Source organism: Streptomyces sp. NPDC007856 (assembly GCF_042868225.1).
Classification (GTDB): domain Bacteria; phylum Actinomycetota; class Actinomycetes; order Streptomycetales; family Streptomycetaceae; genus Streptomyces.
Window position 1 is genome coordinate 76,758 of sequence record NZ_JBIAEC010000006.1, and the last position, 83,895, is coordinate 160,652.

Consider the following 83,895-nt stretch of genomic DNA (forward strand, 5'->3'; position numbering starts at 1 on the left):
ACCGTCCGGGCCGGCGGCGTCCTGGCCGTGCTGGGCGGTCTGCTGATCGTGTTCGCCGGGTGTCCGGCGGTGGCGATGGGCGGGTTCGCGCTGATGGGACTGGGTATCGCGGTGGTCGTGCCGCTGTGCTTCGCGGCGGCCGGGCACGCCGGGCCCCATCCCAGCCAGGCCATCGCGGGCGTGGCGACGATCACCTACACCTCGGGGCTGATCGCGCCGAGCCTGATCGGCGGGGTGGCCCAGGCGACCAGCCTGGTGGTGTCGTTCTGCGTGGTGACGGCGCTGGCGTGCGGGCTCGCGGCGTTCGCGGGCGTCCTGCGCAGCGCCGAGCGCGGCGGCCGGACCGAGGTCAGCCGGCCGGCCGCAGCAGTTCCCGACCCACGGCCCTGAAGGCGTCGGTCCAGGGCGCCGGGCGCAGGGTCGTGGCGTCGAGCCGGACCAGCACCCGGGTGCCCTGGGCGTAGGTCCGCATCCCGTCGGCCGAGCAGAAGCGGAAGCCGTAGGTCAGACCGGTGGTGCCGAGCCGGTCCAGCCAGAGGTGGACGGCGTAGGCGCCGGGGCTGGTCACGGGTGCCTCGTAGCTGATGCGCAGTTCGCGGACCGCGTTGCAGGCGTCGCCGGCCGCGTGCCAGTCGCCGTCGAAGCGCACGCCGTGCGCGTTCCACAGCTCGGTCCAGGCGCGCTCGACCAGCAGCGGGTAGCGGGCGTTGTGCAGGAGGCCGAGCGCGTCGAGGTCGTCGAAGTGCACGGTGACGGGGATCAGCCGGCCGTAGGAGACGAGGGGCGCGATCGAGGCTTCGGCGGTCACGGGAGGGGCTCCTGAACATAGCTGGCGAGACGGTTACATACTAAGCGACCGCTCAGGAGCCCTGACCGAGTGCCCGTCAGCCCGCGATGGAGTCCAGCTGCTCGGCGGCGGGCCGCAGCGCCCACAGGTCCCCGCCGGGCGGCGCCTCCAGCCGGGCCACGGCCGCCTCGGCCGCCGGATCGCCCGCGTCGGCCGCCGCGTGCACGACATCCGTGGCCGCGTACCGGTGGAACTCCAGCTCCGGGTGCGGCCACGCGGCGGCGCCGGTCGCGGCCGGCAGCAGACAGCCGACCGCCTTGAACAGGCTCTGCCCGTCCGGGCCCTGGTACGCCCACAGGTTCACGCCCACGTGCCGGCCGATGGCCGCGAGCCGGGCGTAGGCGACGAGGTCGAAGGCGGAGTAGTGCCAGCTGCGGGTGCGGGCGAGTTCCTGGGGCTGGCTGCCGTCGGCCGCGATCTGCGGGTCGATCCGCTTGGCGCGCGCGTCGAGGACGGTCCGCCGGGCCAGCGCGATGTCGCCGGTGGAGTAGGCGAGGGCGGCGAGCTGCATGTCGTAGAAGGTGCCGTGGTTGTTGGCGGCCGCGCCCTCCTGCTTTCCGAAGTCGCTGTTCTTCAGCCAGTTCAGGAAGTCGGCGTTCCACTTGCCCATCGCGGTGCGGTCCTCGGCGCTCCAGCCGGGGGCGCCGGCGGCCAGGATGGCCTGGGCGTCGAGGACGCTGGTGTACGACTGGGAGAAGTCGATGACGCCGATGGCCCGGCCGTCGTACTTGCACGGGATGAACTGGGCGTGGTCCAGGTCGGGGTTCATCCGGGTGGCCGGGTCCAGGAACCAGGTGCGCAGGATCTGCCCGGCCTTCTCGGCGTAGGCCCGCTTGCCCGTGTAGTACCAGGCGAGCGCGAGGTCGTACGTCGAGTCGAAGACCTTCTCGGCGTCCTGCCGGTCCGTTCCGCTGTCGACCTCCGGATTGCGCTGCCCGTCGCGCTGGACGTACGGGCAGCCCCAGGGGTTGTCGGCGGTGGGGGTGGTCGTGGGCCACCAGTAGGGGGCCTGGCTCAGGTACTCGTGGACGTCACCGCCGGGTGCGGGCCTCGGCTTGTCGACGACCGTCCAGGGGCCCTGGTCCAGCCAGGTGTCGGCACGGGTGGTCAGGTCCCGCAGCGCGCGCTGGAGTCGGGGGTCATGGCCGAGGCGGGTGCGGGTCTGCCGGAGCCGGCCGCCGTCGAGGACGGCGGTCCTCGGGGCCTTCGGCGCGGCGTGCGCGGAGGGGGCGTACGCGGCGTGCGCGGACGGGACGAGCGCGGCCCCGAACGTCATCATCGCGGCCAGCAGCACGGCCGCACGGGATCTTCCACTCATCGGGCACTCCGATCTGTCAGCGATCAGCGTGGATCAGATATATGAACTGAGTTCATGAGTAGGACCGTGCGAGCGTAGAACCGCTCGTTACCCGTGACAATGGTGCGGACCGTCTTCACGTACGTAAGAAAGCGAAACTGCACCATGGACCTCGGCGTGCGCTGGAAGCTGCACGGTGACGGGCGCACCCCCGCGCCCGGAGCGGTGGTACGCCCCGACGAGCGGCTCTCCTGGCCGCGCACGGTGGGCCTGGGCGCCCAGCACGTGGTCGCGATGTTCGGCGCGTCCTTCGTGGCGCCCGTTCTGATGGGCCTCGACCCGAACCTGGCCATCATGATGTCGGGCGTGGCGACCACGATCTTCCTGCTCGCCACCCGCGGCCGGGTGCCGAGCTATCTGGGCTGCTCCCTGTCGTTCGTGGGCGTGGCCGGCGTCATCCGCGCCCAGGGCGGCACGAGCGCCACGGTCACCGGCGCGGTGTTCGTCGTCGGTGTGGCGCTGTTCCTGGTGGGACTCGCGGTGCAGCGCTTCGGGGCGCGGATCATCCACGCGGCCATGCCCCCGATCGTCACCGGCGCGGTCGTCATGCTGATCGGCTTCAACCTCGCCCCGGTGACCGCCTCCACCTACTGGCCGCAGGACCAGTGGACGGCCCTGCTGGTCATGCTGTTCACCGGGCTGGCCGTGGTCTGCCTGCGGGGCTTCTGGTCCCGTATCGCGATCTTCCTCGGTCTCGTCTTCGGCTACGGCATCTCCTGGGCCTTCGACCGGATCCTCGGCAAGATCCACTCCATGAGCGCCGGAGGCAAGGTCACCGACCACTGGCGGCTCGACCTCTCCGGTGTCTCCAAGGCCGACTGGATCGGCCTGCCGCACTTCCATGGACCGTCCTTCCAGTGGTCGGCGATCCTGGTCGCGCTGCCGGTCGTCATCGCCCTCGTCGCGGAGAACGCGGGGCACGTCAAGGCGGTCGGCGAGATGACCGGCGACCCGCTCGACGACAAGCTCGGTACGGCGATCTCCGCGGACGGCGTCGGGTCCATGCTGTCCACCGCGGTGGGCGGCCCGCCGAACACCACCTACTCGGAGAACATCGGCGTGATGGCGGCGACCCGTGTCTACTCCACCGCCGCCTACTGGGCCGCGGCCGGCTTCGCCCTGCTCTTCGGCATCTGCCCGAAGTTCGGCGCCGTGGTGGCCGCGGTTCCGGGCGGGGTCCTCGGTGGCATCACCGTGATCCTCTACGGCATGATCGGCCTGCTCGGCGCCCAGATCTGGCTGCACGCCAAGGTCGATCTGCGCAACCCGCTGAACCTGGTGCCGGCCGCCGCGGGCATCATCATCGGCGTCGGCAACGTCAGCCTGAAGTTCACCAGCAACTTCTCGCTCAGCGGCATCGCCCTCGGCACTCTGGTCGTCATCACCGGCTACCACGCGCTGCGCGCCCTCGCGCCGGCCCATCTGAAGCAGCAGGAGCCGCTGCTGGACGAGGGCACCTCCGCCTACGACACGGAGGCCGAGGGGGAGGGGGCTCCGCGCGCCAAGTCGTAGGTGACCCACAGCTAGGCGTCGATCCGGGCCTTACCGGTGTCCAGGGTCGGCGCCCGGCCGATCTTTGTGGCCGGCTGCTTTCTCCTGGTCGGGGTGGGTGTCGTGCTCTCCGGGGCGGGCGACGGCGCCCGGTCGACCGTCGTACTCGACGAAGGCGAGGGAGACGGAACAGGAGAAGGTGTCCGCGGCACGGGAGCCGCGGTCGGCGCCCGGGTCGCCTCGGTCGGGCCGGGTCGGAGCCGTGGACGCCGGAGCCGCGCGCCTCGATCACACCGGTGAGGGAGCCGGCCAGGGTCACCACAGAGGCCACCGCGACCATCACCCCGTGCCGTACGGCACGCCTGCGCGCGGCACGGCGCTCGGCCGGGCGCCGGGCACGTGAGCCTGACACCGGTGCCACTCCCCCTCGCGTCGCGCACTGCGGCGGTCCGTTCCCCCGTTCCGGCGATGTCTCCGGCCGGTCGGCCCGCCCCTCGGCCCAGGGCTGGGACCCTTCCCCCATGGCGCAGCTGGAACGCTTCACCACTCCCGTCGACGCGGTCGTCTCCCGGATGCGCGCTCTTGGCGCGATCCTGCCCGAACGGGACGGTGTCGCCGTGTTCAACCGCGTCTACCTCACCGTCACCGAGGAGATCGACCGGCGCCTGGACACCGGGGAGTTCCGGGACCCACGGGCGGCGATCGCGCTGGACGTGCGGTTCGCCGAGCGCTACCTGGCGGCGGTCGACGCGGCGGCCGCCGGCCGCCGACCGCCCGCCTGCTGGCGTCCGTTGTTCCAGCTCCGCCGCCATCCCGGAGTACGGCCACTGCAGTTCGCGCTGGCGGGCGTCAACGCGCACATCGGGCACGACCTGGCGCTTGCCGTGGTGGACGCCTGTCGCACCCTCGGCTGCGAACCGCCGGACCTGGAGGACGAGTTCGACCGCGTGGGCCAGCTCCTCGTGTCGCTGGAGGAGCGCATCCGCGAGGATCTGATGCCGGGCCCCGATCTGCTGCAGATCGCCGACCCGCTCACCCATCTGCTGGGCTCCTGGAGCCTGGAGCGGGCCCGGGACGCGGCCTGGGTGGCGGCACGGACCCTGTGGACGCTGCGCCACTGCGCCGACATGGCCGAGGAGTTCGCCGAACGGCTGGATGCGGCGGTGGGGTTCGCGGGGCGGATGCTGCTGACGCCGCTCGCCGACTGAACCTGGCCGGATTCCGCCCCTGCGCGAGCGGCCCTCGGAACACGCTGGTGATCGCCGTACGTTGCCGACGAGTATCCGATCCGGTCACAGAGGAGCAGCGGTATGGCGACCCGCCTCGGCCTGAGTCTTCCCCAGATGCGGCAGTACGCGATCGGCACGGACGTGCCCGCGGTGGCACGCGCCGCCGAGCGGATCGGCTACGACAGCCTGTGGGTCTTCGAGCGGGCGCTGCTCCCCGAGCCCGCCACCCAGGGTCTGTACGGCGTCGAGGGCATGCCCTGGCCCGACCAGTACCGCAACGTGGCGGACCCGCTGGTCACCCTGACCCTGGCCGCGGCGGCCACCGAGCGGGCGGAGCTGGGCTCCAGCGTGCTGGTGGCGCCGCTGCACGTGCCGTTCCAGCTCGCCAAGGCCCTGGCCTCGCTGGACGCGGCGAGCGGGGGCCGGGTCATCGCGGGTCTCGGCACCGGCTGGTCCCTGGACGAGTACGCGGCCTCGGCCGTCCGGCCGTTCGCGGAGCGGGGCGCGGCCCTGGACGAGATCATCGCGGTGTGCCGGGCGGTGTGGGGTCCGGATCCGGTCGTGTACGAAGGCCGGTTGACCAGGATCGCCTCGGCCGTGGTCGGGCCCAAGCCCGCCCGGCCGATCCCGGTGATGCTGGCGGCGAGCAACGATCGGGCCTTCCGCAGGCTCGTCGACCATGCCGACGGCTGGCTGCCCGCGGGGTTCAGCGCGGAGGGAGTCAGGGCACAGTGGCGGCGGTTGCGGGAGCTGGCCGAGGAGCGCGGCCGTACGAAGCCCATCCGGACCGTGCTGCGGGTGAACACCAGCCGCCAGGCGAAGCCGTACGACGGGGCGGACCGCCAGCCCTTCCAGGGCGATGTCGACCAGATCGTGGCGGACCTCGTGGAGTACGCCGGCATCGGCCTGGACGAGATCCTGATCGACCTCCAGGGCACCGCGCGGGACGCGCGGGAGCTGGCGGACGTCGCCGCGGAGGTGTTTGAAAAGGCGCGGGCGGCCGGAGTCTGAGGCCGGCCGCCCGCGCCTTGGTCCTTGCTCGTTTCCTGGTCAGTCCTCGGGCAGCTCCACAGGGGCGATCTCGTCGTACACGTCACCCGGGCCGGGGTTGGCCGGGTCGCTCTCGCCGCCGAAGTGGTGCATGACGCCCCAGACCGCGTTCAGCGCGGTCTGGATCGCGCCCTCGGCCCAGCCGGCCGTCCAGGAGATGTCGTCGCCGGCGAGGAAGATGCCCCGCTTGTCCTCGGGCAGCCGGTCCTGCATGAAGTGGGTGAACAGGCGCCGCTGGTAGCGGTAGTGGCCGGGCAGGTTGGCCTTGAACGCGCCCATGAAGTAGGGCTCGTTCTCCCAGGAGACCGTCACCGGGTTGCCGATGATGTGCTTGCGGATGTCGACCTTCGGGTAGATCTCGCCGAGCGACTTCAGCATCACCTCCATCCGCTCGTTCGCGGACAGCGGCAGCCACTTCAGGCTGTCGTCGCACCAGGTGTAGGAGAGGCAGATGACGGCGGGCTGGTCCGGGCCGTTGTCGAGGAGGTAGGTGCCGCGGGTCATGCGGTCGGTGAGCGTCATCGACATGACGTCCCGGCCGGTCTCCTCGTCCTTGTCCAGCCAGAACGGCCGGTCGACGGGGACGAAGAGCTTGGAGCTCTCCATGTAGTGGGTGCGCTCGATCGCCGTCCAGTGGTCGATCGGGAACAGCGAGTCGTCGCAGGCGATCTTGGACAGCAGCATCCAGGACTGGGCGGTGAAGATCGCCGCCTTGTAGGTGCGGATGTCGCCGTTCGCGTCGGTCACGGTGATCTGGCTGCCCGCGGTGCGGTGCAGCCGGGTCACGGCCGGGCGCGGCTCGCCGTCCACGTGCAGGGACTTCAGCGAGGTGCCGTAGGGCCAGTGGACGATCTTCTCCGGCTCGCGCTCCCACAGGCGCAGCGGCAGCTGCTGGGAGCCGCCGACGATGCCGCGGTGGTGGTCGTCGGCCTCGGTGTAGACGACGCGCAGGATCTCCAGGATGGAGTTCGGGAAGTCGGTGTCCCAGCCGCCGGTGCCGAAGCCGACCTGGCCGAAGATCTCGCGGTGCCGGAAGGACTTGAAGGCCTCGGACTCGCAGAGGAAGCCGTAGAAGGTCTGGTTGTCGAGCTTCTCGACGAGCTTCGCCCAGATCTCGCGGATGCGCGGGACGTCCCGCTCGCGCATGGCGCGGTTCATGTCGGAGAAGTCGGCGCCCTCGTCGAGGCACTTGTTCCAGGCGCCGGCGACGTCCCGGTAGACCTGGGGCAGGTCGTCGATGGTCTCGGCGTAGTGCGACTCGCCCTTGAGGTCCACGACGGTCGAGGGGGTGGCCTCGGCCAGCGGGTTCGGGAAGGGCTTGGTCTCCAGGCCCACCATGTCGATGTAGTGCTGGAGGGCGGTGGAGGACGGCGGGAAGCGCATGGCGCCCATCTCGGCGGTCAGCGACTCGTCGCAGCCCTCGAAGCCGACCGTGCGCAGCCGGCCGCCGATCTGGTCGGCCTCGTAGACGACGGGCTTGAGGCCCATCTTCATCAGCTCGTACGCCGCCACGATGCCGGACAGACCGCCGCCGATGATCGCGACCTCGGTGCCGTGCTCGGTCGCGGGTATCTGACCGAGGCCCGCCGGGTGGGCGAGGAAGTCGTCGTAGGCGTAGGGGAAGTCCGGGCCGAACATGGTGATCGGCGGCTGCTGCTCGTCGGTGTGCTCGACGGCGTTGGGCACCGTGGACGTCATGGGGTACGGACTCCTTGCACGAGGTGAAACAGGGGGGAGGCTTGTGCGGCGGCTCAGCCGAGGGACCCGTACAGACCGGGGCGGCGGTCCTTCAGGTACGGGTTGGCCTCGCGGGAGGCGGCCAGGAAGGCGGGGTCGGCGTCGGCGAACACCAGCTGCTCGGTGCGGCCGGCCCGGGTGCGGGCGACACCGTCGGGACCGGCGAGGACGGAGAGACCGACGAACTCGAACTCCCCTTCCTGCCCGACCCGGTTGACGTACGCGACGTACATCTGGCTCTCCCAGGCGCGCACCGGCACCAGGGACTCGGCGACGAACTGGAAGGGGTGCATCTGCGCGGTCGGGACGACGAGAAGGTCGGTGCCGGCCAGGGCGTGGGCGCGGACGTTCTCCGGGAACTCGACGTCGTAGCAGATCATCAGGCCGACGGTGAGGCCGTTCAGCTCGGCCTGGACGACCGGCTGCTCGCCCGGCGTGAAGTGATCGCGTTCGAAGCAGCCGAAGAGGTGGGTCTTGCGGTAGTTCGCGAGCCGGGTACCGTCCGCCGAGATCAGCTGGGCGGAGTTGTGGACGGTCTCGCCGTCGCGCTCCGGGTAGCCGTAGACGATCGCCAGGCCGTGCCGGTGGGCCAGCTCGGCGATCGCGTCCGCGCTGTCGCCGTCGGCGGGCTCGGCGAGGCGGGCGATGTCGTCACCGATCGCGTACCCGGTCAGGAACATCTCCGGTGCGGCGAGCAGCGCGGCGCCCGCGGCGGCGGCACGGCCCGCGGCCTCGTCGAGGACCTTGAGGTTCTCGGCGATCGAGCCGGGGCGGCCGGAGCTCTGGAGCAGGGCGGTGCGCATGCGTGAACCTCACCGGACGGGGATTTTTGGGGGGCCACGAAGAAGGTACGGTCGGCGTGCTCGGCCGGACAAGAAGGAGCCGTTGCGCGCCCGTGCGCGGTTCATTGCGTGGAGAGCCGGTCGGACGGCGATTCGTTGCGCGCCCCCGGGTGCGGTTCCCGTCCTGGGTGCGGCTACTTGCCCGTGCCGACGGGGTCGACGGTGATGGCGGAGCCGCTGCCGTCCGAGACCGGCACGTTGATGCCGACGGGCAGCGTGCGGGGGTGCGTCTCGTTCGGCGGGGTCACGACGAGGCTGGTGAAGGTCTCGCCGCTGCCGCCGGAGGTGTTCGGCGGGTAGTGCAGGGTGAAGCGGGTCTCCTCGCCCGGCTTGACGCTGACCAGCGGGGCGGCGAGCGCGCCGGGCGCTGACCGTGCCGTCCTTGCTCTTGAGGTCGGCGCCGGGGAAGCCCTTGAGGGTGCAGGCGGTGGTACCGGTGTTCTTCAGGTTGACGATGAGGGTGCCCTCGGCCATGCCGCCGGAGGTGCTGAACGCGAGCTGGGACGTGGTGCAGGCGGACGTCATGGCGCTGCCCGTCCGGGACGCGGTGGGGGTGCCCGTGCCGCTGGACGCGCCGGTGCCGTCGGAGGCCTGGGAGCCGGAGCCCTGGGAACCGGAACCCTGCGAGGCGGAGCTCGGCGAGGCGGAGTCGCTCGCGTCGGACGAGCCCTTGTCATCGCCCTGGCAGGCGGTGAGCGACAGGCCTGCCACGGCGGCGACGGCGAGCAGCGAGAGCTTCTGGACGCGCATGGTTCCCCTTCAGCGGTACGGGTTCGGCGGTGCGGATGACGTGCTGCCCCGTGAGACACCTGCCGCGGTTGACGCGTTCCGGTCGACACCGCTCCCGTACGCGGCTGTGACAAACGGCTAGATCTCCCGCAGCCGTCGCACGATGTCCCGGAGCAGCCCCGGGTCGGTGGCCGGGTCGCCGGCCGGGTGGCGGCGGGGCTCGTCGATGCGGATCAGGCCCGCCTCGGCCAGGTCACCGAGCAGCACCCGGAGGACGGTCAGGGGCAGGTCGGCGTCCGCGGCCAGCTCCACCACGGGTCGCGGGCCGCGCCGGATCAGGTCGAGCAGGGCGGCACGGGCGTGGTCGACGGCCGGTCCCGGCGCGTCGGCGTCCAGCGCGGTGACCCGGGACATCAGGTCGATGGCCTGCGCGCCCGCGGGCCGGGTGCGGCCGCGCGTCACCGTGTAGGGGCGCACCATCGACCCGGTCTCGTCCTCGTACCAGTGCTCGTCGCTCACCGCGGGATCATCTGGGGGTGCGGGCGGCCGCGTCCAGGTGGCGGCCGAGGCGGCGGACGAGCAGGGCCATCTCGTGGGCGAGCTGACCGACGTCGGTGCCGGCCTCGCTGAGGACGGCGAGCCGGCTGCCGTGGCCGGCCGGGGTGATGAAGAGGTAGGCGTCGTCGAGCATCACCATGGTCTGCCGCACCTCGCCCGCGGCGAACCGCTCCCCCGCCGAGCGGGCCAGGCCGTGGAAGCCGGAGCAGACGGCGGCCAGGTGCTCGATGTCGCGCCGGCGCATCCCGTCCGAGCTGCTGAGCGGGAGGCCGTCGGCGGTCAGCAGCACGGCCTGGCGGACGTGCTCGGTGCGCGCCACGAGATCGTCCAGCAGCCAGCCCAGGTCCGTGCCGGGCGCTCCGGCGTGCGGCTCCGGGGTCTGGTCGTCACCGTTCATGATCGGCGTCGGTCCCTTCGTCGGCGTGGCTGGTCAGGGGGTGGGTGTCGGCGTCGATGGGGGCGTTGTGGGCGTGGGCGGCTGCGGGTGCCCGGTCAGGTGCGGCGGTGTGTTCGGGTGCGGGTGCGTGGGGGCTGGTCGCGCCGTTCCCCGCGCCCCTTGGGAACCGCGCTTCCGTCGGGTTCGTGGTAGCGGAGCCTCGGGCAGTCGCGTCGGTCGCCGGGAGGCCCTTGCGGCCGCGGTCGAGGCCGCGCTGGAAGGCGCCGAAGATCGCGCGCATCTCCTCGGCGTCGATCTCACGTCCGGGTCCGGCGTCGCGCGGCGGCGGTTCGTCCCGCAGCTCCCGGACGAGGGAGGCCTGCCGGGTCCGGCTGGGCAGGGCGGGCGGGGTGACCGGCGCCTCGGACACGGCCTCGGGGCCGGTGCCGGCCGAGGCCGTCGGCCGCTCCCCCGACGACGGCGTGGAACCGGCGGCAGCCACAGGTGTCGCGGCGTCCGACGGCAGCTCGCGCACCGGCCCCGGATCAGGGACGGCCCGGGACGACGGCCCCTCCGCCGCCGCGGACCCGGACACGGCCCCCGTACCCGGCGCAGGCACGGACGCGAGCCGGTTCCGTCCGGGCGGGTCACCGGCGGGCGCGCGTCGCGGCTCACCCGGCCCGGACTCAGCCGGCCGCTTCCTGGACGGCAGCTCACGTACAGCCGTCCCCTGTTCGCGTGGCTCCGGCTCCGCCAGCACCCCCTGTGGCAGCAGGACCACCGCCGTCGTACCGCCGTACGGCGAGTCCGTGAGACTCACCTCGATGCCGTGGCGGGTGGCGAGGCGTCCGACGACGTAGAGGCCGAGGCGGTCGTGGCGGGTGGGGTCGAAGCTGTCGGGGTCGGTGAGGGTGGCGCGGGCGTGGGTGCGCGCCTCGGCGTCGAGGCCGAGGCCGCGGTCGTCGATCTCCAGCACGAACCCGCTGCCGACGCGCCCGGTGCGCAGGGTGACCTGGGTGTGCGGGGGTGAGAAGGCAGTGGCGTTCTCCAGGAGTTCGGCGACGAGATGGACCACGTCGGCCACCGCGTCCGCCGCCACGCCCACCTCCGGCATCGGCGGGACCACCACGCGCGCGTAGTCCTCGATCTCACCGACGGCCGAGGCGACGACGTCCGCGACCGGCACGGGCCGGCGCCAGCGGCGGCCGGGCGTGGCGCCGGAGAGGATGATCAAACTCTCCGCGTGCCGGCGCATGCGGGTGGTCAGATGGTCGATGCGGAACAGCTCGCGCAGGACGTCGGGGTCGTCGGTGCGCCGTTCCAGGGTGTCGACGAGCTTCAGCTGGCGGTGCACCAGCGCCTGGTTGCGGCGGGCGATGTTGAGCAGCACCGCGAACAGGCCGCGGCGCAGGGTCGCCTGCTTGACGGCCGCTTCGACGGCGGCGAGCCGCGCGGTGTTGAAGGACCGGCCGACCTGCCCGATCTCGTCGTCGCGCACCTCGTCGGCGGCCAGCGGCGGCGCCTCGGCCACCGCATCGACCTCCTCGCCGGCGCTCAACCTCCGCATGACAGCGGGCAGCTGACGCTGAGTCAGGACATCGGCCGCGTCCCGCAGGATCTCCAGGCGCCGCGAGATGCGCCGCGCACCGCGCACCGCGAACCACAGCGACAGCCCCACGGCCGCCAGGCCCACCACGCCGACGACGGCCGACTTGGTCAGCTCCCGGTAGGCGAAGGCCCGGCCGCGTGCCGCGGAGTTCTCGGCGGACCGCGTGCACAGTTGCATGTACCGCCGCACGGCTCGGTCGGTGGTGGACCGCCAGGTGTCCGCCGCGACGGCCCGCCCGGCGCCCGCGGCCCCGGCCCGCAGCAGCGCGTCCTCGCCGCGCACCAGCGAGCCGTACAGGTTCCCGCGCTGGAAGTCCTCGAACAGCGCACGCGAGTCGGCGGGCAGGTCCGGGACATAGGTCCGCTGGAACACCCGCCGGTCCTCGATGGTCGCGGTCAGCGTGTCGTACTGCCGGTCGGTCAGCGTGCCGGCCGCCCGCGCCCCGGCGACCAGCGCGTCCTCCCGGGAGACGAACTCCCGCACCCGCACGAGTTCGCTCACGACCTGCGCCTCTCGGGCGAGCTGTCCGGCCTGGAGGGCGGTGAGCGTGGACTGCACGTCGAAGCCGGGCTCGACCAGCGCGCTGTACTGGTCCACGGCCCGGTCCCAGGTGATGTGCCGGGACAGCACCTGCGAGCGCAGCCCGTCCAGTGTGCCGGTGGCCGTGACCATGGCGTCCAGCGCCTGCCGCTGCCGGGCCGTCAGCCGGCCGCGGTCGCCGCCCCGGATCGCCTGCCGCATGGCGTCCACGGCCCGGTCGGTACGGCGCTGCTGTCCGAGCAGCTGACCGGCCGTCGCCGTGTCGAGGCGGGAGCCCAGGTAGGCGGCGGACATCCGGCGCTCGATCTGGATCTGCCCGACGGCGGTGTCCACGGGGGTGCCGAAGTCCTCGTACACCCCCTGGAGCCGGATCAGCGCGCGCAGTTCGGCGGTGACGGACACCATCGCGAAGCTCCACAGCGCCATCAGCGCGACGGCCGGGGCGAGCGCGAGCGCCACGATCCGCGTGCGGACGGTGGTGGGACGGCCGAGGGGCCAGCGCATGGAATACCTGCCGGGGTTACCAGTCAGTAGAAAGTGCGGCACAAGCTACGGGACGCTCACCCCGGACCGCAATGTGACCTGCGGTAACCCCCGGTCACATCCTGGTCAGGGCGAAGGTCGTGACGACCGCCGCGTGGTCGGAGGGCCAGTCGTTGTCCGCGACGTCCGGCCAGGGGCGCGGGCTGCCGGTGACGAGGGTCCGCGCGTCCCGTACGGTCAGACCGCGGTGCAGGACGTAGTCGATCCGGTCCTGCGGCTCGGGCCGTCCGCTGCCGTCCTCGTGCACCGGATGGATCGGCGACCAGGTGTGGCCGGGCTCGGCGACGGGGTCCGGGTGGGCCTCGCGGTAGGAGTCGGCGAAGCCAGCGTCCTCGGCGGCCCTCGTCACCGGCCAGGCCACGTCCGGCCAGTCCAGGTGCGAGGGACAGTTGAAGTCGCCGACGAGCACGACCGGGACGCCGTCGCGCGAGGAGTCGGCGATACGCGCCAGTGCGTCCCGCATCTGGGTCAGCCGCAGTTCCTCGTGGGCGATCAGCTCCGCCGCCGGCAGCCCGTCGAAGACGGACTCGTAGGGGCCGTACGGCGTGTAGTGCAGATGCGCCGTCCACACGTCGACCTCGCGGCCCGGTGCCACGGCGATCCGGACGCCCGCGGCGCCGTAGAAGCCGACCTCCGGGTCGCCGAAGCGGGCGGTGATGGGGTGGCGGCTGATGATGCCGAGGTTCTCGCCGGCCCGGTGGTGGTGCCAGCCGAGCGCCTCGGCCAGCTCCTGGGCCGCCGTTCCGCCCGTCTCCTGGAGTCCGACGACGTCGGCGCCGCTGTCCAGGACGACCTTGAGCTGCTTGGCCCGGTGATCGTCGACCTCGCTGCCGCCGAGCCACAGGTTCCAGCTCATGACCCGGAGTTCGGGCGCGACCATGCGCCGCAGCTCGTGGACCGTGACCCCGGCGAGGCTCTCCCGGACGGTGCGGCCGGCCGCGGTGCCGATCGGTGCCAGGGACGGTACGGCGAGGACGGCGCACCCGGCGGCCTCGGCGGAGGCGACGCCGGTCTCGGTGTCCTCCACGGCCACACAGGCGGCGGGATCGACGCCGAGGGCCCGGCAGGCGGCCCGGTAGGGGTCGGGGGCCGGCTTGGTGCGGGTGGTGTCGTCGGCGGTGACGGAGGCCGCGAACCGGTCGGCGCCGAGCGCGTCGAGGACGAGGTCGGCGACCGCGCGCGGGGACGCGGTCACCAGGGCGGCGGGGACGCCGGCGGCGGCCAGCGCGTCCAGCAGGTCCAGCGCGCCGGGCCGGGGCACGATCCCGGTGCGGACGCGGTCGGCGAACTCGCGGTGCAGTTCGGCCGCGAGGTCCGCCGCCGGCCGGCCTGTCGCCGTACCGAGCCAGGCGGCGGTGTGCTCGACCGGACGGCCGAGCACGTCGGGCTGGTCGGCCTCGGTCAGCGGGCGCCCGGCGACCTGCTCGACCGCCTCCCACCACAGCCGCTCGGTGTCGACGAGCGTGCCGTCCATGTCGAACAGAACGGCCTGCAGCGGGTGTTGATGGATGTGGGGGGTCACGTTCGGGGAATTCCTCACTTCTGGATGCGTTCGGCCACGAGCACCGGCCGCTCGGGCAGCGACACGCCGACGGCGGTTCCGGCGCCGAGCCCGCCGGCCTCGTGGGCGGGCAGGTCGGCCTTGACCTCGGTGCCGTCGGCGAGCCGCACGGTGACCCGGACGACCGCGCCGAGGAAGGCGGTGGCGACGATCCGGGCGGTGCCCTGCTCGTCCGGGCGCACCTGTACGGCCTCGGGCCGCACCAGCACGTCCACCGCACCGCCGGGCACCTCGCCGTCGGCCGGCAGCCGCTGACCGAGCACCTCGACCGTGCCGTCCTTCAGCTCGCCCGGGATCCGGCTCATGGTGCCGACGAACTCGGCGACGAAGGCGGTGGCGGGGCGGCCGTACAACTCGGCGGGTTCGGCGCACTGTTCGAGGCGGCCGGCGCGCATGACGGCGACCCGGTCGGCGACCGAGAGCGCCTCTTCCTGGTCGTGCGTCACGAACAGGGTGGTGATGCCGAGCTCCTGCTGGAGGCGGCGGATCTCCTCGCGCAGGGTGAGCCGCACCTTGGCGTCCAGCGCGGACAGCGGCTCGTCGAGGAGCAGCACGCGCGGGCGCAGGGCCAGGGCGCGGGCCAGCGCGATGCGCTGCTGCTGGCCGCCGGAGAGCTGGTGCGGATAGCGCTCGCCCTTGTCGGCGAGGCCGATCAGCTCCAGCAACTCGGCGGCGCGGGCGCGGCGTTCGGCCGTACGGACGCCGCGCATGCGCAGCCCGAAGGCGACGTTGTCGACGGCGTTCAGATGCGGGAAGAGGCTGTACGACTGGAAGACCATGCCGGCGTCGCGGCGGTGGGCCGGGACGTGCGTGACGTCCTCGCCGTCCACCAGGACGGCGCCGGAGTCGGGGTGTTCGAACCCGGCGAGCATGCGCAGCGCGGTGGTCTTGCCGCAGCCGGAGGGGCCGAGCAGGGCCAGGAACTCCCCCGGTCGGACGGTCAGGTCGAGCCCGTCGAGGGCGACGGTGGCCCCGAACTCCCGCCGCAGCGAGCGGAATTCGACGGTGGCGGCCTTTTCTGCGACGGCCTTCTCAAGCGTGGTGGCGGTCATGGTGTGTGTTCATCCCCGGGAGTTGGCGGTTCGGTTGCGTCCGCCGCCGGCACCGGCGAGCGCGAGGAGCAGGGCCCAGGTGACGAGCAGGCTGAGCACGGACACGGCGACGGACATCTGGGCCTGCTCGCCGCCGACGTTGTAGATCCACACGGCGAACGGGGTGTAGCCGAGCAGATGGGAGACCGTGAACTCGCCGAGGACCAGGGCCAGGGTGAGGAAGGAGGCGTTCAGCAGGGCCCCGCGCAGATTGGGCAGGACGGCCCGGACGAGGGCCTTGGGCCAGGAGGCACCGCAGCTGCGGGCCGCCTCGACGAGGGTCCGTACGTCGATGGCGCGCAGGCCGGCGTCCAGGGCCCGGTAGACGAACGGCAGGGCCATCACGACGTAGGCGAGGACCAGCACGACGGGGAAGTTGTCGTTCTGGATCACCACGAACGTCTCGAACAGCGGGGTGCGGGACAAATGCTCCGGGCCCCACTTGAGCACGGTGGCGATCCCGGCGACGAACGCGATGGGCGGCACCACCAGCGGCAGCGAGCACACCACCTCCACCACCGGCCGCAGCCGGGGCGAGCCGAGCCGGAGGGCGACCACGGCGGGCACCATCAGCAGCAGCACGACCGCGATGGTGGCCACGGCCAGCTCCAGCGAGAGCAGCAGACTGGAGAGGAAGCCGTCGGCGGAGAGGATCTTGGTGTAGGCGTCGAAGGTGAGACCCTGGCCGGGCACGTCCACCGTGAAGATCGCGGAGGCGGCGAGCGGCACCAGGAAGTACAGGGCGGCGAGGCCGAGGACGACCCACCGCCAGAGGGTCAGGCGTCGAGCCATCGGGCACTCCGTCGCTGAAGGGGCAGGTACACGGCCATCACCAGGCCCGCCACCAGCACCATGTCGAGGCTGAGGGCGAGGGCGACGTTCTCCTGGCCGACCAGCACGTTGCCGGACAGGGCGTCGGCGATCTGCAGGGTGACCAGCGGGACCGCGCTGCCGACCATGGCGGCGGCGGTGGCGTAGGCGGCGAAGGCGCTGCCGAACAGCAGCACCAGGCCGCCGAGCAGCGAGGGCGCGAGCACGGGCAGGGCCACGTGCCGCCAGTACTGGGCCCCGGTGGCGCCGTTGTTCAGCGCGGCCTCACGCCACTGGGAGCGCAGGCCGTCCAGCGCCGGGGTGATGGTGAGGACCATGAGCGGGATGAGGAAGTACAGGTAGACCAGGATCAGGCCCCAGAAGCTGTAGAGGTCCCAGCCGGTGCCGTTCAGGCCCAGGTGCACCGTGAGCACGCCCGCGTTGCCGAGGGTGGCGACGAAGGCGAAGGCCAGCGGGACGCCGCCGAAGTTGGCGAGCACGCCGGAGGCGGTGAGCACGGCCTCGCGCAGCCAGCGGGAGCGGGAGCTGACCACGGCTTGGGCGAGCGGCAGCCCGAGCAGGGCGCCGAGCGCGGCGGAGATCGCGGACAGCTTGACGCTGCCGAGCAGGGCGGTGAGGTACGGGCCCTGCAGCGAGGCCGTCATGTTGGCGCCGGTGTAGGTGGTGGCGCCCGTGGTGGCGTCGTCGACCGAGAAGGCGCCGTTGACGATGGCCAGCGCGGGCAGGCCGAAGGCGACGGCCGTGAACGCCAGCAGCGGCACCACGGCGAGCCAGCCGGGGGCGCGGCGCCGCCGCTTCGCCGAAGCGACGGGCGCCACGTCCGCGCGCGGGAGAGCGGCGGTCATCCGGAGACGGCCTTCCCCCAGCCCTGGGCGATGACCGTCTTGGCCTTGCTCTGCTGGGTCTCGGTCGGGAAGGACGGCGTGCCGGTGACCTTCGGGAGCTTGGCGGCGGCCGTCTTGTCGAGGGTGCCGGCCTTGTCCATGGCGGCCATCAGGGCCGGGCGGGCGTAGCCCTTGAGCCACAGGTTCTGGCCCTCGGTGCTGTACAGGTACTCCTGCCACAGGCGGGCGGCCGCCGGGTGCGGGGCGTCCTTGGTGATGGCCTGGGAGTAGTACTGGGCGTACTGGCCGTCGCTCGGGATGACGACCTTCCAGTCGAGGCCCTTGGACTTGAACTCGTCGGCGTAGCCGGCGTTCAGGTAGTCCCAGTCGATCGAGATCGGCGTCTCGCCCTTCTCGACGGTGGCCGGGGTGGACTCGACCGGCGTGTAGTTGCCGTTCTTCTTCAGCTTGGCGAAGAAGTCCAGGCCGGGCTGGATGTTGTCGAAGGAGCCGCCGTTCGCCAGGGCCGCCGCGTAGACGCCGCCGAAGGCCGAGCCGGACTTGGTGGGGTTGCCGTTGAGGGCGACCTGGCCCTTGTACTCGGGCTTGAGGAGGTCCTTGAAGCTGGTCGGGCAGGTCTTCACGCGCTTGGCGTCGCAGCCGATGGAGACATAGCCGCCGTAGTCGTTGAACCAGCGGGCCTGCGGGTCCTTCTGGGCCTCGGGGAGGTCGGCGTAGGAGGCGACCTTGTAGGGCGCGAGCAGGCCCTGCTGGGCGGCGCTCAGCGCGAAGGAGGAGCCGAGGTCGAGGACGTCGGGGGCGCGGTCCTGGCCCTTGCGGGTGGTGACGGCGTTGATCTCGTCCTGGCTGGTGCCGTCGGGGCTCTCGTCCTGGATCTTGATGCCGTACTTCTTCTGGAAACCGTCGATGATCGCGCCGTAGTTGGCCCAGTCGCGAGGCACCGCGATGATGTGCAGCGTGCCTTCCTTCTTGGCCGCCTTGACCAGGGCGTCCATGCCGCCGAAGTCGGCCGCGGAGGTGGCGGTGGCGGCGTTCTTGCCGTCCTTGGTCGTGGTGGACGCGTTGTCGGGGGCGGCGCCGCAGGCGCTGAGCGCGAGCGCGGCGACGACGGCGAGGGAGCCGCCGAGGACGGCGTTTCTCGGCAGGGACACGATCACGGTCTCTCCAGGGGACGCATGAGGGTTGCGGAGAACTTGTCTGAACAAGTTGCGTCACAGTACGCCCGCTCGCGGTGTCCTGTCTGTAAACGGGAGCGAAACTTTGGGCCCTGGTTGGCTGCACAATCCAGACCGTTTCAGATCACGCTCAGGTCTCGATTAGGCTGGTCACGCTGTGCACAGTGACCTGAGCAGAGGGGAAGCATGACCGCGCGACACGAGGAGATCGCCGACGAGCTGCGGCGGGCCATCGACCGCGAGGAGTACACGGTCGGCAGCCGCCTGCCCTCGGAGTCGGAACTCGCCACGCAGTACGGCGTCTCACGCGGCACGGTCCGCCAGGCCGTCGCGACCCTCACCTCCGAAGGCCTGATCGGCTCCCGTCAGGGTGCCCGGCGCGTCGTCCTGGCCAGCCGCCGCAGCCAGAGCTTCGAGGAACTGCGCAGCTTCGCCCAGTGGGCCCGGGCGATGGGCCGCGAGGCCACCGGCCAGGTGGTGTCCCAGGAGTACCGCCCGGCGACCCACGAGGACGCCGTACGCCTCCAACTGCCCGTCGGCACACAGGTGTTGCACGTGCTCCGGGTGCGCGGCCTGGACGGCGAGCCGGTGCTGCTGGAGCGCACGGTGTACGCCGACTGGATCTCCCCCGCCGTCGAGTCGATCGAGCCGGAATGCCCGTCGGTCACCCAACGCCTCTACGACGACTCGGGGTTGGTCTTCGCCTACGGCGAGCACATCATCGACGCGGTGGCGGCGGGCGCCCAGGACGCCGAACTGCTCGGTGTCCGCCGTACGAGTCCGCTGTTGCGCGTCCGCCGGGTGACGACGACCCGCGAGGGGCGCCCGGTGGAGTGGTCGGACGACCGGTACCGCTCGGACGCGGTGAGCTTCAGCGTGCACAATTCCATCGGGAACAACGCCCTGGCCCGCAAGACCGCGGAGTGAGGGCTGCCGAAGGGGGATCACATGGCGTACGTCCGGACCGTGCCGCTGCCGTACGTGGACACGCACACGACCGTCGTCCCCGCCGGCGCGGACGTCGTCTGGCGGACGATCGGCGAGGTCATGCGCCGGTCCTTCGCCGGACGGGCGGGAGCCGGCTACGCCCGCCTGGTCGGCGTCGCCGACCGCACGACGTCCGGTCCGCACACGCCGGCCGTGGGCTCCACGGTCCGCGGCTTCCGCGTCACGACGGCGGATCCGCTGCGCGAGCTGGTCCTCACCGGCCGCCACCGATTCTCGGCGTACACGCTGACCCTCCGCCTGGCACCGGAAGGCCCGGGCCGCACGCGCGTGAGCGCGGAGACCCGGGCCGTGTTCCCCGGCCCGGCCGGGAAGCTGTACCGCTTGCTGGTGATCGGCAGCGGCGCCCATGCGGCGGTGATGCGCCGCATGCTGACCTCGATCAGCGCCCCGAAGGGGGCGCGGTGAACCGCGCGCCGAACCACGGATCACCCGCACCCGGCACACGGCAGAGCGCCCCGAGCCGTAGTCCGGATCAGCCCGGCGCCCCGGAAGAAAAGCGCCGCAGCAACGGCGACAGCACCAGCACCGACTTGGTCCGCTCCACGAACGGCTCGCCGGCGATCCGCTCCAGTACTCGCTCGAAGTGCCGCATGTCGGAGGCGAAGACCTGGGCGATCGCGTCCGCGTCCCCGGTGACGGTGGACGCGGCCACGACCTCCTGATACCGCTCCAGCCCCCGCTGAATGGTGTCCGGCGAGGTGTTCCGCCGGCAGTAGATCTCGATGTAGCCCTCGGTCTCCCAGCCGAGCGCCGCCGGGTCCACCCGCACGGTGAATCCGGTGATCGCTCCGGTGGCGCGCAGCCGGTCCACGCGCCGCTTCACCGCGGGCGCGGACAGGCCGACCATCTGCCCGATGTCCGCGTAGGAGCGGCGGGCGTCCTCGGCGAGGGCGTGCACGATGCGTTCGTCGAGATCGTTCAGCACAGGGGGTGGTTCACTTCTTCGGTCCGGTCACTTCTCTGCCGTCACCGCGAGGTCGTCACCGGTCGCGAGACGGGAACGGCGATAGCCGTACACGAAGTAGAACACGAGCCCGACGGCCATCCAGACACCGAACACGATCCAGGTGACGGTCGACAGGCTGCCCATCATCCACACGCAGAAGGCGAAGCCCAGCGCGGGCAGCAGCGGCGACAGCGGGACCCGGAAGGAGCGGTGCATGGCCGGGCGGGTCCGGCGCAGCACCACGACGGCGACGTTGACCAGCGCGAAGGCGAACAGCGTGCCGATGCTGGTGGCGTCCGCCAGCTGGCCCAGCGGAATGGCGGCGGCGAGGACACCGCAGAACAGCGACACGATGACCGTGTTGGCGCGCGGGGCGCCGGTCTTCGGGTGGACCTTGGCGAAGACCTTGGGCACCAGTCCGTCGCGGGACATGGCGAACAGGATGCGGGTCTGGCCGTAGAGCACGGTCAGCACGACGCTCGCGATGGCGATGACGGCGCAGAAGGCCAGCAGGGTGCCCCAGAAGCTCTGCCCGGTGACGTCCTTCATGATCTGGGCGAGCGTGGCCTCGGAGTCGTTGAAGCTCCGCCACGGCTTGGCACCGACGGCGACGGCGGCGACCAGCACGTACAGGGCGGTCACGATGACCAGCGACAGCATGATCGCGCGGGGCAGGTCGCGCTGGGCGTCCTTGGCCTCCTCACCGGCGGTGGAGGCGGCGTCGAAGCCGATGTAAGAGAAGAACAGCGTGGCCCCGGCGCCGCTGACGCCCGCCATGCCGAGCGGCATGAAGTGGGAGTAGTTGCCGGACTTGAAGCCCATGAAGCCGATCGCGCAGAACAGGATCAGGGCGGCGATCTTCACGGACACCATGACGGTGTTGGCCCGCGCGGACTCCTTGGCGCCGCCCATCAGGAACACCATCGCGAGGATCACGACGATCAGGGCGGGCAGGTTGAAGACACCGCCGTCGACGCCGGGCGGGTTGGCGAGGGCGTTCGGGATGGTGACGCCGATGGTGCCGGACAGCAGCTCGTTCAGGTACTCGCCCCAGCCGACGGCCACGGCGGCGACCGAGACGCCGTACTCCAGGAGCAGACACCAGCCGCAGACCCAGGCGATCAGTTCGCCCATCGTTGCGTATGCGTACGAGTACGAGGAGCCGGAGACGGGGATGGTGCCCGCCAGCTCGGCGTAGGACAGGGCCGAGAACAGCGCGGTGAGACCGGCGATCACGAACGAGAGGACGACGGCCGGGCCCGCCTTGGGGACGGCCTCGCCGAGGACGACGAAGATACCGGTGCCGAGCGTGGCACCGATGCTGATCATGGTCAGCTGCCACAGGCCGAGGGAGCGCCGAAGCGAGCCTCCCTCGCCCTGGCCGCCCTCCGCGACCAGGCGTTCCACGGGCTTGCGCCGCATGAGGCGCGCGGCGAGGCCCTGGGGTGCGGGGGCGGTCGCTGTGCGGTCGTGCGGGGGTGCGCCTTGGTCGAGCACGCGTTGGCTCCTTCATCCTGCCGGTCATTGCGGACGGGGACCTGGGGCAGCCCTGCGCGGGCAGGGGCCCACCGAGCGGGGTCCCCGCCACGCCACGTACAGCGCAGCACCTTACGGGGGTGGCCTTCACGGGCGTAATGCAGCAACCTTGCGCGTCCCCGCATGATCATTGCGTTCCTCGGCCCGGAATGACAAATCGTTGTGCGTCGGCTGTCGACCGTTGCACGGCAACGGCCCCCGTTCTCCCGGCGAGCGGGAACAACGGGGGCCGTGAGGAAGGGAGTCGGATCAGTTCCAGCTCGCGTGCAGCGGCTTGCCCTCCGCGTAGCCGGCCGCGCTCTGGATGCCCACGATCGCCTTCTCGGCGAACTCCTCCAGGGAGGCGGCACCGGCGTAGGTGCAGGAGGAGCGGACGCCCGCGATGATCGAGTCGATCAGGTCCTCGACGCCCGGGCGGGCCGGGTCGAGGAACATGCGCGAGGTGGAGATGCCCTCCTCGAACAGCGCCTTGCGGGCGCGGTCGTACGCCGACTCCTCCGACGTGCGGTTGCGCACCGCGCGGGCGGAGGCCATGCCGAACGACTCCTTGTAGGCACGGCCGTTGGCGTCGTGCTGGAGGTCGCCCGGCGACTCGTACGTGCCCGCGAACCACGAACCGACCATCACGTTGGACGCGCCGGCCGCGAGCGCCATGGCCACGTCGCGCGGGTGCCGGACACCGCCGTCGGCCCACACGTGCTTGCCGTACTTCTTCGCCTCGGCGGCGCACTCCAGCACCGCGGAGAACTGCGGCCGCCCCACGCCGGTCATCATCCGGGTGGTGCACATGGCGCCGGGGCCCACACCGACCTTGATGATGTCCGCGCCGGCGTCGATCAGGTCCTTGACGCCCTCGGCGGAGACGATGTTGCCGGCGGCGATCGGCACCTGCGGGTCGAGGGCGCGCACCAGCTTGATGGCGCTGATCATCGACTCCTGGTGGCCGTGCGCGGTGTCGATGACCAGCGTGTCGACGCCCGCGTCGAGCAGCTGCTTGGCCTTGCCCGCGACGTCGCCGTTGATGCCGACGGCGGCGGCGATGCGCAGCCTGCCGTTCGCGTCGACGGCCGGGGTGTACAGCGTGGCGCGGAGGGCGCCCTTGCGGGTCAGGATGCCGGCCAGCTTGCCGTCCTTGTCGACGGCCGGGGCGTAGCGGCGGTTGTGGTGGTCGAGGGTGTTGAAGGCCTCGCGCGGGTCGATGTCGGCGTCCAGCAGGAGCAGGTCCTTGGACATGACCACTTCGAGCTGGGTGAAGCGGTCGACGCCGGTGAGGTCCGCGTCGGTGACGACACCGACGGGCCGCTGCTCCTCGTCCACGACCACACCGGCGTTGTGGGCGCGCTTGGGCAGCAGGGCCAGCGCGTCGGCGACGGTCTGGTGCGGGGCCAGCACGATCGGCGTGTCGAGCACGAGGTGGCGGCTCTTCACCCAGGAGACGACGTCGGTGACGACGTCGATCGGGATGTCCTGCGGGATGACCACCAGACCGCCGCGGCGGGCCACCGTCTCGGCCATGCGCCGGCCGGCGATCGCGGTCATGTTGGCGACGACGAGCGGGATGGTGGTGCCCGTGCCGTCCGGCGAGGCGAGGTCCACGCCCTGACGCGAGCCCACCGCGGAGCGGCTCGGCACCATGAACACGTCGTCGTACGTCAGGTCGTACGCAGGCTGGATGTCATTGAGGAAACGCACGTGCTGCACATCCCAGTCGATCAGAGGTGACCCCCCGACGGGTGCGCCAGGGGGAAAAGAGCACGTACTTCATTGTCCCATGCCGGCGTCGCGGTCCTGCCCCACGGAACATCCAGGGTGGGCGCCGATCACCTAGGAGGATCCTCCAAGGGCCAGGGCCACCGAGAGGGCGGGGGTGTGGTCCGCGGCCTCGGCGAACACCTCCCGCGCGATCTGCCACTCGTCCGGCCGCGCCTCGGCGTACGGCTGCCAGTTCCGTACGACGACCAGCAGGCCCCGCTCGACGGCGCCCTCGGGCCACACGGAGTGGTCGCCGAGCGAGTCGGCCAGAGCGTCCCAGTTGCGGCCGAACCAGTCGGGCAGCGCGAGGGCACGGGCGGCGCGGTCCATCAGGCCGGCCTTGTCCGTGACCCCGTCGAGGTCCAGCGTGATCACGAGGTCCGTCATCTCAGCACCGCCCGGAACGAGTTGTAGTGATCGCCGGTGTAGTAGATCTCGCCGCCCTGTCCCGTGACAATGCGCCGGGCCCCGCGATCGTGGGAGCCCGGCGTCCTGACGGTGTACTCGTGGTAGTAGCCGCGCTGGTGCCTCGGCAGCCGCCCCTCGAAGTTCCCGAACACGACGCCGTCCCTGGCGTACGGGAAGGGGCCGCCCCGGTCGATGAGCGCGAGCGTCCTGCGCGCCTCGGCCGGCAGCTGGGACTCCTGGACCGTGCCCATACCGTGGGCCCACGCCGGACTGCTCCCGGCCGCGCGCACGCCCGCACTCGCCCCGGCACCGGAGCCCGGCCCCGAACCGGACGAACATCCGGCGACCAGAACGGCGAGGACGACGGCCACCAGCCCCACGAACAGGCGGGCCGGCGGCAGGGAACGCCTCGGCATGCGGGGGACCCGTCTCGGCTTGTGGGGGACGAACGGCGGCGACATGCCGACGATGCTGTCACGGCGGTCCCGCTGCGAGGGCGGCACGACCCGCCGCGCCGGGCTTGTCTCGGCCCCACCACGCCGGGGCCGAAGGCCGACGACGGGCTGACGGGCTGGCCCTCCCCCGTCCCGGGCCCGGCACGGCCACCACGCCCCCGGCGTCCGTCCCGACCTGTCCCGGCCGGTGCGGCCCGCTCGTGTGCCGGGAGGAGCGTCGGGGTCCGTCAGTGGCCGTCCGGGTCCGCTCGGCCGAGGGTGGGCTTGGGGGTCGGGCCGGCCGTCATCAGGTAGTCCGCGGCGGAGGTGTCCGTGACCAGGCTGGTGACCAGCCCGGACCGCAGCACCGCGTCGATGGCGGACGCCTTGCGCTGACCACCGGCGATCGCCACGACCTCCGGGATACGGCGCAGCTGGTCGGCCTTGACGGTGATGCACCGCTCCCCCAGGTCCCGCCCGATCCGGCGCCCCTCGGCGTCGAAGAGGTGCGCGGCCATCTCGGCGGCGACGCCGAGCGAGGCGTAGTGCGCCCGCTCCTCGTCGCTGAGCATGTCGTGCACGGTCGAGATGCCCGGCTCCCAGGAGCCGATGGAGACACAGGCGACCGTGACCTTGTCGAAGTACTCGAAGGCCCGGGCGATCCCGGTCTGGTTGCGCAGCGCGGCCGCGGTCGCCGCGTCCGGCAGCAGCATCGGCGCGTAGATGGGGTGGGCGTCGCCGCCCGACACCTGGGCGGCGCGGCGCACCGCCTCGACGGAGCCGCGCTCAGAGGTCCCGGCGTCGTACACGCCCGTCAGCTGCACCACCGTGCACGGCGGCAGCCGGTCGAGCGCCGCCGCCATGTGGATCGTGGACCGGCCCCAGGCCAGCCCGAGCACGTCCCCCTCGTTGACGAGCTCGCCGAGCAGGTCTGCGGCCACTTCCCCCAGGTTCTCGGGGTCGGGGGTCTCCTCGGCCTCGGCCGGGGACTCGACCACGACGGCGTGCCTCAGGCCGTAACGGGCGCGGAGCGCGTCGGAGCGCTCGGCGTCCAGTTCGGCCGGGACACGGATCTCGATGCGTACGAGATCCCGTTCGAGAGCAGTCTCCAGAACCCGGGCCACCTTGAAGCGGCTGACGCCGAACTCCTCCGCGATCTGGATCTTGGACTTGCCCTCGAGGTAGAAGCGGCGGGCCATGGCCGCCGCCTGCACCAGCTCAGCGGGTCCCATCCGCATGGCTGACCGGCCCGCCGACATACCCGACACGGCGATCTCCTCACTGCTGTTCACACTCTGGATTCGCCGTTCATCCTTGCAGATTCGGCGCTACGGATCGGCCCTGATAGGGGCCGTTCACTTAACCGTTCATGTAGCTGTGGCTCAGTGGTCGCATGCCCAGGACGCCTTGGCGGTAGCCGTCTCGGCCTGCGCGCGCAGGGCACGGACCGCCTCCGCCGGGTCCTTAGCCCCGTACACCGCCGAGCCTGCCACGAACACGTCCGCTCCCGCGTCCGCGCACCGCTCGATCGTCGAGGCCGAGACACCGCCGTCCACCTGGAGCCACAGCTGCAGGCCGTGCTTGCTGATCAGCTCACGGGTGCGGCGGATCTTCGGCAGCATGATGTCGAGGAACGCCTGGCCGCCGAAGCCGGGCTCGACCGTCATGATCAGCAGCATGTCGAGTTCCGGGAGCAGGTCCTCGTACGGCTCGATCGGAGTCGCCGGCTTCAGGGCCATGGACGCGCGGGCGCCCTTGGCGCGGATCTCCCGGGCGAGCCGCACGGGGGCGGCCGCCGCCTCCACGTGGAAGGTCACGGAGGAGGCGCCCGCCTCGACGTACTGGGGCGCCCAGCGGTCGGGGTCCTCGATCATCAGATGGCAGTCCAGCGGGGTGTCCGTCGCACGTGCCAGGGACTCCACGACCGGCACGCCGAGCGTGAGGTTCGGGACGAAGTGGTTGTCCATGACGTCGACATGGAGCCAGTCGGCGCCTTGGACCGCCTTGGCCTCCTCCGCGAGGCGGGCGAAGTCGGCGGACAGGATGCTGGGGTTGATCTGCACGGCCATGCCCCAAGCCTGCCATGCCGCTGCGCTGGGCTGTAACGGCGGTCCATTGAGGTTGTGTCTTGTCTGCGGGCCGGTGGGGGCTGGGCGCGCAGTTCCCCGCGCCCCTGGGTTGGCTGCCCGCAGCGGTGTTTCAGCTTGTTCTGCGGATCAGGGCCAGGTACATCGCGTCCGTGCCGTGGAGGTGGGGCCACAGCTGGATGTCGGGGCGGTCGCCCAGGTCTGGCACGCCCGGGAGCAGGGGGCGGGCGTCCATCAGTTCCGCTTCCGGGCGCTGCTTGAGCACGTCGGCCACGACGGCGCGGGTCTCCGCCAGGTGGGGGGAGCAGGTCGCGTAGCCGACGATTCCGCCGACGCGCACCGAGTCGAGCGCGGTGCGCAGCAGGGCGCGCTGGAGGGGCGCGAAGTTGTCCAGGTCCTCCGGGCGCCGACGCCAGCGGGCCTCGGGGCGCCGGCGCAGCGCGCCGAGCCCGGTGCACGGCACGTCCATGAGCACGCGGTCGAAGCTGCCGGGCCGCCACGGCGGCCGGGTGCCGTCGGCGGCGATCACCTGGTACGGCCCCGGGTTGCCCGCCAGTGCCTTGGCGACGAGGCCCGCCCGGTGCGGCTGCTTCTCGGAGGCGAGCAGCGTGGCCCCGCGCTCGGCGGCGAGGGCGGCCAGCAGCGCGGCCTTGCCGCCGGGCCCGGCACACCCGTCGAGCCACATGCTGTCGGAGCCCTCCAGGGGCGCGCCCGCGAGCGCGAGGGCGACCAGCTGGCTGCCCTCGTCCTGCACTCCGGCCCGCCCCTCGCGCACGGCCTGCACCGCACCCGGCTCACCACCCTCGGCGAGCCGCACGGCGTACGGCGACCAGCGCCCCGGTACGGCGGCCTCCTCGCCGAGCAGTTCCTCGGCGGTGGCCCGCCCCGGCCGGGCGACCAGGGTCACCTCGGGCCGTTCGTTGTCGGCCTCCAGCAGGTCCTCGATTCCGGCACGCCCGCCGCCGAGGGAGTCCCACAGCGCGGAGACGACCCAGCGAGGATGCGAGTGCACGACGGCGAGGTGGTCCTCCGGGTCCTCGTCGTAGGGTGGCGCGACCTTCTCCAGCCATCCGTCGAGGTCGTCCTGGGCCACCTTGCGCAGCACGGCGTTGACGAACTTGGCGCGCCCGTCGCCGAGCACCACGCGCGCGAGTTCCACGGCGGAGGACACGGCGGCGTGCGTCGGGATCCGGGTCCCGAGCAGCTGGTGCGCGCCGAGGCTGAGCACGTCGAGCACCGGCGGGTCGACCTCGCGGAGCGGCCGGTCGACACAGGCGCTGATCACCGCGTCGTACGTCCCCTGCCGGCGCAGTGTGCCGTAGACGAGCTCGGTGGCGAGGGCGGCGTCCCGCGCGTCGAAGTCGCCCTTCTCGCGCGCCTTGCGCAGCAGCGGGGGCAGCACGAGATTGGCGTACGCGTCCCGCTCGTCGACCGCGCGCAGCGCCTCGAAGGCGAGGATGCGGACGGGGTCCTTCTGCGGACGACGGTAGGGCTTGGCAGGCTTACGCGGCCGCCGGGACTGCTCGCTCACGAAAAAGGTGCTCCGGATGTGAAGAAGGGGTGCGGTGTCCAGCCTACGTCGGCGCACCGCCGCCCCCGCCGCCCGGGGCTCAGTCGCCGAGTGTCTCGCTCTCGGCGATGCGCACGCCGCGCGCCCAGTCCGCCGCCCGCATCGGCTTCTTGCCCTGCGCCTGCACCCAGAGCAGCTCGACGGCGTACGAGCCGGTGCCCACGTGCACGCTGTTCTTGCCGACGGCCATCCGCCCCGGCGCGAGATCGGTGCGTTCGGGCACGGGGGTGACCTGGATCAGCTTGAGCCGCTCGCCGCGGAAGGTGGTCCAGGCGCCGGGCGCCGGGGTGCAGCCGCGCACGACCCGGTCGACGCGCAGCGCGGGCGTGGCCCAGTCGACCCGGGCGTCCTCGACGGTGATCTTCGGCGCGAGGGTGACCCCCTCGGCCGGCTGCGGTACGGCCTTCAGGGTGCCGTCCTCGATCCCGTCCATGGTGGCCGCGAGCAGCCCGGCACCGGCGAAGGCGAGTCGGGTGAGCAGGTCGCCGCTGGTGTCGGTGGGCCGGATCTCCTCGGTCACGGTGCCGTAGACGGGCCCGGAGTCCAGCCCCTCCTCGATGAGGAACGTCGACGCCCCGGTGATCTCGTCGCCGGCCATGATGGCGTGCTGCACGGGAGCGGCTCCGCGCCAGGCGGGCAGCAGCGAGAAGTGCAGGTTGACCCAGCCGTGGGCGGGGATGTCGAGGGCCACGCGGGGCAGCAGGGCGCCGTAGGCGACGACGGGGCAGCAGTCCGGCGCGATCTGCGTCAGCCGCTCCAGGAACTCCGGGTCCCGCGGCCTGACCGGCTTCAGCACCTCGATCCCGGTCTCCTCCGCCCGCTCGGCCACGGGCGACGCGACCAGCCTGCGCCCACGACCGGCCGGCGCGTCGGGCCGCGTGACGACGGCGGCCACCTCGTGCCGCCGGGAGGCGATCAGAGCGTCCAGGGCGGGGACGGCGACCTCGGGGGTACCGGCGAAGACAAGCTTCATGGGCGGGATCGGGCCTCTCGGGCGGGGGTTGGGCGGGCAGCGCACCAGTCTATGACCAAGCAAGGAGCGACACCCCATGCCCGCGGACGGACGCGCGGCGGGGACGAAGAAGGCCAGGCGAACGGGGACGCGGGGCGACCGTCGGAACGGTGCGGGCCGCGCCCCCGGCGGACACGCGCGCGAACGGGAAAGCCACCGGGACAGCGAACCCGCAGCCGAACGACGGACGCCAGGCGGACAGCGGACGCACAGAAGGACGGGGAAGGCGACACACACACGCGGACGCCGACGGCGAGCAACCCCCACAGGTTGTCCAGCCTCTCGGCCGGCTGGAATCGGGGTGGTGCGCGGGCGGGAGAACATACAACCCGAACCACACACGGCGCGCACCCCAACGACCGGCGTACGCATATGCCCGTACGCCCCCACCCCGTGACCAGCGGAGCGCACACGCGTTGGTCAAGAAAGAGTTGACCACATAGGGCCGCCTTCGCGGCCCAATTCCTTTCAACGCCGGTTCGAGAGGCTTGTTCATGGCCGACCACGCAACCCACGACGCCCAGGCCCGGGCCAGCCTGCACTTGCTGGTGCGGGACATCGAGCGAGTCCGCCGGCAGGTGGACGCACTGCGCACGCTCACCGCCCAGCTGGGCAACGTCTACCGCCCGCGCCGCTCCGGCCCGTCCACGGGCTTCGTCGTCTACGGACGCGCCCCCGCCCCGACGGTGCGCCTTGCCCAGGAACTCCGGGACAGTGTCGAAACCCTGGTGACGGCCGCGGTGGACTTCGACCGCTCACTCGGCTTCTCGTGGGACGCGGTGGGCTCGGCTCTCGGAGTCACCAAGCAGGCGGTGCACCGCCGTTACGGCGCCCGCCGTGCCGCGGCACAGGCGGCCGCCGAGGCCGAGCGGACCGGGGAGCCGTCCGCCGCCCGCCCGCTCAATGTGAACACCGGTCTCCCCACGGTCCCGACCGTCCCCGCGGCCCGCTCGATGCCCACACAGCCGACAGCAGGCAGCCCGGCCCTGCGCGACCGCGACGACGCCCGCCCGACGGCCTTCCCGGGCCCACGCAACGGCTGAGCAACGGCCGAGCAGCGACTGCCACCTCCGCCCTGCCCTCCCGGACGGACACCCGGGAGGGCAGCCACCCGCCTGGACAGCCAAACCGGGGCGCCAACACACCCACCGAACAGCCGTCGACGGTGAGCAACCCCCGAGAACACCCGGAACACCACCCTCACCCGATGTCCGGCGGATCGATCCGCACCCGCACCGCCTCCCCGCTCCCCCGCGCCATACGAGCGGCCTGCGCGGTCTTCAGCGCGGCGGCCAGCGCAGCCCCGCTCCCCGGCGGCACCCGGACCAGCGCCCGGTCCCAGTGCTCACCCGTCGGCGGCGCGCCGGGTCTGCGGGGCCGGCCGGGCGGCGACGCAGGCAGCGGCACGGGTCCCAGCACCTCCGCGTCCGACGGCAGCTCGACCGAGGCCAGGAACTCGGCGACGGCCGCGGGCGTCCCGGAGACCGCCGCCATCCGCGACACCGGCGGAAAGCCCAGTTCCGCCCGCTCGGCCAGTTCCCGCACCGCGTGCCCGACGGGGTCCCAGCGCACGAGCGCCTGCACCGGCCGCAGGGTCGGCTCGGCCACCACGACCACCGTGCCCCCCTCGCTCTGCGGCCGCACCAGCGCGCCCGCCGCGATCCACCGGCGCAGGGCGTCCTCGCCGGCCCGCAGGTCAGGTCGTACGAGCATGGCCCAGCCGTCCAGCAGAAGGGCCGCCGCGTAGCCGCCCTCGGCGACCGGTTCGGCCCCCGGTGTGCTCACGACCAGCGCCGGCGTGCCCGGCACCGTGTCCAGCACATGCTCCCGCCCCGAGGTGCGCACCGGGACGGCGGGGAAGGCGCGCCCCAGCTCCTCGGCCGTCCGCCGCGCCCCCACGACCTGGGCCCGCAGCCGGAGGCCCCCGCACTCCGGGCAGTGCCACGCGCTCTCCTCGCGCCCGCACCAGCCGCACCGCAGGACCCCCGCGTCCTGCCCCTGGAGCGGCCCCGAGCAGGGCCGGCACCGGGCGGGCGCCCGGCACCGGTCACAGGCCATGCGGGGCGCGTAGCCGCGCCGCGGCACCTGTACGAGCACCGGCCCGTGCCGCAGCCCGTCGCGGGCCGCCTGCCAGGCGAGCGTCGGCAGCCGGGCGGCGCGGGCGGCCTCGTCGCGGGCGAGGTCGTCGTCCCCGACCGTGCGGACCAGGGGGGCGGACCGTCGCACCTGCTCCCGACCGGCGACCAGCGGCCGGGCCCAGCCGCTCTCGACGAGCTGGGCGGCCTCCACGGTGCAGCTCCAACTCCCCAGCAAGAAGGCGCACTTGTCCAGCGCGGCCCGCAACAACAGCACATCCCGGGCGTGCGGCTGCGGGGCGTGCTGCTCGCTGTGGCTGTCGTCGCCGTCGTCCCAGATGGCGACGAGCCCCAGGTTCTGCACGGGCGCGAACATGGCGGCCCGGGTCCCGACCACGGCCCGCACGGAACCCCGGCGCACCGCCAGCCACTGCGCGTACCGCTTCTCGGGCCCCGCGTCGGCCGTGAGCAGCGCGTGCCGGCCCGTGCCGAGCAGCGCGGTGAGCGCGGCGTCGACCCGCGCGGCGGCCCGCCCGTCCGGTACGACGACGAGGGCGCCGCGGCCGGAGGCGAGCGTGGCGGCGACGGCGCGGGCCAGTTCCTCGCTCCACAGCGGGCCCGGCAGAGCGTTCCAGACGGCCCTGGGCGAGCCGCCGGAGGCCAGGGCATGGAGGAATGCCTCCCCCTGCTCATACCGCCCCCAGGAGGCCTTCTCCGGCGCCTGCGGCGGGGGTGGCGGCGGGGGCGACGGCCGCTGCTCGGCCCGGGCGCTGCGCGGCGGCACGGCCAGCTGGAGCACGTCGGCGAGGCTTCCGGCATACCGGTCGGCCACGGCCCGGGCGAGGGCCAGCAGCTCCTCGCTCAGCACCGGCTCCGGCGACACGACCTGGGCCAGTGCGGCCAGCGGCCCGGAGTAGTCGGACTCGGCCCGCCGCTCGACGAGGAACCCGTCGATGAGCCCGCCGCCCTCCCGGCGCCCGTCCCGCACCCGGCCCCGCCCGGCCCCGAACCGCACCCGCACCCGCACGCCCGGCTGTGCGTCGGCGTCCAGTTCGGCGGGCACGGCGTAGTCGAAGTACCGGTCGAGATGCAGCACGCCTTTGTCGACCAGGACCCGCGCGACGGGCAGCTGCGGGGCGAGCGCGGCCCCCCGCCAGGTCCGCGGCTTGGCCCGCGGCACCTTCGCCTTGCGCACGCTTTCCCGGATGAGCGCGAGCTGCTCCGGCGGCGCCCCTTCGGCCCCGCCGTCCCCGTCTGCCCGGGGCGCCCCGTTCTCGCTGCTCACGCCTGCATTCTTACCAAACGGCACTGACAATCGCCGTCCGCCCGAGATCCGGATCGGCAGCGGTACGGATTCAGCTTCACCGCACGGCCCGGAGGGCGCACTCCACGAAGTAACCGCGACCTACGCACCGGGCGGCGTCGACGGCGTCAGCGTCGACACCGCCCGCCCTGGCCCGCCAGTCAGTTCGGCATGCCGAAGCCCGGCCCCCAGGAAGGGAACCGGGCCTCGGCGAGAAGAGCGGTCGGGCCTTACAGGCCCACGGCGGCGCGCAGGGCGTCCACGCGGTCCGTGCGCTCCCAGGTGAAGTCGGGCAGCTCGCGGCCGAAGTGGCCGTAAGCAGCCGTCTGGGCGTAGATCGGGCGGAGCAGGTCGAGGTCGCGGATGATCGCGGCCGGGCGGAGGTCGAAGACCTGGTCGATCGCCTTCTCGATCTTCTCGGCGTCCACCTTGGCGGTGCCGAAGGTCTCCACGAACAGGCCCACCGGCTCGGCCTTGCCGATCGCGTAGGCGACCTGGACCTCGCAGCGCGAGGCCAGGCCCGCCGCCACGACGTTCTTGGCGACCCAGCGCATCGCGTACGCGGCCGAGCGGTCCACCTTGGACGGGTCCTTGCCGGAGAAGGCACCGCCGCCGTGGCGGGCCATGCCGCCGTAGGTGTCGATGATGATCTTGCGGCCGGTCAGGCCGGCGTCGCCCATCGGGCCGCCGATCTCGAAGCGGCCGGTCGGGTTGACCAGCAGGCGGTAGCCGTCGGTGTCCAGCTTGATGCCCTCCTCCAGGAGCGCCTTCAGCTCCGGCTCCACGACGAACTCGCGGATGTCGGGCGCCAGCAGCGACTCCAGGTCGATGTCGGAGGCGTGCTGCGAGGAGACGACCACCGTGTCCAGACGGACGGCCTTGTCGCCGTCGTACTCGATGGTGACCTGCGTCTTGCCGTCCGGGCGCAGGTAGGGGATCGTGCCGTTCTTGCGCACCTCGGACAGGCGCTTGGACAGGCGGTGCGCCAGGAAGATCGGCAGCGGCATCAGGGTCGGCGTCTCGTCGGACGCGTAACCGAACATCAGGCCCTGGTCACCGGCGCCCTGCCGGTCCAGCTCGTCGTCGTCGCCCTCGACCCGGCTCTCGTACGCCGTGTCCACGCCCTGCGCGATGTCCGGGGACTGCGCGCCGATGGACACCGACACACCGCAGGAGGCGCCGTCGAAGCCCTTCTTGGAGGAGTCGTAGCCGATCTCGAGGATCTTGTTGCGGACCAGGGTCGCGATGTCCGCGTAGGCCTTGGTCGTCACCTCGCCGGCCACGTGCACCAGGCCGGTGGTGATCAGCGTCTCGACGGCGACCCGGGAAGACGGGTCCTCGCGCAGAAGCGCGTCGAGAATGGTGTCGCTGATCTGGTCAGCGATCTTGTCGGGGTGACCCTCGGTCACGGACTCCGAGGTGAACAGGCGACGGGACACAACGCTCCCTGTGGTTGCAGCGGCTGCTGGCTGATCATTTGCGGCGACGCTCGGGGCTGCGCCCGGCGTCGACCGTGAACAGTTTATCGGTCGCACTCGGCCGATGGGTCACCCGTCCCGCCACTCGGGAGCGCTGTGACCTGCGGCACGGGCATTCTGCACAATGCCGGGCGGCCTTGGCCAGGGTCGCCACACCTGATTTCGGTGTGGCGTGAAGCTGCCGTCGAGCGCGCGCGGACGTCAGCTCAGGCGCTGCGCGACGAGGTCCCAGACGATGTCGGCCAGGGCTTCCTTGGGACCGTGCGGCACCGGGGTCTCGCTGCCGTCGGCGCCCAGCACCACGGCTTCGTTCTCCTCGGAGCCGAACGTCTTGCGCTCCCCCACCTCGTTGACCACGAGCAGGTCACAGCCCTTGCGGGCGAGCTTGGTGCGGCCGTTGACGAGGACGTCGTCGGTCTCGGCGGCGAAGCCGACGATCACCTGACCGGGACGGGCGCGCTCGGCCGAGATCTCCGCGAGGATGTCCGGGTTGCGGACCAGGACGATCGGGTCGGGGTCCTGGCCGTCCTTCTTCTTGATCTTGCCGGTGGCGTAGGCCGCGGGGCGGAAATCGGCCACGGCGGCGGCCATGACGACCGCGTCGGCGTCCGCCGCCGCCTTCAGCACGGCTTCGCGCAGCTGCACGGCCGTGCCGACCGGTACGACGTCCACGCCCGCCGGGTCGGGCAGGCCGGTGTTGGCCGCGATCAGCGTGACCCGGGCGCCGCGGGCGGCGGCGGTGCGGGCGAGGGCGTAGCCCTGCTTGCCGGAGGAGCGGTTGCCGAGGAAGCGGACCGGGTCGAGGGGCTCGCGGGTGCCGCCGGCGGAGACGACGACGTGCCGCCCTTCGAGGTCGGGCTCGGTGACGCCGCGGGCCAGCACCCGGCGGCACACCTCGAAGATCTCCACCGGGTCGGGCAGCCGGCCCTTGCCGGTGTCGACGCCGGTGAGCCGGCCTACCGCGGGCTCGATGACGACGGCGCCGCGGCGGCGCAGCGTGGCCACGTTCTCCTGGGTGGCCGGGTGCTCCCACATCTCGGTGTGCATGGCGGGCGCGAAGACCACGGGGCAGCGGGCGGTGAGGAGGGTGTTGGTCAGCAGGTCGTCGGCGAGGCCGTGGGCCGCCTTGGCGAGCGTGTCGGCCGTGGCGGGTGCGACGACCACCAGGTCGGCGTGCTGGCCGATGCGCACGTGCGGGACCTCGTGGACGGCGTCCCAGACCTCCGTCGAGACGGGGTTGCCGGACAGGGCGGACCAGGTGGCGGCGCCGACGAAGTGCAGCGCGGAGGCGGTGGGCACCACGCGGACGTCGTGGCCCGACTCCGTGAACCTTCTCAGCAGCTCACAGGCCTTGTAGGCGGCGATGCCGCCGCTGACGCCCAGAACGACCCTCGGCTTGTCCACCGGGACTCCCATTCGTTGAACCTACGCCTCCATGACACACCACAGGCCCGGCAGTCGCGCCGCCGGGCCTGTCATGCGAAACGAACGGTTACTGCGCCGGGCCCTCGACGGCCTCGGACGTGAGCAGACCCGCGTTGATCTCACGCAGGGCGATCGAGAGCGGCTTCTCGTGGACGTGGGTGTCGACGAGCGGACCGACGTACTCGAGGAGGCCCTCGCCGAGCTGCGAGTAGTACGCGTTGATCTGGCGGGCACGCTTGGCCGCGTAGATCACGAGGCTGTACTTCGAGTCGGTGGCCTCGAGAAGCTCGTCGATCGGCGGGTTGATGATGCCCTCGGGCGCGGTGATGGAAGAGGACACGCTCTACCTTCCGATGGGTGGGAAAAGATCAGTCGTGATCACACACTCGCGATCACACAACATCCATCAAGGCTAGCAGCTCGCGCGCCACGTCCTCGACGGAGGTGTTGACCAAGGTCGTGTCGAACTCCGGCTCGGCCGCCAGCTCGGTCCTGGCCGCCTCCAGGCGGCGCTCGATGACCTCGGGCGGCTCGGTGCCCCGGCCGGTCAGCCTGCGCACCAGCTCCTCCCAGGAGGGCGGAGCCAGGAACACCAGCCGGGCGTCGGACATCGACTCCCGGACCTGCCTGGCACCCTGGAGATCGATCTCCAGCAGAACCGGCTCGCCCTTCTCCAGCCGCTCCAGCACGGCCGCGCGGGGCGTGCCGTAGCGGTTGCCGGCGAACTCGGCCCACTCCAGCAGCTCGCCGTTGGCGATCAGCTTGTCCATCTCGTCGTCGGTGACGAAGAAGTAGTGGACTCCGTGCTTCTCGCCGGGGCGCGGCTTGCGGGTGGTGGCCGACACCGAGAGCCAGACCTCGGGGTGTTCCTTGCGCATATGGGCGACGACCGTGCTCTTGCCGACCCCCGAGGGGCCGGAGAGCACGGTCAGCCGCGGACGTTCGCTCATGCAGCGATTATTCCAGCAATCCCGGAGTGCCCGGGACTCCCGGTCCGGCCGGCCCCGGACTCAGGAGCCGGTGCTGCCGAACTCACGCTCCAGGGAAGCGATCTGGTTGGAACCGAGACCGCGCACCCGGCGGCTCTCGGAGATGCCCAGACGCTCCATGATCTGCTTGGCGCGGACCTTGCCCACGCCGGGCAGCGACTCGAGCAGTGCGGAGACCTTCATCTTGCCGATGACGTCGTTCTCCTGGCCCTGCTTGATGACCTCGTGCAGGGAGGCGCCGGAGTGCTTGAGTCGATTCTTGACCTCGGCCCGCTCCCGGCGAGCCGCGGCGGCCTTTTCGAGCGCGGCTGCGCGCTGTTCGGGGGTAAGGGGCGGAAGAGCCACGCCTACGTCACCTCGGATGTCGAACTGTCGGATACGGACCGGTGAGGAACCTAGTCGCCCCACACCTGGGGAGCTACGAGCAACACGCTTCGCCCGTTCTCCCCCACTACCTAATGGGTGTGGGGGTGTCCCCACAGCTCGGAGACTAGCGGTCAAGTCCGCCAGAGTCAGCGAGAACAGCGGAAAAGTCCTGGTCAGCCTCCGCCAGGACGGACATTTCAGACATAATGCCCCCGATTTGAGGATGTATTCACACTCAAATCGCCGCTCCGCCGCTCCACGAAGCCCCCCAGGAGGTCTCAGGCACCCGCGACGGCGGCCTGGATCTCCTCCGCGAAGCGCCCGGCGGACGCGCGCAGGGCCCCCACGTCGGGCCCGTGCCGCAGCACGCCCCGGCTGACGTTCGGCACGACGTTGCGCACCGCCTGCCCGAACACCGCGGGAAGGTCGGCCGCGGTCGCCCCCTGAGCGCCGACGCCGGGCGCGAGGAGCGGACCGTTGATGGCGAGGTCGTACGACGACAGGTCGCCGACCGTGGCGCCGACCACGGCGCCGAAGGAGCCCAGCGGCTCCTCCCCCGCGTTCTCGGCGGCCAGGTGGGCCAGCATGGTCGCGCCCACGGTGCGGCCGTCGGCGCGGACCGCGTGCTGGACCTCGGGACCCTCCGGGTTGGAGGTCAGCGCCAGCACGAACAGGCCGGCGCCGCTCTCCCGGGCCAGCGCGACGGCCGGGCTGAGCGAGCCGTAGCCGAGGTAGGGCGAGACGGTCAGGGCGTCGGAGAACAGCGGGGCGTCCTTGTGGAGGTAGGCCTCGGCGTACCCGGCCATGGTAGAGCCGATGTCGCCGCGCTTGGCGTCCATCACGACGAGGGTGCCGGCCGCGCGGGCCTCTTGGACGACCTTCTCCAGGACGGCCACGCCACGCGAGCCGAAGCGCTCGAAGAAGGCGCTCTGCGGCTTCATCACGGCGACCCGGTCGGCCACCGCCTCGACGACCGTGCGGCTGAACCGCTCCAGACCGGCCACGTCGTCGTTCAGGCCCCACTCGGCGAGCAGGGAGGCGTGCGGGTCGATGCCCACGCACAGCGGGCCGCGCTCGTCCATGGCGCGGCGCAGCCGGGCGCCGAAGGGCTCGTACGAAGTCATGCGGGCTTCCTCACGTCGGCGCCGACCGCGTCGGCGAGGGTGGCGTACGGGCTGGTGCGCAGACGGGCGGCGAGGCCCTTGTGGATCGCGCGGGACCACAAGGGGCCCTCGTAGATGAAGGCGCTGTAGCCCTGGACCAGGGTGGCGCCGGCCAGGATGCGCTGCCAGGCGTCCTCGGCGGTCTCGATACCGCCCACGCCCACGAGGGTGATCCGGTCGCCCACGCGGGCGTACAGGCGGCGCAGGACCTCCAGGGAGCGCGCCTTGAGCGGGGCGCCGGACAGGCCGCCGGTCTCGCTCACCAGCGAGGGTTGGGCTTTCAGACCCAGTCCCTCGCGCGCGATGGTGGTGTTGGTCGCGATGATGCCGTCCAGGCCCAGCTCCACGCCCAAATCGGCCACGGCGTCGATGTCCTCGTCGGCGAGGTCCGGGGCGATCTTCACCAGCAGCGGGACACGCCGGTTCGCGACCGTGCGGTCGGCGGCCTCGCGGACGGCGGTGAGCAGCGGGCGCAGCGCCTCGGTGGCCTGCAGGTTGCGCAGTCCGGGCGTGTTCGGCGAGGAGACGTTGACGACCAGGTAGTCCGCGTACGGCGCGAGCCGCTCGGCCGACTTCACGTAGTCGCCCACGGCCTCCGCCTCCGGGACGACCTTGGTCTTGCCGATGTTGACACCGACGACCGTCCTGAAGACCGGCTCCCGGGTGGCGAGACGGGCGGCGACGGCGAGCGAGCCGTCGTTGTTGAAGCCCATGCGGTTGATCAGCGCGCGGTCCGCGACGAGGCGGAACAGCCGCTTCTTGGGGTTGCCGGGCTGCGCCTCGCCGGTGACCGTGCCGACCTCGATGTGGTCGAAGCCCAGCATGGACATGCCGTCGATCGCGACGGCGTTCTTGTCGAAGCCGGCGGCGAGCCCGAAGGGGCCGTGCATGCGCAACCCGAAGGCCTCCGTGCGCAGCTCCTTGTAGCGCGGCGCGAGGGCGGCGGCGACGAAGGTGCGCAGCACCGGGATGCGGACGGCGAGGCGGATCCAGCGGAAGGCCAGGTGGTGGGCCTTCTCGGCGTCCATCCGTTGGAAAACCAGACGGAAGAAAAGCTTGTACATGTCCTGTGTCCTCTTGAAGCTTCAGGGAGCCTCATGAAGAGGGGGACACCGTTTCCGGTGTCCCCCTCAAGGGCTGCTAGTCGCGGGCCGCGGTCAGGTGTTCCGCGTGTTCCTGGAGCGAGCGGACGCCCACGTCACCGTGGTTGAGGGCGTCGATGCCCTGGACCGCCGCGGCGAGCGCCTGGACCGTGGTCAGGCACGGCACGGAGCGGGCCACCGCGGCCGTACGGATGTCGTAGCCGTCGAGGCGGCCGCCGGTGCCGTACGGGGTGTTGACGATGAGGTCGACCTCGCCGTCGTGGATCAGCTGGACGATCGTCCTCTCGCCGTTCGGGCCGGTGCCCTCGGACTGCTTGCGCACGACCGTGGCGTTGATGCCGTTGCGCTTGAGCACCTCGGCGGTGCCGGAGGTGGCGAGCAGCTCGAAGCCGTGTGCGACCAGTTCGCGCGCCGGGAAGATCATCGAGCGCTTGTCGCGGTTGGCGACCGAGATGAACGCGCGGCCCTTGGTGGGCAGCGGGCCGTAGGCACCCGCCTGCGACTTGGCGTACGCCGTGCCGAAGACGGAGTCGATGCCCATGACCTCGCCGGTGGAGCGCATCTCCGGGCCGAGGACGGTGTCGACGCCGCGGCCGTGGATGTCGCGGAAGCGCGACCACGGCATGACCGCCTCCTTGACCGAGATCGGCGCGTCCAGCGGCAGCTCGCCGCCGTCGCCCGTCTTCGGCAGCAGGCCCTCGGCGCGCAGTTCGGCGACGGTCGCGCCCAGCGAGATCCGGGCGGCGGCCTTCGCGAGCGGCACCGCGGTCGCCTTGGAGGTGAAGGGGACCGTGCGGGAGGCGCGCGGGTTGGCCTCCAGGACGTAGAGGATGTCCCCGGCCATCGCGAACTGGATGTTGATCAGACCGCGCACGCCGACACCGCGCGCGATGGCCTCGGTGGAGGCGCGCAGCCGCTTGATGTCGAAGCCGCCGAGAGTGATTGGGGGCAGGGCGCACGCAGAGTCGCCGGAGTGGATGCCGGCCTCCTCGATGTGCTCCATCACGCCGCCGAGGTAGAGCTCCTCGCCGTCGTAGAGGGCGTCGACGTCGATCTCGATCGCGTCGTCCAGGAACCGGTCGACGAGCACCGGCCGGGAGGGGCTGATCTCGGTCGACTCGGCGATGTAGGCGGCGAGGCGGGTCTCGTCGTAGACGATCTCCATGCCGCGTCCGCCGAGCACGTACGACGGCCGGACCAGGACCGGGTAGCCGATCTCGTCGGCGATGGCCTTGGCCTCGCCGAAGGTGGTGGCCGTGCCGTGCTTCGGGGCGGGCAGGCCCGCCTCGGCGAGGACGCGCCCGAAGGCGCCGCGGTCCTCGGCCGCGTGGATGGCCTCGGGCGAGGTGCCGACGATCGGCACGCCGTTGTCCTTCAGGGCCTGCGACAGGCCGAGCGGGGTCTGGCCGCCCAGCTGCACGATCACGCCCGCGACCGGCCCGGCCTGCTGCTCGGCGTGGACGATCTCCAGCACGTCCTCCAGCGTCAGCGGCTCGAAGTACAGCCGGTCGGAGGTGTCGTAGTCGGTGGAGACGGTCTCCGGGTTGCAGTTGACCATCACGGTCTCGTAGCCCGCGTCGCTCAGCGCGAAGGAGGCGTGGACACAGGAGTAGTCGAACTCGATGCCCTGGCCGATGCGGTTGGGGCCGGAGCCGAGGATGATGACGGCCGGCTTCTCGCGGGTCGCGACCTCGTTCTCCTCGTCGTAGGAGGAGTAGAAGTACGGCGTCTTCGCGGCGAACTCGGCGGCGCAGGTGTCGACCGTCTTGTAGACCGGGCGGATGCCGAGCGCGTGCCGGACCTCGCGGACGACGTCCTCGCGCAGGCCGCGGATCTCACCGATCTGCTGGTCGGAGAAGCCGTGCCGCTTCGCCTCCGCGAGCAGCTCGGCGGTCAGCTCGGACGCTTCGGCCAGCTCGTCCGCGATCTCCTTGATCAGGAAGAGCTGGTCCACGAACCACGGGTCGATCTTGGTGTACTCGAAGATCTCCTCGGGCGTGGCGCCCGCGCGGATGGCCTGCATGACGGTGTTGATCCGGCCGTCGGTGGGCCGTACGGCCTCGCGCAGCAGCGCTTCCTTGTCCCCGGGCACGCCGGTGAACGTGAACTGGCTGCCCTTCTTCTCCAGCGAGCGCAGCGCCTTCTGGAAGGCCTCGGGGAAGTTGCGGCCGATGGCCATGGCCTCGCCGACCGACTTCATGGTGGTGGTCAGCGTGGAGTCGGCCTGCGGGAACTTCTCGAAGGCGAAACGCGGGGCCTTGACGACCACGTAGTCGAGCGTGGGCTCGAAGGAGGCCGGGGTCTCCCGCGTGATGTCGTTCGGGATCTCGTCCAGCGTGTAGCCGACGGCCAGCTTGGCGGCGATCTTGGCGATCGGGAAGCCGGTCGCCTTGGAGGCGAGCGCCGAGGAACGCGACACGCGCGGGTTCATCTCGATGACGATCACACGACCGTCCTCGGGGTTCACCGCGAACTGGATGTTGCAGCCGCCGGTGTCGACGCCGACCTCGCGGATGACGGCGATGCCGATGTCGCGCAGGATCTGGTACTCGCGGTCGGTCAGCGTCATCGCGGGCGCGACGGTGATCGAGTCGCCGGTGTGCACGCCCATGGGGTCGAAGTTCTCGATGGAGCAGACGACCACGACGTTGTCGTGCTTGTCGCGCATCAGCTCCAGCTCGTACTCCTTCCAGCCGAGGATGGACTCCTCCAGGAGCACCTCGGTGGTCGGGGAGAGCGTGAGGCCCTGGCCCGCGATGCGGCGCAGCTCCTCCTCGTCGTGCGCGAAGCCGGAGCCGGCGCCGCCCATGGTGAAGGACGGGCGGACGACGACCGGGTAGCCGCCGAGGGTCTCGACGCCCTTGAGCACGTCGTCCATGGAGTGGCAGATCACCGAGCGGGCGGACTCGCCGTGCCCGATCCTGGCCTTGACGGCCTCCACGACGGCCTTGAACTGGTCGCGGTCCTCTCCCTTGTGGATCGCCTCGGGCTTGGCGCCGATCAGCTCCACGCCGTACTTGGCCAGGACGCCGTTCTCGTGCAGCGAGATGGCGGTGTTCAGGGCCGTCTGGCCGCCCAGGGTGGGCAGCAGCGCGTCGGGGCGCTCCTTGGCGATGATCTTCTCGACGAACTCCGGGGTGATCGGCTCGACGTAGGTGGCGTCGGCGATCTCCGGGTCGGTCATGATCGTCGCCGGGTTGGAGTTGACGAGGACGACGCGCAGGCCCTCGGCCTTGAGCACGCGGCACGCCTGCGTGCCGGAGTAGTCGAACTCGGCGGCCTGGCCGATGACGATCGGGCCGGAGCCGATGACCAGGACGGACTGGATATCGGTGCGCTTAGGCACGCTGGCCCTCCATCAGGGAGACGAAGCGGTCGAACAGGTAGGCGGCGTCGTGCGGCCCCGCTGCCGCTTCGGGGTGGTACTGGACGGAGAAGGCCGGCTGGTCGAGCAGCTGCAGCCCCTCCACGACGTCGTCGTTCAGGCAGACGTGCGAGACCTCGGCGCGGCCGAACTTCGTCTCGCTGACCTGGTCGAGCGGCGCGTCCACGGCGAAGCCGTGGTTGTGCGCGGTGACCTCGACCTTGCCGGTCGTACGGTCCTGGACCGGCTGGTTGATGCCCCGGTGGCCGTACTTCAGCTTGTAGGTGCCGAAGCCGAGGGCGCGGCCGAGGATCTGGTTGCCGAAGCAGATGCCGAACAGGGGCGTCTTCCGCTCCAGGACGGCGCTCATCAGCGCGACCGGGCCGTCGGCGGTCGCCGGGTCGCCGGGGCCGTTGGAGAAGAACACACCGTCCGGCTTGACGGCGTAGACCTCGTCGGCCGTGGCGGTCGCGGGCAGGACGTGCACCTCGATGCCGCGCTCGGCCATCCGGTGCGGGGTCATGCCCTTGATGCCGAGGTCGATCGCGGCGACGGTGAACCTCTTCTCGCCGATCGCCGGGACGACGTACGCCTCCTGGGTCGCGACCTCCTCGTAGAGGCTCGCGCCCTTCATGTGCGGCTGGGCCAGCACGCGCGCGAGGAGCTCGGACTCGGCGGTGATCGCCTCGCCGGAGAAGATGCCGGCGCGCATCGAGCCGCGCTCGCGCAGATGGCGGGTCAGCGCGCGGGTGTCGATGCCGGAGATCCCGACCACGCCCTGCCGCTCCAGCTCGTCGTCCAGGGAGCGCTTGGCGCGCCAGTTGGACGGCACGCGCGCGGGGTCGCGCACGACATAGCCGGAGACCCAGATGCGGCTCGACTCGTCGTCCTCGTCGTTCCAGCCCGTGTTGCCGATCTGCGGCGCGGTCGCGACGACGATCTGCCGGTCGTACGACGGGTCGGTCAGCGTCTCCTGGTAGCCGGTCATACCGGTGGAGAACACGGCCTCGCCGAAGGTCTCCCCCACGGCCCCGTAGGCACGGCCGCGGAAGATGCGCCCGTCCTCCAGGACGAGTACGGCGGGAACCCTGGCGGCTCCCCTTGTGGAGGTCGTCATCGTGCGCCTTCCGTGTTGTCGATCAGGTGGTTCAGGGTGTCGACCCATTCGGTGTGTTCGGCCGCGTGGTCCGAGCGGAAGCCGGAGTCGATCAGTTTGTCGCCGAGCTCCCAGGTCACCACCAGCAGGCCGCCCTCGGTGAGGACCTTGCCGGCGATGCCCTTGTCGAGCCGGGCCCCGCGCAGCGCGGCGGTGGGGATGAAGAAGTCGCTCGCTCCGGGACGCTCGACCTCCAGCCCCTGGTCGGTCAGGGTGAGCTCGGCCCGGCTTCGGGTGCCCAGGCCGTGGGCCACGATCCGGTCCAGCCACTGTCCTGCGGTGGTCGAGCCGTGGTAGCGACCGCTCAGTTCAAGTCTGGCCGGGCCGGTCTCCTCCGGCGCGCTGGGCGGCGCGGGCAGGTCGCTCTGCAGGGTGCCGCGCCACTTCCAGCCCTCGCGCATCAGCCAGTAGACGAGCGCGATGAAGAGCAGGAGTCCGACGAGCCAGCCGATGCGGGCCGGCCAGTCGGTGACCTCGGCCGACCTCTTGGCCTCGGCCAGCAGGATTACAGGTGTCACGTGAGCTTCCCGTCGACGAGCGTGGCCTTGCCCCGCAGCCACGTGTGCGTCACGCGGCCCGGCAGCTCACGCCCCTCGTAGGGGGTGTTGCGGCTGCGCGAGGCGAAGCCCGCGGGGTCCACCTGGCCACGGTATTCCGTGTCGACGAGGGTGAGGTTGGCGGGCTCACCAGCCGAGACGGGACGGCCGTGTCCGGTGGCCTGTCCGATCTGCGCGGGCTTGACGGACATCCGGTCGGCGACGCCGGCCCAGTCCAGCAGGCCCGTGTCGACCATGGTCTCCTGGACCACTGACAACGCGGTCTCCAGGCCCACCATCCCCATGGCGGCCGCGGCCCACTCGCAGTCCTTGTCCTCGTGCGGGTGGGGGGCGTGGTCGGTGGCGACGATGTCGATCGTGCCGTCCGCCAGGGCCTCGCGCAGCGCGTGCACGTCCCGCTCGGTGCGCAGCGGCGGGTTGACCTTGTAGACCGGGTTGTACGTCCGCACCAGCTCGTCGGTGAGGAGCAGGTGGTGCGGGGTGACCTCGGCGGTGACCTGGATGCCGCGGGACTTGGCCCAGCGGACGATCTCGACGCTGCCGGCGGTCGACAGGTGGCAGATGTGGACGCGGGAGCCGACGTGCTCGGCGAGCAGCACGTCCCGCGCGATGATCGACTCCTCGGCGACGGCCGGCCAGCCGCCCAGGCCCAGCTCGGCGGAGACGACGCCCTCGTTCATCTGGGCGCCCTCGGTCAGCCGCGGTTCCTGCGCGTGCTGGGCGACGACACCGCCGAAGGCCTTCACGTACTCCAGCGCGCGGCGCATGATCACGGCGTCGTCCACGCACTTGCCGTCGTCGGAGAAGACGGTGACCCCGGCGGCCGACTCGTGCATGGCGCCCAGCTCGGCGAGCTTCCTGCCCTCCAGGCCCACGGTGACGGCACCGATGGGCTGCACGTCGCAGTAGCCGTGTTCCCGGCCGAGCCGCCAGACCTGCTCGACGACGCCGGCGGTGTCGGCGACAGGGAAGGTGTTGGCCATGGCGAAGACCGTCGTGTAGCCGCCGGACGCGGCGGCGCGGGTGCCGGTGAGGACCGTCTCGGAGTCCTCGCGGCCCGGCTCGCGCAGGTGGGTGTGCAGGTCGACCAGGCCCGGCAGCAGCACCTTGCCGGCCGCCTCGACCACCTCCGCGCCCTCGGCGCTGAGACCGGTGCCCACCTCGGCGATCGTCTCGCCGTCGATCAGCACGTCCTGCGGCTCGCCGCCGAGCACCTTCGCACCACGGATCAGGATCTTGCTCATGGGGTCTTACTTCTCCTCGTTGGTGCGGGCGTGGGTGACGGCAGGCTCGTTCCCGCCGAGCAGCAGGTACAGCACGGCCATCCGGATGGACACGCCGTTGGCGACCTGCTCGATGGCGGTGCAGCGGTCCGAGTCGGCGACCTCGGCGGTGATCTCCATGCCGCGCACCATCGGGCCGGGGTGCATCACGACGGCGTGCTCGGGCAGCCGGGCCATGCGGTCGCCGTCGAGGCCGTAGCGGCGGGAGTACTCGCGCTCGGTCGGGAAGAAGGCGGCGTTCATCCGCTCGCGCTGGACGCGGAGCATCATCACCGCGTCGCACTTGGGCAGCGTGCTGTCGAGGTCGTACGACACCTCGCACGGCCACGTCTCGACGCCGACCGGCACCAGGGTGGGCGGGGCGACCAGGGTGACCTCGGCGCCGAGGGTGTGCAGCAGGTCCACGTTGGAGCGGGCGACCCGGCTGTGCAGGACGTCGCCGACGATGGTGATGCGCTTGCCGGACAGGTCCTGGCCGAGGCCTGTGTCCCGGCCGATCAGCCGGCGGCGCATGGTGAAGGCGTCCAGCAGGGCCTGGGTGGGGTGCTGATGGGTTCCGTCGCCGGCGTTGATGACCGCGGCGTCGATCCAGCCGGAGTTGGCCAGGCGGTACGGTGCTCCGGAGGCGCCGTGCCGGATGACGACGGCGTCGACGCCCATGGCCTCCAGGGTCTGGGCGGTGTCCTTCAGGGACTCGCCCTTGGAGACGCTCGACCCCTTGGCGGAGAAGTTGATGACGTCGGCGGACAGGCGCTTCTCGGCGGCCTCGAAGGAGATCCGGGTGCGCGTGGAGTCCTCGAAGAAGAGGTTGACGATCGTGCGGCCGCGCAGGGTCGGCAGCTTCTTGATCGGCCGGTCGGCGACCCGGGCCATCTCCTCGGCGGTGTCGAGGATCAGGACGGCGTCGTCGCGGGTGAGGTCGGCGGCCGAGATGAGATGACGCTGCATCTGTCAGGCTCCGTAAGGCAGTTCAGTCGGGAGAATTCAGGCAATCCGCTGCGCAGGTGGGCACGCCGGAGCGGCCCTGCGCCGGATCTGCTACTGGCCGGCCTTCACACCGAGCAGCACGGTGTCGCGACCGTCCTCCTCGGCGAGCTGGACCTTGACCGTCTCCCGCAGCGACGTGGGGAGGTTCTTGCCGACGTAGTCGGCACGGATGGGCAGTTCGCGATGGCCGCGGTCGACCAGGACCGCGAGCTGGACCGCGCGGGGGCGCCCGATGTCGTTCAGGGCGTCGAGGGCGGCGCGGATGGTACGGCCGGAGAAGAGCACGTCGTCGACGAGGACGACCAGCTTGCCGTCGATGCCGTCACCGGGGATCTCGGTGCGGGCCAGCGCACGCGGCGGGTGCATGCGCAGGTCGTCGCGGTACATGGTGATGTCGAGCGAGCCGACCGGCACCTTGCGGTCGGTGATCTGCTCCAGCTTGACGGCGAGCCGCTGGGCGAGGAAGACGCCCCTGGTCGGAATGCCGAGAAGCACCACGTCGTCGGCGCCCTTGGCGCGCTCGACGATCTCGTGGGCGATACGGGTCAGCACCCGCGCGATGTCGGGGCCCTCGAGAACGGGCCGCGCATCGGACGCGTGCGGGGTGGCGTGCGAGTCCTGCTTGTCCATACGGAAAGGACCTCCTTCTCCGCCTCACGGGACGGACCTTAAAGGACGTCTGATTTGCGCCAACCACCCTAGCAGGTCATCGGGCGGCCCCCGATCACCCCCCTGGCGCAATCGGCCGGCGCTTCCACGGAAGAGTCGGTGTGGACCATTCGGCTTGACGCAGCAGAGTCACGCTGCGTAACCTCACAGTGAGTTACCAGCCGCGCGGCGGGAACCCAGTCCGGCCGCGTCGACACAGTGTCCGGGGAGCTATATGTCCAGCGAATACGCCAAACAGCTCGGGGCCAAGCTCCGGGCCATCCGCACCCAGCAGGGCCTTTCCCTCCACGGTGTCGAGGAGAAGTCCCAGGGTCGCTGGAAGGCCGTGGTGGTGGGGTCGTACGAGCGTGGCGACCGTGCGGTGACCGTGCAGCGGCTCGCCGAGCTGGCCGATTTCTATGGCGTTCCGGTGCAGGAACTGCTGCCGGGCACCACGCCGGGCGGCGCCGCCGAGCCGCCGCCGAAGCTGGTCCTGGACCTGGAGCGGCTGGCCACCGTGCCGGCCGAGAAGGCGGGCCCCCTGCAGCGCTACGCGGCCACCATCCAGTCCCAGCGCGGCGACTACAACGGCAAGGTGCTCTCCATCCGCCAGGACGACCTGCGCACACTCGCCGTCATCTACGACCAGTCCCCCTCGGTCCTCACCGAGCAGCTGATCAGCTGGGGTGTCCTGGACGCGGACGCGCGCCGCGCGGTGGCCGCGCACGAGGAGAGCTGAGCCGCTCGACATCTGAGCAGAAACGTGCCGCCGGGGTGGCCGGAACTTTGCGGTTCCGGACAGCCCGGCGGCCTTTTCCGTGCGCTGAGGAAACGCCGGAGGGCCCGCAGCAGAGGCATGCTGCGGGCCCTCCGGCGATTGTCGTACCGGGGCGGCCTTACGCCTCGTCCCGGCGCAGGGACGGCTTGAGCTCCTTCAGCCGGCCGAGCAGGCCGTTGACGAACGACGGCGACTCGTCGGTGGAGAACTCCTTCGCCAGCTGCACCATCTCGTCCAGGACGACGGCGTCCGGGGTCTCGTCGACCCAGATCAGCTCGTACGCGCCCAGCCGCAGGATGTTGCGGTCCACGACCGGCATCCGGTCGAGCGTCCAGCCGACCGCGTACTGGGCGATCAGCTCGTCGATCCGCCGCGTGTGCTCGGCGTAGCCCTCGACCAGCTGCATCGTGTACTCGCTGACCGGCGGCTGCCGGGTGTCGGACCGGGACAGCCGGATCCAGTCCGCGAGGACCGTCAGGACGTCGGCGCCGCGCTGGTCGCCCTCGAAGAGGATCTGGAAGGCGCGCTTGCGGGCCGTGTTGCGGGCAGCCACGGTTAGCTGTTCACCCGGCCGAGGTAGTCGCTCGTACGGGTGTCGACCTTGATCTTCTCACCGGTGGTGATGAAGAGCGGGACCTGGATCTGGTGGCCGGTCTCCAGGGTGGCGGGCTTGGTGCCACCGGTGGAGCGGTCGCCCTGGACGCCCGGCTCGGTCTCGGCGATGGTCAGCTCGACCGCGGCGGGCAGCTCGACGAAGAGAACCTCGCCCTCGTGCTGCGCGACGGTGGCGGTGAAGCCCTCGACGAGGAAGTTCGCGGCGTCGCCGACGGCCTTCCGGTCGATGTGCAGCTGGTCGTAGGTCTCCATGTCCATGAAGACGAAGTACTCGCCGTCCATGTACGAGAACTGCATGTCGCGCTTGTCGACAGTGGCGGTCTCGACCTTGACGCCGGCGTTGAAGGTCTTGTCGACCACCTTGCCGGACAGCACGTTCTTCAGCTTGGTGCGCACGAAGGCCGGGCCCTTGCCGGGCTTGACGTGCTGGAACTCGACGACGGACCAGAGCTGGCCGCCTTCGAGCTTGAGCACCATGCCGTTCTTGAGGTCGTTCGTGGAAGCCACGGTTGCGGAATCTCCTGGACTGACGTACGACCCCGGCGCACGCCACTGCCTACAGGGCGAGCAGCTCCTTGGTCGTGATGGTGAGTAGCTCGGGTCCGCCGTCCGCCTCGGGGCGTACGACGAGCGTGTCATCGATCCGGACACCGCCCCGGCCCGGGAGGTGGACCCCAGGTTCGACGGTGACCGGCACGCAAGCGTCCAGTTTACCCATGGCGGCGGGGGCCAACTGCGGGTCCTCGTCGATTTCGAGTCCGACGCCGTGTCCGGTCAGCGGTGGCAGTGCCTCCGCATAGCCGGCGGAGTCCAGTACCTGGCGGGTCGCCCGGTCCACATCGCCATAGGCGGCGCCGGGTGCCAGGGACTCGCGTCCGGCGCGCTGGGCGGCGAAGACGAGGTCGTACAGCTCGATCTGCCACTCGGCGGGCGAGGTGCCGATCACGAAGGTACGGCCGATCTCGCAGCGGTAGCCGCGGTAGGTCGCGCCCAGGCACACGGTGAGGAAGTCGCCCTCCTCCACCCGCCGGTCGGTGGGGCGGTGCCCGCGGCGGCCGGAGTTCGGTCCGGTCGCGACCGAGGTCGGGAAGGCCGGGCCGTCGGCGCCGTGGTCGACCAGACGGCGCTCCAGCTCCAGGGCGAGGTGCCGTTCGGTGCGGCCGACCAGGATGGACTCCAGCAGTTCACCGAGGGCTTGGTCGGCGATCTCGGCGCCGATGCGTAGGCACGAAATCTCCTCCTCGTCCTTGACCACCCTGAGCTGCTCGACCGCTCCGCCGAGGTCGCCGAGGCGGAGCGTGGGGGCGACCGAGGCGATCGCTCTGTGCCGGGTGACCGTGAGGTGGTGTTCCTCGACGGCCAGGGAGTCGGCGTCCTGTGCCGCGGCCAGGTCCGCCGCCACGACCGCGGCGTCGCCGCCGGTGCCGACGCCGTTCGGCGAGATGACATGCAGGCGCAGGCTCTCGTCCGGACGGCCCTCGGAGGGCCGGTCGTCGGGCTGGCCGATGCATACGAGGAGGTCCTCGCGTTTGCCGAGCAGCAGCGCGGAGCCCTGCGGGGCTGCGGCGGCGAGGTAGCGCACGTTGGCTGGGCGGGTGACGAGCGCTGCCGCGGTGCCGGCCGCGGTGAAGTGGTCTCTCAGCCGGGATCGGCGGGTCGCGTACACCTCTGACATGAGATGAGCGTAGGAGTTTTATGGCGGTTGTGCCGATTTGTGGGGGCCGAGTGGGGTGCGGAGCAGGTGGGGGTGGGACCACTTGCCCCTAGTTCACCAGCTGGGTGGGCTGGCTATTGCCCTCGCCAGGACCTCGTCCAGGACCCTCGCCGTGCCCGGGACGTCCAGTTGGGAGTTGTCGATGATCGGGAGGCCCGAGCCGTACCAGCCGGCCATGCGGCCGTGGATGCGGGCCACCTCCTCGTCGGTGAGGCGGCGGTTGCCGGTGCGTTCGGCGTTGCGCTCCAGGACGACGTCCAGACCGGGAAGGAGAACGACGGGCAGCAGGCCCGGGCCGACGTGGCGCTTCCAGCCGCCGAGGCCTACGACCGGGCGGTCCGGGAAGACCGCGTCGTCCAGGATGCAGGAGATGCCGTTGGCGAGGAAGTTGCGGGCGGCGAAGCCGCAGGTGCGGCGGGCCAGGCGGTATTGGGCCTCGGAGTTGTCGTTCCAGCCGGCCTGGGGGTCGGCGAAGCCGGAGCGCACCCATTCGCGGACGTCGTCCAGGCTGATGTGCGCGGTGGGCACGCGGCGGTGGTCCGCCCAGTACTTGGCGACGCTTGTCTTGCCCGCGCCGGCCGGGCCGATCAGCAGCACGGCCAGCGTGGTCGTCGCCGGGTCGGGCGCCGCGGCGGGGGCAGGGGGCGCCGTGGGCACGCCGACGGGGCCGCCGGGTGGCAGCGGGACGTGGCCGGTGGTATCGGGGGCCGGCGGGGCAGCGGGCTGCGAGGCCGGGGGCTGGGGCGCGGGGGGCTGCGGGGGGTGAGGCTGAGGCGCGACAGGCTGCGCGGGCTGGGGCGCCGGGGGTCGCGGGGGCGTGGGCGGGACTGCGCCGGTCGGGGCCGGGAAGCCCGGCGGCGGGGGCACGGGGGCGGGCCCCTGGGCGGCTCCCGGGCGCGGGCCCGGGTGGTGTGCGGCCGACGCCCAGCCGGCGTTCGGCACCTGCCCCGGCTGGTGGGGCGGCGGCAGCGGAGACCCCACTGCGTGCTGCATCCGTTGCCACTCCGTCTCGTACAGGCAGTTCGTGCTGGCAGCGGGGGTGAACCCGCTGCCTACCGAACGGTACCGTCCCCCGCCGTCGATTGGTGAAACGGCCGGGGGCGGCCCGAAGTGCCCGTTCCGCAAAGGAAGTCGAGGTCGGAACCGGGCGGACGGAGCGAAGGGGGACCTACTGGCCGACCTCTCCGTACGCGGCGAGGAGGACCGCCGGGTCCGGTCCCTCCAGGACGGTCGGCTTGGCCAGGCCGTCGAGGACGATGAAGCGCAGCAGATCGCCACGGGACTTCTTGTCGATCTTCATCGTCTCCAGCAGCTTGGGCCACTGGTCGTAGCGGTAGTGCAGCGGAAGGCCGACCGCCTCCAGGACCGTCCGGTGGCGGTCCGCCGTCGCGTCGTCCAACCGGCCCGCCAGACGGCCGAGTTCGGCGGCGAAGTGCATGCCGACCGCGACCGCCGCGCCGTGCCGCCACTTGTAGCGCTCGTTCTTCTCGATGGCGTGGCCGAGCGTGTGGCCGTAGTTGAGGATCTCGCGCAGGCCCGACTCCTTCAGGTCCGACGAGACGACCTCCGCCTTCACCCGGATCGAGCGCTCGATCAGCTCGGCGGTGTGCGGGCCCTCGGGGGTCCGGGCGGCCACGGGGTCGGACTCGATCAGGTCCAGGATCCCCGGGTCGGCGATGAAGCCGGCCTTGATGACCTCGGCGAGCCCGGAGACGTAGTCGTTGACCGGGAGCGAGTCCAGCGCGGCCAGGTCGCACAGGACGCCGGCCGGCGGGTGGAAGGCTCCGACGAGGTTCTTGCCCTCGGCGGTGTTGATGCCGGTCTTGCCGCCGACCGCCGCGTCCACCATGGCGAGCACGGTGGTCGGGATGGCGATCCAGCGCACCCCGCGCAGCCAGGTCGCGGCGACGAAGCCGGCGAGGTCCGTGGTCGCACCGCCGCCCACGCCGACGACGACGTCGGAGCGGGTGAAGCCCGACTGGCCGAGCGCCTTCCAGCAGTAGGCCGCGACCTCGGCCGTCTTGGCCTCCTCCGCGTTCGGCACCTGGATGGCGACCGCCTCGTAGCCCTGCTCGGCCAGGTCGGCGCGGAGCGCGTCACCGGTCTCGGCCAGCGCCTCGGGGTGGATCACCGCGGCCCGCTTGGCCTTCGGACCGATCAACCCGCCCAGCTCACCGAGCAGTTGACGCCCGACCAGCACCTCGTAGGGGTCGGTGCCCGCGGTGCCGGCGACCTGGATCCGGGTGACTGACTCGCTCATGCTTCCTTCAACTCCAGTGCGTCCAGCGCTGCTTGGGTGACCTCTTCGGGGCTACGGCCGTCCGTCGCCACGACGGCGGTGGCGACCTCCTCGTACAGGTGCCGCCGGGCCTCCATCAGCTCGCGCCACTGCTTGCGCGGGTTGACCGCGAGCAGCGGCCGGGCCACGTTCAGGCCGGTGCGCTTGACGGCCTCCTCCACGTCCATGGAGAGGTAGACCACCCGGTGCCCGGCGAGCAGCGCGCGCGTGTCGGCGTCCAGGACCGCCCCGCCGCCGAGCGCGACGACCCCCTCGTGTTCGGCGAGCGCGGCGTGCACGGCCCGCTTCTCGATGGCACGGAAGGCGGGCTCGCCCTCGTCGACGAAGATCTCGGCGATGGTGCGGCCCTCGTGGGCGACGATGTCCTCGTCGGTGTCCCGGTACCCGAGCCCGAGGCGCTCGGCGAGCAGCCGCCCGACGGTGGACTTGCCGACGCCCATCGGGCCGACCAGTACGACGGCGGGCACGACGCTCACCGGATCCGCAGGTTGTCGAGGTACGACCGCACGTTGCGCCGGGTCTCGGCCACGGAGTCGCCGCCGAACTTCTCGGCGACCGCGTCCGCCAGGACGAGCGCGACCATCGCCTCGGCGACGATGCCCGCGGCGGGCACCGCGGAGACGTCGGAGCGCTGGTGGTGGGCCTGGGCGGCCTCGCCGGTCGTGACGTCCACGGTCTGCAGGGCGCGCGGCACGGTCGCGATCGGCTTCATCGCGGCCCGCACCCGCAGCAGCTCGCCGGTGCTCAGGCCGCCCTCGGTGCCGCCGGCGTGGCCGGAGACGCGCTTGATGCCCTCGGGCGTGCTGACGATCTCGTCGTGCGCCTTGGAGCCGGGCACCCGGGCCAGCTCGAAGCCGTCGCCGAGCTCGACACCCTTGATCGCCTGGATGCCCATCAGGGCACCGGCGAGCCGGGCGTCCAGCTTGCGGTCCCAGTGCACGTGCGAACCGAGACCGACCGGGACGCCGTAGGCCAGGACCTCGACCACACCGCCGAGGGTGTCGCCGTCCTTGTGGGCCTGGTCGACCTCCGCGACCATCGCCTTCGAGGCGTCCGCGTCCAGGCAGCGCAGCGGGTCGGCGTCCAGTTTCTCGACGTCGGCCGGGGTGGGGTACACACCCTGCGGAGCCTTCACGGAGCACAGCTCGACGACGTGCGAGACGATCTCGATGCCCGTGGTCTCCTTCAGGTACGACCGGGCCACCGCGCCCAGCGCCACCCGGGCGGCGGTCTCGCGGGCGGAGGCGCGCTCCAGGATCGGGCGGGCCTCGTCGAAGCCGTACTTCTGCATGCCGGCGAGGTCGGCGTGGCCGGGACGCGGGCGGGTCAGCGGCGCGTTGCGGGCCAGAGCCGCGAGGATCTCCGGGTCGACCGGGTCGGCCGCCATGACCTGCTCCCACTTGGGCCACTCGGTGTTGCCCACCATGATCGCGACCGGGGAGCCCAGCGTCAGACCGTGCCGGACACCGCCCAGGAAGGTGACCTCGTCACGCTCGAACTTCATCCGCGCACCGCGGCCGTAGCCGAGCCGCCGCCGCGCGAGGTGGTCCGCCACCATCTCCGTGGTGATCGGCACGCCGGCGGGAAGGCCCTCCAGCGTCGCGACAAGTGCGGGACCGTGGGACTCCCCCGCGGTCAGCCAACGCAGCCTGCTCAACGGTGCTCCTCAGTGTTCGCGCCCGGTACTGCCCGGCGTACACGCGTCCTCGCGTACGGCGACGGCGCGACCGGGTGCGCGGCCCCGGCCCGCCACCTCCGATCCTCCCACGTCCGGGGCCGGAATCCGGACGCCGGTCCACAAGGCGGACGTGGTGAAGCGATCAGCGGCCGGCGAGTGCCTTCTCACCGGCGCGGCGCATGGCCTCCAGGGGCGCCGGGGAGCGGCCGGTCATCCGCTCGACCTGCAGCACGGCCTGGTGGACCAGCAGGTCGAGGCCGCTGACCACGGCACCTCCGAACATGGACCAGCGGGCCGCCAGCACGGTGGGCCAGGGGTCGTAGAGCACGTCGAAGAGGGTGGCGGGGCGCTCGGGTACGGCGGCGGCCAGGGCGTCGGTGGTGCCGGCGGGCGTGGTGGCGATCACCAGCGGGGCGCGCAGCGCCCGCTCTGCGTCGGCCCAGTCCGCCGTACGCACCTCCACGTCGAGCCGTTCGCCCCACTGGCGCATCTCGGCGGCGCGGGCCTCGCTGCGGACGTAGGCCACGACCTCGCCGGTGCAGATCCGGGCGAGCGCGGCGAGGGCGGAGGAGGCGGTGGCGCCGGCGCCGAGGATCGCGGCGGAGTCGACCTGCTCGACGCCGTGCTCGCGCAGGGCGGCCACCATGCCCGGGATGTCCGTGTTGTCACCGACGCGGCGGCCGTCCTCGGCGAAGACGACCGTGTTGACCGCGTCCACGGAGGCGGCCGTCTCGCTGATCTCGTCCACCAGCGGGATGACCGCCCGCTTCAGCGGCATGGTCAGCGACAGCCCCGCCCACTCGGGCCCGAGCTTCTCGAAGAAGCCGGGCAGACCGGCCTCGTCCACCTCGAAGCGGTCGTACGACCAGTCGGCGAGCCCGAGTTCGTCGTACGCGGCGCGGTGCAGTACCGGGGAGAGCGAGTGGGCGATGGGCTTACCGAGCACGGCGGCGCGGCGGGCGTCAGTTGCCCGAGTTGGCATTGAACTTGTCCTTGAGGCGCTGGAATTCGGCAAGGGTCTTGGCGAATTCGGTGTTGTTCACTCCGTCCGTCGCGACGAAATAGATCCAGCCGTCGTGAGTCGGATCCAGTGCCGCGTTCAGCGCGTCCTCGCCGGGGTTGCCGATCGGGCCGGGCGGGAGTCCCTTGTGGGTGTAGGTGTTGTACGGGCTGTGGTTGCCGTTGATCTCTTTGAGAGAGATGTGGATGTGGCTGGTGCCCTTGATGTAGTTGTAGGTCGAGTCGAACTGCAGGTACTGGTTCGTCTCGGTGTTGGTGGGCTTGAGGCGGTTGTAGACCACCTCCGCCATCTTGCGGAAGTCGTCCTGCGTCTTGCCCTCGGCCTGCACCAGGCTCGCGACCGTGACCAGCTCGAACGCGTTGTTCAGGCCCAGCGCCCGGGCCTTCGCGGTGAGACCGTGGGCGTCGTACCTGGACTTGGCCTGCGCGACCATCTCCTTGAGGATGCTGTCCGGCTTCATGCCCTTGGCGGCCGGATAGGTACCCGGGAAGAGGAAGCCCTCCAGCGGGTCCTTGATCTCGCCGGCGTACTGCGTGTTCTGTGCCCAGCTCGGCAGGCCGAGGCTCTTGTATTCCTTCTGGGCAACGGTCTGGGTGGTTCCGTCGGCGAGTTGGAGTTTCTTGTCGATGGCCGCGTAGACCCCCGCGTTGCGCTCGCCCGGGGTCACGATGACATTGTTCTGACTCTTCGGGTCCAGCATCATCTTCACGGCGCTGGCGGCGGACATCTCCTTCTTCAGGAGATACGCGCCGGCCTGGATGGTGCCACCGCCCGGGACGGTGCTCTGCGCATGCACGAACGCCTCGGCGCTCTTGACGACCCCGGCCTGCTTCAGGCGGTTGCCGATGTCCCAGCCGCCCGCACCCTTGGGAATCTCGACCACCACGGTCTGGCCGATGCCGTCGCCCGTGTAGTCGGGCGCCGGGGCGAAACGATTTTTGTAGAACTGGTAGCCGTAGTAACCCGCCGTGGCGACGCCGCCGCCGAGGACCAGGACGACGACCATGCAGGCACAGCCGCTGCGTCGCTTCTGACCCTTCTTGCCGGGTTTCTTCCCCTTGCCGCGCCGGTCGCTGCGGCTCTGGAGCTCGTGCTCCTCGTCGTCGTCATCGCCGCCGCCCGCGAAGAAGGGGTGAGCCTCCTCCTCGGGCGTGTCCTCGGGCTCGGGTTCCGGTTCGGGGCGCCTGCGGCCGGGCGGCTGCGGTGGCGGGTACGCGTCCTCGGTGCCGTAGAAATCGGGCTGCTGCCCGTCGTAGGCATGGGGCTGCTGGCCATAGGGGTCGCCCGGGTCGGTGGGGTACGGCATCTGGCCCTGGCCGCCGGCCGCGTCCCAGCCGCCCTGGTGCTGGTACTGCTGCGGGGTCTGGCCGACGTACTGCTGATGGCCCTGTTCGTCGTAGTACGGGTACTGCTCATGGCCGTACCCCTGCTGGGGCTGCTGGCTCCAGTCGCCGTACTGCGGCTGCTGCGGGTAGTACTGCTGCGGCTGGCCGCCGTAGGCAGGCTGCTGGCCGCTGTCGGCCTGCTGCCCTTCCCATCCGCCGTCCCCGTACAACGGGTCCTGCGGATGCCACGGTTCGGGGCCTGGGCCCCGGCCATACTCAGTCATCGATCCCCTAGAGCCGCGGCTGACCGGTCACGCGGCCGGTGGGCCCGCTTCCGTTCCGCCTCTTGCTGTGTGCCGGCTGTTCGAACACCGGCACATCGCGCGGAACGTTACCGTATCGCGATCAGATGACCACTTCGACGCCCTCGCCGGGTGCTTTACCTGACATTCGTTCGGATTCGAGCGCCTGCTGCAGGATGATGACCGCGGCCGCCTGGTCGATGACCGCGCGGCCCTTCTTCGATTTCACGCCCGAGGCGCGCAGCCCCTGACTGGCCGTCACGGTCGTCATCCGCTCGTCCACCAGCCGGACCGGCACCGGCTTGATGCCCTTGGCCAGTTCCTGGGCGAAGGCGCGGACCTTGACGGCGGCCGGGCCCTCGCCCCCCTTGAGGGAGCGAGGGAGTCCGATGACGACCTCGATCGGCTCGTACTCCTCCACCAGTTGACGCAACCGGCGGTGGGCGGCGGGGATGTCCCGGCCGGGGACCGTCTCCACCGGGGTGGCGAGGATCCCGTCGGGGTCGCACGAGGCGACCCCGATCCGGGCGTCCCCGACGTCGATCGCAAGTCGACGTCCTCTGCGCATTTCCGACCGTTTCCTTACTTCGCCGTCACTTGGCGGTGTCGGCGACGAGCCGCTCTACGGCGTCGACGGCCTCACCGACGGCGGCCGGGTTCTGACCGCCGCCCTGGGCGACGTCCGGCTTGCCGCCACCGCCGCCGCCGAGGGTCTTGGCGGCGGTGCGGACCAGGTCACCGGCCTTGAGGCCACGCTCGCGGGCGGCCTCGTTGGTGGCGATGACCGTCAGCGGCTTGCCGTTGTTCACCGTGAACAGGGCGACCACGGCGGCACGACCGCCCTGGATGCGGCCGCGCACGTCGAGGACCAGCTTGCGCAGGTCGTCCGGCGTGGTGCCGTCCGGGACCTGGCCGGTGACGACGGCCACCCCGCGCACGTCCTTGGCGGACTCGGCGAGACCGGCGGCGGCCTGCAGCACCTTCTCGGCGCGGAACTTCTCGATCTCCTTCTCGGCGTCCTTCAGCTTGCCGAGCATCGAGGAGACCTTCTCGGGCAGCTCCTCCGGGCGGCCCTTGAGCAGTTCCGTCAGCTGGTTGACGACCGTGTGCTCGCGGGCGAGGAAGGTGTAGGCGTCCACACCGACGAGGGCCTCGATACGACGGACACCCGAGCCGATGGAGGACTCGCCGAGCAGCTTCACCAGCCCCAGCTGGGCGGTGTTGTGCACGTGCGTGCCGCCGCACAGCTCCTTGGAGAAGTCGCCGATGGTCACGACACGGACCCGCTCGCCGTACTTCTCGCCGAACTCGGCGATGGCGCCCTGCTTCTTGGCCTCGTCGATGCCCATGATCTCGGCGTGCACGTCGAGGTCCCGGGCGAGCACCTCGTTGATCTTCTGCTCGACGTCGGTCATCACGGCCGTCGGCACGGCGGAGGGGGAGCCGAAGTCGAAGCGGAAGCGGCCGGGCTGGTTCTCGGAACCGGCCTGGGCGGCCGTCGGGCCGAGGGCGTCGCGCAGGGCCTGGTGGGTCAGGTGGGTGGCCGAGTGGGCGCGGGCGATGGCCTTGCGGCGGCGGTTGTCGATGGAGGCGTGGGCCTTGGCGCCCACGGTGACCTCGCCGACCTGGACGACGCCCTTGTGGACGTAGACGCCCGGGACCGGCTTCTGGCAGTCGCGGACCTCGATGACGGCACCGGAGTCCACCCTGATGCGGCCGGTGTCGCCGATCTGGCCGCCGCCCTCGGCGTAGAACGGGGTGCGGTCGAGGACGATCTCGACCTCGTCGCCCTCGGTGGCGGCCGGGGAGGAGAGGCCGTCGACCAGGATGCCGACGATCGTGGTCTCGCCCTCGGTGTCGGTGTAGCCGATGAAGTCGGTCTCGCCGGCGGTGTCGGCGATCTCGCGGTAGGCGCCCATGTCGGCGTGGCCGGTCTTCTTGGCCTGGGCGTCGGCCTTGGCGCGCTCCCGCTGCTCCTTCATCAGGCGGCGGAAGCCCTCCTCGTCCACGGAGAGGCCCTGTTCGGCGGCCATCTCCAGGGTGAGGTCGATCGGGAAGCCCCAGGTGTCGTGGAGCAGGAAGGCCTTGTCGCCGGAGAGGACCTTACCGCCGGCCTGCTTGGTCTCGGTGACGGCGGTGTCGAGGATGTTGGTGCCGGCCTTCAGCGTCTTGAGGAAGGCGTTCTCCTCGGCGATGGCGACCTTCTCGATGCGCTCGCGGTCGGTGACCAGCTCCGGGTACTGCCGGCCCATCATCTGGATCACGGTGTCCAGCAGGTCCTTGACGACCGGACCGGTGGCGCCCAGCAGCCGCATGTTGCGGATGGCCCGGCGCATGATGCGGCGCAGGACGTAGCCGCGGCCCTCGTTGCCGGGGGTGACGCCGTCGCCGATGAGCATGGTGGCGGTGCGCATGTGGTCGGTGACGACACGGAGGGAGACGTCCGAGTCGTGGGCGTCTCCGTAGCGGACGCCGGTCAGCTCGGTGGCCTTGTTGATGACGGCCATGGAGGTGTCGATCTCGTACATGTTCTGCACGCCCTGCAGAATCATGGCGAGCCGCTCCAGGCCGAGGCCCGTGTCGATGTTCTTGCTCGGCAGTTCCCCGAGGATCTCGAAGTTGTCCTTGCCGGTGCCCTCGCCGCGCTCGTACTGCATGAAGACGAGGTTCCAGATCTCCACGTACCGCTCGTCGTTGACGGCGGGGCCGCCCTCGACGCCGAACTCGGGGCCGCGGTCGTAGTTGATCTCGGAGCAGGGGCCGCAGGGGCCGGGGACGCCCATGGACCAGTAGTTGTCCTTCATGCCGAGGCGCTGGATGCGCTCCTTGGGCACGCCGACGACCTCGTGCCAGATGCGCTCGGCCTCGTCGTCGTCCTTGTAGACGGTGATCCACAGACGCTCGGGGTCGAGGCCGTAACCGCCCTTGTCCTGGGGCGTGGTCAGCAGCTCCCAGGCGTACTTGATGGCGCCTTCCTTGAAGTAGTCACCGAAGGAGAAATTGCCGCACATCTGGAAGAAGGTGCCGTGGCGCGTGGTCTTGCCGACCTCTTCGATGTCGGGCGTGCGCACGCACTTCTGCACGCTGGTGGCGCGCGGGAACGGCGGCTTGACCTCACCCAGGAAGTAGGGCTTGAAGGGCACCATGCCGGCGGGGACGAGGAGCAGAGTCGGGTCGTCCGCGATGAGCGACGCCGAAGGGACGACGGTGTGCCCGCGCTCCTCGAAGAAGCTCAGCCAGCGGCGGCGAATCTCGGCCGACTCCATCAGTGGTCCTCATTCCGGTTGTACGAGTACATCGGGGCTTCGATGTACTTCGGTGTGCTGCGGTTGTCGCTGTGGTCGTTGCTGCGGTCGCTCTCGATGGCGGTGTAGCGCCGAGGGGCGGGGAGTTCGGGGTTCTCGTGGATCCCCAGCGCCTCCTCCAGTTCGGCCTCCCGCTGGGCCATGTTGTCGCGGACATCCAGCGCGAAGACGACCGCGCGGTCCTTCAGGCGCTGACCGGTCTCCAGGGCCTTGTTCGCCGCGGTCGCGGCGAGGCTCTCCGGGGTCAGCTGCTTGAGCTTGCGGTTGACCTTGGTGGTCGCCCACACACCGGCGGCGACACCGGTGGTGAACCAGAACGTACGGCGGAACATCGCTCGGTCTCAGTCCTTACTTCCGCTTGCGTCGTGCGGCAGGGACCGTGCGGCCCACGATCACGGTACGCCGGGGCGCCTTCGCGGGCACGTCCTCCTTGCGGCCGCCGAGCGCGCGGCGCACGCCGTAGCCGAACGCCGCGACCTTGACCAGCGGGCCGCCGAAGGTGGAGGCGACCGTGGTCGACAGCGCGGAGGCGTTCGACGTGACCTCCTGGACGTCGGAGGCGATCGCGTCGACGCGGTCGATCTGGGTCTGCGCGGAGCGCACCGCCTGGGACGCGTCGGCGAGCAGCGGGACGGCCTGGTCGGTCACGTCCGCCACCAGCTTGGTGGTCGCCTTGAGCGTCTGGGCCAGCCTCGCGAGAGCCACCGCGAGGAAGGAGACCAGGATCGCCCAGAAGACGGCCACCAGGATCCCGGCCACCTCTCCACCGGACACTGTGCGCACCCGCTCCCTGAAACGTGCCTCACCATCGAAAAAGTCGTGTCCGAGCCTATCGCGCCATTGCCTGGGCTCCGTACCGGATTACCGGGCGGCAGGGACGGAGTTGCGGGAAGCGATTGTACGCATTGAACACACTTCAGTACGCTCCGTGTCCCATGCGAGGTCCTCAGCGCCCAGATCCGTTCTCCGCCGGCGATCCGCCTCTGGAACTGACCGCGTTCGTCGGGCGCCGGCCCGAGCTCGCCGGGTTGACGGACCTGCTCGGCGGGGCGCGGCTGGTGACCGTGACCGGGGTCGGTGGCGTCGGCAAGTCGCGGCTGGCGGCGCGGCTCGCCGCCGGGTGGACCGACGGGTCCGGGCGGGTGGAGCTGGCGCCGGTGCGCGATGCGCAGTTCGTGGAGTACGCGGTGGCGGAGGCGCTGGGGCTGACCGACCACACCGCCCGGCCGCCCCGGGAGGCGCTGCTGGAGCGTCTCGCCGGCCGTCCGGTCCTGCTGGTGCTGGACGGGTTCGAGCATCTGCTGGACGCCTGCGCCGAGTTGACGGCGGAGCTGCTGCGGAAGCTGCCTCGGCTGCGGGTGCTGGCGGTGGGCCGGCGTCCGCTGGGGCTGGCGGGCGAGCGGCTGTTCCCGCTGGCGCCGCTCGCCGAGGACGAGGCGGTGGAGCTGTTCACCGACCGGGCCCGGGCGCAGGGCCTGGAGGTGTCCGACGGCCCCGAGGTGCGCGAGCTGTGCCGGCGGCTGGAGGGGATCCCGCTGGCGCTGGAGCTGGCGGCCGGGCGGCTGCGGGCGCTGTCGCCGGCGCAGTTGCTGCAGCGGCTGGACGACCGGTTCCGGCTGCTGGCCACGAGCGGCTGGGAGGGTGCCCCGCGCCCGGTCCCCGGCGGCCCTCCGTCCCGCCACCGGACGCTGCGCACGGCGATCGGCTGGAGCCATGAGCTGTGCACGCCCGCCGAGCGGCTGTTGTGGGCGCGTCTTTCGGTGTTCGCGCAGACCTTCGACCTGGAGGCGGCGGAGTACGTGTGCAGCGGGGACGGGCTGCCGGCCGAGGACGTCCTGGACGTGCTGTCGGAGCTGGTGGCCCAGTCGGTCGTGACCCGCGAGGAGACCCCGGCCGGCCCCCGCTACCGGATGCTGGACACGGTCCGGGCCTACGGCGCCGAGTGGCTGGAGGGAATCGGGGACGCGGGCCGGCTGCGCAGACGGCACCGGGACTGGTACCTGGGCCTGGCCACCTGGTGCGAGCTGGACTGGTTCTCGCCCCGGCAGGGCGAGGTCGCCGCGCGGGTGGAGGCGGAGCTGCCCAATCTGCGGGCGGCGCTGGAGTTCTGTCTGACCGAGCCGGAGGAGGCCCATCTCGGCCAGTACCTCGCGGGGTCGCTGTGGTTCTGCTGGGTCGGCTGCGGGCGGCTCGCGGAGGGCCGCCGCTGGCTGGCGCGCAGTGTGGAGCTGGAGTCGGGGTACGAGCAGTCGCGGCTGAAGGCGCTGTGGGTGCTCGGCTATGTGGCGATCCTCCAGGGCGACACCGTGCCGGCGCTTGCGGCGCTGCGGGAGTGCCGGGAGCAGGCCGAGCGGTTCGCGGATCCGGCGGCGGTGGCGTACGCCGAGCACCGCACCGGCTGTCTGGCCCTGGTCACCGATGACCTGGCCCGTGCAGAAACGCTGCTGCGGTCGGCGCTGGACCGCTATCAGGAGATCGGCGAGCTCAACAGCAATGTGCTGATGGGCCAGGTGGAGCTGGCGATGGCACGGGCCTTCCAGGGGGATCTGCCGGACGCGGTACGGCTGTGCGAGGACGTGCGCCGGGTGTGCGAGGACCACGGGGAGCGCTGGGCCCGCTCCTACGCGCTGTACGTGCTGGCGTACGCGGCCCGGCTGGAGGGCGCCCCGGACAGGGCGCGTGAACTGCTCACGGACTGCCTGGCCAATGCGCACGCCTTCCACGACCTGCTCGGTTCGGTGCTGTCGATGGAGCTGCTGGCGCTGGTGACGGCGGCCCAGGGCGAACCGGCCGAGGCGGCGCTGCTCCAGGGGGCGGCCGGCCGGATGTGGCCGTCTGTGGGGCTGCCGCTGTTCGGCTCGGCGTACTTTAACGCGCCGCACGATCAGTGCGAGGCGATCGCACGGCAGGCACTGGGGGACGCGCGCTACGAGGAGTGCGCTGCGGAAGGGGCCCGACTGGACCGCGCGACAGCGGTGGACCGGGCACTGGGCCGTGGCCCGGTACGGCCACTGGGCGCCCTGCCGACTCCCCGTGGACCGATGCCGCACGGCGGCGGAGCCGCCAACCGCACTGAATCCACTGAGCCCGCCACCGACCCGGCACGGGGCTCACGCGCCACGTAGGGGGTGGTGGGCGGTAGAGACGGTGGGCAGTAGAGGTGGTGGGACGCTGGGGCGGCGGACCGCAGGGCAGCGGACGGTAGCGGCGACGGACCGCAGGGCTAGCCGAGCACAGCGGCCGCGGACCGCAGGGCAGCAGACCGTAGCGGCGGCGGACCACAGGGCCAGCGGAGCACAGGGGCAGCGGACTGCAGAGGCAGCGGACCGCAGAGGCAGCGGACCGCAAGGGCAGCAGACAGCAGGAGCAGCGGGCGCAAGGGCAGCAGACCGTAGCAGCGGCGGACCGCGGGAGCAGCAGACCGCAAAGGGGCCGATCGCAGGGCCAGCAGACCCGTAGCGGCGGCGGGCCGCAGGGGCGGGGTGGGGCGTATCGCCGGGCGGCTTCGCCGTGGGGTGTGGCCAGGCTGCACCCGCCCGTGCTGTGCGGCCAGGCTGCACCCGCCCGTGCTGGCCGAAGGAGCGGAAGCGCGAACCCGCCGCCTCGCCCGCCCGGCAGGGCCGGGTGGGGAGACGGCGGGCTGAGGTGTTACGCCGTGGCTGGGGTCAGCGGGCGTAGTACTCGACGACGAGCTGCTCGTCGCAGATCACCGGGATCTCCTTGCGGTTCGGCTCGCGGTCCAGGCGGAACGCCAGGGCCTTGAGGTTCACCTGCAGGTAGCGCGGGGTCTCACCCTCGGGGGCGAAGCCACCCTCGCGGGCGATCGTGAAGAGCGTCTTGTCCTTGGACCGGTCGCGGACCTGCACGACGTCATCCGGACGGACACGGAAGGACGGCTTGTCGACCTTCTGGCCGTTGACCTGGATGTGGCCGTGGACGACCATCTGACGGGCCTGGTAGATGGTGCGGGCGATGCCCGAACGCAGGACCAGGGCGTCGAGACGGCGCTCGAGCTCCACGATCAGGGCCTCACCGGTCTTGCCCTGGACCTTGGACGCGCGCTCGTAGGCGCGGACCAGCTGGCGCTCGGAGATGTCGTACTGAGCGCGCAGACGCTGCTTCTCCAGCAGACGGACCTTGTAGTCCGAGTTCTGCTTGCGGCCGCGGCCGTGCTCACCCGGCGGGTAGGGGCGGGCCTCGAAGTACTTGACGGCCTTCGGGGTCAGCGCGATGCCGAGGGCACGCGACTTCTTGACCTTGGGGCGGGACTGGTTCGCCACTGTCTCAATCTCTTTCGTAGTTCTCGGCTCGTCAGCGTTAGGGAGGTCGCATCCGCAGCCGGGAAAACCCGCCGGGCCCCTGCGGGACCTGCCGGGCAGCCGCTTCCCTGGTCTGGGCACATACGTGCAGCACGCGAGTGGCCCACCGACCGTCCCGGGGCTCCGGGTGGTGGTGGGCTGCCCGCGACACCGTTCGACGGTGCGCGACGCTCCTGGAGTCCGTTTTCCCGAGGACTGGCCCCAGGGGCCGGACTCCGGCCGGGTGTCCCGCTCTGACTGCGCGGGACTCAGCACTTCGGGCAAGTCTACAGGGCGCTCACGACCGCCTGCGACCAAGGTGCTTGCGGGTCCACTCCACCGCGTCCGCGTACCGCGCCTCGGCGCCGTGCCGGCCCGGGGTGTAGTACTCGCGGTCCTTCAGGGCGTCCGGGGCGTACTGCTGCTGGGCGATGCCCTCGGGCAGGTCGTGCGGGTACACATAGCCCTGGGCGTGGCCCAGCTTGGCGGCGCCCTTGTAGTGCCCGTCGCGCAGATGCGGCGGGACCGGGCCGGCCAGGCCCTTGCGGACGTCCTCCATGGCGGCGCCGATAGCGGTGGTCGCCGAGTTGGACTTGGGGGCGAGCGCGAGGGCGATAGTGGCGTGGCTGAGGGTGAGGGCGGCCTCCGGGAAGCCGATCATCGCGACGGCCTGGGCCGCGGCGACCGCGATGGGCAGGGCGTTCGGGTCGGCCAGGCCGATGTCCTCACTGGCGGAGATCATCAGGCGGCGGGCGATGAAGCGGGGGTCCTCGCCGGCCTCGATCATGCGGGCCAGGTAGTGCAGGGCGGCGTCGACGTCGGAGCCCCTGATCGACTTGATGAGGGCGCTGGCGACGTCGTAGTGCTGGTCGCCGTCGCGGTCGTACTTCACCGCCGCCCGGTCGACCGTCTGCTCCAGCGTCTCCAGGCTGATCTCGCTCTCGCCCTTGTCGAGGGCGGCTCCGGCGGCGGCCTCCAGGGCGGTCAGGGCCCGGCGGGCGTCGCCGCCGGCGATGCGCAGCAGGTGCTCCGCGGTGTCCTCGGGGAGGCCGACGGCGTCCTTCAGGCCGCGCTCGTCGGTCAGGGCGCGGCCCAGCAGGCCGCGGATGTCGTCGTCGGTGAGCGGTTCGAGCGTCAGCAGCAGGGAGCGGGAGAGCAGGGGTGAGATCACCGAGAAGTACGGGTTCTCGGTCGTGGCCGCGATCAGGGTCACCCAGCGGTTCTCGACCGCCGGGAGCAGGGAGTCCTGCTGGGCCTTGCTGAAGCGGTGGATCTCGTCCAGAAAGAGGACGGTCTCCTTGCCGAAGCCGCCGGTGGCGCGGCGGGCACCGTCGATGACCGCGCGGACCTCCTTGACCCCCGCGGTGATCGCGGACAGCTCCACGAACCGCTTGTTCGTCGCCTTGGAGACGACGTACGCCAGGGTGGTCTTGCCGGTGCCGGGCGGACCCCACAGGATCACCGAGGACGGTCCGGCCGGGCCGCCGGAGCCCTCGCCGACCAGCCGGCGCAGCGGGGAGCCGGGCTTCAGCAGATGCTGCTGGCCCACGACCTCGTCGAGGCTGCGCGGGCGCATCCGCACGGCCAGGGGGCTGGCTGCCGGGTCCTTCTCCTGGCGTTCTTCTGCTGCGGCGGTGAAGAGGTCGGGTTCCACGCTGAAACCCTAAGACACGCCACTGACAACGCGGCCGGGCCGGGGGTCAGGCCCAGAGCTGGCTGCCCCAGCGGGTCAGGATCAGCATGGCGATGATGCCGCAGTGCGTGACCGGCACCACCCAGGTGAACTCGCCGAAGAAGGACTTCAGCCGGCGCGGGGCGCGCAGGAAGTCGTTGCGGACGTTGAGCGAGGTCACGTACCAGAACATGGTGATCGTGGCGACCCAGGCCAGCGAGCACCACAGGCACAGCGCGTTGATCCGGTACAGGGACTCGAACTGCAGCCAGGTGACGAAGCCGACGCCGAAGAGCGTGCCGAAGTTGAAGGTCAGCCAGTACCAGCGCGGGAAGCGGGCGCGGGCCAGCAGGCTCATGCCTACGCAGATCACGATGCCGTAGCAGACCAGGCCGAGCATGGGGTTCGGAAAGCCGAAGACGGCCGCCTGCTTGCTCTCCATGACGCTGCCGCAGGAGACGACCGGGTTCACGCTGCAGCCGGGCGTGAAGGTCTTGCCCGCGACCTTGGCCTCGAGGATCTTGAACTTGTCGATCGTGATGACCCAGGCGGCCAGCAGTCCGGCCGCGCCGGTGATCACCAGCAGGAGGGCGAAGGCACGGCTGCCGCCCACCGCGCGCGGGGCATCGGTGGCCCGCTCGGGACCCGACTCCGTGGAGACGTCGTTGACTGTCGTCTTGCTCATCCGCCGATTCCGTCACTTGAGAGTTGGACCATCTTCGGGCACGGCTCATTGTGCCGCACGCACGTGTGTGTCCACCGTTCGATGGACATAAGGAGGTACGCACGGTGGTCACGGAGCGTTCGGTTCCGGCCGATGCTCGGGGGCATGACAGCACACGTGAACGAACTCGCGGTGGACGTCCGGGGGCTGCGCAAGCGCTACGGGCACGTGACCGCGGTGGACGGGCTCGATCTCGGCATCCGGCGCGGTGAGGTGTTCGGCCTGCTCGGGCCCAACGGCGCCGGCAAGAGCACCACGGTGGAGATCCTCCAGGGCAACCGGGACCGGGACGGGGGCGAGGTGTCCGTCCTCGGCGCGGACCCGGCGACGGGCACGCGCGCGTGGAGGTCCCGAGTGGGGATCGTCTGGCAGGACGAATCGGCACCGGCGGAGTTGACGGTCCGCGAGACGGTACGGCACTTCGCCCGCTACTACCCGCGTCCGCGCCACCCGGAGGAGGTCATCCGCCTGGTCGGCCTGGAGGCGAAGGCGAACAGCCGGATCAAGGCCCTCTCCGGCGGCCAGCGGCGCCGCCTCGACGTGGTGCTCGGCGTGATCGTCGATCTTCCACGACGACGTCCGGGGTACCGGGATCACCGCCTCCCAGCTGTACGTGCCCGCGATGATGGCCTCCGGGATCATGTCGACGAGCTTCCAGTCGCTCGGCATCTCCATCGCGGTCGAGCGGGACGAGAAGGTGCTGCGGCGGCTGCGGGGCACGCCGATGCCGCCCGCCGCCTACTTCCTGGGCAAGATCTGGCTGGTCCTGTGCACCGGTGTCCTGGAGACCGCGATCCTGCTGGCCGTCGGCACGGCGTTCTACGACCTCCATCTGCCGTCCGACGCCGGACGCTGGCTGGACTTCACGTGGATCTTCGTGCTCGGCATCACCGCGTGCGCGCTGCTCGGCATCGCGATCAGCTCGGTGCCGAAGTCGGCGAAGAGCGCCAGCTCCGTCGTCGTCCTGCCGTTCCTGCTGCTCCAGTTCGTCTCCGGGGTGTACATCTCCATCGGCACCATTCCCGGCTGGATGCTCGACATCGGCGCCGTGTTCCCGCTGAAGTGGCTGTGCCAGGGGCTGCGCGGGGTGCTCCTGCCCGACTCGGCGAAGATGCTGGAGCAGGCCCACGCCTGGGAGTTCGGGCGGATCGCGTGGGTGCTGGGCGCGTGGTGCGTCGGAGGATTGGTGCTGTGCTTGCTGACATTCCGGTGGAAGAGCCGGCGCGACGGGTGAGGGGCGACCGGGCCCGGGGCGTCCATGCCCGGCACCGGTCGATCCGGGTCTGGGACGCGTACTTCGCGCTGACCTGGGCGGCCACGCTGGCCATGCTGCTGGGCGCGGAGCACCCGGTGTGGCCGGTCCGGGCCGTCGCGGCCGGCCTGCTCGTACCGCTGGTCCCCTGGTACCTGCTGGTGGGCCGCCCGCTGCTGGGCCAGAACCCGCCGGACGAGCGCCGCGCCGTGTACTACCTGGTCGGCGCGTTGGCACCGTTCCTGCTGTCGGGGGTACTGGCCGGCGAGACCCGGTTGCTGTCCTTCGCCCTGATCCCCCAGTGCTTCATGACCCTGCGCGCACGGGGTGCGCTGGTCACGGTCACGGTGGTCAACCTGCTCCCGGTCGCGGGCTGGGCGCTGCTGTGGCAGCCCGCCACCGAGGATCTCTTCGCCAACGCCCTGTTCGCCGTGGTCGGCCTGATGTTCTCCCTGGCGATCGGCGGCTGGATCATCCGGATCATCGAGCAGAGCGCGGAACGGGCGGAACTCATCGCGGAGTTGGACGCCAGCCGGCACGAGGTGGCACGGCTGTCCAGCGCGCTCGGGGCCCTCGCCGAGCCCGAACGGCTCGCCCGGGAGATCCACGACACCCTGGCCCAGGGCTTCACCAGGCTGCTGATGCTGGTGCAGGCCGTGGACGCCGAGCTCGACACGGACCCCGCGCAGGCCCGCCGCCACCTCGCCCTCATGGACGACACGGCCCGCCGCAATCTCGCCGAGGCCCGTGCGCTGGTCGCCGGGGGCGCGCCGACCGATCTGGCGGAAGCCTCGCTGCCGGACGCGCTGGACCGCCCGACCGCCCGGCACGAGGCGACGCTCAAGGTCACCGGCCCGGTGCGCACGCTGCCGGCCGGAGTGGAGGTGGTGGCTCTGCGCGCCTGCCAGGAGGCGCTGACCAACACCCAGAAGCACGCCGGGAGTTCGGATCGGGTCGGGGTCCGGCTCGACTACGCCGACGGCACGCTGACCGTCTCCGTCCACGACGACGGCCGCGGCTTCGACCCGGACGCCGTGCCGAGTGGATACGGTCTGGCGGGGCTGCGCGCCCGCGCCGCCGAAGTGGGCGGCACGGCGACCGTCCGCAGCGGCGACGCTACGACGGTGACCGTACGCCTGCCCGTCCCCGGCGGCGTGGCTTCCGCCGCAAGGAGTGAGACCCCGTGATCCGGATCGTCCTGGCCGACGACCACCCCGTGGTACGGGAGGGACTGCGCGCCATGCTGAGCGCCGAACCGGACCTGGAGGTGGTCGGCGACGCGGTGAGCGGGCCGCAGGCCGAGGCGCTGGCGGCGGAACTGCGCCCGGACATCGTGCTGATGGACCTGCGCATGCCGGGCGGCGGTGGTGTGGACTCGATCGTGCGGATGGCGGCGGCAGGTCTGCCGTGCCGGGTGATCGTGCTGACGACGTACGAGACGGACCGGGACATCCTGCGGGCTGTGGAGGCGGGCGCCGCGGGCTATCTGGTCAAGGACCTGCCGCGGCGGGAACTGGCGGACGCGGTGCGGGCCGCAGCGCGGGGCGAGACCGTACTGGCTCCATCGGTGGCGGCCCGCCTGGTCGACCAGCTGCGCACCAAGCCGGAACGTCCCCGGCTGTCCGAGCGCGAGACGGCGGTCCTCCGCCTGGTGGCCGACGGCTGCACCAATGCCGAGATCGGACGCCGGCTGTTCATCGGCGAGTCGACCGTGAAGACCCATCTGCTGCGTGTCTTCGGCAAGCTGGGAGTCGACGATCGGAGGGCAGCGGTCACCAGCGCGATGCGGTACGGGTTGCTGGAACAGTGAGAGGGCGCCGGGAATGCCCGGCGCCCTCTTGTCGTCGCTGAACTCAGCCGAGCCGGGACTCCAGCTCCGCCACGATCTCGTTCACGCCGATCGGCGTCTGCTCGCCGGACTCCATGTCCTTGAGCTGGACGACGCCTTCGGCGAGGTCGCGTTCGCCGGCGACGATCGCGTAGCGCGCCCCGCTGCGGTTGGCGTTCTTCATGGCGCCCTTCAGGCCCTTGCCGCCGTAACTGAAGTCCGCCGAGATGCCGACCTTGCGCAGCTCGGTGATCTTCGCGAACAGCACCCGGCGGGCCTCCTCGCCGAGCGGGACGGCGTACACCGACGTCGTGGACGGGAGGGCCAGCTCCACGCCCTCCGCCTCCAGGGCGAGCACCGTGCGGTCGACGCCGAGGGCCCAGCCCACGGACGGCAGCGCGGGGCCGCCGATCATCTCGGACAGTCCGTCGTAGCGGCCGCCGCCGCCCACCGCGGACTGCGAGCCCAGGCCGTCGTGGACGAACTCGAAGGTGGTGCGGGTGTAGTAGTCCAGGCCGCGCACCAGCTTCGGGTCGTTCTCGAACGACACCCCCGCCGCCGTGATCAGCTCGCGGACCTCCTCGTGGTACGCCTTGCAGGCGTCGCACAGGTAGTCGCGCAGCAGCGGGGCGCCGGTCAGCTGCTTCTGCACCGACTCGCGCTTGTCGTCGAGGACCCGCAGCGGGTTGATGTCGACGCGCCGGCGGGTGTCCTCGTCCAGGTCGAGGCCGCGCAGGAACTCCTGCAGCGCGGCCCGGTACACCGGACGGCACTCCTTGTCGCCCAGACTGTTCAGCAGGATCCGGAAGTCTCGCAGGCCCAGCGAGCGGTACGCCTGGTCGGCCAGGATGATCAGTTCGGCGTCCAGCGCCGGGTCCTCCGCGCCGATCGCCTCGGCTCCGACCTGGGAGAAGTGCCGGTAGCGGCCCTTCTGCGGGCGCTCGTAGCGGTACTGCGAGCCCGAGTACCAGACCTTCACCGGGAGGTTGCCCGTCTTGTGCAGGTTGGCCTCCAGGACCGCGCGCAGCACGGGGGCGGTCGTCTCCGGGCGCAGGGCCAGCCTGTCACCGCCCTTGGTCTCGAAGACGTACATCTCCTTCGTCACGATGTCGGTGGACTCGCCGACGCCGCGCGCGAACAGCTCCACGTTCTCGAAACCGGGCGTCTCGATGTAGCCGTAGCCGGAGTTCCTGAGCGGCGCGGCGATCGCCTCGCGGACGGCCAGGAACTCGGCGCTCTCCGGCGGCAGCAGGTCGTAGGTGCCCTTGGGGGCCTTGAAAGTGCTCACGGAAGTCTCTCGTCACATTCCTCGTCGGGGAGCGTCGTCGGTCCGCGCTCCCTGGCCGGCCGCCACCTGCCGCAGATAGGGGTTGGTGGCGCGCTCCTGGCCGATGGTCGTCTGGGGGCCGTGACCGGACAGCACCACGGTGGAGTCGTCGAGCGGCAGGCACACGCGGGCCAGCGACTCGAGCATCTCCGCCATGGATCCGCCCGGCAGGTCGGTGCGTCCGATGGAGCCGGCGAACAGCAGATCCCCGGAGAAGAACACCGACGGGATGTCGGAGGTCTCGGGCATCCGGAAGGTCACCGACCCCTTGGTATGGCCCGGCGCGTGCGCGACGGAGAACTCCAGACCGGCCAGTTCGAGGGTGGTGCCGTTCGTCAGCTCGCGGACGTCGTCCGGCTCCCCCACGGTCAGCTCGCCCATCAGGGGCATGCCGATGGACCGGCCGAGTGACTTCTCGGGGTCGCTCATCATGTACCGGTCCTCGGGGTGGATCCACGCCGGCACGTCGTGCGCGCCGCAGACCGGGACGACCGAGGCCACGTGATCGATGTGCCCGTGGGTGAGGACGACGGCGACGGGCTTGAGCCGATGCTTCTTCAGTGCTTCCTCGACGCCTTCGGCGGCCTGGTGGCCGGGGTCGATGATCACACACTCCTCACCGGCGGCGGGGGCGACGAGATAGCAGTTCGTCCCCCAGGCCCCGGCGGGGAACCCGGCAATGAGCACGATCGTCCTTCGTTGTGTCGACACGGATGGCCACAAGCTGTGGTCCAGAGCCTACCGGCGCTGCCGTTTCCTCAGCGAACCCATATACGGTACGGGGCTACACGCACCAGTCGGCTCACGAGCACGCACGCGTACCGGTCGACACACGACACGTATGAGGAGAGAACCCGGTGGTCAGCCAGGAGCAGCGGCGGCGTCAGCTCGCCCGGGAGAAGTTCTTGCGGCAGCAGCAGCGGCGCACCCAGGCGCGCCGCAAGTCCCGCACGCGCAACTCCGTGATCGCGTCGGTACTTGGCGTGGTCGTCATCGGCGGTGTCGCGTTGTACTCGACCGGGGCGCTGAAGGGCGACGACAAGAAGACCAATGCCGCCGCCGACGTCACGCCCAGCGCCACGCCGAGCAAGGCCCCGGACCCGTGCGCGAAGCCGGCGGCCGGCTCGGCGAAGAAGCTGAGCTGGAAGAAGGAGCCGGCGATGGCGATCGACACGTCGGCGAAGTACACGATGAAGCTCGCCACGACGTGCGGTGACATCGACATCGCGCTGAAGACGGCCGCCGCCCCGCACACGGTGAACTCGTTCGACTTCCTGGCGGGCAAGGGCTACTTCGATCACACCAAGTGTCACCGCCTGGTCACGTCCGGCATCTACGTGCTCCAGTGCGGCGACCCGCAGGGCACCGGCATGGGCGGGCCGGGCTACACGCTTCCGGACGAGAACCTCAAGGACACGAGCCTGAAGGGCAACACGTACCCGGCGGGCACGGTGGCGATGGCCAACACCGGTCAGAAGCACACCGGCGGCAGCCAGTTCTTCCTGGTCTACAAGGACAGCCCGTTGCCGCCCAGCTACACACCGTTCGGCACGGTCTCGGACGCGGGCATGAAGGTGCTGCAGAAGATCGCCGCCGCGGGTGCCCAGGCGGCCGATCCGACCTCGGGCAACACCGCGCCCAACGCGACCGTGGTGATCAACAAGGCGACGGTGACGAAGTCCTGACGCCGTCCTGGAACTCAAGACGGCCAGCTGCGGAATTTCGGTCGCGCTGGATGCGGACAGGCAACCCGCTGGTCGCCTATGTTGGCCGTGACGAAACTGTGGACGATGCCCGGGGGTGCTGAGACCCACCGCAGGCATCATGTGGAGGAGGCGCTGTGAGCAGCGACCCGTGGGGCCGCGTCGACGAGACGGGGACCGTGTACGTGCGTACGGCCGACGGCGAGAAGGTCGTCGGCTCCTGGGCGGCCGGCTCCCCTGAGGAGGCGCTGGCCTACTTCGAGCGCAAGTACGAGGGCCTGGTTGTCGAGATCGGCCTCCTCGAGAAGCGAGTGCGGACCACCGACCTGTCGGCGAAGGACGCCATGGCCGCGATCGACCACCTGCGGGAGCAGGTGGACGCGCACCACGCGGTCGGCGACCTGGACGCGCTGCGAGGGCGGCTGGACAAGCTGGTGGAGACCGTCGAGGCCCGCCGCGAGGAGCGCAAGCAGCAGCGGGCCAAGCAGTCGGACGAGGCCCGCAAGGCCAAGGAGGACCTGGTCACCGAGGCGGAGCAGCTGGCGCAGTCCGACCAGTGGCGGGCGGCCGGTGAGCGGCTGCGGGCGCTGGTGGACACCTGGAAGGGTCTGCCGCGTCTGGACCGCAAGTCCGACGACGAGCTGTGGCACCGCTTCTCGCACGCCCGGTCGGCGTTCTCCAAGCGGCGCAAGGCGCACTTCGCGCAGCTGGACGCGCAGCGCGAGGAGGCCCGCCGGACCAAGGAGCGGCTGGTGGCCGAGGCCGAGGCGCTGTCGGGTTCGACGGACTGGGGTCCGACGGCGGCGCGTTACCGCGAGCTGATGGCGGAGTGGAAGGCCGCGGGCCGCGCCCAGCGCGAGCACGAGGACGACCTGTGGAACCGCTTCCGCGGCGCCCAGGACGTGTTCTTCGCCGCCCGTAGCTCGGTGTTCGCCGAGCGGGACGCGGAACAGGCCGAGAACCTGAAGCTGAAGGAGGAGCTGGCCGAGGAGGCCGAGAAGATCCTCCCGGTCACGGACCTCAAGGCCGCGCGGGCCGCCTTCCGCTCGATCAACGAGCGCTGGGAGGCCATCGGCCATGTCCCGCGGGACGCGCGGCCGAAGGTCGAGGGCCGGATGCACGCGGTCGAGCGGGCGATCCAGGACGCCGAGGAGGCCGAGTGGCGCCGGACGAACCCGGAGGCACGCGCGCGTGCCGAGGGTCTGACCGGTCAGCTGCAGGCCGCCGTCGACAAGCTGCGGGCGCAGATCGACCAGGCCCGCGCCCAGGGCAACAACTCCAAGGCCGACAAGCTGGAGCGCGAGCTGGAGGGCCGCCAGGCGCTCCTGGACCAGGCTCTGAAGGGCCTGCAGGAGTTCGGCGGCTGAAACCCCCCGCGGTGCACATGCGAAAGGCCCCGTACGGCGCGCGTACGGGGCCTTTCGCTTGCGTGCTCACGACCGGGAGCGTCCCGAGGTCACGCGGTACACGTCGTACACGCCCTCCACGCCCCGTACGGCCTTCAGGACGTGGCCGAGGTGCTTGGGGTCGCCCATCTCGAAGGTGAACCGGGAGGTGGCCACCCGGTCGCGCGAGGTCTGGACGGCCGCGGAGAGGATGTTGACGTGCTGGTCGGACAGGACTCGGGTGACGTCCGACAGCAGCCGGGAGCGGTCCAGTGCCTCGACCTGGATGGCGACCAGGAAGACCGAGGACTGGGTCGGCGCCCACTCGACGTCGAGGATGCGCTCGGGCTCACGGGACAGCGAGTCGACGTTGACGCAGTCGCTGCGGTGAACGGACACGCCGCTGCCCCGCGTGACGAACCCGATGATCGGGTCGCCCGGCACCGGCGTGCAGCAGCGGGCCAGTTTGACCCACACATCGTCGACGCCCTTCACGACGACGCCCGGGTCGGCACTGGAGCGGCGCTTGCGGCCACGGGTGCGGGACGGCGGGACCGCCTCGTCGATCTCCTCGGTGGCGGCCTCCTCGCCGCCGAGGGCCTGCACGAGCTTCTGCACGATGTGCTGCGCGGAGACATGGCCCTCGCCGATCGCCGCGTACAGCGCGGAGATGTCCGAGTAGCGCATCTCGTGCGCGAGGGTCACGAGGGAGTCGCCGGTGAGGATGCGCTGGATCGGCAGGTTCTGCTTGCGCATCGCCCGTACGATCGCGTCCTTGCCCTGCTCGATCGCCTCGTCCCGGCGCTCCTTGGAGAACCAGGCCCGGATCTTGTTGCGCGCCCGGGGCGACTTGACGAAGCCGAGCCAGTCGCGGGACGGTCCGGCGCCGGGCGCCTTGGAGGTGAAGACCTCCACCAAGTCGCCGTTGTCCAGGGTGGATTCGAGCGGTACGAGCCTGCCGTTGACCCGCGCGCCTATGGTGCGGTGGCCGACCTCGGTGTGGACGGCGTACGCGAAGTCGACGGGCGTGGCCCCCGCGGGCAGCGCGATGACATCGCCCTTGGGGGTGAAGACGAAGACCTCGTTGCGGGACAGGTCGAAGCGCAGGGACTCCAGGAACTCGCCCGGGTCCTCGGTCTCCTTCTGCCAGTCCAGCAACTGCCGCAGCCACGCCATGTCGTTGATGGCGTCCTTGTCCTTCGCGGACGTCCTGGGCGCGTCCGTACGGACCTTGGAGGCGCCGGCGACGGCCTCCTGCTTGTACTTCCAGTGCGCGGCGATGCCGTACTCGGCGCGGCGGTGCATGTCGAAGGTGCGGATCTGCAGTTCGACCGGCTTGCCGTTGGGCCCGATGACCGTCGTGTGCAGCGACTGGTACATGTTGAACTTGGGCATCGCGATGTAGTCCTTGAACCGGCCGGGGACCGGGTTCCATCGCGCGTGCACGGTGCCGAGGGCGGCGTAACAGTCGCGGACCGTGTCGACGAGGACACGAATGCCCACCAGGTCGTAGATCTCGGCGAAGTCGCGGCCTCGCACGATCATCTTCTGGTAGACGCTGTAGTAGTGCTTCGGGCGTCCGGTGACGGTCGCCTTGATGCGGGCGGCCCTCAGGTCGGCCTGGACCTCGTCGGTCACTATGGCCAGGTACTCGTCACGCTTCGGCGCCCTTTCGGCCACCAGCCGTACGATCTCGTCGTACATCTTGGGGTAGAGGATCGCGAAGGCGAGGTCCTCCAGCTCCCACTTGATGGTGTTCATGCCGAGGCGGTGGGCGAGCGGCGCGTAGATCTCGAGGGTCTCGCGCGCCTTCTTCTCCTGCTTCTCGCGCTTGAGGTAGCGCATGGTGCGCATGTTGTGCAGGCGGTCGGCGAGCTTGATCACCAGGACGCGCGGGTCCTTGGCCATCGCGACGACCATCTTGCGCACGGTCTCGGCCTGGGCGGCCTCGCCGAACTTGACCTTGTCGAGCTTGGTGACGCCGTCGACGAGCAGGGCGACGGTGTCGCCGAAGTCGCGGCGCAACTGGTCGAGGCCGTACTCGGTGTCCTCGACGGTGTCGTGCAGCAGCCCCGCCATGAGCGTGGCGGGGTCCATGCCCAGCTCGGCGAGGATGGTGGTCACGGCGAGCGGGTGCGTGATGTACGGGTCGCCGCTCTTGCGCTTCTGCCCGCGGTGCCAGCGCTCGGCGACCTGGTAGGCGCGCTCGATCTGGCGCAGCGTCGAGTTCTCGATCTTCGGATCGTTGCTGCGCACTATCCGCAGCAGCGGCTCCAGGACCGGGTTGTAGGGGTTCGCGCGCTGCACGCCGAGGCGGGCCAGGCGGGCGCGGACGCGGTTGGAGGAGCCGGTGCGGCCGGGCTGGACGACGGGCGGGCGCACCACGGGCGGCTGGGCCGGGCGCTCGGGGGGTGCGGGCTTGGGACGCGAGGCCTCGGCAGCCTTCTCGACGGGCGCGGACTGGGCGTGCTCGATCGGCCCGCGGGTGTCGTTCTTCGCGTTGGACACGTGCGACGCGGGTTTCGCCGCGGCGGCCGAGGCGGACTCGGGCTTTGCGGCGGTCAGGTGCTGGGCCTCGTCTGGCAAGAGGGCTCCTCGTGCGCGATCCGGGTCCCCCGGTCAGGCTCCGGAGACCCCATGGTAGCGATCCTGCGGCTGGTCATCGCCTTCAGCCGGAAGTGAGGACCGTCCACCTGTGCAACGCGGGGAGCCTCCGCCGGATTCCGGGAGGTGGATTCCGGGTGATTCGGGGTCGTGCGGGAGGTGTCCCGGGGGTGGCCTCGACCGTGGGTGGTTCCTGCACGCGCGTGCGGCTCGGGTGGTGCGGGCGGGAAGCACGAAGCGGCCTTCGGCGATGCCGAGGCCGCTTGTGCAGCGATCCGCTCAGACCTGAAGCAGCGCCTCCAGCGGCGCCCCGTCCAGCGCCGGCTCCAGCCGGACCCGGCCGCCCAGGAAGCCCAGCTCCATCAGCACCGTGAGGCCGGAGACATCCGCCCCGGCGCGCTGGATCAGCTGGATCGCGGCCTCGGCCGTACCTCCCGTGGCGAGGACGTCGTCCACGATCAGCACCCGGTCACCGGATGCCAGGTCCTCCGCGTGCACCTCGATCTCGGCCGAGCCGTACTCCAGGTCGTACGCCTGGCGCAGCGTCGCTCCGGGCAGCTTGCCCGCCTTGCGGACGGGGATGAAGCCGAGGCCCGCGCGGACGGCGACCGGGGCTCCCAGGATGAAGCCCCGGGCCTCCAGGCCGACGACCTTGGTCGCGCCGGTGTTCGTGGCGATCTCGGCCAGTGTGTCCGTGAGCGCCGTGAACGCGGCCGGGTCCGCCAGGAGCGGGGTGATGTCCTTGAACATCACGCCCGGCTCGGGGTAGTCGGCGACGTCACGGATCCGGCTGAGCAGCAGCTCCTCGATGTCGGTCATCGGCGCTTCCCGGAGGGGCGGCCACGGCCCCGGCTGCGGGACGCGGGCTGGTTGCGCGGGCCCACGACGGCGGGGGCCGCATCGTCGTCATCGGCGGCGGCACGCTCCGCGGCGAGGCCCTCCTCGGCCGCGGCCTGGGCACGCTTGGCCATGACTCGCTTGGTGAGGGCCTTCATCGCCGGCTCGCGCTCCTTGAGGTCGGCGACGAGCGGCGTGGCGATGAAGATCGACGAGTAGGCGCCGGCCGCGAGGCCGACGAACAGCGACAGCGAGATGTCGTTCAGCGTGCCGGCTCCGAGGAATCCACCGCCGATGAACAGCAGGCCCGCCACCGGCAGCAGGGCGACGACCGTGGTGTTGATCGAACGGACCAGGGTGCCGTTGATCGACTGGTTGGCGATGTCGCTGAAGGTGAACCGGGTCTGCTTGGTGATGTCCCGCGTCTGCTCCTTGAGGCTGTCGAAGACGACGACCGTGTCGTACAGCGAGTAACCGAGGATCGTCAGCAGACCGATCACCGTACCGGGCGTGACCTCGAAACCGACGAGGGCGTAGATACCGGTCGTGATCGTGATGTCGTGGATCAGCGCGACCAGGGCCGCGATGGCCATGCGCCATTCGAAGGCGATGGCCAGGTAGATCACGACGAGCACCATGAAGATCGCCAGGCCCTCCCAGGCCTTGTTGGCGATCTGCTGGCCCCAGCTCGGGCCGACCAGGTCGGCGGCGAGCTTCTCGGGGTTGAGGTTGAGGTCCTTGGCCAGCTCCTGCTTGATCTTGTCGGACTGGCCGGTGTCGATGCCGGCGATCTGGATGCGCAGGCTGCCGTTGCCGAGCTTCTGCACGATCGCCTCATGGCCGGAGGCGTCCTTGGCGTAGGTCTCCGCCTGGGTCACCGAGGTGCTCATGTGGGTCGGCGTGGTGAAGACCGCGCCGCCCTTGAACTCGATGCCCATGTTCAGCCCGCGCACCGCCAGGCCGAGGATGGCCGTGATGGTGATCAGGATGGAGACGCCGTACCAGATCTTGCGCTTGCCGACGAAGTCGTACGAGATCTCGCCGCGGTGCAGTCGAGCGCCGAGGTTGCCGAGTTTCGACATTGCTCAGGCCTCCTTCGGGTCGACAGAGCCGGCGGCGGGGCCGGCGGGACGGCGGGTGCGGCGCAGCGGCGGCTTGGCACCCAGGCTCTTCGGGTCGAGGCCGGACCACTTGTGGCCGCCGGCGAAGAACTTGCGGCGGGCGAGGAGGGTCATCAGCGGCTTGGTGAACAGGAAGACGACGACGACGTCGAGCACGGTGGTCAGGCCGAGGGTGAAGGCGAAGCCCTGGACCTTGCCGACGGTCACGATGAACAGGACGGCGGCGGCGAGGAACGACACGAAGTCGGAGACCATGACGGTGCGCCGGGCGCGCGGCCAGGCCCGCTCGACGGCGGGGCGCAGCGAGCGGCCCTCGCGGATCTCGTCCCGGATGCGTTCGAAGTACACGATGAACGAGTCCGCGGTGATACCGATGGCGACGATGGCACCGCAGACGGCCGGCAGGTTCAGCGCGAAGCCGATGGCCGGGCCGAGCAGCGACATGATCACGTAGGTGAGGATCGCGGAGACCACGAGGGAGGCCATGGCGACGACCGACAGGCCGCGGTAGTAGATCACCAGGTAGATCACGACCAGGGCGAGGCCGATCGCGCCGGCGAGCAGACCGGCGTGCAGCTGCTCACCGCCGAGCGCGGCGGTCACGGTGGTGACGGACTGCTCCTGGAAGGACAACGGCAGGGCGCCGTACGACAGCATGTTGGCGAGGCTCTGGGCGTCCTGCTGGGTGAAGCTGCCGGAGATCTCCGCCTGGCCGCCGGTGATGGCCTGGCTGACGTACGGGCTGGAGACGACCTCGCCGTCGAGGACGATGCCGAACTCGTTCTGCGGGGACTGGTTCTTCGCCAGCCGGCCCGTGATGTCGGCGAACTTCTTGGAGCCGCTGGAGCTGAAGGTCATCTGGACCTGCCAGCCGGAGGCGCCCTGGGTGTCGAAGATGGCCTGCGCCTTCTTCACCTCGGTGCCGTCGACGGCGGCCGGGCCGAGCACGTACTTGTACCAGACCTTCCGGATCTGGCCGCAGGCCACCGTGGGCTCACCGGGCTTGGCGGCGCCGCCCACCTTGGCCCGCTCGGCGGGCTTGGTGCAGTCCAGGGCGGCGTACTGGGCCTGGAGCTTGGCGGCGGTGGTGCCGGCGCTGGAGGAGGCCGAGGGGGTGGTCGACGGCGTGGAGCTGCCGGAGGCGGACGGGCTCGGCGTGGGGGTGGAGCCGGCCTTCAGCGCGTCGGTGACGGCACGGCCCTGGGAGGTCGCCGAGGCCTTGGGGGACGCGGTGGAGGACGAGGACGCCTTCTCCTTGGAGGAGGAGCTCGCGGAGGGGCTCGTGCTCGGCTTCGGCGAGGAGCTGCCGCTGGGGGAGGCGCTCGGCGAGGGGCTCTGCGTGGCGCCGCCGCTGGGCTCGCTGGCCAGGACCGGGCGGAAGTACAGCTTGGCGGTGGTACCGACCTGCTGCTGGGCCTCCTTGGAGTTGGTGCCCTTGGGGATGTTGACGATGATGTTGTCGGTCCCCTGGGTCTGCACCTCCGCCTCGGAGACGCCGAGGCCGTTGACACGGCGGTTCATGATGTCGACCGCGGTGTCCATGTTGGCCTTGTTGACCGCGGACCCCTGGTCCGCCTTCGCCTTGAGCGTGATGCTCGTACCACCGGCGAGGTCGATGCCGAGACGCGGAGTCTTGTTCCCGGAGAGGAACATGCCTCCGGTGAGCGCCACGATGGCGATCAGGATGAGGGCCAGCGAGCGTCCCGGCTTGCTCTGGGCGCTCGCGCTCCGGCCCCTCTTAGGTGCTGCCACCTTCTCGTACTCCCTCTCGGGCCGTCCCGCGCGGTCGGCGCGGTCGGCCATGACATGGTGTCGGGCTGTTCCGGGAAACAGACGCCCGGTGGTGCGCGGGGCGCGATTATGCCGCGCAGCGCACCACCGGGGCGTGACTACTTCGCGTCGGAGTCGCCGTCGGTCTTCTTCGGCTCGTCGTCCGCCTTGGTCTCGGCGGCCTCGGCCGTGTCGGTGCCGTCCTCATCGGCGTCCTTCTTACCGAGGTCGACGGCCTTGTCGTCGGAGGCGGCGGCAGCGGGCGAGTCGGACTCGTCGGTCTCGGTGAGGGAGGAGGCGTCGTCCGGGACGATGTCGGCGTCGGACTTCAGGTCGTGCTCGATGCCGTGGACGATGCGGTTGTACTCGTCGTCCGTGAGGACGGCGCCGATCGCGTTCTTGGCGAAGAGGAGCTCGACGCCGGGGCCGGCGTCGAGGAGGACGGTGTCCTCGTTGACCTCCTTGACCGTCGCGTACATTCCCCCGATCGTGCGGACACCGGAGCCGGACTGCATCTCGTTCCGCATATTGGCGGCCTGCTGCTGCTTCTTCTTGGCCGAGCGCGTCATCAGGAACATGGCCGCGATGAGCACGATGAAGGGGAGAAGGGTAAAGGCATTCACGGGACGGGGTTTCCTTCGCGCGACCGCGACGGAGAGCGGCCTGTTGATGGGGGTGTGGGTCGGCGCCGCCCACAAGGGCGGCATCGGCGGAGTCTAAGCGAGTCCGTGTGCATGGAACAACGCTCAGCATGGCACCTGAGTTCCTGACCGGGCCAATGTCCTCGCCGCCACCGAGACATCATCGCGCCGTCAGGACCCGAACAAGTCCTGTTGTCCGTTTCCCCCGGTCGGCCCCCCGCTCGCCGAGTGGGGCGGGGTCAGGCCGAGGTGTGCCCAGGCCGCCGGGGTGGCGACCCGGCCCCGCGGGGTGCGGGCGAGCAGTCCCTCCCGCACGAGGAACGGTTCGGCGACCTCCTCGACGGTCTCCCGCTCCTCCCCCACCGCGACGGCGAGCGTGGACAGGCCGACGGGGCCGCCAGCGAAGAGCTTCAGCAGGGCCTCCAGGACGGCGCGGTCGAGGCGGTCGAGGCCGCGCGCGTCGACCTCGTAGACGGCGAGGGCGGCGGCGGCGATCTCGCGGGTGATCACACCGTCCGCCTTGACCTGCGCATAGTCGCGGACGCGGCGCAGCAGGCGGTTGGCGATACGGGGCGTGCCGCGGGAGCGGCCGGCGATCTCCGCGGCGCCGTCCGGCACGATCTCCACGTCCAGCAGGCTCGCCGAGCGGTGCACGACCCGCTCCAGTTCGCGCGGCTCGTAGAACTCCATGTGCGCGGTGAAGCCGAAGCGGTCGCGCAGCGGCGGCGGCAGCAGGCCCGCGCGGGTGGTGGCGCCGACCAGGGTGAACGGCGGCAGCTCCAGCGGGATGGCGGTGGCGCCGGGACCCTTGCCGACGATGACGTCGACGCGGAAGTCCTCCATCGCCATGTACAGCGTCTCCTCGGCGGGCCGGGACATGCGGTGGATCTCGTCCAGGAAGAGGACCTCGCCCTCTTGGAGGGAGGAGAGGATCGCGGCGAGGTCGCCGGCGTGCTGGATGGCGGGGCCGGAGGTGATCCGGATCGGGGCGCCCATCTCGGCGGCGATGATCATCGACAGGGTGGTCTTGCCGAGGCCGGGCGCGCCGGACAGCAGAACATGGTCGGCGGTGGCGCCACGCGCGCGCGCGGCCCGCAGGACGAGGTCGAGCTGTTCTCGGACCTTCTCCTGGCCGATGAACTCGCCGAGGTCCTTGGGGCGCAGGGCGGCCTCGACGGCCTGGTCCTCCCGGTCGGCGGACGCAGCGACGAGCCGCTCGGGGGCGGGGGTGTCGGTCGTGTCGTCCCAGTTCATGTGGTGTGCCTCGATCGTCGTGGGTCAGCGGGCGCGGTTCGGCGGGCCGGGTTCGCGTGGGTCAGCGGGCGCGGTTCAGGGTCTGCAGGGCGGCTCTCAGCAGCTGTCCGACCTGCGGGGTGCCGCCGGCGGCCTCGGCCTGGGGCGCCACGGCGGCGACGGCCTCGTCGGCCTCGCGGGTGGCGTAGCCCAGGCCGATGAGGGCCGCGTGCAGCTGGTCGCGCCAGCCCTGGGTGACCGGCGCGCCGATCGCGGGGGCCGTGCCGAGGGGCTCGCCGAGCCGGTCCTTCAGCTCCAGCAGGAGCTTCTGCGCACCCTTCTTGCCGATGCCGGGGACGGCGGTGAGGGCCTTCTCGTCACCGGTGGCTACGGCGCGGCGCAGCGCGTCCGGGGTGTGCACGGCGAGCATGGCCTGGGCCAGGCGCGGGCCGACTCCGCTCGCGGTCTGCAGCAGCTCGAAGACCTGACGCTCGTCGTCGTCGGCGAAGCCGTACAGGGTCAGCGAGTCCTCGCGGACGACGAGCGAGGTGTGCAGCTTGGCGGGCCGGCCCATGCGGAGCGCGGACAGCGTGTTCGGCGTGCACTGGACGGCCATGCCGACGCCGCCCACCTCGACGACCGCGGCGTCCGGGGCGAGCGCGGCGACCGTGCCGCTGACGAAGGCGATCATGTCGTACGGCCTTTCGTTGCGTGGACTGTGTGGCGGGCGACCGCCTGCTGAAGCCGGTTCTGGGCGGGGGCGCGCCAGATGTGGCAGATGGCCAGCGCGAGAGCGTCGGCGGCGTCGGCCGGCTTCGGTGGCGTGGAGAGCCGGAGCAGCCGGGTGACCATGGCGCCGACCTGCGCCTTGTCGGCGCGCCCGGAGCCGGTGACGGCCGCCTTGACCTCGCTCGGGGTGTGCAGCGCGACCGGGATGCCGCGCCGGGCGGCACACAGCATGGCCACGGCGCTGGCCTGGGCGGTGCCCATCACCGTGCGCACGTTGTGCTGGCTGAAGACGCGCTCTACGGCGACGAACTCGGGCCGGTGCTCGTCCAGCCACTGCTCGATGCCCTGTTCGACGGCGAGGAGGCGGTGGCTGAGATCGGCGTCCACGGGCGTGCGCACGATACCGACGCCGAGCATGGTGAGCGGGCGGCCCGCTATCCCCTCGACGACGCCGACACCGCACCGGGTCAGTCCCGGGTCCACCCCCAGTACCCGCACCGGGCCCCTCCCTCCGATCGCCTCGATCACGTGTTTGTGCAGGCTATCGGGTCCCACTGACAATGACGGCGGGGCGGGGGGGGGGGGGGCCCCCCCCCCCCCCGGCGCCGCCCCCCCCCCCGGGGGGGTTAGGGGGCCCCCGTAAAAAAAAAAGTGGGAACCCCCGCAAATTTGG

74 protein-coding genes and 3 pseudogenes (1 of these 77 cut by a window edge) are annotated in these 83,895 nt (G+C 71.4%); 15 read left to right on the top strand and 62 right to left on the bottom strand.

Going from position 1 to position 83,895, the window contains the following annotated elements; genetic code table 11:
- Positions 1 to 390, top strand: partial view of an MFS transporter gene (locus ACFYOH_RS16160; RefSeq protein ID WP_388626086.1) — the 3' end only. The gene continues 825 nt to the left of window position 1, outside the view; the window shows 390 of its 1,215 coding nt (coding positions 826-1,215); the start codon falls outside the window, past its left edge; its stop codon occupies positions 388 to 390.
- On the opposite strand, the gene ACFYOH_RS16165 is transcribed toward ACFYOH_RS16160, so the two are convergent.
- Complete coding sequence (locus ACFYOH_RS16165; protein WP_388626088.1) at positions 350 to 808, bottom strand: acyl-CoA thioesterase; 459 nt, start codon at positions 806 to 808, stop codon at positions 350 to 352. The two genes, ACFYOH_RS16160 and ACFYOH_RS16165, sit on opposite strands and share 41 nt — an antisense overlap.
- Positions 809 to 884: 76 nt before the next feature.
- A complete protein-coding gene (locus ACFYOH_RS16170; protein ID WP_388626089.1) occupies positions 885 to 2,165 on the bottom strand; it encodes an alginate lyase family protein in 1,281 nt (426 codons plus the stop codon).
- A gap of 144 nt (positions 2,166 to 2,309) precedes the next feature.
- On the opposite strand from ACFYOH_RS16170, the gene ACFYOH_RS16175 reads away from it, so the two are divergent.
- From ACFYOH_RS16175 to ACFYOH_RS16185, 3 genes are all read left to right on the top strand, one after another.
- Positions 2,310 to 3,716 carry a uracil-xanthine permease family protein gene (locus tag ACFYOH_RS16175; RefSeq protein WP_388626091.1) on the top strand — a complete coding sequence of 469 codons (1,407 nt, stop codon included), beginning with the start codon at positions 2,310 to 2,312 and terminating at the stop codon, positions 3,714 to 3,716.
- Positions 3,717 to 4,216: 500 nt separating this feature from the next.
- The gene (locus tag ACFYOH_RS16180; RefSeq protein ID WP_388626093.1) at positions 4,217 to 4,903 is read left to right on the top strand and encodes a DUF5995 family protein; all 687 of its coding nucleotides are present in this window, start codon (positions 4,217 to 4,219) and stop codon (positions 4,901 to 4,903) included.
- A 102-nt stretch (positions 4,904 to 5,005) separates the two neighbouring features.
- Positions 5,006 to 5,935 carry an LLM class F420-dependent oxidoreductase gene (locus ACFYOH_RS16185; protein WP_388626095.1) on the top strand — a complete coding sequence of 310 codons (930 nt, stop codon included), beginning with the start codon at positions 5,006 to 5,008 and terminating at the stop codon, positions 5,933 to 5,935.
- A 39-nt stretch (positions 5,936 to 5,974) separates the two neighbouring features.
- Here ACFYOH_RS16185 and ACFYOH_RS16190 read toward each other — a convergent pair whose 3' ends face one another.
- The 11 genes and pseudogenes from ACFYOH_RS16190 to ACFYOH_RS16240 all read right to left on the bottom strand — a co-directional run bounded on the left by ACFYOH_RS16190 (position 5,975) and on the right by ACFYOH_RS16240 (position 18,393).
- Entirely contained in the window at positions 5,975 to 7,672 is a 1,698-nt protein-coding gene (locus ACFYOH_RS16190) for a flavin monoamine oxidase family protein (protein WP_388626096.1), read from the bottom strand.
- Positions 7,673 to 7,725: 53 nt separating this feature from the next.
- Positions 7,726 to 8,514, bottom strand: coding sequence for a carbon-nitrogen hydrolase family protein (locus tag ACFYOH_RS16195; RefSeq protein WP_388626098.1), 789 nt, complete (start codon positions 8,512 to 8,514; stop codon positions 7,726 to 7,728).
- A gap of 173 nt (positions 8,515 to 8,687) precedes the next feature.
- Positions 8,688 to 9,303 (bottom strand): annotated as a pseudogene (locus ACFYOH_RS16200) (DUF4232 domain-containing protein).
- A gap of 117 nt (positions 9,304 to 9,420) precedes the next feature.
- Positions 9,421 to 9,801, bottom strand: a complete 381-nt coding sequence (locus ACFYOH_RS16205; protein ID WP_388626099.1) for a DUF742 domain-containing protein — start codon at positions 9,799 to 9,801, stop codon at positions 9,421 to 9,423.
- 7 nt (positions 9,802 to 9,808) lie between these two features.
- Positions 9,809 to 10,237: a roadblock/LC7 domain-containing protein gene (locus ACFYOH_RS16210; protein WP_388626101.1), complete on the bottom strand. Its 429-nt coding sequence runs from the start codon at positions 10,235 to 10,237 to the stop codon at positions 9,809 to 9,811.
- The gene (locus tag ACFYOH_RS16215; protein ID WP_388626103.1) at positions 10,227 to 12,869 is read right to left on the bottom strand and encodes a nitrate- and nitrite sensing domain-containing protein; all 2,643 of its coding nucleotides are present in this window, start codon (positions 12,867 to 12,869) and stop codon (positions 10,227 to 10,229) included. Before ACFYOH_RS16215 ends, ACFYOH_RS16210 begins: the two co-directional genes overlap by 11 nt.
- A 94-nt stretch (positions 12,870 to 12,963) precedes the next feature.
- Entirely contained in the window at positions 12,964 to 14,430 is a 1,467-nt protein-coding gene (locus ACFYOH_RS16220) for an HAD-IA family hydrolase (RefSeq protein ID WP_388626105.1), read from the bottom strand.
- 14 nt (positions 14,431 to 14,444) lie between these two features.
- Positions 14,445 to 15,521 (bottom strand): ABC transporter ATP-binding protein, encoded by a 1,077-nt coding sequence (locus ACFYOH_RS16225; RefSeq protein WP_388626106.1) that lies wholly within the window; start codon positions 15,519 to 15,521, stop codon positions 14,445 to 14,447.
- 9 nt (positions 15,522 to 15,530) lie between these two features.
- Positions 15,531 to 16,352, bottom strand: coding sequence for an ABC transporter permease (locus ACFYOH_RS16230; protein WP_388626108.1), 822 nt, complete (start codon positions 16,350 to 16,352; stop codon positions 15,531 to 15,533).
- Positions 16,337 to 17,236, bottom strand: a complete 900-nt coding sequence (locus ACFYOH_RS16235) for an ABC transporter permease (RefSeq protein WP_388626109.1) — start codon at positions 17,234 to 17,236, stop codon at positions 16,337 to 16,339. Before ACFYOH_RS16235 ends, ACFYOH_RS16230 begins: the two co-directional genes overlap by 16 nt.
- Entirely contained in the window at positions 17,233 to 18,393 is a 1,161-nt protein-coding gene (locus ACFYOH_RS16240) for an ABC transporter substrate-binding protein (protein WP_388626110.1), read from the bottom strand. The genes ACFYOH_RS16235 and ACFYOH_RS16240 overlap by 4 nt, the downstream gene beginning before the upstream one ends.
- Positions 18,394 to 18,597: 204 nt before the next feature.
- Between ACFYOH_RS16240 and ACFYOH_RS16245 the strand changes: the two genes are divergently transcribed.
- Positions 18,598 to 19,338 (top strand): GntR family transcriptional regulator, encoded by a 741-nt coding sequence (locus ACFYOH_RS16245; protein WP_388626112.1) that lies wholly within the window; start codon positions 18,598 to 18,600, stop codon positions 19,336 to 19,338.
- A 21-nt stretch (positions 19,339 to 19,359) separates the two neighbouring features.
- Positions 19,360 to 19,824: a hypothetical protein gene (locus tag ACFYOH_RS16250; RefSeq protein ID WP_388626114.1), complete on the top strand. Its 465-nt coding sequence runs from the start codon at positions 19,360 to 19,362 to the stop codon at positions 19,822 to 19,824.
- A gap of 67 nt (positions 19,825 to 19,891) precedes the next feature.
- Here the strand turns inward: ACFYOH_RS16250 and ACFYOH_RS16255 are convergent, their stop codons facing one another.
- The 9 genes from ACFYOH_RS16255 to fmt all read right to left on the bottom strand — a co-directional run bounded on the left by ACFYOH_RS16255 (position 19,892) and on the right by fmt (position 29,125).
- Positions 19,892 to 20,344 carry an Lrp/AsnC family transcriptional regulator gene (locus ACFYOH_RS16255; RefSeq protein WP_031174468.1) on the bottom strand — a complete coding sequence of 151 codons (453 nt, stop codon included), beginning with the start codon at positions 20,342 to 20,344 and terminating at the stop codon, positions 19,892 to 19,894.
- 27 nt (positions 20,345 to 20,371) lie between these two features.
- Positions 20,372 to 21,862, bottom strand: a complete 1,491-nt coding sequence (locus ACFYOH_RS16260; protein WP_388626115.1) for an amino acid permease — start codon at positions 21,860 to 21,862, stop codon at positions 20,372 to 20,374.
- A gap of 288 nt (positions 21,863 to 22,150) precedes the next feature.
- Positions 22,151 to 23,593, bottom strand: coding sequence for a GuaB1 family IMP dehydrogenase-related protein (locus tag ACFYOH_RS16265; RefSeq protein ID WP_388626116.1), 1,443 nt, complete (start codon positions 23,591 to 23,593; stop codon positions 22,151 to 22,153).
- A gap of 132 nt (positions 23,594 to 23,725) precedes the next feature.
- Positions 23,726 to 24,040, bottom strand: a complete 315-nt coding sequence (locus tag ACFYOH_RS16270; protein WP_388626118.1) for a barstar family protein — start codon at positions 24,038 to 24,040, stop codon at positions 23,726 to 23,728.
- Positions 24,037 to 24,477: a ribonuclease domain-containing protein gene (locus ACFYOH_RS16275; protein ID WP_388626119.1), complete on the bottom strand. Its 441-nt coding sequence runs from the start codon at positions 24,475 to 24,477 to the stop codon at positions 24,037 to 24,039. The genes ACFYOH_RS16270 and ACFYOH_RS16275 overlap by 4 nt, the downstream gene beginning before the upstream one ends.
- A gap of 266 nt (positions 24,478 to 24,743) precedes the next feature.
- Entirely contained in the window at positions 24,744 to 25,787 is a 1,044-nt protein-coding gene (locus tag ACFYOH_RS16280; protein WP_055704927.1) for a sugar-binding transcriptional regulator, read from the bottom strand.
- Positions 25,788 to 25,877: 90 nt separating this feature from the next.
- On the bottom strand, positions 25,878 to 26,564 hold the full coding sequence (rpe, locus tag ACFYOH_RS16285) for a ribulose-phosphate 3-epimerase (protein WP_388626121.1): 687 nt from the start codon (positions 26,562 to 26,564) through the stop codon (positions 25,878 to 25,880).
- 130 nt (positions 26,565 to 26,694) lie between these two features.
- Positions 26,695 to 28,113 (bottom strand): RsmB/NOP family class I SAM-dependent RNA methyltransferase, encoded by a 1,419-nt coding sequence (locus ACFYOH_RS16290; RefSeq protein ID WP_388626123.1) that lies wholly within the window; start codon positions 28,111 to 28,113, stop codon positions 26,695 to 26,697.
- Positions 28,114 to 28,192: 79 nt separating this feature from the next.
- Positions 28,193 to 29,125 carry a methionyl-tRNA formyltransferase gene (gene fmt, locus ACFYOH_RS16295; protein ID WP_388626125.1) on the bottom strand — a complete coding sequence of 311 codons (933 nt, stop codon included), beginning with the start codon at positions 29,123 to 29,125 and terminating at the stop codon, positions 28,193 to 28,195.
- A gap of 533 nt (positions 29,126 to 29,658) precedes the next feature.
- Here fmt and ACFYOH_RS16300 point away from each other — a divergent pair.
- Positions 29,659 to 30,207, top strand: a complete 549-nt coding sequence (locus ACFYOH_RS16300; protein ID WP_388626127.1) for a hypothetical protein — start codon at positions 29,659 to 29,661, stop codon at positions 30,205 to 30,207.
- Positions 30,208 to 30,364: 157 nt separating this feature from the next.
- On the opposite strand, the gene ACFYOH_RS16305 is transcribed toward ACFYOH_RS16300, so the two are convergent.
- The 14 genes from ACFYOH_RS16305 to pyrR form a co-directional block, all read right to left on the bottom strand.
- Positions 30,365 to 32,524 (bottom strand): primosomal protein N', encoded by a 2,160-nt coding sequence (locus tag ACFYOH_RS16305; protein ID WP_388626129.1) that lies wholly within the window; start codon positions 32,522 to 32,524, stop codon positions 30,365 to 30,367.
- Positions 32,525 to 32,772: 248 nt separating this feature from the next.
- Positions 32,773 to 33,981, bottom strand: coding sequence for a methionine adenosyltransferase (gene metK, locus ACFYOH_RS16310; protein ID WP_388626131.1), 1,209 nt, complete (start codon positions 33,979 to 33,981; stop codon positions 32,773 to 32,775).
- Positions 33,982 to 34,221: 240 nt separating this feature from the next.
- The gene (gene coaBC, locus ACFYOH_RS16315) at positions 34,222 to 35,424 is read right to left on the bottom strand and encodes a bifunctional phosphopantothenoylcysteine decarboxylase/phosphopantothenate--cysteine ligase CoaBC (protein WP_388626133.1); all 1,203 of its coding nucleotides are present in this window, start codon (positions 35,422 to 35,424) and stop codon (positions 34,222 to 34,224) included.
- Between the two features lie 88 nt (positions 35,425 to 35,512).
- Positions 35,513 to 35,785: a DNA-directed RNA polymerase subunit omega gene (gene rpoZ / locus ACFYOH_RS16320; RefSeq protein ID WP_003982715.1), complete on the bottom strand. Its 273-nt coding sequence runs from the start codon at positions 35,783 to 35,785 to the stop codon at positions 35,513 to 35,515.
- A gap of 52 nt (positions 35,786 to 35,837) precedes the next feature.
- A complete protein-coding gene (gene gmk, locus ACFYOH_RS16325; protein WP_388626135.1) occupies positions 35,838 to 36,395 on the bottom strand; it encodes a guanylate kinase in 558 nt (185 codons plus the stop codon).
- Between the two features lie 60 nt (positions 36,396 to 36,455).
- Positions 36,456 to 36,779, bottom strand: a complete 324-nt coding sequence (locus ACFYOH_RS16330; protein ID WP_003977346.1) for an integration host factor — start codon at positions 36,777 to 36,779, stop codon at positions 36,456 to 36,458.
- Positions 36,780 to 37,078: 299 nt separating this feature from the next.
- Positions 37,079 to 37,924, bottom strand: coding sequence for an orotidine-5'-phosphate decarboxylase (gene pyrF, locus ACFYOH_RS16335; protein WP_388626137.1), 846 nt, complete (start codon positions 37,922 to 37,924; stop codon positions 37,079 to 37,081).
- Positions 37,921 to 39,027, bottom strand: a complete 1,107-nt coding sequence (locus tag ACFYOH_RS16340; protein ID WP_388626139.1) for a quinone-dependent dihydroorotate dehydrogenase — start codon at positions 39,025 to 39,027, stop codon at positions 37,921 to 37,923. Before ACFYOH_RS16340 ends, pyrF begins: the two co-directional genes overlap by 4 nt.
- Before the next feature lie 76 nt (positions 39,028 to 39,103).
- Positions 39,104 to 42,412, bottom strand: a complete 3,309-nt coding sequence (gene carB, locus ACFYOH_RS16345; protein ID WP_388626140.1) for a carbamoyl-phosphate synthase large subunit — start codon at positions 42,410 to 42,412, stop codon at positions 39,104 to 39,106.
- Positions 42,405 to 43,547 (bottom strand): glutamine-hydrolyzing carbamoyl-phosphate synthase small subunit, encoded by a 1,143-nt coding sequence (carA, locus tag ACFYOH_RS16350; RefSeq protein WP_388626142.1) that lies wholly within the window; start codon positions 43,545 to 43,547, stop codon positions 42,405 to 42,407. Before carA ends, carB begins: the two co-directional genes overlap by 8 nt.
- Positions 43,544 to 44,104 carry a hypothetical protein gene (locus ACFYOH_RS16355; RefSeq protein WP_388626144.1) on the bottom strand — a complete coding sequence of 187 codons (561 nt, stop codon included), beginning with the start codon at positions 44,102 to 44,104 and terminating at the stop codon, positions 43,544 to 43,546. The genes carA and ACFYOH_RS16355 overlap by 4 nt, the downstream gene beginning before the upstream one ends.
- On the bottom strand, positions 44,101 to 45,387 hold the full coding sequence (locus ACFYOH_RS16360) for a dihydroorotase (RefSeq protein WP_388626145.1): 1,287 nt from the start codon (positions 45,385 to 45,387) through the stop codon (positions 44,101 to 44,103). The genes ACFYOH_RS16355 and ACFYOH_RS16360 overlap by 4 nt, the downstream gene beginning before the upstream one ends.
- A gap of 6 nt (positions 45,388 to 45,393) precedes the next feature.
- Positions 45,394 to 46,374 (bottom strand): aspartate carbamoyltransferase catalytic subunit, encoded by a 981-nt coding sequence (locus tag ACFYOH_RS16365; RefSeq protein ID WP_388626147.1) that lies wholly within the window; start codon positions 46,372 to 46,374, stop codon positions 45,394 to 45,396.
- Positions 46,375 to 46,464: 90 nt separating this feature from the next.
- The gene (pyrR, locus tag ACFYOH_RS16370) at positions 46,465 to 47,043 is read right to left on the bottom strand and encodes a bifunctional pyr operon transcriptional regulator/uracil phosphoribosyltransferase PyrR (RefSeq protein ID WP_388626149.1); all 579 of its coding nucleotides are present in this window, start codon (positions 47,041 to 47,043) and stop codon (positions 46,465 to 46,467) included.
- Positions 47,044 to 47,296: 253 nt separating this feature from the next.
- On the opposite strand from pyrR, the gene bldD reads away from it, so the two are divergent.
- Positions 47,297 to 47,800, top strand: coding sequence for a transcriptional regulator BldD (gene bldD, locus ACFYOH_RS16375; RefSeq protein WP_043498969.1), 504 nt, complete (start codon positions 47,297 to 47,299; stop codon positions 47,798 to 47,800).
- A gap of 157 nt (positions 47,801 to 47,957) precedes the next feature.
- Here the strand turns inward: bldD and nusB are convergent, their stop codons facing one another.
- The 13 genes from nusB to ACFYOH_RS16440 form a co-directional block, all read right to left on the bottom strand.
- Positions 47,958 to 48,392 carry a transcription antitermination factor NusB gene (gene nusB / locus ACFYOH_RS16380; protein ID WP_388626150.1) on the bottom strand — a complete coding sequence of 145 codons (435 nt, stop codon included), beginning with the start codon at positions 48,390 to 48,392 and terminating at the stop codon, positions 47,958 to 47,960.
- Positions 48,393 to 48,394: 2 nt separating this feature from the next.
- Positions 48,395 to 48,961, bottom strand: a complete 567-nt coding sequence (gene efp / locus ACFYOH_RS16385; protein WP_014671526.1) for an elongation factor P — start codon at positions 48,959 to 48,961, stop codon at positions 48,395 to 48,397.
- 49 nt (positions 48,962 to 49,010) lie between these two features.
- The gene (locus ACFYOH_RS16390) at positions 49,011 to 50,129 is read right to left on the bottom strand and encodes an aminopeptidase P family protein (RefSeq protein ID WP_388626152.1); all 1,119 of its coding nucleotides are present in this window, start codon (positions 50,127 to 50,129) and stop codon (positions 49,011 to 49,013) included.
- Between the two features lie 93 nt (positions 50,130 to 50,222).
- Entirely contained in the window at positions 50,223 to 51,161 is a 939-nt protein-coding gene (locus tag ACFYOH_RS16395; RefSeq protein WP_388626154.1) for a Pro-rich N-terminal domain-containing protein, read from the bottom strand.
- A gap of 175 nt (positions 51,162 to 51,336) precedes the next feature.
- Positions 51,337 to 52,428 carry a 3-dehydroquinate synthase gene (gene aroB, locus ACFYOH_RS16400; protein WP_388626156.1) on the bottom strand — a complete coding sequence of 364 codons (1,092 nt, stop codon included), beginning with the start codon at positions 52,426 to 52,428 and terminating at the stop codon, positions 51,337 to 51,339.
- Entirely contained in the window at positions 52,425 to 52,907 is a 483-nt protein-coding gene (locus tag ACFYOH_RS16405; RefSeq protein WP_388626599.1) for a shikimate kinase, read from the bottom strand. The genes aroB and ACFYOH_RS16405 overlap by 4 nt, the downstream gene beginning before the upstream one ends.
- A gap of 32 nt (positions 52,908 to 52,939) precedes the next feature.
- Positions 52,940 to 54,124 carry a chorismate synthase gene (gene aroC / locus ACFYOH_RS16410; RefSeq protein WP_388626158.1) on the bottom strand — a complete coding sequence of 395 codons (1,185 nt, stop codon included), beginning with the start codon at positions 54,122 to 54,124 and terminating at the stop codon, positions 52,940 to 52,942.
- A 163-nt stretch (positions 54,125 to 54,287) separates the two neighbouring features.
- Positions 54,288 to 55,127, bottom strand: a complete 840-nt coding sequence (locus ACFYOH_RS16415; RefSeq protein ID WP_388626160.1) for a shikimate dehydrogenase — start codon at positions 55,125 to 55,127, stop codon at positions 54,288 to 54,290.
- Complete coding sequence (gene mltG, locus ACFYOH_RS16420; RefSeq protein ID WP_388626161.1) at positions 55,108 to 56,775, bottom strand: endolytic transglycosylase MltG; 1,668 nt, start codon at positions 56,773 to 56,775, stop codon at positions 55,108 to 55,110. The genes ACFYOH_RS16415 and mltG overlap by 20 nt, the downstream gene beginning before the upstream one ends.
- Before the next feature lie 121 nt (positions 56,776 to 56,896).
- Positions 56,897 to 57,361 carry a Holliday junction resolvase RuvX gene (gene ruvX / locus ACFYOH_RS16425; RefSeq protein WP_388626163.1) on the bottom strand — a complete coding sequence of 155 codons (465 nt, stop codon included), beginning with the start codon at positions 57,359 to 57,361 and terminating at the stop codon, positions 56,897 to 56,899.
- Positions 57,362 to 57,386: 25 nt separating this feature from the next.
- Positions 57,387 to 60,059: an alanine--tRNA ligase gene (alaS, locus tag ACFYOH_RS16430; protein ID WP_388626165.1), complete on the bottom strand. Its 2,673-nt coding sequence runs from the start codon at positions 60,057 to 60,059 to the stop codon at positions 57,387 to 57,389.
- Positions 60,059 to 60,430 (bottom strand): hypothetical protein, encoded by a 372-nt coding sequence (locus ACFYOH_RS16435; RefSeq protein WP_388626167.1) that lies wholly within the window; start codon positions 60,428 to 60,430, stop codon positions 60,059 to 60,061. The genes alaS and ACFYOH_RS16435 overlap by 1 nt, the downstream gene beginning before the upstream one ends.
- 16 nt (positions 60,431 to 60,446) lie before the next feature.
- Positions 60,447 to 60,881, bottom strand: coding sequence for a DUF948 domain-containing protein (locus ACFYOH_RS16440; RefSeq protein ID WP_209438828.1), 435 nt, complete (start codon positions 60,879 to 60,881; stop codon positions 60,447 to 60,449).
- Between the two features lie 152 nt (positions 60,882 to 61,033).
- On the opposite strand from ACFYOH_RS16440, the gene ACFYOH_RS16445 reads away from it, so the two are divergent.
- Entirely contained in the window at positions 61,034 to 63,223 is a 2,190-nt protein-coding gene (locus ACFYOH_RS16445) for an ATP-binding protein (protein WP_388626169.1), read from the top strand.
- 540 nt (positions 63,224 to 63,763) lie between these two features.
- On the opposite strand, the gene rpsD is transcribed toward ACFYOH_RS16445, so the two are convergent.
- From rpsD to ACFYOH_RS16460, 3 genes are all read right to left on the bottom strand, one after another.
- Positions 63,764 to 64,378 (bottom strand): 30S ribosomal protein S4, encoded by a 615-nt coding sequence (rpsD, locus tag ACFYOH_RS16450; protein ID WP_055705441.1) that lies wholly within the window; start codon positions 64,376 to 64,378, stop codon positions 63,764 to 63,766.
- Positions 64,379 to 64,694: 316 nt separating this feature from the next.
- On the bottom strand, positions 64,695 to 66,050 hold the full coding sequence (locus ACFYOH_RS16455) for a replication-associated recombination protein A (protein ID WP_388626171.1): 1,356 nt from the start codon (positions 66,048 to 66,050) through the stop codon (positions 64,695 to 64,697).
- Between the two features lie 46 nt (positions 66,051 to 66,096).
- Positions 66,097 to 66,753 carry a vitamin K epoxide reductase family protein gene (locus ACFYOH_RS16460; RefSeq protein WP_388626172.1) on the bottom strand — a complete coding sequence of 219 codons (657 nt, stop codon included), beginning with the start codon at positions 66,751 to 66,753 and terminating at the stop codon, positions 66,097 to 66,099.
- A gap of 144 nt (positions 66,754 to 66,897) precedes the next feature.
- Between ACFYOH_RS16460 and ACFYOH_RS16465 the strand changes: the two are divergent.
- From ACFYOH_RS16465 to ACFYOH_RS16480, 4 genes and pseudogenes are all read left to right on the top strand, one after another.
- Positions 66,898 to 67,350, top strand: a pseudogene (locus ACFYOH_RS16465) (ATP-binding cassette domain-containing protein); the annotation flags it as partial.
- Positions 67,349 to 68,026, top strand: a pseudogene (locus ACFYOH_RS16470) (ABC transporter permease); the annotation flags it as partial. The pseudogenes ACFYOH_RS16465 and ACFYOH_RS16470, both read left to right, overlap by 2 nt.
- Complete coding sequence (locus tag ACFYOH_RS16475) at positions 67,984 to 69,231, top strand: sensor histidine kinase (RefSeq protein WP_388626601.1); 1,248 nt, start codon at positions 67,984 to 67,986, stop codon at positions 69,229 to 69,231. The pseudogene ACFYOH_RS16470 and the gene ACFYOH_RS16475, both read left to right, overlap by 43 nt.
- Positions 69,228 to 69,854 (top strand): response regulator, encoded by a 627-nt coding sequence (locus ACFYOH_RS16480; RefSeq protein ID WP_388626174.1) that lies wholly within the window; start codon positions 69,228 to 69,230, stop codon positions 69,852 to 69,854. The genes ACFYOH_RS16475 and ACFYOH_RS16480 overlap by 4 nt, the downstream gene beginning before the upstream one ends.
- A gap of 43 nt (positions 69,855 to 69,897) precedes the next feature.
- Here the strand turns inward: ACFYOH_RS16480 and hisS are convergent, their stop codons facing one another.
- Positions 69,898 to 71,160 carry a histidine--tRNA ligase gene (gene hisS, locus ACFYOH_RS16485; RefSeq protein WP_388626175.1) on the bottom strand — a complete coding sequence of 421 codons (1,263 nt, stop codon included), beginning with the start codon at positions 71,158 to 71,160 and terminating at the stop codon, positions 69,898 to 69,900.
- A 12-nt stretch (positions 71,161 to 71,172) separates the two neighbouring features.
- Positions 71,173 to 71,886, bottom strand: coding sequence for an MBL fold metallo-hydrolase (locus tag ACFYOH_RS16490; protein WP_388626177.1), 714 nt, complete (start codon positions 71,884 to 71,886; stop codon positions 71,173 to 71,175).
- A gap of 170 nt (positions 71,887 to 72,056) precedes the next feature.
- On the opposite strand from ACFYOH_RS16490, the gene ACFYOH_RS16495 reads away from it, so the two are divergent.
- Positions 72,057 to 72,884: a peptidylprolyl isomerase gene (locus tag ACFYOH_RS16495; RefSeq protein ID WP_388626179.1), complete on the top strand. Its 828-nt coding sequence runs from the start codon at positions 72,057 to 72,059 to the stop codon at positions 72,882 to 72,884.
- A 155-nt stretch (positions 72,885 to 73,039) separates the two neighbouring features.
- Positions 73,040 to 74,269: a DUF349 domain-containing protein gene (locus ACFYOH_RS16500; protein WP_388626181.1), complete on the top strand. Its 1,230-nt coding sequence runs from the start codon at positions 73,040 to 73,042 to the stop codon at positions 74,267 to 74,269.
- 66 nt (positions 74,270 to 74,335) lie between these two features.
- On the opposite strand, the gene ACFYOH_RS16505 is transcribed toward ACFYOH_RS16500, so the two are convergent.
- The 8 genes from ACFYOH_RS16505 to ruvC form a co-directional block, all read right to left on the bottom strand.
- Complete coding sequence (locus tag ACFYOH_RS16505) at positions 74,336 to 76,873, bottom strand: RelA/SpoT family protein (protein WP_388626183.1); 2,538 nt, start codon at positions 76,871 to 76,873, stop codon at positions 74,336 to 74,338.
- 297 nt (positions 76,874 to 77,170) lie between these two features.
- Entirely contained in the window at positions 77,171 to 77,710 is a 540-nt protein-coding gene (locus ACFYOH_RS16510) for an adenine phosphoribosyltransferase (RefSeq protein WP_388626184.1), read from the bottom strand.
- Positions 77,707 to 78,810, bottom strand: coding sequence for a protein translocase subunit SecF (gene secF / locus ACFYOH_RS16515; RefSeq protein ID WP_388626186.1), 1,104 nt, complete (start codon positions 78,808 to 78,810; stop codon positions 77,707 to 77,709). Before secF ends, ACFYOH_RS16510 begins: the two co-directional genes overlap by 4 nt.
- A gap of 3 nt (positions 78,811 to 78,813) precedes the next feature.
- Positions 78,814 to 80,601, bottom strand: a complete 1,788-nt coding sequence (gene secD, locus ACFYOH_RS16520) for a protein translocase subunit SecD (protein WP_388626603.1) — start codon at positions 80,599 to 80,601, stop codon at positions 78,814 to 78,816.
- A gap of 137 nt (positions 80,602 to 80,738) precedes the next feature.
- Entirely contained in the window at positions 80,739 to 81,242 is a 504-nt protein-coding gene (yajC, locus tag ACFYOH_RS16525; protein ID WP_388626188.1) for a preprotein translocase subunit YajC, read from the bottom strand.
- A gap of 189 nt (positions 81,243 to 81,431) precedes the next feature.
- The gene (gene ruvB / locus ACFYOH_RS16530; protein WP_388626190.1) at positions 81,432 to 82,514 is read right to left on the bottom strand and encodes a Holliday junction branch migration DNA helicase RuvB; all 1,083 of its coding nucleotides are present in this window, start codon (positions 82,512 to 82,514) and stop codon (positions 81,432 to 81,434) included.
- 61 nt (positions 82,515 to 82,575) lie between these two features.
- Positions 82,576 to 83,184: a Holliday junction branch migration protein RuvA gene (gene ruvA / locus ACFYOH_RS16535; RefSeq protein WP_388626192.1), complete on the bottom strand. Its 609-nt coding sequence runs from the start codon at positions 83,182 to 83,184 to the stop codon at positions 82,576 to 82,578.
- Entirely contained in the window at positions 83,181 to 83,720 is a 540-nt protein-coding gene (gene ruvC / locus ACFYOH_RS16540; protein ID WP_388626193.1) for a crossover junction endodeoxyribonuclease RuvC, read from the bottom strand. The genes ruvA and ruvC overlap by 4 nt, the downstream gene beginning before the upstream one ends.
- Positions 83,721 to 83,895: the final 175 nt, after the last annotated feature.

Coding starts and splice junctions, on each gene's coding strand:
- ACFYOH_RS16170 (WP_388626089.1), bottom strand. CDS start 2,165: ATGAGTGGAAGATCCCGTGCGGCCGTGCTGCTGGCCGCGATGATGACG.
- ACFYOH_RS16175 (WP_388626091.1), top strand. CDS start 2,310: ATGGACCTCGGCGTGCGCTGGAAGCTGCACGGTGACGGGCGCACCCCC.
- ACFYOH_RS16180 (WP_388626093.1), top strand. CDS start 4,217: ATGGCGCAGCTGGAACGCTTCACCACTCCCGTCGACGCGGTCGTCTCC.
- ACFYOH_RS16185 (WP_388626095.1), top strand. CDS start 5,006: ATGGCGACCCGCCTCGGCCTGAGTCTTCCCCAGATGCGGCAGTACGCG.
- ACFYOH_RS16190 (WP_388626096.1), bottom strand. CDS start 7,672: ATGACGTCCACGGTGCCCAACGCCGTCGAGCACACCGACGAGCAGCAG.
- ACFYOH_RS16195 (WP_388626098.1), bottom strand. CDS start 8,514: ATGCGCACCGCCCTGCTCCAGAGCTCCGGCCGCCCCGGCTCGATCGCC.
- ACFYOH_RS16210 (WP_388626101.1), bottom strand. CDS start 10,237: ATGAACGGTGACGACCAGACCCCGGAGCCGCACGCCGGAGCGCCCGGC.
- ACFYOH_RS16215 (WP_388626103.1), bottom strand. CDS start 12,869: ATGCGCTGGCCCCTCGGCCGTCCCACCACCGTCCGCACGCGGATCGTG.
- ACFYOH_RS16225 (WP_388626106.1), bottom strand. CDS start 15,521: ATGACCGCCACCACGCTTGAGAAGGCCGTCGCAGAAAAGGCCGCCACC.
- ACFYOH_RS16230 (WP_388626108.1), bottom strand. CDS start 16,352: ATGGCTCGACGCCTGACCCTCTGGCGGTGGGTCGTCCTCGGCCTCGCC.
- ACFYOH_RS16235 (WP_388626109.1), bottom strand. CDS start 17,236: ATGACCGCCGCTCTCCCGCGCGCGGACGTGGCGCCCGTCGCTTCGGCG.
- ACFYOH_RS16245 (WP_388626112.1), top strand. CDS start 18,598: ATGACCGCGCGACACGAGGAGATCGCCGACGAGCTGCGGCGGGCCATC.
- ACFYOH_RS16250 (WP_388626114.1), top strand. CDS start 19,360: ATGGCGTACGTCCGGACCGTGCCGCTGCCGTACGTGGACACGCACACG.
- ACFYOH_RS16270 (WP_388626118.1), bottom strand. CDS start 24,040: ATGACGGACCTCGTGATCACGCTGGACCTCGACGGGGTCACGGACAAG.
- ACFYOH_RS16275 (WP_388626119.1), bottom strand. CDS start 24,477: ATGCCGAGGCGTTCCCTGCCGCCGGCCCGCCTGTTCGTGGGGCTGGTG.
- rpe (WP_388626121.1), bottom strand. CDS start 26,564: ATGGCCGTGCAGATCAACCCCAGCATCCTGTCCGCCGACTTCGCCCGC.
- fmt (WP_388626125.1), bottom strand. CDS start 29,125: ATGAAGCTTGTCTTCGCCGGTACCCCCGAGGTCGCCGTCCCCGCCCTG.
- ACFYOH_RS16300 (WP_388626127.1), top strand. CDS start 29,659: ATGGCCGACCACGCAACCCACGACGCCCAGGCCCGGGCCAGCCTGCAC.
- gmk (WP_388626135.1), bottom strand. CDS start 36,395: ATGAGCGAACGTCCGCGGCTGACCGTGCTCTCCGGCCCCTCGGGGGTC.
- pyrF (WP_388626137.1), bottom strand. CDS start 37,924: ATGACTTCGTACGAGCCCTTCGGCGCCCGGCTGCGCCGCGCCATGGAC.
- ACFYOH_RS16340 (WP_388626139.1), bottom strand. CDS start 39,027: ATGTACAAGCTTTTCTTCCGTCTGGTTTTCCAACGGATGGACGCCGAG.
- carA (WP_388626142.1), bottom strand. CDS start 43,547: ATGACGACCTCCACAAGGGGAGCCGCCAGGGTTCCCGCCGTACTCGTC.
- ACFYOH_RS16360 (WP_388626145.1), bottom strand. CDS start 45,387: ATGAGCAAGATCCTGATCCGTGGTGCGAAGGTGCTCGGCGGCGAGCCG.
- ACFYOH_RS16365 (WP_388626147.1), bottom strand. CDS start 46,374: ATGCAGCGTCATCTCATCTCGGCCGCCGACCTCACCCGCGACGACGCC.
- pyrR (WP_388626149.1), bottom strand. CDS start 47,043: ATGGACAAGCAGGACTCGCACGCCACCCCGCACGCGTCCGATGCGCGG.
- bldD (WP_043498969.1), top strand. CDS start 47,297: ATGTCCAGCGAATACGCCAAACAGCTCGGGGCCAAGCTCCGGGCCATC.
- ACFYOH_RS16390 (WP_388626152.1), bottom strand. CDS start 50,129: ATGTCAGAGGTGTACGCGACCCGCCGATCCCGGCTGAGAGACCACTTC.
- ACFYOH_RS16395 (WP_388626154.1), bottom strand. CDS start 51,161: ATGCAGCACGCAGTGGGGTCTCCGCTGCCGCCGCCCCACCAGCCGGGG.
- aroB (WP_388626156.1), bottom strand. CDS start 52,428: ATGAGCGAGTCAGTCACCCGGATCCAGGTCGCCGGCACCGCGGGCACC.
- ACFYOH_RS16405 (WP_388626599.1), bottom strand. CDS start 52,907: ATGGGCGTCGGCAAGTCCACCGTCGGGCGGCTGCTCGCCGAGCGCCTC.
- ACFYOH_RS16415 (WP_388626160.1), bottom strand. CDS start 55,127: ATGCCAACTCGGGCAACTGACGCCCGCCGCGCCGCCGTGCTCGGTAAG.
- mltG (WP_388626161.1), bottom strand. CDS start 56,775: ATGACTGAGTATGGCCGGGGCCCAGGCCCCGAACCGTGGCATCCGCAG.
- ruvX (WP_388626163.1), bottom strand. CDS start 57,361: ATGCGCAGAGGACGTCGACTTGCGATCGACGTCGGGGACGCCCGGATC.
- alaS (WP_388626165.1), bottom strand. CDS start 60,059: ATGGAGTCGGCCGAGATTCGCCGCCGCTGGCTGAGCTTCTTCGAGGAG.
- ACFYOH_RS16435 (WP_388626167.1), bottom strand. CDS start 60,430: ATGTTCCGCCGTACGTTCTGGTTCACCACCGGTGTCGCCGCCGGTGTG.
- ACFYOH_RS16445 (WP_388626169.1), top strand. CDS start 61,034: ATGCGAGGTCCTCAGCGCCCAGATCCGTTCTCCGCCGGCGATCCGCCT.
- ACFYOH_RS16460 (WP_388626172.1), bottom strand. CDS start 66,753: ATGAGCAAGACGACAGTCAACGACGTCTCCACGGAGTCGGGTCCCGAG.
- ACFYOH_RS16510 (WP_388626184.1), bottom strand. CDS start 77,710: ATGACCGACATCGAGGAGCTGCTGCTCAGCCGGATCCGTGACGTCGCC.
- secF (WP_388626186.1), bottom strand. CDS start 78,810: ATGTCGAAACTCGGCAACCTCGGCGCTCGACTGCACCGCGGCGAGATC.
- ruvB (WP_388626190.1), bottom strand. CDS start 82,514: ATGAACTGGGACGACACGACCGACACCCCCGCCCCCGAGCGGCTCGTC.
- ruvA (WP_388626192.1), bottom strand. CDS start 83,184: ATGATCGCCTTCGTCAGCGGCACGGTCGCCGCGCTCGCCCCGGACGCC.